The following is a 111474-nucleotide window of genomic DNA, read 5'->3' on the forward strand; positions in this document are numbered from 1 at the left end:
AAATAACGCACCGAATCAGCTTCGCAAGGGGGTGGTGTGAGAAATTCCTTGACTTTCAAAAGTTATCTTAATCATTACAGCCGAGAAACGCACTGGTCACGCAGCTATCGATTCGACTGGCTTCGACCGCGATCAGCCCAGCCGGCACTACGCCAATCGCACCAACTACCGCGTTCGCGCACTGAAAGTTACTGCACTCGTCGATGTCGAAACGCTGTACATCACCGACATCCACTCAACTACCTCGAAGAAACACGATGCGAAGATCGGCCCGCAGGTCGCCCGGCGAACGCCGGCGACCTGCGAAGTCTCGCTGCAGACCGTGGGTACGACGCGAAATCCTTCCGCGATGAACTCCGCGAAAACGGCACCAGACCGCTGATTAAACACCGGATCATGAATCCACTTGATCACGCCTATAACGCCCGCATGAACGGTGATCGGTATCACCAGCGTTCCATGTCAGAAACCGTCTTCTCGTCAATCAAGCGCACGCTCGGCTCCGCCGTGCGTGCGCGAAGCTGGTGGTTAGAGTTCCGAGAAATGCTACTGAAAGCTGCCGTCTACAACCTTCGTCGGAGCGTCCGATATCCGTGAAATCAACCGCCGTATGCCGAAACTACAGAGCCGAGAATTCCGCCCTTCCCACGAAGGACAAGCGTCTCGACGCTCTGTCGGAACCGAAAGCCCAGGGATTGTGACGGAGGGTTTGACGTATATCAGTGATTGACCTACTCCTCATGTGTAGAGGAATCACGGGATTTCAGACCCATCGTTGCGGCCTGTTGGGTCAAAGAAGCCCCATCCGTGGTTGAGTCATCGGCACCAGCCTTCTGACTGGAAACCCGGTCGCTTTTGCGGTTATTCTCTCCACTACCGTAGCGGTTTGCAACGTTTACGCCCCGTTCACGGTGTCTTGATACTCACCAACCCAACATTCGTAATTCGAGCAGCTGAACGCCGTCCGTTGTGGCCGATAGCCATGCTCACCGCAGGCGTGGCACGCCCTCGACGTGTTCGGAGGATTCCTCCCTGTTATTAATTGAATTCGCTGGGGTTCTCAAGTGCGTAAGCGTAGGTGTCAAGTATCGGAAGAGAGCTTGACAATGATTGGCCGCCAACGGTGCCGTCTGCCAGGTACGACGCATACGCGTCAAGAACATTGAGCGTTGTAAGTTCAGAATAATCAGCTACACCAGCCTCAGCAACAATAGCATTGACAGTTGTCGAGTCGAGTTCATCAGGAATGTCACTTGGTTTTGTAACAATGATTGTTTGCGTGGTATTTGTAGTTGCTCCACCATCGTCTGTTACTAGTAATTTTACAGTGTACTCGCCAGCGGTGTTGTACGTATGAGCTATTTGTTTACCACTCTTCACCGACCCAGTTTCATCAAACATCCACTCGTAGGAGGTGATCTGTCCATCAGGGTCAACTGAACCACTCGCGTTAAATGTGACTTCTTCCCCAACCACCGGCGACGAAGGACTGTAATTGAAGACGGCTGTTGGAGCTGTATTCGTATTGTCACTAACAGTAATTGTCTTGGTAGTATTTACACTCTTTCCATCATTATCAGTTACAATCAGTTTAATATCGTACTCTCCAGCAGCATAGTAACTATATGTTGTTATTTTGCCTGTTGTGTCAGTAGTACCATCTGAATCAATATCCCACTCGTAGGAGGCGATTTCTCCGTCAGAATCAACTGAACCACTCGCATTAAGTGTGACTTCTTCCCCAACCACCGGCGACGAGGGGCTGTAATTGAAAACAGCTGTTGGAGCTGTATTCGTGTTGTCGACCACAGCAGCGACAGCAGCTGTCGCATTGATCCGACCGGAACCTTGTCGGGTATCAGCAGCACCGAGATCAACAGCTGTGGATCGAAGTGCAAATCGTATCTCCGTTGGCGAAAGTTGTGATTCAGCTGCAGACAACATCAATGCGACGGTTCCAGCAACGTGCGGGGTTGCCATGCTACTTCCTTGTTGACAGGTGAGTTCCTGGGTCGGTATATTACCGCAGGTTTGAGTATCCAGTTTGGTGTCTGCACTCCAAATAACAGCTCCTGGCGCAGTTATATCAGGAACAGTGTAAGAGGCCGGCCATTCATTTGGGGGATCCGACCACTCATCAGATTCAATTACCTCTCCACCCGAAAAGTCAGAAATTGTATTGTCTTCGATTCCACTAAAATCAACACCCTCTGGGAAGGAAGGTTCAACATCAACGGATCCAACTGCCGTTGTGTCATAGACATTTGCCGGGCCAGTACTTGTTCCGGCTTCATTATTCCCAACAGCACCGATTACAACAACACCGCTATCTTGAGCATTCCGAACGGGATCAATAAGCTCATCATTGATTCCAGGCGTGCCAAGGCTCATGCTGAGCACATCAGCATCATTATCAATCGCCCACTGCATGCTTTTAGTTAGTGTAGTAAATGTTCCTTGGCCGTCGTCGTTGATCCCTTTCGCGTGCATGAGCGTTGCCTCTGGGGCAACACCAATATGTAATCCCGCATCGTTACTGCTACCGCCGACAATCGTTCCACTGACATGAGTGCCGTGACCGTCAACGTCATGTGGCCCATCAGGGTTGGTAGAACAATCAATGTAACAGACCCAATTGTTGTCATCGATGTTAATATCAGGATGACTAGGATTAACACCAGTGTCGACGACAGCAACGTTGATTCCATCACCACGAGTATCATATGTATCCCAAACATCTGGAACATTGATCTTTTTAATCGCACGAGTAGCAGTCATTCCACTCATGGATGAGGTATCATTAACAGCAGAGACAGTCATTTGGTTTTCAGTAGCTATAGCAGAAGATCGTAAAGAGGCGTTTGCAGTAGTAGCGGTAGTTGTAGCAATCTGATAATTTTCGTGAATTTGTTCGACATTGTCTATTTTTCCCAGTTGTTCGGGCGGTACCGCATCCGTATCGAGGGTAATGGTGATTGCGTTGGTTAGCCACAATCGATCATCAATTTCAACATGCGGATTCCCTTCAGCAAACTTAAGAAACGGTTTTTGTGTAGCGGCAGCGTGAGTTTTCATAATTTCAGATCGATTAGTCGTATCGGTAGTACGGATAGCAGCCGATGAGTGATCGGTAAGTCGCACGACAACAGTCTGTTCGCCTGTGGCTGCCGCGACACTGTCACTTATTTCAAAGGTAGTTGTAGCCTCTTTTTCAGGAGAGTCATTTGCCGCGACCACACTGGGGATAAAAATAACAGAAAAAAGAACTACAATAAGAAGCAATCTCCAAGAGTTATCCATATCCATATTTTAATGAATCGCCTTCTAGGATTTTAGCGTATCGAAATAGACAATCGTTGCCGAGGATGACGATTTTAAACCGCGAACAACAGACTAGTTGTTTCACAACTCATTTGTAAACAGGTGGTGATCTATTACTATGTCTAAGATCGCAACTGTTGCTTGCCATCTCACCAATTTAACGACAATACCTAACAGACTAACAAACAAGCGAATAAGAACCAACACTTTTTATTCGATTGTGAAAAAACACCTGATGTCAGAAACGGATCACAAACTGAAAATTTAAATTCAAAGTATACAATGAGACTAAGTCGAATATTCCTTTTTATTTGTGCATTCCTGATCGTACTAAGCAGTTCTGTTGGTGTCACTGCCCAAAGCGGCGAGATCGATGCCCTCGGCTCCCCAGAACTCAACGCCTATGCTCCAAACAACGATCTCACGCCCGGGAGCGAAGAAACGCTCACCGTTCAGATCGGTAACGAGGGTGATTTCCAGCGCGGCAGTGCAAGTGATCGCCAGTACGTCACCACCGCTCGGGATGTAGCTGTCAGCCTCAATGCCGGCGGCACACCAATCGGTGTCGAAACGGGCGAACAAAGCATCGGCGAACTGCCCGAATCACAGACCGGCACCCCGGAGTTCGATCTAACGGTTCCCGACTCGGCATCCCCCGGCACATATACACTCACTGTCAATCTCGACTACAGCTACACAAGCAAAGCACGGGACGCACCCTCGTTGCGCGCACAGACCTCAGAAAACTCCCGTTCCGTTGAGCGAACGATCCGCGTCACGATCACCGACGACGCCCGCTTTGAGGTCACTGAACTCGACAGCAACCTCCGGGTCGGCGAAGAGGGCGAGATCACCGGCCAACTCGAAAACGTCGGCCGCGATGACGCGGCCAACGCCGAGGTCAGCTTCGCCCCCGAAAGCGAAACCGTCGTCGCCCTCGAAAGTAACGTTGCTGTCGGCGACATCGCTGCTGGCGAGTCAACCCAGTTCTCGATCCCCGTTGAGGTTACCAGCGACGCCGAGGCTGTCCCCAAACGCTTTGATCTCCCTGTCACGTTCCGCGACGAAAACGGCATCCGCCAATCCGACGACGACCCTGAGTTCCGCGTCGACGTAGCAAACCAACGCGACGCCTTCCTGATCGAACCCGTCGATTCATCGATCGAGGCCGGCGGCAGCCGCGCCCTCGATATCGAGGTCACCAACAACCTCGGTGAGCCGGTCTCCGACATCGAGGGCAAGCTGTTCGCCGACGACCCACTCGATAGCTCCAACGACGAGACGTTCACCACCGAGCTCGATCCCGGTGAGACCACCACGGTCACCGTCGATCTGAGCGCGGCCAGCGGCGCGACGCTGAAGAACTACCCCGCCTCGATGGACTTCCGGTACACCGACGCCGACGGCGACAGCAAGCTCACCGACAGCTACCGGCTGGCGGTCAGCGTCACCGAACCCGCCGACGACGGCGGCGGCTCACCGATCGTCCCGCTCCTGCTCGGGCTGCTCGTTGTCGCCGGGATCGGCGCGTTCCTCTGGCGGCGCAGCGGCGGCGAGCTCAACGACCTCGGCGGGCTGCGAGACGAGTAGATGGCCGACCGCGGCCTCGACCTCGAACCGTCGCTCAACGCGCTCAACAGCCTCATCCTTGGGCGACCAGTGGCTGTTGTCGTCGCCTTTCTGGCGGTCACCGCCTTCCTGGTCGGCGGCATCGGAATGATCCAGACGGTCGAGGATCAGTCGGATGCCTTCTCCGAGGATATCGACGCCCAAGAAGCCCTTGACGCTGTCAACGAGGAGTTCGGCGCGACCTTCGGCGACGACGAGGAGTCGACCCAACTGCTCCAAGACAGCCAAAACGCCCTCAGCAAGCCGGCACTGCTGCGCTCGCTGGCGATTATCGAACGCACCAACGAGCGCGCGGAGCTTCGGCTGACAGACGCCACCGGGCCGGCGACGATCATCGCCCAACAGCTCGACCCCGACGCCGAGAGCTACGCGGCCCAACGCCGGGCGATCAGCCGCGCCAGCGAACGCGAGATCCAAACCGCGGTTCGCGCCAGTGCCGACAGCCCCGGCTTTCAGGCACTCGTCTCGGAGGATTTCAACCGACAGGCGGCGAGTGCGGGCGCGTCGATAACGGTTCTCACCCACTCATTCCCACCCGAAGGCGACAACCTCCAAGAGGTTCAGCTTGGCGTCAAAGAGATCGCCGACCGAAGTGACGGCGACATCCGCGTCTTCGGCCTGGGGATCACCAACAGCGAGACCGCAAACGTCATCGGCGACTCCCTCGGGATCGTCATGCCCGCGGTGCTCGGCCTGATCTTGCTGTTTTTGATCGTCGCCTACCGCGATCCGTTCGATCTGATCCTTGGGCTGATCGCGCTGGTGATGACGCTGCTGTGGACGTTCGGCTTCATCGGCTATGCTGGGATCCCCTTCGACCAGAATATGATCTCGGTGCCGATCCTCCTGCTTGCGGTCGGCATCGATTTCGGCATCCACATCGTCAACCGCTACCGCGAAGAGAAGGGCCGCGGGTTCGATGTCCGCGAGGCGATGACGATCACCAACAGCCAGCTGGCGGTTGCCTTTCTGATCGTCACCGTCACCACCGTCTTCGGCTTTGGCGCAAATCTGACAAGCAACTTTGAGCCGACCCGCAACTTTGCGATCGTCGCCAGCGTCGGCATCATCTTCACGTTCCTCATCTTCAGCTTCTTCCTGCCGTCGGCGAAGATCATCGCCGACCGCAACCGCAAGCGGTTCAACATCCCGAGCTTTGGCTCGTCGCCGCTGGCAACCGAGGAATCGATCCTTGGACGCGCGTTGCCGGCCGTGGCAACCGTCTCGAAGCGCGCACCGATCACGTTGCTCCTCCTCTTCTTGGTCATCTCTGGGGGGGCCGCCGCCTACGGAGCCGGCGTCGACCGAAGCTTCGAACAGGAGGACTTCCTCCCGCCGGAAGACCTGCCGGAGTACATCGAGAACCTCCCTGATCCGTTTGCGCCGAGTGAGTACACTGCCGCTGGCAGCATCAACTTCATCGAGGACAACTTCGCCGCCGGCAACGACGACCAGATCACGATGTATATCGAGGGGCCGTTCACCCGTGATTCGGCCCTTGAGTCGGTGTATCGAACAACCAAGGAGCCGCCGGACACCTATCTGACAACCGACAACCGCGCGAAGACGACGAGTATCATCACTGTCATCGACGACTACGCCGATCGTGATCCGGAGTTTGCCGCCCTCGTCGCCCGCAACGACCGCGATGGCAACGGTGTCCCCGACCGCAACCTCGAACAGATCTACGACGCCCTCGAAGCCTCGCCGGCGGCCGACCGCGCCGACGAATATCTCACCGACGATCGGCGAGCGATCCGCGTTGAGTTCGCTGTCGAATCCGACGCCTCCCAAGGCGAGATCACCGCCGACTCCAGAGAATACACCGAAGACTTCCGGTATGCCGCCACCGCTACCGGAACGATCGTCGTTTTCCAAGCGGTCACCGATCTCATCTTCCAGTCGGCGTTCCAGAGTTTGTTTCTCGCCATCGGGCTGACCGGGGTCTTCCTTGTCGGCGTCTACTGGCTGCTCGACCGGAAACCCCTGCTCGGTGTCGTCAACGTCTTGCCGATCCTTGTGACAGTCGCAGTGTTGCTGGCAACGATGCGGGTACTCGGCCTCTCACTCAACGCCGTCACAGCGACGATTCTCTCGATCACTGTCGGCGTTGGCGTCGCCTACTCGGTGCATATGACCCACCGGTTTATCGACGAGTACACCGCCGGCGCAAGCACCGATACAAGCCTCAAGATCACCCTCCAAGGAACCGGTGGCGCGCTCGTCGGCAGCATGCTGACCACCTCGATCGGAACTGGCGCACTCGTGCTTGCCATCTCGCCGATCCTCGGACAGTTCGGGTTGCTGATGGCGGTCAGCGTCTTCTACTCCTTTGTCACCGCGATCGTCGTCTTCCCCTCGGCCGCCTACGTCTGGGCGCGATACGATCAGGGTGGCTCGCTCCGCGACTGGCTATGGGAGCAGACGAACAGCACGCCACAGTTCCCGAGCTACGACGAGTAATCACCTACCCGCGATCGGCCGCCGCACGGAATGCCTGCACGCGCGGGCACGATCCAACACCTGTTAACAGCGCGATCATCGTGATCGTGTCGCCGTCGGGATCGGGCATATCGCCGCCGCGAATCTCGACGCTGCCGGTTTCCTGGGCCAGCCACGAGCGGGCATCCGAGACCGCCCGGCGATTGAGCCAGTCAGGTGGCCCACCGACGATCAACAACCCGCGTTGCACCGACTCGCGGTCGATCTCGACGGTCAGCTTGCCGCGAACCGCTCGCCGGGAGGTCGTCTCGATGGCTTTGATCGCAGTTGTGTCGTCGATCTCGCCCTCTTGTTCGAGGATCCCAAGCCCGAAGCGGGACTCCGTTGGTCGCTCAATCGTCTGACTGGCGTAGCCGATGGTGGCGATCCCGCCGGCAGCGAAGGTGTTCTGTACCTCGGAGGCGTCGACGACGCGCTCGGCGATCTGGCGGTCGTGATCGCCCTCGCCGGCCGCAAACAGCGCGGCGACCCGCGTTGTCAGCGTCTCGTTGAGGTCGGCTCGGGTGTCGGGGTCGGTGTCGCTGTCACCGGAGCCAAGCCATAGCTCGTTGTCGAACAGCAGCAGCGCGTCGGTCGCCGCGCCGATATCGGCGAGCGCGCGACCGGTGTTGCGTGCGGCTGTCGACGTCGACCCATCGTCGGCGGTGGGCGAACCCGCCGGCAAGATCCCAAGGCCGTAGACCGGAACATCGTAGACACGCCGCAGCTCGTCGGCGATCCGCGGGAGGGCGGTCGCGCCGCTGCCGCCGGCGAGGCCGACACAACAGAGGATCGCGTCGGTCTGCGAGGAGATCGCATCGTCGACGGCGTTGGCCAGTTCGGTCGCCTCGGAGTCGGCCGCCGCCGCACCGACGCTACGGTCGCCCTCGACGCCAGCCCCCTCGGCCTCGATGACCCCGTAGAGATGGCGTCGGTCATCCGGGATCGCCGCCAGACTCGACAGATCACGCTGGTCGGTATCGAGGGCGACGCTGTCGACGACGAACGACCGCGAGCGATCGCCGTCAGCCGCCACAAGCCGGTCGGCGATCCGACAGCCAGCCCCGCCAAACCCACAGACTGTCAGCTTCATACCTGCTTCTCACAGCGGTATCGCAAAAAGAATGCGCCCGGACGCGGGGATCGTCGATCAGTTAGAACGGGAACAGCGAGTCGCCCGCGGGATCGCGGTCGATCAGCTCGATCTCGTGGCCGTCCTGATCGCGGGTGAACGCATAGCGGTTGTCACACTCCTCGGGGCTACGATAGTCGTCAGCCTCGCGCAACATGAGCTGTTCCCAGTCGTCTTGGAGGTTGTCGACGCGGACAGCGAGATGGCCCCAGGCGTCGCCCATCGTGTACCCTCGGCCGTCATAGTTGTAGGTGAGTTCGAGCCACATCGCCTCGTCGGCGTCGTCTTCAGGTGCCATGAAGTAGTTCGCAAAGGAGCTGGCCTCCCACCGCGAGCGCGGCTCGACGTACTCGAACTTTCGCGTCCAGAAGCCGAGGGCCTCGTCGGCGTCCTCAACGCGGATCATCGTATGATCCAGCGACCACAGCGCGCCGTACTCGCGCTGGACGATCTCGACCTCGTGGCCGTCGGGATCCTTGACGAACGCATACGAGCCACCACAGGATTCGGGATCCCGGTAGTCGTCGACACCCTCGTCCATCAGCTGCTCATAGTAGGCTTCGAGTTCACCTTCGGGGACGCGCACGGCGATGTGGCCCCACGCGTCGCCCATCTCGTACTCCATATCGTCGTCGTTTTCGGTGAGTTCGAGCATCGCCCCGTCGTCGTGCATGTCTTCGGGGCCGAGATAGGCGATCGTGAACCCGTCGCCCTCGTAGCGGTCTTTCTCCTCGTAGTCGAGATGGGTCTGATACCAGTCAAGCGACGTTTCCAGATCCGCGACCCGCATCATGACGTGATCGAGTGTCCCAGTCATACACCGAAAGTGGGGCCGCCAACGCGAAAAGGATACCGGGACGGCTACTCCCGTGGCGGGGCGGGCGGCGCGCCGAGTGAATCCAGTACCGGGTAGTAGAACCACCAGCCCACCATCGCCATCGCAACCACGCCGACCGGGATCGTCCCGGCGGCTCCGCGGCCGAGCAGTCCCCACCAGACGATGACCGAGGTGATCGCCGATAGCGCGAGCAGCCCGACGGTTACCCGCACGTCCTCCCGCTCGAAGACGACGCCGCTGGCCGCACTCACCAACGCGCCACAGTAGAACCCAAACCCGAGCGGCCAGACCTGGAGTGACCACGGCAACGTTTCGAGCCCCTGTGTTTCACCGAAATAGCTCGGGAGCGGCAGCGCGTGCCACGGGTTTGTGTTGAGCAGGCCCCAACTCATCACCGCCGTGAGATCACCGGGCCCATTGAGTTGGACGACCCACGGGACAACGGCGAGTGCGAGGAGTGCGACCACGGCGGGACGCGAGGATCGATTCATTCGGGCTCCTCAAAGAGCCGTGTCGCCTGCTGTACATACGCGTTGCCGTTCCAACTCCGCACATCTTCAATCCCCGCCAGCAGCTCCATGGCAGTATCGTTCGAGATCAGCCCGGCACTGACAAACGCCTTGAGCAGCCGCGGTGTTGTCACGAGTCGTGTCGCCGACAGCGAGGCGTGGATCAGCGAGAGCCGGTTGTACTCGTCGCAGTAGCAGAACGGCGCGTCGAGACTGTTGGCCAGCTGGACGACCGCGTTTTCGCCGTCATCGAGCGGGAACGTCGAATCAAGCTCGACCGTCGCAACCGCGAGTCGTGGCTTGTTGTCAAGAACCGCGCTCGCGGCGGTCGCGTGGTCGTCGTCGTACTGGGCGGTAGTTTCGAGTTCGTCGATGACCTGCTGGGGAACGGTCACCTCGTAGCTATCCAGCAGCAGCGGTAACAGCTCCTGTCGCGCCTTGGGGGTGCTTGCGATACTTACGAGCCCTGACGTGTCGGCGACCAGCTTCATTCGTCGATAGCGTCGGCGAGCTCCTCGCTGAGCGAGTCATCCGACAGCTGCTGTTTGAGTAGCCGGAAGTTCTGGGCCGTCTCCGTGCCGACGATGGCTTTCGTCTGCTCGAAATCAAGCCGATCTTCGTAGTAGGCGTCCGCGATCGCCTGCTGAACGGCCTCCTCATTGCTCGCCTCAGAGAGATAGGTTCGGAGGGCTTCGACGAGGACATCCGTCCGGTTTTTGTCCTCCGCGACCGCGAGCGCGTCGGCCTGTTCGATCAGCCGCTCGGGGGCGCGAAAGTGAACGCGGGTGCTCGAACTCATAGACACACATTGTGCACACAATCACGTATGCTTGTCGGTCGTCGGCAACGAGTAGCGGCTTGGACGGTAGCGAGTAGCAGCTCGGACGGAACAGTTATCGGCTCTTGATAATCCGCAATACGTCCTCGTCGGCCAGTTCGTGGTCGGTTCCGACCTGCTGGTCGTCGTGTTTCGCGCTCGGGCCGCTGACGCGGGCGAACCGAAAGCGATCCTCGAACTCACCGCCGAGCTTGTCGAGGGCGTCGCCGATAGTATCGCCCTCTCGCAACACCAGCGGTTCGTCGTAGTCGACGCCGCGGCCGGGTTTGTCCATGTAGATCCGAACGAGACCAAGTTCGTCCCAGATCCGTTCGGTCAAGCCGTCGAGGCCTTTCTCCTCTTCGGCACTGATGAAGATACACTCTTCGGGGTCAATATCGTGCTCACGAAGGTTCTCGTGGACGGTCGGCAGGTAATCCTCATCGATCAGATCGGCCTTGTTGACCGTGACCATCGAGGGGATGTAGACGCGGTTGTCCATCATCCCATCAACCAACTCGTCGATTGAGGGGTCGCCGCGAACCGTGATCTCGGCGTTGACGTAGCCGTTCTGCCGGAGGACTTCCTTGATCGTGTTTTCGTCAAGGCTGACGCTGTCACTTTTGTTGACCTGAATCCCGTTTTTGTGTCGCTGACGGATGTGGATGCTCGGTGGCTCTGTATCCAGCCGGATGTTGTTGTTGTAGAGTTCCTGGCGCAGGCGTTCGTACTGGTCGATCTCGAAGACAGAGAGCATGAACACTGCGAGATCAGCAGTGCGGACGACCGACAATACCTCTTGGCCGCCACCACGTCCGTCGGCCGCACCCTCGATCAGGCCTGGGACGTCGAGAATCTGGATGTTCGCGCCGCGATACTTGAGCATCCCGGGGTTGACATCCAGCGTCGTAAATTCGTAGGAGCCGGTTTCGCTGTCGGCGTTGGTCAGCGCGTTGATCAGCGTCGATTTGCCGACGCTGGGAAAGCCGACGAGCGCGACGGTAGCGTCGCCGTGTTTCTCGACGGCATAGCCGCCACCACCGCCGGCGGAGGACTGGTTTTCGAGTTTTTCTTTCTTCTCGGCGAGTTTCGCCTTCAGTCGACCGATATGGGCCTCTGTCGACTTGTTGTACGGGGTTTCGGCGATCTCCTCGCGGATCGATTCGATCTCCTCCTCCAGTCCCATTATCGGTCAGTGGGCCATCGCCGTCGAAAAGGCTGTTCATTCGGGGAGTCGTGGGCTGGCTCAACGCTCCAACAACCCCAGTGAGACACGGATCGCGTCGTCGATATCAGCCAGCTGGCTGTCAGTCACACGGCCGAAGTGATCGGTGATCCGTTGCTCGATATCGATGGTCCGAATCTGATCAAGTTGGACATGGGAGTCAACTTCGAGTTCGGGCATCGATCCAGAGAGGTTGACGTGAAACGGATAGTCGGTATGGCCCTTCGAGAGCGGTGCGACGATTGTCGTCGGGGCAAACTCGTTGCCGGTGTCGTTTTGGATCACGACGGCTCGACGTGATTTGTAGAGTTCGCTTCCACGAGTGTCATCGTCGTCCGGGCCGCCGAGGTCGACACGGACGATATCGCCACGGCGAACCATCAGCTGTCAGTCGGTGGCTCGCCAAGCTGTTCAGTCGCCTCCGTGGATGCCGCCGCCCACGCGGCAGCCGTCTCAGCAGCGTCCTCGGCGTTGGCCTGATACGCCGCAGCCAGTTCATCATCGCTGGGCCCCATCTCGTCGTCGATCGCCGCTTGGACGAGTTGCGAGAGGTTGCGGTCGGTGGCGTCGATCCACGCGGCCTGATCCTCACGGATCGTGATATTCTTGCGCTCCATACTCGTGTGTATTAGATGTGTACTGAAAACGATACCGGCGAACGGTGACAGAGACGACAGATTCGGTCGGCAACGCGGCGTGAGCAACGGCGGATCGGTCACACGAGAGTGGCCGAACAACGACTTCGATATGATTATACGCTATCCGTCTAACATTCAGACGAACTGATATGCCGAACCCAACCCGACTGCGTGACAGCACGCAGATCGAACTCCCCTGTCGTTCCCTGGAGGGGATTCAGGATGATCTCGAAGCCGAACACACGGTGACTGTTATCCAGCCGGAGGGCCAACAGTGCCGGATCATCGGCAGCCCCATCGAGATCAAAGCCGCCAGCGACTTTCTGAGCCGACACGGTGTGACGCTGCCGTAGCCCCAACCACCCGCTGTTGCTTCCGAAGCGCGTTTTAGCCTGCACCCACTAACACACCCATGGACGAGACGCCGGGACTCAGCGAGCAGTACCGCAAGGCAAGCCCGTGGCCGCTGTTTATCGCCCTCGGCGTGCCGATCTCGGAGATCGGCCTCGTCTTTGATGTGTTGCCGATCGCTGTCGGCGGGCTGCTGTTGTTCTGTGGCTGTGTCGCCGGCATGCTCCAGGAGGCCGGCTACATCAACACGCCGTGGCGTGCCCTCGGGGCGATGGCTGTGTTGTTGTTCGGCCTTGGTGGGGCGATCCTCTATGTCAACCCGCAGGTCGGCGCGGATATGACGATGCGGGCCTACGCCGTGTTGGCCAGCGGGGCTGTCATCATCGCTGGCGTGATCGCCGGCACGTTGCTTGTTCCGAAACGACAACGACCGGCGTAAACTATCTTACTCTCATCCTTCAGCGCATACGCGTCTCAGTCTGATAGTAGTAACGAGTATTCAAGCTGCTGAGCCGATTTCAAGCCCGACAGCAACGACGCGTTTGGTTTGATGATCGAAGCCGACAGATAGGAGCAACGTTTAAGCGAAATCCGGACGAGAAGACATCAAGTTCATGGCCGACGGAAGACGACTCGGCGAGGCCGCGTTCGTTGTCGCGGCGGTAGTCGCGGTGGTGCTGTCGGCTGCGTTTCTCCCTACCGTATCGCTGCTGAGCAGCAGCAGTCTCCCGGATGGACTGCCAGGGTCGCAAATACCCCAGATGTCGGGCGGTGGGAGCGGCAATACCGCCGGCGGACAAGGGACGGGGCAGTTCCCCGACATCGGCGCGCCCGGTGGGCTGGCCGGCGGATCGCTCTCGCAGCCGCCGGCGGAGACCCAGCTCAGCGGGGGGCTCTCTGGGGCGAATCGAGTGCCGTTGTTCACAGTCGAATCACCGGTCAACACCTACTGGCGACAGACTGCATACAGCCAGTACACAGGCACGGGCTGGGAGCAGTCCGTCGAGCGACAGCCGTTGTCGTCGGGCGTCCCGAACGACGACCTGACGCGGGACGACGACCGGTTCAGCTACCGGGTGACGATGCTACAGGGCGGGCGGTCGCTGCCGACAGCGTGGCAGCCGGAGTCGATCCGATTCACCGGTGATGCGGCAGAGCCCTCGGTGACAGCCTCAACCGTCGGTGGGATTCAAAGCGAGCGATCACTGCCCGAGGGGACGAGCTACGTCGCCGAGAGCGCGGCCCCGCCGCGTGACCCAGCGGTGCTCCGGCAAGCAAGCGGGCGGACGCCGAGGGATATCCGCGAGAAATACACCGAGCTCCCGCTCGGTACCGACGACCGCATCGCCGAGCGCACGAGCGAAATCGTCGCTGGTGCCGACTCGCAGTACGAGCGGGCGCAGGCCGTTCAGCAATGGCTCAAAACGAACCGGGGCTACTCACTGAACACGTCGATTGACCCGAGCGAGCCGATCGCCGAACAGCTGCTGTTCGAGGTCGATGCCGCATACTGCCAGCATTTCGCAACGACCATGGCGGTGATGCTCCGCACGCAGGACATCCCCTCGCGGTACGTCGTCGGCTTCGCGCCCGGCGAGCCGGTCGGCGACGACGAGTATCTCGTCACCAGCGACAGAGCCCACGCGTGGGTCGAGGTCTACATCGATGGCGTCGGCTGGGTTCGGTTCGACCCGACACCGGCCGGCGAGCTGCCGGTGTCGACGCCGGAGCCGCCGTACGAACTCTCCCTGAACCGGTCGGCCGTCGTCGGCGCGCCCGTTGCGGTGTCCGTGACGAAAAACAACAGTGCGGTCTCGGGGCTTCCGGTCTACGTCAACGACGAGCGGGTCGGCTGGAGCGGCGCGGACGGCACCGTGGCGACGACGCTGCCGTATGCCGAAGAAGTGACGATCAAGGCCGGCGACCAACCGGCGGGGACGAAATACGACGACATGGCGGCCGGGGCAAACGGCGACCGCGAGGCCGTCCGCTCGGTGACCGCGACATCAGCTGCCGACGATGGTGGTACCTCGCTGTCGGCGCAGGCGGCTGCAGACAGCAGGAGCGTTTCGCGTTCGGTTCCGGCCGGTGCGTCGATGCTCCCGCTGTCGGTCGCCGGTGTCGGCTCGGCAGTGCTGTCGACGCTCACCCCAGAGCCCGCCCGGATCGACAGCTCCGGCTCTACGGGTAGTGGCGCGGGCGGTGCCGTCCCGCAGGCCGACGGTGATTCAACGGCAACCTACCCGCTGGAGACGAACGCGACCGTTGAGGTTCTCGGCGAGCCGACCGCCGGCGAGACGGCGACAGTCGTCACCACCGTTGGCAACGTGCCGGTTACCGAGGCGACCGTCGCACTCGACGGCACGCGCGTCGGGACAACCACGGGAGAGGGCACCTACGAGTTCTCGCTGGCCGACGTTGCGGCCGGCTCCCACCGCGTGACGGTCACGCGGGAGCCAGTTCGCGCGACGACGAGGTTCACCGTTGCCGAACCGGGTGACGAAGACGACGGAGATGACGAGTCGCGGCTGGAGCCCAACGTGTCGGTCGCGCCGGCAACCGGGATCGCGCTGCCAGGGGTGCCGGCGACGGCGAACGTAAGTCGGTTCGGGGAGCCGGTCGGTGGCGTGGCGGTACATGTCGACGGCGAGACGGTTGGGACGACCAATGCCAACGGCACCGTCGCCTTCGGGCTGCCGGTCGCACCGTCGACGACGGTCGCCGCCACGGTCACCGGCGTTCGTGGCGAGACACAGCTCGCGGGGCTGTATCGGAACGCGGCCGGCGTCGCTGTCGCTCTGGCCATCGTGGTCGGCGGACTGGTCGCGCTCGCACGCCGATACGGGATCACGCGAGGGACGATCCGCGCTGCGATAGGGACGGTCGTCGGCCGGCTGCGACAGCTGCCGGGGCGGCTAACGGCGGCCATGATCCGGCTCGCAGCGCGGTTCGAGGCGGCAGCGAGCACCCTCGCCGACCGGCTCCGGGCGTGGCCGACGTTGCTGTCTACATCGCTGTCGGAGCTGCTCCAACGGCTAGATCCTCGCCGGCCGCTGGCGGCACTGGTGGCGTGGCTTCGGCGCAACTACAGCAGCTGCGCCGACGCGGAGCCACATCAGAGGGCGAAGGTGACATGACGACGCAGGCACGCTCGGCAGAACAGAAGACGATCAGGTCGCTGTGGGGCGCGTTCGTCGGCGTCGTCCGGCCGCCAGGGCTGTCGACCCGGACACCCGTCGAGATCCGGGAATACGCCGTCGAGCGGGGGTTCCCCAGACAGCCGGTATCGTATCTCACCAAGCTTTATCGTGCCGTCGAGTACGGCCGCGAGTCGCCCGACGAATCGCGGCTGGATCTGGCTCGCGACGCGCTGTCGTCGGTTCGAAGTGAGGAGGACGACGAATGAGTCGCCTCGTCTCCGCCCGTACCGTTGTGCTGTTCGTCGCTGTCGCGGTGACCCTCGGCTTCGCCGTCGCCGTCGGCTACAGTCCCGACCTCCTTCCAGCGTCTGTCATCCGCCCCATCGAGTCGTTCGTGACGTCGCTCGGCCAGCGGACGGCGGTGCTGGCGGCCGGCGGGCTGCTCGGCCTGCTCGGCGTCGTGGCCGCATGGGTCTGGGGGGCCTCCCAGCCGACCGGCGCGTTCGCCGAGCGGTCGGTCGCCGAGCCGAGCCGTGAGGTCTCCGTGATCGGCGACTCGATGACCGGCCGATACGACCAGCGAGCCACCGATCCTGACCCCTTGGAGGATCCGATCACGTCGTCGCTCAGAGGAACGCTCATTCAGCTCTACCAGGAAGCCCACGAGGACAGCGACGCCGAGACCTACGTCGACAGCGGCGAGTGGACGACCGACCGTGTGGCGGCGGCGACGCTGACCGACGCGGTCGCCTTCCCGCTGTGGTACCGGCTCTACGACTGGCTCTACCCCGACCACGCCTACCGGTACCGGATCCGACGCGCGCTGCGGGCCGTCGAGGCGGCCTCAGCAACCGAGCTCACCGGATTCGCGCCGCCCGAGCGAACGCGGAGCCGACTGGAGCGGGTTCGGGGCCTCTTTCGATCCGACGAGGGGCTAGTCGAAACAGACGAACGCGTCCGAACTGGGGAGGGCGAGCAATGAGGATCACCCGGTTCGCCAGCATGCGCGCCTACGTGTTGATACTCGTCGCCGCCGGGATCGCCACCGGGAGCATCGCGCTCGTGCTCACGGCTGTCGTCCCGCTGGTATTCGTGCTGCAGGGGACGCTTTCGACGACGCCGACCGTCGACGGCACAGTCGAAATCAACCGCGAGCTGTCGCCGCCGACGCCGCTGCCCGGCCAGCCGGTCGAGGTGACGCTCACCGTCAAGAACACCGGCGAACGGTCGATCTCCGATCTCCGTCTCGTTGACGGCGTCCCGGAGGAACTCGGCGTCACGGCGGGCTCGCCGCGAGCCGCCGGTGCAGTGTCGGCCGGCGGCGAGTTCAGCCACAGCTACACGCTACAGGCCGACCGGGGGAGCTACGCTTTCGACGATGTGGCCGTCAGGGCGCGCAACAGCAACGGGACGCGGCTGGTCGACGAGACGCTGGCCGCAACGGGCGAGACAGCCTTTGAGTGCCAGGTCGACATCGAGGAGATCCCGCTCCAGCAGACGACGAACTACACCGGCCAGCTCCCCACCGACACCGGCGGCCCAGGCGTCGAGTTCTACGCGACCCGCGACCACCAGCCCGAAGACCCCGTCTCGCGGATCGACTGGCGGAGCTACGCCAAGACCGGCGAGCTGGCGACCATCGACTATCGCGAGCAACACGCCGCCCACATCACCGTCCTGACCGACAGTCGCCAGCCGGCCCACGCCGCCGCGGATCCGACCTCGCCGACCGGAGCGACGCTGAGTGCCTACGCCGCGACGATTGCCCTCAACGTGCTCATCTCGGAGGGCCACGAGGTGTCGCTCGGCGCGCTCGGTATCGTCGATCCCCAGACCGGTACTGGCCCGCCGGCGTGGGTTCCTCCGGAAGCCGGCACCGCCTTCGCCGCCCACGCTACCGCCGTCTGCAATGCGGCCGCAACCGGGGGCGGCGGCGAGACACAGCACGCCGAACCGGCGGCCGAGCCGGGGGCGGCAGCCGACGGCGACGATGCCGCAGCCGCCGACGGCTCCGCTGACGCGGAGGCGGCCTACCTGACCGACGGCGGCGACGCATCGACCGACGAGGTCGACGGCGAGGCCGGAACGAACAAGACAGCCGACAGCGAGGGTGGGTCGGCGGGAGCGAGCGACGACAACAGCGAATCGGCACAAGCAGGCGATACCGGAAGTGAATCGACACAGCCGGCCGACGCCGCCGACGAGTGGAGACGAGTGCGGTCGCTGGTTCCGGGCGGTGCGCAGGTGGTGCTCTGTACGCCTGCGACCGACGAGCCGGTGGTCGACCTCGTCGAGTCGCTCCGCGGCGACGGTCACGAGGTGACAATCCTCTCGCCGCAGACGACGCCGGCGACCGTCGGCGGCCGAACGGTCGCACTCGGGCGGGCAGTTCGGCTCGAACAACTCCGCCTGCTCGGCGCGACGGTCATCGACTGGGATAGCGATGAGAACCTCCGCTCGGCACTGGCCCGGATTCTCGGGCCGGGGGCAGGATAATGGCTTCGCGCGGCATCCTCCCGGAGCCGAACACAACGCGGGCCACGTCGCTGCTTATGATGGTTGCTGTCGGCGTGGGGATCTGGCTACTGACGACCGTCACGGGCAGCCGCCAGTCGCTGCTGGTCGCCGCCGTCGCGGGCGGCGTCGTTGGCCTCACGATGCTGGTCAGCGATACGGAGACCCCGGTCGGCGGACTGGTGGCGTCACTTTTCGCGCCAGCGGTGAGCCTTCTCGTCCTCGTCGCCGTTCTCGCGCCGATCCGGGTGTTAGTCCAGTTGGTGTTGGTTCAGTCGGATGTTGTCGGGATCGAGTCGATCCTTCGGCTCGCCATCGGGCAGGTCGGTGTCGCCCTCGCCGCCGGGGTGGCGACGTTCGGCGTCGTGGGTACGCTCGACGGCAAGTTCGGCGAGGGCGGGGCGACGCGGCTCCTCCGGAACACCGACACGGCGGTGCTCGGGCCGATGATCGTCCTCGCCGGCGTGGCCGTCGTCCGGCTCGACGCGCTCGCGTCGATGCCAGTACTCGGCATCGAGCGCGCGCTACCCACGCTCTCGGCTCTCGACTCACCGGTGCCGGCGGCCGTGTTGCTCTCATTTTGGGGCGTCGCCACCGTCTTCGTCGGCGTGCTGAAGCTCACCCTCGGGGTCGCCCCGATAGTGGAGCTCTCGCCGCAGCCGCGGGAGGCGGCGGTCGCGGCGACGCTCACCCGGCTGAACCGGGGGCTCAACATCGGCTGGGGTGTGATGACCCTGCTGACGCTGTCCCCGGTCGGCCTCGCCATGGCCGACCTCATAGAGATACGGCGGTTCGAGCCGGTGGTCGGAGTGCTGGAGACCGATGGCCTCCGTCGCGGGCTGCTACAGGTCAGCGGGTTGTTGGCCCTCATGGGGGTGATACTGTGGGGATTGCAGGCGGCGACCGGCCGCGTAACGAACGCGGTAAGCCGGCTGATGCCGATCCCAGTGGCTGCGGCGAGCGCGGTGGCTATCGCCGTCGCCGGTGGATCGTTCGTCGGGCAGGCAGTGGCGCGCGTGCCGGCTGTCTACCGGCCGCAAATCGAGCAGGTAGTAAGCGCGCTGACGCCGACCGGCGTGGTGCTGGCGGTCATCGTCGCGGCGATGAGCTTGCTGTCGGTCGCGCTCGTCGTCGTCGCACTCGGCGGCGCGATCCGGTACGTCCCCAGGCGAACGGCCGGCAGCGCGCTGGCGAGTGCCGGCCTGGCTGTCGGCGCGATCGCTGCCGGCGTCTACGGGGCCGGAATCCTCGTCGTCGCTGGCGTCGTCGCCATCTCCGTCTTCGTCTGGAGCGTCGGCGAGCAAAGCGTCACGATGCGAACCGAACTCGACGCGGCGGCATCGATCCAGCTCGAAGCGGTGCATACGATCTCGGCGTTCGGCCTTGCCGGCGGTGGGATCGCCCTCGCGTGGGGACTCTCCACGACCGCACTCGACCGGCTGACCGTCGCCGACGGCACGCTGCTCGGCGTGCTTGCGGCGGCGGTGGGGATACTGATCCTCGTCGTCGGGATTCGCGGCTGAGCGCGGTCAGCCGGTTTCTGCGGTCGCCGCCGGCACCTCGACGCTGTCGAGGAGATCGTCGACGATAGCGGTCGGATCGACATCTCTGATCTCCGCCTCAGAGGTCAACACGAGGCGGTGTGTCATCACGGGCGGTGCGATAGTCTTGATATCGTCAGGAGTGACGTACTCGCGGCCGTGAATCACCGCACGGGCGCGGGCGGCCTCGAAAAACCGCTGGATGCCGCGCGGCGAGACGCCGACATCGACGCGGTCGTCCTCCCGGCTCGCGCGGACGAGGTCGACGAGATACGCCTTCACGTCGCTCTCGATGCCGACTCGTTCGGGGAGCTGTCGCAGCGTCGTCACCTGATCGGCATCGACGACGGGATCGACGCTTGGCATCTGCGTGTCGCGGTTTTCGCGGCGCGTCACCAGCTCGATCTCGCCGCTACGGTCGGGGTAACCGATAGAGGTCTTCACGACGAATCGGTCGCGCTGAGCCTCCGGCAGCCGGAAGGTACCCTCCTGTTCGATGGGGTTCTGGGTGGCGATGACGAAAAACGGCTCCGGCAGCTCGTAGGTCGTCCCGCCGACCGAGACCTGGCCCTCGTCCATCGCCTCTAAGAGTGCCGACTGGGTCTTCGGCGGCGCGCGGTTGATCTCGTCGGCCAGAACGATGTTGGCGAAGACGGGGCCGCGCTGGAAGCGGAACTCCCCGGTTCCCTCGTTGTAGATCTGCGAGCCCGTGATGTCGCTCGGCAGCAGGTCGGGGGTGAACTGGATGCGGTTGAACTCCAGTCCGAGCGCGTCCGCCAGGGCGATAGCGGTGAGCGTCTTGCCCGTCCCCGGTACGTCCTCCAGCAGGACGTGGCCGCGGGCGAGCAGCCCGGTCGTTACGGTTTCGAGGAACTGTCTGTCCGTGATAACAGCCTCCCTGATACGGTCGATGACAGTGGTAATGCGATCGGCGGCCGTCTCGATGTCCGGTGTGGCGACCATAAGCAGGTAGTTGTCGGTGCTAACAACAGGTGGTGGTAAATGCGTATCGGGGAAGGGTGTCAACCTTATCAAGGAAGCGGCCGAGCTATAGCAGATTGGTGAACAAACAATGCTCGACCGCATGGCTGAGAAAGCACGCGAGCAAGAACTATTCTGCCGAGAGGACACGCCGACCGAGCGGCGTGTCCTCGGGGCATTTCTCTATCACGCCGGATTGTCCTACCGTCGAATCCAACCGTTCGTCGAGCGATCGCATGAAACAGTTCGGCAGTGGTTCCACCGGTTAGAGCACCTCTTCGAACCGGACTGCTAAGACCGGCCCGAAGTGGCCGTCGACGAGACGAAGGTCGAAGTCGACGGCACCGAAGTCTTCGTCTGGACGGCAGTCGACTGTGAGACGCTGGAAGTACTGCACGTCGATGTTACGCCTGGGCGTTCCAGTCTTGATGCTCTCTTGTTCCTTCGAGAAGTGCTGGAACAGTGCCGCGGTTGCCCGCTACTGCGGGCTGACCGCGGCCCGTGGTACGACTGGCCACTGGAGCTGTTAGACTGTGAGTACGAACGGGAAACATGGGGCAATCGATCACTCATCGAAGCCTGGTTCGGACTTCTCAAGTACCGAACCAGACGATTTTAGTACCGATTTCCGTACTACAGCACAACCGACTCGACCATATCATGGCTCAAGGCATTTGCCGCCTGCCACAAGGCGACACTCTAACCGTGACACCCTTCCGATCCGAACCGGAAACCTATTTGTGCGTCCTGAAGTATCCCGTGATATGGAAGCCAAGATCTTTGATCGAGAAACGATGCTCGATCTGGTGGTCAACTTCATCCCACTGGGGATTATTCTGTTTTTCATCGCGTTCTTCGTCGTGGTGACGCCATGGGGCTTCGAGGTCAGAACCTCCGGGGTGATGCTCGGGCTGATGATCGTGCCGTTTGTCGCTCTGGCGGTACTGACGTATCTCTCGGCGAAGGCGATCGCCGGCGACGAGAAAACAAAGCCGGTGTACGCCCAAGGGCAGGCTGGTCTCGAAGAGGCCGAACCGGAACATCACGCGGGCGACGCCCAGCCGGCCGAGACGACTGCCGACGCTGACGACGCTGAAGGAGTTGACGACGACGATGCTGACGACGACGGTGAGGGAGTTGACGACGACGATGCTGACGACGAAACAGCAGACAACCCCGAAAATTAACAACGCCACTCTGACGACGCCGACGAGCCGGCAGCGTCGATCCTTATCGCACGTTTGTAAATTCGAAGCGCGCGCCGCCATCGAAGCTATCGGTGAGTTCGACCTCCCAGCCGTGGGCTTCGGCGGTCTGTTTGACGATCGGGAGGCCGAACCCGGTGCCGTCCGTGCGGGTTGTCTCACCGGCATCGAAGACGGCTTCACGTCGGCCTTCCGGCACCCCACGGCCGTCGTCTTCGACAAAGAAACCGAAGGTGCCGCTGTCGGGCGCGCGCGTGTTGGTGTACATCACATTCTTCAGACCGACACGGATCGTGATCGCCCCCTCGTTGTGATCGATCGCGTTCCGAAAGAGATTCTCGAAGACGTGTGACAGCCGGTTGGGATCGCCGTGGACGGTGAACTCATCGACGACACGGAGTTCAGCGTTGGGGCTTTCGATCAGTTCCCAGCAGTCCTCGACGAGGTCGGTGATCTCGACGGGCTCCATGCTGTCGACAGATTGGCCCTGCCGAGCGAGCATGAGCGTATCCTCGATGATATCCTCCATCCGGTCAAGGGCGTCGATGACGGTGTCGAGATGCGGGCTGTCATAGTCGGCTTGCGCGATCTCAAGGCGTCCTTGGGCGACGTTCAGGGGGTTTCGGAGGTCATGGGAGACGATGTGGGAAAACTCCTCCAATCGATCGATCTGGCGTTTGAGCTCCTGTTCGCGCTGGCTGCGTTCAAGCTCGTAGCCAACCCACTGGGCCAGCGTCTTCACGGTCAGCTTTTGGGCCTCGATGAGCTCCGGATCGCGGGGCTCGTTGCCGGCAAAACACAGTGACCCATACACCTCGCCGTCGACAGTGATCGGCGCGCCCACATAGCACGCCAATCCCATTTCGGTGTGCACTGGAAGTTCTGAGAGCGCGTCGTCGGTGCCGGCGTTGCCGATGGCGACAGGCTCGTTTTCGGCGATCGTGAGCTGACAGTAGTTGTCGGACAACGAGGTTGTCTGCCCGACAGCGATGTCATCGTGATCCCCGGCGACGGCCAACACCTCAACATCGTTGTTTTCGATCCGCGTCGCGTACGCAAAGGGGTAGCCGAGTTCGGCGGTGCCGACCGCAAGGGCGCGGTCAAGTTTCTCCGAAAAGGAGAGCTCCGATTGGTTCGTGATCGAGTATAGCCGCGAGATGGCCGCCGTCGACTGTCGCCACGGATCCGCGGAGTGCTGCTCGCCGCCAACGCCGCCCAGCGTTTCGATCCGGGCGGCCAACAGCGCGGCGTCGCTGTCGCCGTCAGTTTTCGGCACGTAGTCAGCACCGGCAGCCAGAACCCGGCTCACAACATCGAGATCAGCCGGGGAGGCAAAGAGAAGAATCGGGAGCGCCGGATCCCGCTCGCGGATCCGGGAGAGAAAATCGACGATATCAGCATCAAGCGGCGGTTCGACGACGAGACAGTCCGCATGCTCGGCCTCGTAGGCACGCAGTCCCGCGTCGGCCGTCTCGACGCTGACGACCGAGAACTCGGTGTCGGCCGCCGGCGGCGCAGCCCCGTTGGTGAGCGTGTCAGGAGGGTCGGCCGGCCCGACATGCAGCACGCGAAGCGTTGGCATTAGTGAACGTATCGAATGACTGCTAATAAGGGTGTCTACACAATCGGCACAACGACGGCGACAATCTCAGCACAGCGTGTCGATGGCAGCCGTCACGGCGTCGGCAGCTGCTTGAATGTCACTGATTTGAATATATTCTCGCTCGGCGTGGGCGACCGCCCCAGCCTCGTCGGCTAACACACCCGGGCCGAAAACAACCGTCGGTGCGGTCGGCGCGAAATAGGAGGCCTCCGTTGCCGCCCCAAAGGCCCGCACGTCGCCGCCGCTGGCGGTTCGGAGCGCGTCGACGATGGCGGCGTCGCTGTCGGTGACAAACGGGTCGGGAAACGGTGTTGCCGGATCGATGAGGTCGACCGCGACGGACTGTGCGCCGGGGAGCGCGTCGCCGAGATGTGTCGCCAGCGACGCCGCAAACGCCTCGCTTGTCTCCGGGGGGACGCTCCGACGATCGACGGTAAGACGGCACTTAGCCGGGACGCGGTTCGGCGTGTCGCCGCCGGCAACGATCGTCGGGGTAAGTTTCGGATCGCCGAGAAGGTCGTGGCTGCTGGGGCCAACTGCGTCGTCATAGCTCGCTAGCCCATCTAACACGTGTTTGAGGCCGAAAACAGGGTTGTCGGCGGCCGGGACGCTGGCCGCGTGACCGCCGGCTCCCGACACGGTGATCTCAGCTTCACACTGTCCGCGGGCGGCGATACAGACATCGAGATCGGTCGGTTCGCCGACGATGTAGCCGTCGGCCCCAAGCGTGCCAGCAAGCGCGGCCGCGCCGATCTGCGTCGTTTCCTCATCGGGCGTGATCGCCAGTGTCAGTGTGCCCGCCTCGGGCTCAGTGCGGAGGAACGCCGCGAGCAACGCCGCCAGCGGCCCTTTGGCGTCGCAGGTCCCCCGCCCGCGAACGGTGTCGCCGTCGCGCTCGTAGGGGACGTGCGGGGCGACGGTGTCGATGTGGGTGTTGAGGACGATGTGGGGGCTCGCTGGGTCGCTTTCGCCGGCAACGTTGCTGACGGCGTCGCCCGCGCCACGACTGACGACAACATTGCCGTCGTCGTCAACATCGGGCGGATGTCCGGCGTCGGTCAGCGTCTCGACCAGCAACTCGCGCATCTCGTCGACGTGCTCGTGTGAGGGCGTTTTGACAGCTTGGGCGTGAAATTCCTCGATATCGAAGCCCATTGTTGCCGCGCTCACTGTTCAACCCGCGTCACGTCGTCGAGCGTTTCGCGCCGCCGGACGACGCGGTCGTCGCCATCTTCGAGGGCGACTTCAGCGGGTCGCGGCTGGGAGTGGAACTGGCTGGCGAGTTCGTAGCCGTAGGAGCCGGCGTTGCCGATAGCGAGGATGTCGTTCCGCTCCGGCCGCGCAATGGGGCGGTCGGTGGCGAATACGTCCGCGCTGGTGCAAACTGGGCCGCCGACAGTGACGGGTTCGGCGTCGCGGTCGGGCGCGGTGACGTTGCGCATCGGGTGGTAGGAGCCGAACATCGCCGGTCGAATCAGGGTCGCAAGACTGGCGTCGACGCCGACGACGGTCGCGGTGGGAGTCTCCTTGATCGTGTTGACCGTCGTCAGGATGAGGCCGGCGTCGGCGACGATGTAGCGGCCGGGTTCGAGTTTGAGTTGGGCGTCGATGTCGCCGACCGCGTCTCTGACCATTTCGGCCGTTTTGTCGAGGTCGAGCGGCGGCTCGTCCTCGTGGTAGGGTACGCCGAAGCCGCCGCCGATGTCCACGAACTCAAGATCGCCGACGCGACGGGCCATCTCGCCGACGCGCTCGATAGCTTCGCAGTGGTCTTCGAGGTCGTCGGTCAGGACGCCGCTGCCGGCATGCGAGTGAATGCCGACGAGGTCGAACTCATCGCGGACGCGCTCGGCGACCGCGGGCACCTGTTCGTAGGGAATCCCGAACTTGGCGTCGTTGCCGGTGGCGACTTTCTCGTGGTGGCCGGTACCGATGCCGGGATTGATGCGGATGGCGACCCGGCCGTCATAGTCGCGTTCGGCCAACCGGTCGAGGGTGTCGGTCGCGCCGATGGTGATCGTCAGCCCCGGCGCGTCGGCGGCGAGATCGACGGCGTAATCGAGATCATGGGCCGGTGGGTTGACCGCGGTGTACTGGATGGTGTTGGGATCGGCACCCGCCTGGATCGAGCGTTTGATCTCGCCAGCGGCCGCACACTCGATATCGGCACCAACGTCCAGCAGCGCGGAGAGGACGGACTGGCCGGTGTGGGCCTTCGCGGCGTACATCACGTGAGCGTCGGGAAACGCCGCCGCAAACCGCTGGTAGTTCGCCTGTACGCGGTCGAGATCGATCACGTACAGCGGTGTGTCGTGGCTCGTCGCCAGCGACCGGAGCCGCTGGTCATCCCAGTCGGCCAGCCGGCGGACGGGCGGGGAGTCGGCAAGATCGGGTACAGCCATTACCTATTGTGGGGGCGGTCAGCGATTCAATGCTTTGGTTCGGGGCGTCGTAATTCACGGATACGAAGTTGCGGTCGAAAAGGAGTGTAGAAAGCCCGCCAGGAATTCGGTTGGTCGGGCAGTCGACCCAGCCAGATGGTTGTTGGTCTCTGAGCACCACCCGATGCCCGGGTGGTAGCTCACACTACGCTGAGGCGTTTGCGGGCTCGTAGCTGATCGAGGGCTCCTGGCCCGGTTCGACCGGAATCCGTTCGATCACCGTACCGTCGGCGTCGGTGACGACGATGTAGTAGGCGACATTCGGATCGTCGGGTGCGGGTTCGGTATCGACGTTATCGAGGTCGTCGGCGTCGCCGCCAGCAAGGAACTCACGCACCGATTCGGTATCGCCGAGTTCGACCGCCTCACCGGTGGAGGCACTGACGAAGACGCTCCGGCTGATGTCAGTGTTATCGATGGGGACGACCTTGCTGTGCCACCAGAGTTCGTCGTTGATGAACACCGGGATCGGTTCGACGACTTGGAAGTTGTCGCCCCACCCGGTTTGGGAGTCCTCGCTGCGGACGATCCCCATCGCCCGCTCGGGGCCGGTCAGCGTCTCGCCCTCCGATCCGAAGTATCGGAGATCGCCGGTTGCCGCGTCGATGAACCAGATCTCATCAAGGCCGCGGGTGTCCTCGCCGTAGGGCTCCATCGCGGTCACGTAGCTCATCTGTTCACCGTCGAGATCGATCACGAACGGCTGGCTGTTGCCCGCACCGGCCGGCAGCGTGGCGACCTCGACTTGGCCGGCATGTTCGCCGACGATGTCGAGTTGGTTGATGATGCCGTTTCGGTAGCCAAGTGATTCCATCTGTCGGCGGCTGTTGTACAACGGGTAGAGCCGCTGGCCATCGAGAATCTCGCTATTCTGGGCCTCCTCCGGTGAGAGGTGGTCGATAGTGCCGTTCGTGTGCAGCAGCGCGCCGCCGTCCCAGACCGGCACCGTGTGGGGGATCGGCGTCAGCCGCCACTCGTGAACCGTCTTGGGGTAGTACATGTAGGCCTGCCCGTCGTGGGTGAACTCGACGGCATCATCGAAATACTGGGCGAAGTAGTCGGTCGTTCGGAGGTTCCACGCCGAGCTGCGATGAAGGTACATCCCCTCACCAATGGCAAATGTCTGGTTGTCGGAGGCGGTGATCTGCCGATCCTCCATCCGCGTCATATCCGAGAGCAACACGCCGCGTTGGTTGCTCAACAGCTTGTTGCGGACGCCGTCGGGTTCGATGGCGTACGACCACGCCAGCGAGCCGTCCTCTGCGCGGGCGATATCGCTGGGGCCGAGTCGGTGGGTACGGTAGGACACCGAGCCACGGGTCTGCACGTCGGCGACGGCCCGCGGCGCGATCCGTGGGTTCTCAGCGTTGACGCGTGGGAATTCTTGGATCTGGTTGGCCTCGCCCATCGTCTCCTGGGCGAGGGTGCGCTCGGTGACCATCCCTGCCGGCACCGAGTAGACAAAGCCGACGAGCAAGCCAACGGTGAAGACAACGACAAGGAGCCCGAGTTTCTGGTTGGCTGACGCCGACAACAACGGCGAAACGGTCGTCGACAGCCCATCGACCGGCGCGCCCGCGAGCGGTGGGAGAAACCACAGCGCGGTCGCCGCGACAGCGGTTGTCCCGATGACAATGAGGCCAAATGGGCTGTAGAGCGTTTGATAGACGAGACCATGCAACAGCGGTCGGAGCGCGTAGCCGACGGCGACGACCAGCAGAAAGCCGGCAAGCCGCCTGCCGAGATGTCGTTGGAGGTCGACATCCGCGAAGCGGAGACCAAAGCGTTCGTTCACAGCGGGAGTTGGCCGACCCACCTGTTGAGGCTTTCTACTTCACGGGAGCTGTCAGACGCATTACTCTCGTAGTGCGTCTTCCTGCTGGGTCGCTTCCAGCGTTTCCTCTTCAACATCGGTAGCGACGACGGCCGGCTTGTACGCGCCGCCGTCGAAGAGGTCGTGCTCGCTGACAGAGGATTCGACGAATCGCGTGAACGCGCGCCGCTCGGACGGTAAGTGGCCGTAAATAACCTCGTCGTCGACAAGATCGTAGACCGGGATGCGCGGCGTCAGGAGCGTGTTCTCGCCGACAATCGAGTTTTCGCCGATCTTGAACCCCGACGTGACACGGCATCCTGCGCCGAGCGAGACGCCATCCTCGATGATCACGGGCGCGCCCTCGACCGGTTCGAGGACGCCGCCGATCAGCGTGTTCGCACCGAGTTTGACGTTCTCGCCGAGTTGTGCGCACGACCCAACCGTGTCGCAGGAGTCCACAAGCGTGCCGTCGCCGACGTACGCGCCAATGTTGACGAAGGAGGGGCTCATCATGATGCAGTCCTCACCAAGGTAGGCACCGCGGCGGATGGTCGTTCCGTCGGGCGTGTTTCGGGTGCCGCGGTCGGCGAGGTCGTCGGTGCGACGCAGCGGGAGCACGTCGTTGTAGCTGACGCCACCGTACTCCTGTGGTTGGTTGTGTCGGAGCCCGAAGTTGAGTAAGATTCCTTGCTTAACCCAGCCGTTGGCCTCCCACGAAGTCACATCGTCGCCGGTTCTCTCGGCGGCGCGCACCTCGCCGGCTTCGAGGGCTTCGAGGAAGGCCGCAAGCGTGGCGAGGTCGTCGTCGGTTGCCTCGTCGGCGGTGAGGCCGTCATCATAGCGGTTCCAGAGGTCGGTGATTTCGGATTCGAGTGCTGACATTCGGATGGCTCTGCGTTACTTCGCCACCCAATAAGTCCCATCGGTTATCGTCGACGGGGAGTCTCGGATCGGATTCAGGTGTCGCCGCCGTCCGCTGTCTCGGTCGCCTCCGAGGAGGTGGGGGTCGCTCCTTCGTGTGGGGTGGTAGCTGTCGGCTGACAGGCACCCAGCATCGCCAGCGGCAGACCGAAAAGTGCAGCAGCCACCGCAGCACCGACCGTGCCAAAGGTCATAAAAATGAACCATCCGACATCGAAGGGAACGAACACCCCACCAGCCAGCAGAAACGCGACGATCCCACCAGCGAACCCTGCCGCGATCCTCGCGTTGGAAGCCGAGCCCCCGCGCCGACAAACCGCGTGGCCAAAGGCGGGTGCAACTGCCAGCGGTAGATGGGTCACCATAGCGTGGACAACCGTCGGTGCAAGAGCAGAACGGGCGTCAACGACCCCGAGCCCCCACAGCGTTGCGGCGACCCCACCCATGCTGGCGAGCCCGACGGCAAGCGCACCACGGGTCGAACGAAGTAGATCGGGACGATGCCACGCCGCTGCCCCCACGATCAGATAGATCGTGCCGACGCCACCAAGCGTTGCTGGCAACGCATCGAACACAACCATGCCGAGGAGCCAGACGCCGAAGCCGACACCGGCAGCCGCAAGCCGGTCGGCGGCAAGCGCGCTATCAGCGGCCCGGCGCGCCACGGCAGCAACCCCTATCAGCAGGATTCCATAGACGAACGCCGCGGGGAGAACGACAATCGAGATGTTCCCGAGCCAGATCGGCAGCGATGCCACGGTGAAGGCCGCTGCAACCTGTAGCGAACTCGTCGCCGGCTCACTGAAGGCGAGATAGAGATCCTCCGAGAGGCTCGCTTGCCGGCCATCGGTCGAGGTGTTGGCCCACTGAACGGTGTTGCCGGTGACAGTCGGGAGCTCGCCGTCGCCCGCGTACTCGTCGTTGATCGCGCCGCGTGGATCGTTGCTGACGACGGTTCCGGTTGGGCCACTGACCGAGATCGGATCCGCATTGAGTATCCAGCTGCCACGCATTCGGGGCGAGTGGAAGTAGTCAACGACGAGCACGCCGAGGTGACGGGCACCAGCGTCGGGGTCACGGAACCGAATGCGAACGGTCTCGTTGTCGACGGTCGCCGAGCGAAACACGACCGGCCCGGTGTCGCCCCTGTATATCACTCCACGGCTGGTCGCAGCCTCACGAGTGATTTGGGTGAGTGTTTCGGGGCTGCTCGAAAGGGTGGCTGCCGATTGACTGAGGCGGTTTGTGACCGTCCACGTTGCTGATCCGTTAGGGTGGATCTGGATCGCCGCGGTGGATGCTGTGACGTTCACAATGACCCCGTTGTCGCTGGCGGCATCCTCGAAGGAGGAACCACAGGCTCCACACACCGGGTTGGGTGTGGGGCCACCAACCGCTGGTGCAGCGGTGAGACATAGCACGGCGATAACAAAGAGGCTGATTAGGAGGGCTGCCCGCTTCATTATGAATACGTGTTATTTCTCCGCTAAGTGTTTTGGGTAAGCACTGGTGACCCACTTTGGCTGGATTGAACACGCTTCGTGGAGACGACCGCTGCGTCGCTACGCAAAGTACGCGTCGTTGCGCTCATATCGAACCGGCGGCCCATCGTAACGATGGACTATCCCTCGCTCGGCGAACCATGCGAGGTAGTCGCGCGCTATTTCGCTATCACAGTCGGCAGTCTCGGCGATAGTCGCCACTTTCGTCGGCGTCCGGAGGCTGACGATGCTGTCGAAGCGTCGCTCGCAGATCGGTCTCTCGATCAACAGCGACTCAGGAGACGCAAACGCGGAGAGATCAGGTGGTGACTCGTCGCCATCATAGGCGTCGTCAGGGATATCTGTGAGATCCATTCGTAGGGTTCGGTACGACTGCATACGCAGTGAGCCGACCGATATCTACTGCACACCGAACTATTTCAGCGACGACTACGCGTCGTCGATAACCTCAAAGAAGTCGTACCAGCCCGGCTCCTGTCCCGCCAGCCACTCGGCAGCATCCAGCGCGCCCTCGGCGAAGATGCTCCGGTCACCGGCGCGGTGGGCCAGTGATAACGTCTCGTTGCTGCCGCCGAGCAGCACCTCGTGTTCGCCGGCGATGTCGCCAGCGCGGCGAGCGTGTACACCGATCTCGTCGTCGTCGCGTGGGGCCTCACCCTCGCGGCCGTGGACGCGGTCGCTGAGGTCATCGCGGACACCCTCGATATCGTCAAGCAGCGTCTTGGCGGTGCCGCTGGGCGCGTCGCGCTTGGCGTTGTGGTGTGTCTCGGTGAGTTCGATATCGGCGTCGGGGAGCGCGGCGGTCGCCTCCCGTACAGCGAGTCGAAGGGCGGCGACGCCACGCGAGAAGTTCGACGCCTTCAGCACCGCCGTCGACTCGCTTGCGGTTTCGAGGGCGTCGAGACCGTCATCGTCGAAGCCGGTCGTTCCGGTGACGAGTGCGACGCCGACATCGGCGCAGGCGTCGGCATAGGTGCGGGCCGATTCTGGGCCGGTGAAATCGACGACGACATTGGGTTCATACTCCGCAAGGAGTTCCGCGAAATTATCGCTGGATTCGACGACGACGCCCGAAATCAGCTCGTCGACCGACGTGCGGTTAACCGCGAACGCAACCTCGATTTCCTCGCGGTTAGCAGCCGCCGCCAGCACCTCTCGGCCCATCCGACCGGCCGCGCCCGTGACGGCAATCTCGGTCATTCGGTCGTCGCCTCCACGCTGCTGTCGGCAGGATCCGCAAGGTCGCTGTCGAGTTCGTCCAGCCGCGCTTGGAGTTCATCGCGGTGTTCCTCTGAGAGTTCCGTCAGCGGCGAGCGGATGCGCTCGGGCGCGTAGCCCCGCATTGCCATTGCGGCTTTGACCGGGATGGGGTTGGTCTCGACGAAGAGTTGGCGGGTCAGCGGCCCGAGTTCGTGATGGATCGCACGGGCGAACGCGTAGTCGCCCTCCAGGGCCGCCCCGACCATCGCACAGGCGCGTTCGGGTTCGAGGTTGGCGACGACGCTGATCGCGCCGTCGCCGCCCGCGGCCAGAATCGGGAGCGTCATCCCGTCGTCGCCGGAGAGGACGGCGAAGTCTTTGCCGCGCGTGCGCTCGATGACCTCTGAAATCCGGTTGAGATCGCCCGAGGCAGCTTTGTAGCCCGCGATGTTCGGGTGGTCGGCGAGATCGACAGCCGTGTCGACCGCGATGTTGCGACCGGTGCGACTCGGGACGTTGTAGATGATCTGCGGGAGGTCGACCGTGTCGGCGATCTCCGCGTAGTGGTCGTACATCCCCTGTGGTTCGGGTTTGTTGTAGTACGGCGAAATGAGCAGCAGCGCGTCGGCCCCGGCGTCGGCGGCCTGCTGTGAGAGGTCGAGGGCCTCGGCGGTGTTGTTCGATCCGGTGCCCGCGATGACCGGCACATCCTCGACGGCGTCGACGACGGCCTCAACGACCTCGACGTGTTCGGCATGGGAGAGCGTCGCCGACTCGCCGGTCGATCCCATGGGGACGAGGCCGTCGACGCCCGCTTTTTCGAGCCGTTGGGCGTCCTCGCGGAGTGTTTCTGTGTCGATCTCGTTGTTTTCGGTAAAGGGGGTCACCATCGCCGGGAAGACCCCGCTGAAGTCGATTTGTGTCATGGTTGTGGTGTCGCTGGGAGTCGTATGGTCGGAAGACTATGCGAGATGAGTAAAAATGCCCGAAACGGGGGTGCCACGCCCGCGACGAGCGATCAGACCGCGCGCTTCTTCTGACGAGCGGGACGCACTGCTATCGGATCGGCGTCAACCGCGATGATAGCAGTGTGGTTCACACCCAAGTATGTGCAGCAACCGAACTTAGGCGTTGTGTCTGCAACCTCACAGCGAGAAACACCGGGCATCGGGCCCGAATCAGCCAGCCGACCAAACCACGTCCTGGCGGAATGAAAGGGCGAGGCGTGCTGGGCGAACCCGGACGACGTAAGCACCGCAGGAACGAACGCAATGAGTGACGAGGAGCGCAGCGAGTCCCGGGAGTCGAGCACGCCGAGGGCTTTCTACCCAACTACAGAAGCAACAGCAAAAACGACACCGACGACCGATTATTGTGGATCAATCGAATCGAGCCGATCCATCTCTACAGCACTCAACGACAAGTGAGACGCTGCAACGTTCGCTTCCAGATGCTCGACACTCGACGTACCGGGAATCGGGAGCGTCACATCCGAATGCCCCAGCAACCACGCTAGCGCGATCTGGTAGGCTGAGGCGTCGTGAGCGTCGGCAATCTCGGCGAGCACATCATGCGCCGCCTCGTCGTCGACGCCGTACAGCGGCCCCCACGGGATGAAGCCGACGCCATCGGCTTCACACGCTTCCAACACGGCTTCCTGCTCGCGGTTGGCGACGTTGTAGCGGTTCTGCACGGTAGCGACATCAACGATCTCTTGGGCTTCCTCCAACTGCTCAACACTCACATTTGAGAGGCCGACGTGGCGGATCTGGCCGGCGTCTTTCATCTCGGCGAAGGCATGCACCGAATCCGCAAACGGCGTGTCGGGATCAGGACGATGAAACTGATAGAGATCGATCTCGTCGACGCCGAGCCGATCGAGACTACAGAGAACTTGGTTCTGCAGGAAGTCTGGATCCCCATGCGGAAGCCAGTCCGCGTTCCGCGTCCGGAGCAGCCCGGCTTTCGAGGCGACGACGACAGCAGAATCCGCGCCGTCGTGATCGAGTTCCGCCCCAAGCAGTCGCTCGCTGACACCGGGGCCGTAGGAGTCGGCCGTATCGATGAAGTCGACACCGCAGTCGACCGCCCGACGGATCACCCCGCGGGCTGCTGGCTCGTCGGCCGGCGGGCCGATGATGTCGTCGCCGGTGAGTCGCATCGCGCCGAAGCCGAGGCGGTGGACGGTGAGGTCGCCACCGATCTCGAACAGTTCACTCTCGTTGGATATCGCAGTCATATTTGCGCGTTCGACCGCCGCCGACAAAACATCGGGGTGTCAGCCGCCTACCACCGCCCATCGCCGACCGATGATCTGATGCACACGTCAGCCATCCAGCCGGTATGGAACACGCGACCGACGACCTCACCGCGGTCGCCGCCGAGGCCGTCAAAGCCAGCGGCGAGTACCTCCGAGAGGCGTTCAGAAACGGGTCGGTCGACGGCGAGTTCAGCAGTATCGATGTCAAGGCCGCCGCCGACCGCGAATCCGAACAGCGGATCCAAGCGGTGATCGACGACCACTACCCCGACCACGCGTTTCACGGTGAGGAGTCGGGCCGAAGCGGCGAGAGCGACTACCGATGGATCGTCGACCCGCTCGACGGCACCAACAACTTCGCCAGCGGCTACCCGAAGTTCGCCACCGCGGTTGCGGTGCTCCACAAGGAGACGCCGGTGGCGACGGCGATCTACGAACCCCTAACTGAGGATCTGTATCTCGCCGAGCGCGACGGCGAGGCAACGCTGAACGGCGAATCGCTGTCGGCCACATCATCGCTGCCGCTGGATCACGGGACGGTCGCGCTCGTCGTCGGCCTCTCGGTTGCAACCGACCCCGACGGGCTGACGCAGGTGCGACAGCTCGAATCGGCCCTCCGAGGGCGGTGCAAACGCGTCGTGACCACCTGGGCACCCTGTATCGACTGGGGGCTACTGGCTCGGGGCTTGATTGAGGGGCTGGTCTGTCTGCAGCCGGAGATCTACGAACAGCACGCCGGCAGCCTGCTGGCCGCCGAAAGCGGCATCGTCGCCGACGATACAGTCGCCGAGGACGGCCGCTACGTCGGGAGCCCGGATCGGTCGACGACTACGACGCTGCGATCGATCGTCGACAACGCGGCGACGGGCGAGCCTGCCGATCAAAACACGTAGCATGCGGGCCAGAGGGACACTACAACGCGCTTAGAAACCGTTTAGTACGATCGAGACATTCGAACAGATATGCCGAGTCGTCGTGCGTTCCTCGCGTCAGTCGGTGGTATCGCAACCCTCGCAGGCTGTACCGCCGGGCGCAACCGACCGGCGTCGACACCCTCGAACGAAACGACCGATCAGTCGGCGACAGCCGACGACGAAGGGCTCGTCGATCCGAGACGCGGGCCAACCGGAACAGTGCGGCAGTTCTACCGCGCGCTGCTCGCCGAGAACGTCGACGCGTTGAACGCGACGATCGTTCACCCCAAATCACCGACCTACCCCGTTGAATCTGCGCACGTCCCACCAGCGGCGTTCACCGAGTTCGATGACGTACAGATCGCCAGCGTCGAGGAAGTCTCAGTCCAGGATCTTGTCGTCCAACGGCTCGGGAACCCGACACAGCTTGGCGATTGGAAGGAGGCGATGGACGCCGACAGCATACAGTACGTTCACACAACGTTCTACGTGACAAAACCCGACGAAGAGGGATCCTACGAGGCCAACACGGTCGATTACGCTGTCGAAGACGACGGGTGGTATGTGCGTTACGACGCCAGCAAAGCAACCCACGGACAGGCAGGTTCCTGATCCGCCTGGCGGGTGATATTGGGACTTATACGCGCGCCACACGTACTGATCGGTATGCATACTGGGCGTCGCCGACAGGAGGCCTGGCGATGAACGCGCTCAATCCCCGGATTCGGATCATCTGGCTGCTCCGATCGCTGCTCGGCGCGCTCATCCTGGGGGGTGCCGCCACCGGGGTCGCCGTGTTTCGCTCGGTGTCGCTGTCGATCCCGGCCGGCCTCACCGCGCTGTTTGTCATCCTTGGCGTCGTCCACGCTATCTTGCGGTATCGCAACTGGCGGTACGTCGTCAACGATGACGCCCTCTATCTCGAACGCGGCGTGCTCACACAGGTTCGCACCGAGGTACCCCTCGTCAGAATCCAACACGTCGACTCCCGGCGGTCGGCCTTCGAACGGCTCGTCGGCCTCGCCAGCACCGTCGTCTACACCGCCGGCTCCCGCGGCGCGGACGTGACAATTCCGGGGCTGACACCCGACGACGCAAGCGACCTCCGGGAGCGACTCAAGGGGCTGGCCATCGACGCCGACGGGGAGGACGCGGTGTGAAGTTAGCCCCGCTGTCGGTGCCGTATCGGGCCCTCCAGAAGGCCGGCCGGCTGGCGATCACACTGGTCTTTCTTGGCTCTGTCGGCACCGAGGTTGGCTTCGGTGGCGCGCTGGTGGTCGCCGGGGTCGGCGGTGCCATCGCACTCGCCCTCGCCTACGAGTTCGCCTACTACCGCCGGTATGCGTACAGGTTCACCGACGACACCTTCGACATCGAATCCGGCGTCCTCAACCGCCGAGAGCGGGAGATCCCCTACGGCCGGATACAGAACGTCGACATCAGCCGAAACGTTATCCAGCGGCTGCTCGGGCTGTCAGCGATCGATATCGAAACCGCCGGCGGCGGCTCAACGGAGGCGGCGATCAGATACGTGACCGCCGATGCGGCGACAACGATTCAAGACGAGATCCGTCGACGAAAGCGCGGAGACGACCAACAGCGGCATGCAGCCACCGAGGCAGCCGACGACCCAGACGGAGACGCCGCTGACGGTAACAGCGGAGCGACCGACAGCGCGGCGACACGCGAGTTCGAGGAACCCGACGAGGAGTTACTGTTTGAGATTTCGCCGAGTGAGTTAGCGTTGGCAGGGATCCTGTCGTTCGATCCGCGGGTTCCAGGGCTGTTGTTTGCGGTCTTTACCGGGTCGATCCCGTTTGTCTCGCCGGTCGTCCCCGAACCGGCGGCCGTTGCAACCACCGGACTTGATCCAACGCTCGTGTTGTTCGTTATGGGTGTGGTGTTGCTCGTCGGCTTGGTCGTCCTCTCGTGGGTCGTCGGCGCGATCTCGGCGGTCGTCAACTACTGGGGGTTCCGGCTGACGCGGTCGGAAACCGAGCTGCGGTACGAGCGCGGCCTGCTCCAGCGATACAGCGGGACGATCCCCTTCGAGAAGATCCAGACGGTGACGATCAGCGACAACCCACTGAAGCGGCGGGCAGGGTATGCGACACTGGCGGTCGAAACCGCGGGCTACGCGCCGGGGCAGGCGAACGACCGCGGCAGCGAGGCCGCCGTGCCGATCGCCGGCCGCGACCGAATCCGACGGTTGGCCGCGGAGATCGACGGCTGTGAGACGGGCGCGTTCAACCGCCCGCCAAAGCGGATCCGGCGGCGGTATCTCGCACGGTATCTCATCGCCCTCGCCGGCCTGACCGGGCTGCTGTATGCGGCCAGCGTGAGCGTTGCCCGGCTGGCTGACCTCCCATGGTACCTCCCGTTGGTGGGCGTACTCTTCGCGCCCGTCGCCGCCCACTACAAGTGGCTCCATCGGGGCTACCGGCTGGGAGCCGACCATTTCGTCACCCGAAACGGCGTCTGGAACCGCGAAACAAAACGGGTTCCCTACCATCGGCTACAGACCGTTATCGACAGCCGAACCGTGTTTCAACGCCGGTGGCGCGTCGCCACCGTTATCGGGGATACGGCAGGCTCGCTGTCACTGCTCGGCAACGACGCCGCCGCCGTCGACATCGGGATCGACGATGCCGTCGCCCTCCGATCGGAGCTACGGGATCGACTGCAGGCGTCGCTGGCCGACCGCCGACACCAGCGGGCAGGCGGGTCAGCGGTGACACGCTCTGTGGCGACCCCGGCGGGTGATGAGGCGACCCCTGAGAATGATGCGGCGACCGCAGATGAGGAGACGGCCGCAGCCGCCGATGAATCAGGTGTTGCCAACGCCGAGCCAGCCGCAGACGACGACCACCGCAGCGAGTCGTAGTCGCACCGAGCAAAAGCGCGCCCAACAGCAGCGGATATTCTTGCAGGTTGCTTAACAGCTAAGTCGTGATTCTTGTGAACGTGCAACATGGAGCCTGCACGATCATCCGCCCGGGAGTATCGTGTGCTCTCGGAGATGACAGCGCGGGGTCGGATGCGGGTCGCGGATCCAGCCTCGCAGGCCGTCTTTCAGGTGGTGAGCTACCAGGACGACGCCCTCTATGATCGTCTTGCAGCGGCAAACATCGGCAGCGTCGTGACAATCGGCATCGAGCAGGCTGGCACACGAGCAAACGCCTACGTCGCGTATCGACCCCCAGATGGCCTGAGAATCTCCCATAATCCACCGATTCAGCTGGAAACCCGGGTACAAAGAACCGACGACGCGGCGACGACGGAGATCCAACACCCGGTACTCCATCCAGACTCAGACGATTCAAACCCACCGACAGTGTAGGCTGCCCAGCGGGGTATGACAACTGCAATCTGTTTTTGATCCCTGGAAAGAAGCGATCGACCCACCGATTCAAGCGGAAAACCCCAGACGCCGATTCAGGTTCGGGCGTCGTCGATAACAGCCCGGAACTCCTTGGCGGTCTCCGTGATCGTCTCGAAATCGCCGCGATCGGCGGCCTCGTAATCGACGAGCGCACCGCCGGCACCGACGCATTCGGCGCCGGCCTCGATGTAGTCGCCGGCGTTGTCGGGGCTGACGCCACCGGTCGGCATCAGCGGGATCTGGTCGAGCGGGCCCTTGATCGCGCCGAGATGCCCCGGGCCAAGCGAGGCAGCCGGAAACACCTTCAGCAGATCCGCGCCGGCCTCATAGCCCGTGATCGCCTCGGTCGGCGTCATGATCCCTGGCGCGACAAGCGTCCCATAGCGGTTGCAGGTGTCGATCACATCCTCATGCAAGCTTGGGCTGACGACGAAATCCGCACCGCTGAGCATAACAGTGCGGGCGGTTTCGCTGTCGAGGACGGTGCCGACGCCGATGGCGATCTCCTCGTCGCCGAAGGAGGCGTCGAGTTCGGCGACCATGTCGGCGATGCCCGGCGTGTCGGCGGTGAGTTCGATCCCGCGGACGCCGCCAGCGACGAGCGCGTCGGTGATCTCGATCAGCGTGTCGGCGTCGACCCCGCGGAGGACGGCGACAACACCGCTCTCGCGGAGCTGTTGGAACACGTCGTGTTTGGTGTGCATGCGTTATGTAGCGTCACCCACCGTAGTAAAAACCGGGTTCACGGCGACAGGCGATCGGCTGTAGGCACTCCCGGTCGACGCCACGCGATATCAGCCCTGATAGTTTGAGGCGTATTTTTAATACCGAGCTGTGCGCAGTGATTGTAGAGCCTGTGGCTGCTGGCCGCATACACAGGCCCCGTGCATCACGACGGAGCGCAATGGGTGTCACCGATCACACGCTCCTCGTTCTTTTGCTGTCGACCACCCCACAATGAGCGACAGCTGATCGGGGCGCAGTCTCGCTGCTGTCGAAGTGATACACTCGGCGGTAGATCGGGATTTCTACGCAATAATTGTGCATAAAGGCGTTAGATTGATTACTATTGCTTCGAGTTGACAACCCGTATGAACAGTGGAGTCGGCGGAGTGGGGGCCGCCAGCGACGGACGTGACAGCCAGCCAACTAACACACCTGAAACACGACGAGAAAACCAATGATGAAAAAACCGACCGACTCAGCGTCATTTAGCGACACGGAATCAGCGGTGCTCGAAGCCGCCCTCCGCAACCCGGAGGCGACCAACGCCGAGATCGCCGAGGAGACCGACACACGTGTCGCCCTCGTCCGGGATATCCGCGAGGAGTACGAAGACGAGGTCGAACTGCCGGATGACGCCGCTGAGGCAGGCGACGCGGTCGAGATCGATGCCGAGGCCGAGGATCTCAGCGACGCCCAGCTCGCGGTACTGGAAGCGGCAGCCCGCGATCCGTCGGCGACAAACGCCGAGGTCGCCGAGGAGACCGGCAAGCGGATCACGTTCGTCCGGGATACCCGCAATGAGTACGAGGATCAGGTCGATGTCGGTATCGAGCCAGAGACCGACGACGCCGACGACGACGCTGCGACGGGTGGCGACGCGGTCGAGCTCAGCGAGCGCCAACAGGAGATCCTCGATCTCGTTGCCGCGGATCCGACGCTGACCAACGCCGAGATCGCCGAGAAAACCGGCGCGCGTGTGACGCTGGTTCGGGACACCCGTGCCGAACACGGCGACGGCGGCTTTGAGTTCGGCGGCGAGCCGGCTGACGACGGGGGCGACAGCAGCGATGGAGCCGACAGCGAGGGCGGATCCAGCGATCTCCAAGAACAGATCCAGGAACTCGCCGCAGACAACCCCGAGATGACCTACGGCGAGATCGCCGCGGAGGTCGGCGCGCGCGTCCCGCTGGTCCGGGATACGCTTGCCGACTACGACTACAGCAGCGGCGGCGGGATCGAAACCGCCGACGACGGCGAGCTACCACCCGGTGTCGACGCCAGTATGCTCACCGACACCGAGCAGGCGATCCTCGAACTCGCCCAAGACGATTCGGAGCTCACCAACGCCGAGATCGCCGCCAAAACCGGCACCCACGTGGCGATCGTTCGGGACACCCGCGCCGAACACGAACCCGGGAAGTCGATCGACTACGGTGGCCAAGGCACTATCGAAGAGGACGACGAGGACGATGACGATGCCGGCACGGTCAGTGCCGGTGCGGACGACGACCGAGAGTGGGAGCCCGGCGAGCCGAGCGAGCTCCAGACGGAGATCCTCCGGCTCGCATTGGAGAACCCCGAGTTGACCAACGCCGAGATCGCCGCCGAAACCGGGGCCCGAATCCCGGTCGTCAGAGACACCCGTGACGATTACGACGATCTAACGCTGGCGGATCTCGATGACGACACCGCGGAGACAGCCGAGTCGTCGATCGATACCGGCCCCGGTGAGCCGACAGCGGTTCAGGAGTCGATTCTGGCAGCTGCCGCGGAAAATCCGGAGGCGACCAACGCCGAGATCGCCGCCGACCTCGATGTGCGAGTCACCCTTGTTCGGGATACCCGGCGAAGTTACGATGCTGACGACGCAGGCGATGTCGACAGCACGAGTGATGCGGGCGAGGAACAGACGAGCGACGCAGACGACGCAGAGAGCACAGCCGCCGAGCCCGACGCCGGCGTCTCGATGGGGCGGCTCGTCGCACTCGCGGTGCTGGTGGTTCTGATCATCGTTGTCCTGCTCAGTCTCAACTGACGACGACCGCTCCGTTTTTGCTTATCGTGACAACAACGAGTTCCAACCGAAAGGTGTGATCCGTTAGTCGGTTCGTGGGATCGCGTACGCGCCGGCAACAAAGAAGGCGACTGCGAGGACGGCCACCACGGCGAGTTCGGTGCCGTAGGGGTCGGTGATCGCCGGCTCGTAGGTTAGTGTGCGAACGCCACGGGCGAAATACGTCAACGGTGAGAATTCGACGAGCGGGGCAAACCATCCAGGGAGCAGTTCGAGCGGCACGAAGGTATCCGACAGGAAAAGCAACGGAAAGGCGATCGTGTTGCTGGCGGCGATCACGCCGTCCTGGGTCGAGGAGAGTCGGCCGAGGATCGCCCCAAAGCCACAGAACAGGACGACCGCACAGACGACAAACGGAACCAACAGCGCGAGGCGCGCGGTAAACGGCACGACTGCACCGGTCAATGCGACGACCAACCCGAGGATCAGCAGGCTGGCAAGTCCAATGATAGCGACGTTGACGACCGTGTGAGCGATCAGCCACTCACCACGGCCCAGCGGCGTTGTCGCCAGCTTTTCAAACCGGCTGTCATCACGGTGGCGGGCGATCTCACTGCCGACCCGCGACAGCGGCGTGAACAGCACCACGGTCGCCAGATAGCCCGGGATGTAGTAGGCCGGCGGCTCGGCAAAGAGGCCGCCACCGGTCGGCTGGGTGCGGACAAGCGCGCCGAAGATCACCACGAGCAATACGGGGAAAAAGAACGTAAAGAAGACCGCTGTCCGGCGACGGAGGAAGGAGTGCCAGGCGGCGGTCGCCTCCGCCCGTATCCGACGACGACGGCTCATTGAGTCCCCTCCTGGGGCTCGGCGGTCGGCGTCGACGCCGCGGGCTCAGTCGTCGCCCCCGGTGGTTTGCCGCCGGCGAACTGCTCGCCGGTCAACTGGAGATACACATCCTCTAAACTGGGCTCAGCCCAGGTCAGCGAGCCGTAGTCGATATCGGCCTCTGACAACACCGCAACCGCATCGCCGATCTCGACCGGCGAGACAGCGGTGACCACGACCGATGTGTGGTTCGCGGTCGCATCAAAATCGGCGTCACGGAGGGCGTCGACGGCGGCCGCCGGCTGGTCGGTGTCGATGACGAGCCGGCTGTCGCCGCCGTGGGCCTCGATCAGCTCTGGTGGTGTGCCGACCGCGACAAGCTGGCCGTCCTGCAGGAGGCCAACGCGGTCGGCGAGCCGCTGTATCTCCGTCATCGAGTGGCTTGTGAGGACGATCGTGGTGCCACCGTCGGCCAGCTCCTCCAGCAGCGACCACAGCGACTGTCGTCCGGCGGGGTCGATGCCGGTCGTCGGTTCATCGAGAAACAGCAGGTCGGGGTCGTTGACCAGCGCGATCCCGACACAGACCCGGCGTTGCTGGCCACCGGAAAGCGTTTCATACCAGCTGTCGGCAGCCTCAGCCATCCCGACGGCCGCAAGCACCTCCTCGGTTGGCCGGGCCGTCTCGTAGAGCCCGCCGTAGTAGTCGATGAGTTCGCGGGCGGTGAGTCTGGCCGGCGGCGCAAACGATTGAGGGAGTAGCCCGATCCGATCGGCGTCGACGGCGGTCGGGGCCGCGCCGTGAACAGTGATCTCGCCGTCGACAGGCGTCGTTCCCGTCAGCGCGCGGACGAGCGTCGTTTTGCCCGCGCCGTTGGGGCCGATCAGCCCGAAAACCTCGCCGTCGGCGACCGAGAGATCGACGCCCGCTAAGGCGACCGTCTCGCCGTAGCGTTTGCTGACACCGGCGGCGACAACAGCCTCGTTCATAGCCGTACTCGGTGCGGTTTCGGCCTAAGGATTCCGTTTCGGTTGTGGGTGCAACCAAGGCGGTGTTCGACCCCAACAGCTAATATGGGGGAATCACAAACATAGCCATATGGCCGGGGGGCTATGGGGGGGCAGTAGCAACACCTGTCGCTGCGACAGGGGCTATCTGTCGATGGTTGCGCTCGTCATGATGTTCGTCATCTGTGTGGCGATCAGTCTCACAACAGGAATGGCTGTGTTCCTGTAGACGATCGCCGCGATGCGGTGCTGTTTTGCGATGACGAACCCACCACAGAGTATGGAGTATCGACAGCTTGGCGCGACGGGAACGCGCGTCTCGGAGCTCTGTTTCGGCACCTGGCGGTTCGGCCGCCGAACCAACGACGTACTGGAAACCGACGAGGACGACGCCCACGAACTGCTGGATGCCTTCGCCGACCACGGCGGCAATTTTATCGATAGCGCGAACATCTACGGCGACCCCAACGGCACCAGCGAATCCTACATCGGCAGTTGGCTCGAAACCCGCGACCGCGAAAAGTTCGTCCTCACCTCGAAGGTGTACTTCGAGTACGACGAGGACAACCCCAACGGCTCGGGGCTCTCGCGGACGCACATCCGCAACCAGATCGACAAAACGCTGGACAACCTTGGGACGGATTACCTCGACCTCTACTATATTCACCGCTGGGATGAGGACACGCCGATCGAGGAGACGCTGTCAGCACTGACCGGCCTCGTCGAGGATGGCCGCGTCAACTACCTTGGCGCGTCGACGATGGCCGCCTGGCAGCTCACGAAGGCCCTCTGGAAAGCCGATATCAACGACTACCAGCGGTTCGATGTTGTCCAACCGTTGTTCCACGCTGGCTACTACAAGGACGTCGAGGACTACCTCTCGGTGGCAGCCGATCAGGATCTCGCGGTCTGTCCGTACTCGCCGCTGGCCGGTGGCTTCCTCACCGGGAAATACACCCGCGAGGATCCCGACGACCCGAAATCGGTACAGGCACCCGACGGCTCCCGGGGCAGCTTCGATGACCGCTTCGAGCGGTTTTATCTCTCCGAGCGCGGCTGGAAGGTACTCGACGAGATCCGCGCGGTCGCCGACGAGGTCGACGCCACGCCAGCCCAGGTGTCGCTGCGCTGGCTGATGGATCAGGACGCCTTTACCTGCGTGCCGATCATCGGCGCGCGGACGGTCGACCAACTTGAAGAAAACGTCGCCGCCGCCGCGGTGTCGATCACCGACGACCAACACGACCGCATCACCGACGCCCGGTTCAACGAGGATGGCGTCCGGTGGGGCCACTAAGATCTACTGCTGGGCTGTGATTAGCGGGCGACGACGTGGGAGCGAACGCGGCGAACGATATCGTCGACATCGAAATCGTCGTCGGCCTTGTCGAACACGACCTCGTCGTCAACGCGGACGACGAAAACGCCGTGGTCGCCCATCACCAGCGAGACGCGCTCAAGGTGGTCGGCGAACTGCCGGCAGATCGCCTCCTCGACGGTGAGTGCACGGTCAAGAAAGCCACACGGGACACAGTATTCGATCTCGATCGTCGACATACCGGTGAGACGAACGGCGGCTGCAAAAGCTGTGGGTTGCTGTTGGAACGACGGGTCGTCGACTCACTCGCTTTCGTGGATCCCGCGGAAGGCGTCCCGAAGCTCGTTGTCGGGGAACTGCTCAAGGATCTCGTTCATCTCGGTTTCCAGCTCATCGATCCGAGCTTCGAGCTCGTCGAAGCGCTCGTCGTCGATCTCGGTCGGTGAGAACTCCGCGGTCAGGGTGGCGTACTTCTTGCGGGTCTCGTAGTACTCGGAGACTAGCTCCTCGTAGTCATCGATCAAAAACGCCTGCTCGACGGCGGTCAGCAGCTCCTCCTTGGAGACAGGTTTGGTAAGATAGCCCGCCAGCGGCATATCGATGATGTCGAGATCCGGGTCGACGGCGGTGACCATGATCACTTGACAGTCGGATTCCCAGTCGTCGATATGCTCCAGCAGTTCGTCACCCGACATCCCCGGCATCCGGCGGTCAAGCAACACAAGGTCGATATCCGAGGTAAGTTCGACCAACGCCTCGCCGCCGGTGAACGCCACCCGCGCCTCGTAGTCGTCCTGGAGGTGATGGGCGTGCAGTGCGGCGAGAGATTGTTCGTCCTCGACGATGAGGATCGTTCGCTCACGCTCGGAATCCATTGTCGGGGGTTCGACACCACAGATAAAAACTATTTCGCACACGAAAGGTGGTCGGCGGCCGCGCCACCGTGGGGAACGCCGATGTCGACACCTGTGTCACCATCGACACCGACGAGCAACAAGGCTGGACGATCAGGCCGACCGCAACCGCTGCAGCCACGGCACCACGGTCGGCCGCCAGTAGAGCAGGCCGGCGGTCAACAGAAAGACGGCCGTCGACAGACCGTAGGAAACCTGCAACGCCGAGGTGACAAGCAGCGATCCTCCGCCCGTGATCGCCGAAACCAGCGAGGCGAGGATCGGCCACGAACAGGAGACACAGGAAAACAGCCCGATCAGCCCGGCGGCCGCCGAGCCGGCCGCATCGATGACGGTCACATAGACCAGATACGCGAGGGCGGCGTAGCCGACGAGATAGTTCGGCATCAGCGTGATCGTGATCCACTCGCCGCTGTACAGCAGGGCCGGCCCATACCCCGGCGGCAGCGGCGCGATCCGCAGCCCGGTCGCCGCCTCGCCGATCCCGACGGTGACGAGCCCGCCGGCGACCGCCAGCAGCGCAAAGTAGCCGCCGGCGACCGCCAGCGCGCGGCGGCGAACCCGATCGGCTACCGTCGCCGCCGGGCGGCTGTTGAGGACAACCCACACGCTCACGTTGAGCCAGATGGCGGCGTAGGCGACGAGACGAAGCGAATCGAAGCTGGCGGCCGTTAGGAGGACATACCCCACCGCGGCCAGCAGCTGGCTGTTCAGAAACAACGCCCAGTAGAGCCGGCGACCGGTCGGCACGGGGATCGAGAGCCCGCCGGTCGTCTCGGCCATCGGCTACAACACCAAGCCCTCGACGACGATTGCCAGCAAAACGGTGCCGAGATAGGCGTTTGAGGCATGGAACGAGCGGAACGCCGCCGCCTCGGTCTGTTCGTAGTGGAGGCGGATCACAAACCAGAGGAACAGCGCGCCGAGGCCGACGGCGACAGCGACATACAGCCAGCTGAGTGTGTCAGTGGCGGCCAGCGCGGCGGCAGTCACCAGCGTCGCGCCGAAATACCACAGGATGTGCCGCCGGGTCGTCGTCTCGCCATGGACAACCGGCAACATCGGGAACCCGCCGCGCTCGTAGTCGTCCTTGTAGGCCAAGGCGAGACTGTAGAAATGCGCCGGCGTCCACCAGAAGATAAACGCCGCAAGCAGCAGGCCACCGACCCCGATCGAGCCGGTGACCGCCGCCCAGCCGATCAAGGCGGGTAACGCGCCGGCAGCACCACCAAGCACCGTGTTCTGTACCGTGTTTGGTTTCAGGATCAGCGTGTAGATCACGCTGTAAAACAGGATGGCGACGACCCCGAGGGCGGCCGCCAGAAGGTTGACCGTCGCAAAGAGCCCCACCGACAGGGTGGTCAACAGCAGCCCGAAGGCGACAGCGTTGCGGAGCGGTACCAGATCCGTCGCCAGCGGGCGGTCGCTGGTGCGGGCCATCCGGCGATCCACGTCGCGTTCGAGGATGTGGTTGAACGTCCCTGAGGCCCCGATCGCCAGCGCGCCGCCGCCGAGGGTTGCTCCGACCACATAGGGAGTCAGCCCCGGGCCGCCGGCCAGTGCCATCGCCGCCGCCGCAACGAGACACAACAGCCACATCAGCCGCGGCTTCATCAGCCGGAAGTACGCAAACAGCGTCGCTTTCAGCCGTTCGGTCGGCTCGGTCGGCACTGGGGGGCGCGTGTCGGGATCCAGCGGCTCGGCTGGTTCCGGCGGCCCGCTCGGCACATCATCCGGATCGCCAGTTTCGGCTTCCAGCCACCACGTGAGGGCGGCCAGCAGGCTGCCGAAGATCGTTACACCGGCCAGCAGATGGATCGCGGAACTGACATCGGTGCCGCCAGTCGTCGCGACGACCGCACCGAGACCGGCCTGAGCAGGGTAGACCAGCAGGGCGACAGCGACCGCCCACTTGACGCGCCGACGGCTATCGGTTCGCAGCACTGCGACCGCCGACGCGAGGACACCGGCCCCGACGATGACGGCGACAAGTCGGTGACCGAAAGCGATCCAGCCGTCGAGAGTTGTCGGCAACGACCAGCCGGCCCCACAGGCCGGCCACGCCGTACAGGCTGCGGCGGCGTCTGTCAACGCCGTCGCCACGCCGACGACAAGCAGGAGATAGACGCCCATCGTCGTCGCCGCCAGCAGCAACGGAAACCGATCCGGAAGCCGAACGCTGAAACTCACTACAGAACGGTTGGGTATCGACGTATATATGCGTCCGGATTCTGGCTATCCGGCGACAGAACGAAGCATCGTTACCGGGGAGTCAGCAGGTATTTACACACGCCAGTCCAACGATGGATAACGATGAACGCACGGCGTCTTGCGGCGGCATCGGCGGTCGCAGCAGTGTTGGTGACGCTGCTGGCCGATCCGGTTGCTGCCCAATCGGTTTCAGCGGAGCTGATCAACGGTCTCAATCAGGAACTGCTGATCATTGCGGTGCCGATCACGCTGCTGGTTGAGGGGATTTTGCTGTATGCCGTCATCAAGTTCAAGGGCAACGACGATCCGAAACCCACCAAGGAGAACCGCCGGCTTGAGATCACCTGGACGGTCGCCACCGCGGTTATCCTCCTGTTTGTCGGTGTCGCCTCCTACGGCGTGATGGCCGACGAAAACGTCGAGTTCACCGGTGGTGAGGAAGAGGTCGCCCCCGACGAGAACGATGTGCTGATCCAGGCGCAGGCCTACCAGTGGGGGTGGGATATGAGCTACCCCAACGAGAACGTGACGGTCAGCGGGGCCGGTCAGGGGCCGACGGTCGTCGTCCCGGCGAACCAAGACATCTACGTCAACGTGAGCTCTCGGGATGTGATCCATGGGTTCCACGTCCCGGAGTTGGGGATGAAATCCGACGCCATCCCGGATCAGACGAACTACATCAAAACGAACGCCAGCGAGACGGGCAGCTATCAGGGCTACTGCTCGGAGTACTGCGGGGTCGCTCACTCACAGATGTATTTCACGGTTGAGGTCGTCGACCAAGCCGAGTACGACGAGTGGATCGCCGAGCAGCGCGGCAGCTAACGACCGACGGCGACGACCGACCAAAACCGGCTGCAGGGGGGTGAGACAGCCACAGCAGTGTTTCGCTGCGCAACGCTGTTACAGCGTGTATCGCAGTCGCTGGTTCGGAGCGTCGATCAGCGCGACGGTGTGAACCACCGTCGCCACGTCGACGCCCTGCGGTAACTGTTCGACCGGTGTGATCACACGCGCGCTGCATCGCGGTTCGATCACAACATGGTTGGTGTGACAGCCCGGTGCCAGCTCCGCGGTGTTCAACGCGATAGGGGCTCGGTCGTAGGTGGAGCCGTCGCTGCCGATAAACGTGGTGCGGCGGCTCAGCCAGTGGAGCCGCCGATCACCGGTGTTTTCGACATCGAACATCGCGCAGTGGCGTACCGCTCCCGTATCGGCGACCGCATCGCGGTGGTCGCTGTAGATGAGCTCCGCGATCGAGACCGTGGGGACGCCGACCAGCGTGGCCGTCAGCCTGTCGGTTTCGATCGTCAGTGCCGACCCCGCATGCGACCGAATCCGGTCTGTGACCGCCGCCCCCTTGACGACCTCCGTGTCGGCGGTTGGCGACGCCGCAAGACCGTCGCTGGACGAGTTTGTGGAGAGATCACGCCACCCAACCGACGACTCCCCCGGCTCGTCGCGCTCCTCGCGTGTGGTTGCAGCCCGGCTCTCCGCGTCTGGTTCCACGACCCGGTCATGTGAGCGCGCCATACCCGGGCTTTTCGGCCGAGAAGATAATAAGTGATGTAGATACTACGTTGACATGTATTCGCACCCGGACACAAGCTACCACTGGTCCGGTTTGCTGTCGGAAGGTACCGTTCGACCGCCGCCCGGTGGGCGGTCGAGGCGGGAACCGTCTCCAGTAAACAGTATGAGAGCAATCTATTTGCGTGCCGGCAGTTGAGTACGGGTATGTCCCTGACAGATGTTATCGCATATGTTAAACAGAAAGAAAAGACCCTCGTGGTCTTCAACCCGCCGGCCAACAGCACACTCATCACCGAGCTCAGGGACTACTTCTCGACCCAGAACGTGACTGTCACCGGCAAGCAGACGAGTTCCGGTGAGCCCAAAAACGTCGCCGTCCTCCGGCTCAACGGCGCGGTGCTGGCCTCGGTGCCGGTCTCACAGCTCCAGGAGCTGCTGGCCGGTGGCGGCCTCCGAGAGACAGGGGTCGGTATCGATGACACCGACTACCATGAGATCCTGCAGCACCTCAAGGAAACGACGTTTACCTCCCGCGACAAAGCCGAGATGGTGGCCATCTCCCATGAGATCGAGGATCGCGCGCTTCGGGTCGGCGGCGGTCGCCTGCTTGTTGGCTTTCAGAAGCCAGCAAAGCTGATCGAACAGACCGACCGCTACGAGCGGCTGGCCGCACAGTCGCTGAATATTCACACATTTGCGGTGCCGGGCGACCCGGTCGGTATCGACGGGGTCACCCACCACGCCGAAGCGACCACCGAGATCGACGAGTCGTGGTTTGTCGTCTTCGATGGCAACGGCGATGACAGCTACAAAACGGCGTTGCTGGCGACTGAACAGGCTCCAAACGAGTATTATGGCTTTTGGAGCGATGACCCCGAGATCGTCGACAGCATCGGCGATCATCTCGACGACACGTATCTAACACCGCGGCCCGACGGCCCGACCCGGTAGCCCGGCGACCGAACTTAGACCAGCATCTCTTCTTCGGCTTCCAACAGCTCGTGATACCGGTTGCGGATCGTGACCTCGGAGATATCTGCGACCTCCGAGACCGCGGCCTGGGTCGTCTTCTCGTTCGTCAACAGCGCGGCCGCATACACCGCGGCGGCAGCCAGCCCGACCGGCGATTTGCCGCTGTGGACACCCTGCTCTTTGGCGTTTTTCAGCAGCTGTTTGGCGCGCATCTCCGATTCCTCCGAAAGCTCCAGCGAGGAGGCAAAGCGGGGAACGTACTGTTCGGGATCGGCCGGTCGCACCTCAAGGGAGAGTTCCCGAACCACGTAGCGGTAGGTGCGGGCGATCTCGCTTTTTTCCACCCGAGACACGTCAGCGATCTCATCGAGGCTGCGCGGGACGCCGGCCATCCGCGCGGCGGCGTAGACACACGAGGTAGAGACACCCTCGATGGAGCGGCCCGGCAGCAGATCCTCATCGAGTGCGCGGCGGTAGATGACCGATGCCGTCTCTCGAACGTTGTCCGGGAGGCCGACAGCACTGGCCATCCGGTCGATCTCGCCGAGGGCCTGCTTGAGGTTGCGTTCCTTGCTATCGCGGGTGCGGAACCGCTCGTTCCATTTGCGGAGCCGCTGCATCTTCTGGCGTTGCCGCGCGCCCAGCGAGCGGCCGTAGGCGTCCTTGTTCCGCCAGTCGATGTTGGTCGACAGCCCCTTGTCGTGCATCGTGTTCGTCGTCGGCGCGCCGACGCGAGACTTCTGGTCTTTTTCGGCACTGTCAAACGCGCGCCACTCGGGGCCGCGGTCGACGGAGTCCTCGGTGATTACGAGCCCGCAGTCGTCACAGACGGTTTCGCCGTGTTCGTCGTCGGTGATGACGTTGCCGCTGCACTCGGGGCACCGTAGCCCGGCGTGTTCTTCCTCGGTTTCGGTTGTTGACTCGGTACCACGCTGCCGCTCTCTGGAGGGCGATCGGTCGGTCGTTTTGGTAAAGGTTTGATCACTCATTGTCTAAGGGCCCCCTGCGAGATGACGAACGGGGGAGCTATCGTCTCCTACACAACGACAGACCGATACTTAAGCAGTGTGGTATTGTTTTGCGACAGCACCGCTACCGGCCGAATTTGGGTGAATGACCCTGATAGTTTGGTATCAGAAACACAATATGAGTCCGACGGGTGTCAGCGGCTCACAAAGCGAGCATGTTTTGAAACTACCGCACGCAGTGGGGGTATGGAACAGCCGCGGATCGTCTCGCTGGCTCCGAGCGCGACAGCCACGCTTGCGGCCCTCGGCGTCGCCGACCAGGTTGTCGGTGTCACCGCCCACTGTGGGCTCGACCGCCCCATGGTCGGCGGCTGGCTGACCCCCGACTACGAGACGGTCGCCGACCTCACCCCGGATCTCGTCTGTACGAGCGACGGCCTCCAACGGGAGATCCGCGATGAATTACAGGGTCGGGGCTACCGTGTCCACCACCACGAGCCAAGCCGCCTTGATGAGGTGCTGGCGGGATTCCAGTCGCTGGCCGACGCTGTTGGCGTCGCCGACGCTGGCGAGGCGTTGGTCACGGATTGCCGCCGCCGACTCGACGCGGTGGCCGAGACGATCGGTAGCGACAGCGATGACGACGACCGCCCGGTCGTCTACTGCGAGGAGTGGTCGGATCCGCCGATGGCCGCCGGCAACTGGGTTCCCGATGCTGTCGAAGCCGCGGGGGGTCGGTACCCGTTCGTCGACCCCGGCGACCGCTCGCAGGAAGTCGACGAAACCACCGTCGCCGCTGCCGATCCCGACCACGCAGTGTTGCATATCTGTGGCACCGGCGAGCAGGTCTCAGCCGATCGCCTGCGGGAGCGCGGCTGGTCGCTGGACGCCGAGGTACACGTCATCGACGACTCGTTGCTGAATCAGCCGAGCCCGAAACTAATCGACGGGATCGAACTACTGGCGAAGCGGTTGTATCCGGAGCGAGCTTGATCCGGCCTACCGAACGCCGAGGTAGCCAGCGGCTTCACTGGCGATATGTTCGATCGTCTCGTCGGTAAGGGATCCTTCCGCGCGGTCGATATCGGCGTGACGGATCGATACGACTGTCCACGGATTCACATAGCTGTCTCTGGGAAGCCCACCGCTGGCGAAATCGTCGTCAGTGAGCAACACGGCGGCGGCGCGCTGGGTCGTCGTGACCGCTGCATAAAGGGCCTCCTCGTCGCTGAACGGATGGCTGGTATCACTCAGACACACGGAGGGACGGTAATCATAGTCGGCGAACAGGTCGGGCACTTTCACGACAGTACCGCGCTCGTATGCCATCGCTTACTCCTCACCGTAGTAGTCGTCGGTTATCGATCCCGAACTCGCCTGTGTCTGTGCGGCATAGGAGGCGAGACGGTCATCATCAGCGACGGCCCAGTATCGGCCGCGATGTCGAACGAGCCCTCGGTCGTCGAGGCGCGATAGCACCGCACCGACGCTACCGCGTTTGATCCCCGTTGCCTCGTGAACCTCCGTCTGCGTAAACGCCTGTTCGCTGTTATCGGCGAGAAACTGGAGAACCCGATACGGTTGGGTTCCTTCCTGTATATCGAGGACATCCGCGGGTTCCGCGTCGAACTGATCGATGCTGATCGGCATATGTAATAGAACGTAATAGATCGCAATAAATCTGCGGGCGCATCATCGCTTGCGAACTGCTGATCGAACGGAGAACAGCCGACAGCGACGCGCCTATTTGGTCTCTTCTTCGGTCACGAGTTCCTCATCGTCGACATCGGCCTCGTCGATATCTGGATCCGGGATATCCGGCTCGCCAACATCGGCCTCGCCGCCGGCGATGTCGGTTTCGCCGGATTTGATCTGCTCGGCTTCCTGTTCGAGCTGTTCGATATCCATCTCGGCGGCCTGATCGATCTCGCCGAGGATCTCGTCGATGTCGTCGAGGCCGAGCATCTTGCGGGTCTCGTCGTCGAACTCCTTGCCTTCGAGGCCTTCACTCTCTTGGACATCGCTGCCGGTGAGCGTCTTGCCGTAGCGGCCGACCAGCGAGGTGAGTTCCTGCGGGAGGATGAACGTCGAGGACTCGCCTTGGCCGATGCGTTCGAGACTCTCCATCCCGCGTTCGATGATCGCGCGTTCGCCCATCGCCTCGGCGGACTTGGCGCGGAGAACGGTCGAGATCGCATCACCCTGTGCTTCGAGGATCTGGCTCTGTTTCTCACCCTGGGCACGGATGATGTCGCTTTGTTTGTCACCCTCGGCGGTCTCGACCGCGCTGCGGCGTTCACCCTGTGCTTCGAGGATCATCGCACGGCGGCGACGCTCGGCGGAGGTCTGTTGCTCCATCGCCTGCTGGACATCCTTCGAGGGGTTGACCTCACGCACCTCGACGCTTTCGACACGAATCCCCCACTCGTCGGTGGGTTCGTCGAGCTCCTTGCGGATTTTGCTGTTTATTTCTTGGCGTTTGTTGAGCGTGTCGTCGAGTTCCATATCACCCAGTACGGCTCGCAGCGTCGTCTGGGCGAGGTTGGAAACCGCCTTCTTGTAGTTGTCCACCTCAAGGAACGCCTTCTTGGCGTCCATCACCTTGATGTAGACGACGGCGTCGGCCGTGACCGGGGAGTTGTCACGAGTGATCGCCTCCTGTCGGGGCACGTCCAGCGTCTGGGTTCGCATATCGAAGGCGTAGGTGCGGGAGACAAAGGGCGGAATGAGGTTGAACCCCGGTTCGAGCAGCTTGCGGTACTCGCCGAAGACCGTGAGCGCCTCTTTCTCGTAGGCGTCGACGATCTCGACGGTCTGCCAGATCGTCACGGCGACGACTGTCAGGAACAACAGCCCGACAGCAAGCGTCGTCAACTGCAGTTGGAGGACGAGTGGATCCATGACATCACGTTGGTATGAGACACCAATAAGCGTTGGCTTCGTGGCCCTATTTTGACCGCCGGCTACCGTTCGTACTCGACATCGCGGTCGGTATCGATGCTGTCGCCAGCGGTGTCGTCGGCATCGGCATCGCGGTCAGTCTCGTCGGCATCGCGGTCGGTGTCGACGCCGCCGTTATCGGCGTCATCGACAGCGTCGCCGCCAGCGGCGTCGGCACCAACCGCATCAGCGTGCTGCTCGGCGAACTCGGCGGCCGCCGACTCGTCTTGGGCATTCTCGCGGCCCGCGGCCAACTGGCGGTCGATGTCGTCCTCGATAGTTTCCAGGGATTCGACGGTAACGACGTTGCCGCCGCCGGGATCGATCACCATCACGTCGCTGCCCTCGGGGATCGCGCCGTCCATCGACCGCGCGGAGTAGAAGGGGTTGAAGCCGCCGCCCTGGAGTTTTACCTCGCCGCCGGCCGGGGTGACCTCCTCGGTGACCCGGCCGGTCATCCCCTGCAGCGTCTCGGAGTCGCTGGTCTGGGCTTGGCCCTTCCCGCCGTAGAGATCGAACTCATGGTAGACGTAGAACGCCATAATCCCGAACAACAGCACGAACAGGCCCAGCGCGAAGGGACCGAGAAACGGAAACAGCAGGCCGACGAGGCCAGCCCCGAGCAGCCCGATCCCGACAACGACGAAGTTCGCACCCGGAGCAAGGGCTTCCGCCAGCGAAAGCAACAGCCCGGCGGTCACCAACAACAACGGTATCGCCTCCGGGCTGATGAACTCCGTGAGCAGGACAACCATACCCGTGATACGTGTTCAACAAAGTTAACCCTTGAACACCGTCACCGTGCTGCCGTAGCACGCCGGGGGTCGAAGCCGATCACAGCCCGGTCACAACGACGCCAACGGTCAACAACACCCCGAGGGCGACGAAGGTGGCATGCTCCAGCGAGATCGACTCGGGTTCGATCGGCGTTTCCTCGTCGACCGTATCGGCCGCCTCGGAGCCAACATCCTCAATGCTGTACCGCCACTCGCTGTCGCTGTCGTCTGTCGCGTCGACATCGCTGTCGGCGGAATCGACCATACCGATACGTCGGGGGCCGGAATAATAAGCCCTCGTCTCCGCCGCAGAAGATGGTTGACGGACGCCAAGATCGAACGCACTGATGCCTGTTGGGATGGCCGATCGTGTTAGTTGGATATTCAATAGCAATTTAAGTAATATTTGTGGTTTTGATTATTATTTCTCAGCTGCTACTACAGCAACTTTATTATAATATGATCTAATATTGCTAACCACACATGGCACACATTCATCTCGGCGAAGGATCGTTCCCGTTGTGGGCACTGGTGGCGTGGACGCTGCTTGGCGTTGGACTCATCAGTACCATCGTCTATCGGATTCGGAAAGGTGGTATCGAGACACACCAGGTCGCGCTCGCAGGCATCGGCGCGGCCGCGAGTTTTGCGATCTTCCAGCTTAACCTCCCCGTATGGGGCGGAATACACATGAACCTCACCGGCCTGGTTGGGATTCTTGCTGGGCCGCTGCTTGGGGCTCTCATCGCACTGGTTGTCAACATCTTTTCGGCAGCGCTCGGCCACGGCGCGGTCGGCCTGCTCGGGGCAAACACGCTTGTCAACGCAAGCGAAGCAATCGTCGCCTACTACATGTTCAAAACGCTGCTGGGGATGGACTGGGATGTCTTCCCCGCCAGCACCAGCGCCGCAACGATCGGGCTTTCGGCGGGTGCCTTCCTGATGGGAGCGATTATCGTCATCAGCGGCGTGAACGGGAGCGCGCTGCCGCGTGGTGACCTGGCGATCGCCGTTGGTGGTCTCGTTGGGCTCAATCTCGGCGTCGCCGTCATCGAGGGGCTGCTGACGGGCTTTATCGTGAACTTCCTCGCCTCCGTGCGTCCGGATCTCGTTGGCCTTGTCGACCGCGACACCCAAGCGGAGCCAACAGGGGTGACCGCCTGATGCAGCGGTGGAAACAGTACGGCGGACTCGGCGCGCTCTTCGCCGCCTTTCTCGCCGCCGGCTACTGGGGGTTCACCGCGACCGGCGGCGCGCTCCCGTGGGCAAAGCGATCCGCGAAAGCCCTCCAGCGCGGCGTCCAGGAGGGCGGCGGCGCGCTCGTTAACCTCGGCCGCGGGATCATCGTCGCGGGGCCGATCCGGAAGGGAGGGCTGATGGTCGAATTCGGCGGCCTCGTCGCCCTCCTGGCTGTGGTTGGTCTCGGGCTGTACGTCTACGTCGACCGCTACGGTGGCTTTGACGAAGACCAAGCAACACAGTAACCGTGACCACACTCTCGAATCACGTTCCCGATCCGCGGCTCATCACGGCGTTTGCCGAGCGGCGAGACGGACCGTTACACCGCGTCAATCCCTGGACGAAGGTCGGCGTCATCGGCGCGCTCGTCCTTGCTGTCACGGTGTTCGACCGGCTCGCGCTGCTGGCCGGACTCTACGGCGGCGTTCTCGGTATCTACGGGCTGTCAGGCCTGCCGTATCGACGGCTCGCCGGCTGGTATACGCTGCCGATGCTGTTCATCGTCTCGGTCGCCGGGCCGCTGGCGTTTCTCGAACCGGGCACGCCGATCGGCGGATCGCTCTCGACACCGCTCGGCGCGCTCTCGGTCACGTGGGCTGGCCTCAGCCTCTTCGCGGAGCTCACCTGTCGATCACTCACGGTTGTGACGTTTGCGCTGACGGCATCGATGACCACGGAGTACACCGACGTGGCGTACGTGCTTGGCCGGTTGCTCCCGCGGCCAATCGATCAGATCGCGCTGCTCACCTACCGGTTTACGTTCGTCATGCTTGAGACGCTCGAGGATCTGGTGAAAGCCGCGCTCTCCCGTGGTGCAAACCTTGCGGAGTTCTGGTCGAACAGGCGGCTGTACGCCAGAATGCTCGGCATGACGATGCTGTCGGCGATCGAGCGGTCCGAACGGCTCGTCAAGTCGATGGAGGCCCGTGGCTACAGCGGCGACATCACGCTGTACGGTGATGTTTCGCGGCCACCGGTCCACGAACTACTGATCGTCGCTGGCTCGTACAGTGCTGTCATCGGCTATGGGGTGGTCGCTGTCTACGGGGTGAGACTGTGAGCCGAGCCGCAACACCGCTCGTCGACCTTCGGTGTGAGGCCCACACCTATCCCGACGGGACAGTCGGCGTGCACGATGTCGACTTTTCGGTGTATCCCAGCGAGGTTGTCGCGCTCGTCGGTGGCAACGGCGCCGGGAAGTCGACGCTTCTCGAACACCTGAACGCAACGCTGGTTCCCGACGACGGCGAACTCGTCGTCGACGGCACCACGATTACCGAAGACAACAAAGAGTACGCGCGAAAGGAGGTTGGCTTCGTGTTTCAGGACGCCGATACGCAACTCGTCGCGCCCACGGTCCTCGATGACGTGCTGTTCGGCCTCCAGAACTACGGTGTTGCCGATGACGACGCACGAGCGCGCGCTCGTGAGGCGCTGGCAACTGTCGACGCGGGCCATCTCGAAGATCGGGTCCCCCACTATCTCAGCGGCGGTGAAAAACGCCTCGTCGGCCTTGCGGGCGTCCTCGTGCTCGAACCGAGTGTTGTCGTGCTGGACGAACCGCTCGCTGGGCTCGACCCCGAGCGCTCCCGGCTGGTCGCCGACCGAATCACCCAGATTCACGAGGCGGGGATCAGCGTCGTGCTGTCGACACACGACCTCGAATTTGCCGCTGAAGTCGCGGATAGAGTCTGTGTGATGGCCGATGGCAACGTCGTTGGACGCGGAACGCCCCAGACAGTGTTTTACGACGACGCGCTGTTGGCGGAGGCGAACCTTCACCCGCCGAGTGCGGTGCGAATCGCTCGCGAGGCGGGGCTTGCGGCGACTGCACAGCCGGTAACGGAGGCAGCCCTCGTCTCACTGCTCACAGCGTCCACCGAGGAGGAACCGGTAGAGAGACCCGCTCCAGATGGGCGCGGACGCAACTGAGCGGTCTTGCTATGTCTCAGCAGGTCGCCAGCAGCAGCGACGTGGCCAGTGCTGACCAGCGGTTATCTGGCCGATGGCGTCGGCTCCATCGATCGCTCGCAGAGTGAGTCGATGGCCGCTGTGATGCGATCCGCACTCCGTCGTGCGCCGGGGATATTCGGCGCGTACGGGCCAACGGTGCCGAGTGCGAGTGCCCCGGAGACATAGAGCGGTACTCGATCGGCAGAAACGGTTCGCCAGGCCAGTGTCTGATCGTCGAGTCGTGGGAGGCCACGGTAGCCGCGATTCAGATCAAGTGTGCTCGCGAGTCGCTCGACAAACGGATGGTCGAACACCGACGCAAACCCGGTGGCACAGACGACCCGATCCGGGCGTAATCGGGTGTCGTCGGCGAGCGTCAATTGAACGCGGTCGCTCTCCTGAGTTGCCTGAATAACCTCACCCTGTCGAATCTGAAGGTAGCCGCTCCGACGACGAGTGTCCAGCGTGTCGTACAGATACGGTGGCACCGTCGCTCTGTGTCGGGCGTTCTGTACGACATCGAAACGGGCTTTCGACGCCGGTGGATGGTGGTGCAGTTCACGTTCGATGTGGCGCCAGTTGAGCCATTGTGGGGCTGCTTCAGTTACTTCCCATTCGAGCGGCTGTCGAGAGAGCAGAGTGACTGACTCTCCCTCGCTGCGCGTGGCGGCCAGTTGGGCCGCAGTACTCCCACCGCCGATAATGACTGTCTCCGTCGTGTCGGTGGCCGGGTCGAAGCGTCCCCAGACGTGTTCGACGCCCTCAACGGAGCGGCCCCACTCGGGGAGATGGTACCGGCCGCCGTGGCCGATGGCAAGCACGCAGCTCCGTGTGTCGATCACGCCGTCATCGGTCACGACTCGCAGCCCTCCATCGGGCTGGTCGTGGATCGTCGTGACCGCTGTCTGTCTGTGGAGTGCGTCAAGACTGTTCGACTCGATGACGTGGTCGGCGTGGTCGAGAAACAGTTCCAGTCCGGGTCGGTCAGGGTAGTCGACCGTTGGTCGGAGTTCGTCCTCGCGGCCGTGGCCCTCGGCAAAAGCTTCGAGCGCGAATGGGTCGGTTCCGAGGTGATTGACGTACGTCGACCGCAACGAGTCCATCCCACAGGCGCGGGCCTTTCGTCGGAACGAGTCGAGCAAGCGGTCGTTTGGGTCGACAATGACGAGCCCATCACGGTCGAGAGCAGTGTCTTCGAGGAGTCGCTGGCCGAGGTAGGTGCCGTGGATACCACCACCAACGACGACGCAGTCGACGCTTGGCGCACGGTCGATACTGCCAGACGCGACACCGGTGATAGCAGGTGGATCAGTGGATGTCGGCATTGTGTCCGGTCATCTCGTCCGGAGTCGTCGCGTATTAATAAGAATATCGACTAAAATAATAACTACTATCAATAAGGTTCTCTATTGTAGTAATACATGCCACAGGAAACAACCCCCGTGACGGTGCTGTCAGGCACACTCGGTGCCGGAAAGACCACCACACTCAATCACCTCCTGCAGGAGAGCGGCGACCGCGAGTTGGCCGTCCTCGTCAACGACATGGGCGAGGTCAACGTCGACGCCGAACTCGTCGCCGAGTCCTCAGATATCTCGGCCGACGAAGAGGAGTTGGTCGAACTCGACGACGGCTGTATCTGCTGTGAGCTTCGCGGTGACCTGCTCGACGCCATCGGTGAACTCACCCACGAGCGAACCTTCGACGCCATCGTCGTCGAATCGACCGGCGTGGCCGAGCCGCTACCGGTCGCCCAGACGCTCACACTCGGCTTCGACCAGTCGGATCTGGATCCAACCGAGTTCTACGCGGAAACCGGGATTGAACCGCTGGACGGCTGTCACATGGATACCGCTGTGACGGTCGTCGACGCCCATCAGTTCCAGACGGCGGTGGAATCCGAGGAACTACTTGACGACGACGGCACCGAGAAACACCTCGGTAGCCTGCTGGTCGAGCAGGTCGAATTCTGTGACGTGCTGTTGCTCAACAAGTGCGATCTGGTCGACGAGGAGACGCTGCAAGAGGTCGAGGAACTCGTCGAGACACTCCAGCCGCGGGCGGAGATCATCAGAACAACCCACGGGAGGGTCGACAGCGAGCAGATCGTCGACACCGGCCGCTTCGATTTCGCGGACGCAAGCCAGTCGGCCGGCTGGATGCAGGAGCTTCGGGAGCCGCACGCCTCCGCTGAGGAGGAACACGGCGTGACATCGTTCGTCTTCGAGGCGCGACGCCCGTTTCACCCCGAGCGATTCGCCGAACTGCTCGATGCGTTCCCCGATAGCGTGGTTCGCTCGAAGGGCCATTTCTGGCTAGCGGGCCGCGAGGATGTGGCGATCATGCTCAACGTGGCGGGTCAATCCGTTCGAGTTGCGCCCGCCGGGAACTGGGTGGCGACGCTGCCGCCAGCGGAGCGAGACGAGAAGCTGGAGGCAGTTCCGGAACTCGCTGAAATCTGGGACGACGAGTGGGGTGACCGCGGCACGCAGCTCGTGGTGATCGGCACCGAGATGGATCACGACGCGCTCCGGCGTCGACTCGACGAGTGTCTCCTCACCGAGATCGAGATGGACGCCGAGTGGTCGGCCTTCGAGGATCGGCTGCCGCGGTTCGAGACACCCGAAAACGCTGAGGAAAGCGACGACCAGACCCCTGTAGCCGACCCCGACGAACAGGAGGAGATCGGCCTTGCTGACTGACTCACCACCCGTGACTACGCACGACCTCCCACCACACGCGACTGACGATGGCGCACCGACGAGGCAGTGTCACACGATCATCGAACCCCGCGACGACGCTGCCGATCTGATAACCGTGTACTCGACAGCACCCGAGGATTCGAAGCTGACGGCGTGGCTGTCGGCGACCGCAGACAGCTGTGAGCGACTGGAGGAGATGCGATGACGAATCCGATGCAGACAGTGATGACACACAGTGTCCCGCGGGAGGAGCGACAGGCAGCAATCGAGACGCTCACCGAGGCGAGTCGGACGACCGACCTGGCGGTGCTGGTTCGTGTCGATGGCTTGCCGGGAGGACTTCGTCGACAGGCCGTCGATGGCCTGATCTCGTGTGGGGCGACCGCACTGCTCGAAGAACTGGCCAACGACCGCTCGGTCGCGCCTGAACTCAGGAGGAAGGCACAACGATGACCAACACCGACAACAGCGACAGCGAAGAGGCCGACGACGAGCCGACCGGGCAGACACGCGTCTGTCGGGCGACGGGCCGCGAACAAGGGTTAGTTGGCACGTACGACATCTGGCTGTGCCGACAGGCGTTCCGCGAGATGGCCCCAGCGATGGGATTCGAAAAACACGAATGAATCGCCCGAGTCGCAGCAATCACCGTTGGTATTGACACTTTGTAAACATGGTATCACACAGTCGAACGGAAGGTGAGGAACTATGGCGATGATTGATGCCGACGAACTGCTGCCGGCCGAACGCATCCGGCAGGCTGTCGTCGCTGGCGACGTGACACAGCTTCACCGCGGGGATCAACACGCCGCGGAGGGCGATCAGTTCGCCATCGACGATATGCTGTTCGAGGTGACGACCGTTCGCGAAGAGCAGCTGGGAGACCTAACGGAGGAAGACGCACAGGCCGAGGGCTCGGAGAACCTTGCGGCATACAGGAAGCGTATCGAACGAACCCATGACCTCACGTGGGATGAGACGGATACGACGGTGCTCCACGAGTTCGAACAGGTCGATTGAGGACAGCGAAGCAGCCCGGCCACCGGGTTCGGGCTATTGGTTGCGCGGACACTTCTGCTGATCGAAGTATCCGCGCTTCTGGATCGGAGCTGATCCCACCGCTATCCGCCAGGTGGAGCGACCCATCTACCAGACGGTCGAGAGGAAATGAGCGGATCGATACCCCTGTTGAGCTTGATTTGGGATCGCATCTGTCGGTTCCCGAAAGGGGTATGAACTGTTCACTCGCGGAGAGCCTCTACGGGCCGTTCATTTGCGGCCTTCCAGGCCGGATACAGCCCGCTGAGCACACTCGCAAACACGGCGAACCCCATGCCATACAGCAGATATCGTGCACTGTGCCACCTGAACGCAGCAAGTGGGCTCCCGATCAGGATCTCAAAGATCACGATCCCAATGGCCGCAGATACCACCACACCAAGGGTGCCACCGATCACACCAAGGAAGGCGGCTTCTGTGAGGATCATCCGAAGCACCTCACCACGGCTGATGCCGACAGCCCGGAGAACGCCGATTTCGCCGCGACGTTCAACGGTGCTCATCAACATCACGTTGAGAATGGCAACACTGGCGACCACCAATGAGATCGAGCCGATCCCTAACAGCCCGAGCTGTAAGGTGCCAAGAAATGAGTCGACGTTCTGCTGGACGGCGGCGAAGTTTCTGACGTTGACGATCTGCTCATCTCGGTTGTTGAACCACGACTCAATATCAGTTGTCAGGCTATTCACCGATTGCTCAGCGGTAGTCAACACAGTCACCGAATCGTAGTGGTCTTGCTCAGCCATCGCTGACATCGGGACGACAAGTTCACGTCGGGCACCACCGAATCCCTGTGACGACGACAGGATCCCCTGAATACGGTATAGCTTGTCATTATACGACACCGGATCGCCGATGTCTACGCCGAGCCGCGTGGCCTCTGAATCGGTGAGCAACGCTCCGGATCGGAGTCGGTTTGAGACCTGTCCCCGGGTCACATTGTACATGGCATCTGCTTTTGTCAGTGCGGTCACCCGAACCCGTGTTTCAGCCCCATTTCGGGCTGATAGAGTGGTAAAATTGGTTTTCTCTGGGACAACCGTCGCATCGCCGGCGACGGTTTCAATGTCATCGACTTGATCAGGGGTAATCCCCTCCTGAGAGTTATCCGGCCCTGCAGAGACGGTTACCTCATTCGACAACCCTTGGAGATCCGCCGTGGCCTGCTGTTGGAGGGCGGCCGTCGCCATCCCTAACGATGCGATTGCGACCACCCCAATGAGAATGCCGAGTGTCGCCAACGCGGTTCGAACCCGATTGCGGCCCAGATTCCGCCAAGCCATCAACACACTCGGGAAGCGACGCAGGAGCTGCGTGCTGCTCATGTTTTGATTGTCCCATCAACCAGTTCAACAACCCGATCGGCATACTCAACCAACTGTTCATCATGGGTGACCGCAACAATCGCAATATCCTCGGTCTCTTTGAGTCTGGTCAACTCATCAAGGATGGTGGCGCCGGTCTCTTGATCTAAATTACCCGTCGGCTCATCGGCCAGGAGTACATCTGGCTCGTTGATGAGCGCCCGTGCGATGGCAACCCGCTGACGCTGACCGCCGGATAGCTGAGTCGGTTGATGGGACAGTCGGTCGCTCAGTCCCACTCGGGTGAGGAGATCAACGGCTCGGTCATGTTTATGCAGTTGGGGTTCCCACATCGTTGGGAGTGCAACGTTTTCGGTCGCTGTGAGCATCGGAAGCAGGTGATAATCCTGAAAGACAAACCCGATCTCTGACCGCCGTTCTTCGGTTAACTCATCCGGGGAGCAATCCGTGACATCCCGACCATTGAGCCGCACTGCTCCCTCGGTCGGCGTATCAAGCAAGCCGATCATATTGAGCAAGGTGCTCTTACCCGACCCTGAGGGGCCGATGATCGTGACCATCTCGCCGTGAGTGGCCTGAAACGTCACGTCATCAAGGGCTGTGATCAGCTCCTCACCACTCTCGTATTGTTTGACCACATCCACAAGTTCGATTACACTCATTGTCTCCGCCACAGCACCAGCCCGATGATGCTGATGACCACGAGGACAGCCACACTTCCGATGATCAAAATCGGTGGCCCGCGATCAGACGGTGGGGCGTCAGTCGCTGTTGCTTGGGCCTGTTGTGCTTGGGGGAGACCGGATGGGGAGTCGCCGACCGGAATCTGCTGCGTTTTCGTTACCCGTTTGTCGTCTCGATCCTCTCCAGTAGTGATGTATGTGATATTAATCGGCACAGAGTCCGTCCCATTGGCGATGTCAGCGGTGAGCTCGAAGGTGCCGAATTCACTGGTCTCGATGCCGCCAACGTAGTACTCGCCGTTCGGCGGGCGTGGCGAAATCGAGTCTGTCTCTGGGACACGCAGAAGGACGGATTCCACATTGGTCCCGCCGATATTTGCGGCATCTCCCTCGATGGTGACCGCCCCACTTCCGGTGACTGAGTTGCTTGTCAGTCGCACATCGCCACGAAGATCGGAGTCTGTTACATCGATGTAGATTGGTTTTTTGTAGGTGTGTGGTGTATCGTCACCGGCTTTTGAGGCCGTGAGTTCGAGATCGAGATGCTTCTGACCGGGGCTGTCAAATGTGACTGAGAATGGGATTGTGAGTGATCCACCGGGGGCAATCACACCTACATCTTCGGATTGTCGGTATGTGTCTAACTCGCCGCCTTCACGCAACCACACGTACCGCACTCGTACATTTCGGCTGTTATTGTTCGCAAGATTTGAGATGGTCGCGTCAATCTCAACTGGTTCTCCTGGGGTTGGTTCCTCTACATGTGTTGATGTTTCGATTTGAACTGGTGGTGGTGAGGCGGCTGCTGATTGGATGCTCACCAAGAGGATCGTCGTGAGTATAACAGCGGCACAGACAGCTCGCAGCGTTGTTTGCTTGGAAACATGTCTACTCATTGTGGGCGTTCGCTTTAGTAATCGTACCAGCAGAGGGTTGGTTTCCGGATGCGTGGCTGCACATACCACTGCTGGTGGTTTTATAAATAAAAGAGAGGAGGCAGTGTTTCCCAGTGAGAAACTCGGTATTGTGATCCGTCTCGGCTTGATACCCTCCCCGGGTGAAGCGAGGCTTTCCGCTTGATTTTCCGTCAGCACCACAGCGGAAACCGAAGCAGAAACGCCGAGAGTATCAGCGCGGCGTTGACTGGAGAACGTCGCCGTCGAAGACGATCCCACGTTCGGCGTCGACGCTGATCGTCTCGCCGTCGGCGATCGAATCCGGGAGGGTCGCATCGCTGAGCATCGGGAACCCAACCTCCCGGGCAACGACAGCCGGGTAGCCGGTGAGCCCATCGCGGCTATCGATAATCCCGCCGATCCGTCCGAGATCACCGGTAAACTCGCCGTCGAACGCGGTCGACAGCGCGAGGATCGCACCATCGGGGATCGACGAGAGATCGCCGTCGGTCAGCCGAACCAGCGGGCCCGAGGCCCGCCCGCCGGTGATCGATTTCCCGCTGGCAACCTTCTCGGCGGCGATATGAACCTTCAGCATGTTGGTCGTATTCGCCCCTTCGACCCCGGAAAACAGCCCGGAGATGGCGACGACCGTCTCGCCGCTCTGGGCCGCGCCGGCATCGATCGCCGACTGAACGCTGCTTTCGAGGATCGTATCGGCGGTATCCTCATACTGGTGGTACTGCGGGGTCACACCCCACACCAAGGCGAGTTGCCGACGCACCCGGTGGTTTGGCGTGGTGGCGACAACGGGTACCGGCGGCCGGAATTTGGCGGCCTTGCGGGCGGTGTAGCCGGATTCGCTGGCGGCGACGATCGCCGCGGCACCGATATCCCGGGCGAGATAGCGCGCCGACCGCGCCAGCGGCTCGGTCCGGGAGCGATCGCTGGCGGCCGGCACGCGCTGCTCGACGGTTTCGGCGTACTCGTCGGTCGACTCAACCCGGGAGACGATATCCGACATCATCTCCACGACACGAACCGGATCATCGCCAACCGCGGTCTCCCCGGAAAGCATGACCGCGTCGGTGCCATCCAACACCGCGTTGGCGACATCGGAGGCCTCCGCGCGGGTCGGCCGGCGGGCCTTGATCATCGAATCCAGCATCTCCGTGGCGGTGATCACGGGAACGCCGGCGTCGACACATTTCTTGATAATCCGTTTCTGGATGATCGGCACGTCCTCAAGCGGGCATTCGACGCCAAGATCGCCGCGGGCGACCATGACGCCATCAGCGGCGTTGATGATCGAATCGAGGTTTTCAACTGCTCCGGCGCGTTCGATCTTGGCGACAACAGGGATCTCCGCGCCGAACTCCTCGATCCTGTCGGCGATGGCGTACACGTCCTCGCCGTCGCGGACGAAGCTGGCCGCAACGAAATCAGCCTCTTTCTCGGCGGCGAGTTTGAGTTCTTGTTCGTCCCCAGGGGTGATCAGGTCGATATCGAGATCGACACCGGGAACGTTGACACCTTTTCGGCTTTGGAGATCGCCCCCGGAGTCGATGGTGGCGGTGACCGCCTCGCCATCGACAGCGTCGACCGTGGCTTCGATCCGGCCGTCATCGAGCAGGATTCGGTCGCCCGGCTCGGCCGCGCCGATCGAGACCGACAGCCCAACCCGGTCGGCGGTGGCGGTGTCGCCCGGTTCGAAGACAACCGCCGAGCCCGTCTCCAGGGTGACATGGCCGTCGATCTCGGCGGTGCGAACCTCCGGCCCCTTGAGATCCATCATCAGCGCGAGCGAGCGGTCGCTGTCGGCGTCGACCGCCCGTACCCGGTCGATGACTGTCGCCCGGTGATCTGTTGTCCCGTGGCTGGCGTTGAGCCGCGCGACGGACATCCCGGCCTCGTTGAGCGCACGGATCGTCTCCGCGTCGCTGGAGGCTGGCCCGAGCGTACAGACGATTTTCGCGTTTCGCATGGCTCAGCGTAGGTCAGGTAGCTTAAAAAAGCCCCACGATACGGCCGTCGGAGACGCTGATCGGGGACAGCTCGCCGCGAGACGGGCTCAGCCGGTGATCGATCCCCCGACAGCCTCGTCGAGTTCGGCGGTCAGCTCCTCGGCCTCGAAGGGTTTGGTGACATAGCCGTCCGCGCCGGCCTTGGCGGCCTCCCGCATCTTCTCCTTCTGTGAGACACTCGTGACCATCACAACCGTTGTCTCCGGGGATCGCTCCTTGATCGCCGAGAGGGCTTCGATGCCGTTGAGCTTCGGCATCATGATATCCATCGTCAGCAGATCCGGCTTGGTCTCGGCGAACACCTTGATCGCCTCCCGGCCGTTTTCGGCGGTGCCGACGATCTCAACGTGGTCGTCGATCGTCTCGGAGACGACCGTCCGCTGGAAGGCGGAGTCGTCGACGACGACTGCCTGGGGTGGCATAGACGACGTAGGGACGGCGAGCACATAATGGTTGGTCTCGGAAGCGGAGTCGTCAGTGCTGAACGAACGACCCTTCAGACAAGCAACACAGCCACGCCGCATCAATCCAAACAGGAAAAACGGGTAGCTTCAAGCATCTCCCGCCGCCACCTCCACCCAGATGAAGGTGTTCTCCTCGCGGGCGGATCGATGGCAGACCCTCCTCCTTGCGGTGGCCGTCATCGCCGCGTTCGTCGGCCTCTATCTTGGTGTCCGCCGGTACGCCCCCTTCGTGTTCGATGCACAGGCCCTCCGGACGTGGATCGCGGGGTTCGGTGTCTTCGCCCCGCTGGTGTTCATCGTCCTGCAGGCCACCCAGGTCGTCGTCGCACCGATCCCCGGACAGGTGGTCGCCCTCGTCGCGGGCTATCTCTTCGGCCCCGTCTACGGCACCATCTACAGCCTGACGGGCGTGTTGATCGGCAGTGCTGTCGCGTTTAGCCTCGCAAAGCGATACGGGCGGTCGTTTGTCGAGCGCGTGATCGCCGACGAGGTGATCGACCGCTTCGACGCCTTTGTCGAGCGCGTCGGCGTTCCGGGGCTGTTTGCCTTTGTCATCATCCCCGGGCTACCCGACGATGCGATCTGTTTTCTGAGTGGGCTCACCACATGGCGGCTCCGAACGTTTATCGCCGTGATCGCCGTCGGCCGCCTCCCGGCCTATGTAATTACGGTCTACGCAGGCGGGGAGTTCGCTGGCGGACGGTTCCGAACAGGGATCGCACTGGTCGCGTTCGTCATCGTCGTCTCGGCGGTCGGCTACTACAAACAGGAGGCGGTGCGGGATCTCGTGGCGCGGATCGAACCGCGGCTGCCGTTCTAAACTCGCCTGACAGTTCCGGCAACTCAGGCCGAGGCAGTCGATTCCGAGCCCCGCCCGCTCGGTAACCCGAACTCAACCTCGATCCGAACCGTCTCGTAGGGGACATACGGCTGCTTCGCGCGGCCGTTCGTTTCGAACTGAACGATATCGTAGTCGGCCAGCAGATGCAGGTCGTCGTGAACATCGTGGACATCGCGGTCGAGGCGGTCGGCTAGCGCGCGGATGCTCGCCGGAGGGGCCTCCATCACCGCCTCAAGTAGCTCCATCCGACGGTCGGCAAGTAGCTGGCGGAGCCGCCCACGATCCTCGAAGTTGACGACATGTGGAACTGTCTCGCCGGCCTCCCACCGTTCGGCGCGCTCAACGGCGGCCGCCTGTGCCTGCTCGGCCGGCAGCGCGGTGAGACGGAGGGTCGACGGATACTCAGCCTCCGTCAGATCGGCGATGAACGCCTCGTGGGGTGGCTCTGGCTCGGTCGCCTGCTCGCCTGTAGCGTCGGTGTCAGTCGGTTCGTCGGGCATAGATCTCGTTCACCTCGGTGTGGAACATATCGATGAGATCGGCGAGGGTTGTGAACGAAAGCGGTTCGATGTCGCCGTTTGGGCCGTGTCGGTAGTGTCGACCAACATCCAAGTGATACGGGGCGTTGTCGTACCGCAGGAGCGTGTCGCCGCTGGCGTCCATATACTGGAAGCTATACTTCAGCCCGTCCGGGTACTCATCGCTCGGTGGAACCCGCTGTGCAACCATCTCATACCGGCTTTCGTCCGGTTTCTCGTCGTGCTCCCGGTAGACAACCCTCGCCGGCATCGGTTCCTATGTTGTGTTTTGTTCCCAACAAAATAAACTCTTCCGTTGGGGTCGAAACACAACGAACCGTGTCACCCCCACGTCCATTTCGCATCGAGGACGTACCGATAGAGGCCGCTGATGAAGATGGCGACAGCGTTGCCGATAAGATACAGGAGCCCGGCCCACTCGACGAGTGCATAGAGGATCGCCAACTGTAGCGGGATCGCCGTCCCGCGGACGACGTTTGTTTTCAGCAGTCCGACGAGATACTCGACCCGGCCGGTGTTCTGTGAGGCCTGAAACGTCCAGGCGTTGTTGAGCACATACGAGAGGATGATCGTGATCTCGATGGCGATCGTCGCCCCCAGCAGGTAGTTCAGGCCGCCGATGTCGACAAACAGCCACAACAGCACCATCTGAATCCCGGCGGTAAACGCGCCGACAGCGACAAACCGCCGGAGTTGGACGGCAAGCGGGCCGGACAGGAGTGCGCGAAGAAACGAACGAAGCACCTATCTGTACCCCAACGCGGCGAGCCGTGTTTCGAGTTCCTCGTCGACAGCGTCCTCGACTGTGTTGTCGGCATCGGCGGCGGCCAACATCGCGGCGTGGTCGGCGGCGATCTCGCCAAACCGGTCGTAGACCTGCTGTGCCGCCGGGGTGAGAGCAGTTGCTTCTGCGTTGTCGGCCATCAGATCTGTCTGCTGAGTCGGATCCACCTGGCGGTCGTAGAGCTCGGTCGTCCCGGTTGCGGTGTTTTCGATGTAGACCCACCGCTCATCGCGGACGCTGAGCAGGAGCTCACCCTCCGCAAGCGACCGCGGGATCGGTTGGGTGGTAACCGTCTTGCCGCGGACAGCCGCCGAGACAACCGGCTCCCCGGCGGGGGGCGTCCCATCCTGAACAGCCGGCAGCAACGACTCGCCGGCCCAGGCCTCGGGGGCGTCGACACCGAAGCAGTCGGTGACTGTCGGCGGGATCGCGTCCAAACTGACCGCGTCCTCGATCCGGCGGCCGTCGCTGCCGGGGAGATCGACGAGCAGCGGGACGTGGATCAGCTCGTCGTAGAGCTTGGGGTAGTGGGCGAGGTGGCCGTGTTCCTGGAACTCCTCGCCGTGGTCGCCGGCGACGATGACGGCGGTATCGTCGTCGTGGCCGGTCGCCGACAGCGTCTCCAGCAGGCGACCGATGCTGGCGTCGACCTGGGTGACGGCGGCCTGATACAGCATCCGAAGATCGGCCAGGGTCTGGGGGCCGACCTCCAGACCGAAGGCGGTGCGGGCGTGGGCGCGCAGCATGCGGTGGGTGCCAACTGTGTCGTCGGAGACCGCGCGGATGTATCGGGGAGCGGGAACGTACGGCGTGTGGGGATCCATGTAGTGGATCCACAGGAAAAACGGCCGGTCGTCGCCCTGGCGGGCCTCGATGAACTCGGTTGCGCCCTGCTCGATATCGAACATCCGGGAGGTGTCGAGAAACGGGCGGTCGTCGCCCGCGCCGTTGAGCCACGAGCGCGCCCGACGCAGCGGCGAGGTCGCCAGCTGTACCCACGCCTCAAGCGTCGGATGGGTGGCAAGATACCGGCTGTAGATGCTCGATCCGACGCTGGCGACAAAGGGCTCGAAGGTGTCGTACCCATCGTCGTACCCCCAATGAGAGGTCAGAAAGCCGTTGGCGGCGTTGAAGCCGCCGGTGGCGATATCGCTGTCGGCGAGCACCCGTGGCAGTGTCGGCGAGTCGGCAACCCCGATCCGGCCGTTGTCAGCGAACACCGGCCGGGAGGCCAACATTGAAGGAAACGAAAACGGTGTCCAGTTGCCGGTCGCAAAGGCGGTCTCGAAGACCGTCGCCCGGTCGGCCAGCGACGCCAGCGTCGGCGTGTGTCCGATCTCGCCGTAGGGGCTGATGGCGTCGGCGCGCAGTGAGTCGACCGTGATGAGAACGGTGTTCGACACGTCGGTATCGGGATCCATGGGGTGGCGGCGGCTATATAGCCGTCCCACGGGCCACCGCTATGAAAAGCCTGCTATTGTGTCGCTGTCACCGTACTGTCACTGGATTCGGGTGCCGATCGGAGCGTCAGCGTGGGTCGTCAGCAGGTCGGCCTCCTCGCCGGCCGCCAACAGCATCCCGTTTGATTCGACGCCGAACAGCTCGGCCTTTTCGAGGTTGGCGACGATGATGACGCGGGTGCCCGGTAGCTCATTGAGGTCGTGGAGCTGTTTGATCCCCGCGACGAGCTGGCGTTGCTCGTGGCCAATATCGACCTGTAGCTTGGCGAGTTTGTCAGCGTCCTCGACGCCCTCGGCGTCGATGATCTCGCCGACACGGAGGTCGAGATCCTGAAAGTCCTCGAAGCTGATTCGCTCGTCGGTGAGGGGTTCGAGGTCGGCGGCCTGTGCGTCGGTGTCGGCGTCAGTGGTGTCGTCGCTCATGGTGTCTTCAGTGTCGTCTGCGTCATCGTCCTCATCCGCTTCGTCGTCGGTTGCGGCCTCGACGCGCTGTTCGAGCTTTTCATTGAGTTCCTCAACGCGTTCGGCTTCGATCTTCTCGAAGAGTTCGTCCGGTTCGTCGAACGCGCCCTGTGGAGCCTCGCGAGCGACAGCGACGGTGGTGTCGGCGACATCGCCAGCCTCCCCGAGTTGGCTCCAGAGCCGATCGCAGGTGTCGGGGGCAACCGGTTGGAAGAGCACAGCGAGTGCCTTCGAGAGTTGGACGCAATCATAGATAACCTGTTCGGCGCGTTCGGGATCGTCATCGGTCAGCTTCCAGGGCTCGTTGCGCTGGATGTACTCGTTGCCGAAGGCTGCGAGGTCGATGGCAGCGTTGCCGGCCTTCCGGATCGAGTAGTCGTTGATCGCGGCCGCGAAGTCGTCGACGGCCTCGGCGATTCGGTCGTCGACTTCGTCGGAAACGGTCGCGTCGGGCGCGCCGCCGTAGTTGCGCGCGGCAAACAGCAGCGACCGGTAGACGAAGTTGCCGAGTGTCCCCACCAGTTCGGTGTTGACGCGGTCGCGGAACTTCTCCCATGAGAAGTCAACGTCCTGCTGGAAGCCGCCGTTGGTGGCGAGATAGTAGCGCAGCAGGTCGGGATGGAAGCCTTCATCGAGATACTCGTCGGCCCACACCGCGCGGTTCCGGCTCGTCGAGAAGCCTTTGCCGCCGAGCGTCACAAATCCGGAGGCCATGATCGCACGCGGCTCGACGTAGCCCGCGCCGTTGAGCATCGCCGGCCAGAAGATGGCGTGGTGTTGGATGATGTCGCGGCCGATGACGTGGACGATCTCGCCGCCCTCTTTCCACGGCTGCTCCCAGTCGAAGGCGTCGCTGCCGACGCGCTCGGTGTACTGTTTGGTCGAGGAGATGTATTCGATTGGCGCGTCAACCCAGACGTAGAGGACGAGGTCGTCGGCATCGTCGTCTTCGTCGCCGTCCGCATCGTTGGGGTCGTCGCCGTCAGCGTCTTCAGGGTAGTCGATCCCCCAATCGAGATCACGGGTGATACACCAGTCCTGCAGCCCGGATTCGATCCATTCGCGGGGTTGGTTTTGGGCGTTCGACGTACCTTCGAGCCGGTCGAGGAACTCCGTGAGGTACTCCTCGAATTCTGAGACCTCGAAGAACTTGTGGGTGCGTTCGTGGTACTCGGCGGGGTTGCCGGTGATCGAGGAGACGGGGTCTTCGATCTCGCCGGGTTCGAGGTGGCGCTGGCAGCCCTCGTCGCACTCGTCGCCGCGGGCCGTCTCGCCGCAGTACGGACAGGTGCCCTCGACATAGCGATCCGGGAGGTGCTGATCCTCGATGGGGTCGTAGGCGACCATGATCTCCTTCTCGTAGATATGGCCTGCCGCGGCGAGCTCGCGGACGATCTCTTTGGTGGTTTCGGTGTTCGTCTCGTCGTGGGTGTGGCCGTAGTTGTCGAACGCGATGTCGAACTGCGGGAACGTCTCCTTGTAGGTTTCATGCCACTCCAAGGCGAACTCCTCTGGGGAGACACCCTCCTTGTCGGCGTTGACGGCGACCGGGGTGCCGTGCATATCCGATCCGGAGACGAAGGCGGTCTCCTGGCCGAGCGTTTCGAGTGCGCGGGCGTACACGTCGCCGCCGACGTAGGTTCGGAGGTGGCCAACGTGCAGGTCGCCGTTGGCATACGGCAGCCCGCAGGTCACCACCGCGGGACGGTCGGTTGGGAACTCCTCGTGACTCATTGGCTATCCGTTAGTGATGCAAGCCTAAAAGCCGCTGATTCGTCGGCGGTCGACTTCGGGGTGGTTACTGTCCACCAGCCCCTGTCTCAGCCCTCTCCTCGCCGTCGACATCGCCATCCGACGTTTCTTCATCACTCTCCTCCGAATCGGCTCTGCTCCACAGGGACACCGTCAGTCCAGCTATCAGGAGGAGTCCGAGCAACAGTAGTCCGGTGGGAGTATCGTCGGTCTCACCGACTCCCTCGTCATCGGTCTCGTCGACCGGTTCGGCGGCGGTCTCCGGCCGATCGAGACCGATTGCGAACCGTGAGACGTTTTCGACGGTGGTACCGAATCGGACTGTATCATCTGTCTCGTCGATGACTGTCGTCTCATGTCGTTCCCAGTCGTCAGTTTCAGGGGTGCTACGGTAGAGCGATACCGCCTCGGGATCGTCTTCGACAGTCTCCATAGCCTCGACTGGGAGGCGGAACTCGAGTGCAGCCTCATCAACTCGGTCGTGCTCCAGATCGCTGTCGATTCCGAGGTAGCCAGCCGATTTAACGCTCGATATGTCGAGCCGACGGGCGGTGTCGGTGGGAGGCTCGCCGCCCGTGCGAACCGTCAGCGTAGTGTCGACCGGTTCGGTGAACTCGAACTCGATCCGTTCGATCGTCGCTGTCGAGAGATTCGCGTAGGCTGACTCGGTTTCTGGAAAGTTGAATTCGGCAGTTCCGGAATCGCAGATCCGTAGCCGCGACTCGGCAACCCCGTCGCTGATCGTCGGATCCACGGTGGCACGAAGACGGTCGGTACGGGAACGAGCGGCAACGATACTGTCGCTCTCGCTTACGGTGCAGCTGCTGGTGCTCTCGCTGGTCGAGGTCGACTCGTCGACGCTACTCTCGAACGTTGCGGTCGCCGTATCGGTACCTGCGTCCGTCTCGTTAAACCGCACAGCGTACTTGCCACCATCGGTCGCAGACGCAGTGAAGCGAGCCTCGCCAGCGGCGGTGGTGGTTTCGGTCTCACCGCTGGCAATCCCAATCAACTCCTCGACATCCTCGGCGTCGTCGACTTCGATGGTCGCTCCCTCGACCGGGTTGTTGTTCTCGTCTTTGATACCAACGGTGAATTCGACCTCGTCGTTGCCGTCAGCGGTTGCCCTGTTTTGAGTTACTTCGGCATCGATACTCTCCGGTTCACCCGCTTCGAACGTCACCGTCGCGCTGTCATTGCCAGCAGTTGTCTCACTAAACCGGACAGTGAACTCACCGATGTCGGTCGCGGTAGCGGTGAAGACGGCTTCTCCAGTAGCATCGGTGGTTTCGGTCCTGTTGCCGTCGATACCGTCCAGTGCGTCGATATCCTCGGCGTCGTCGACTTCGATGGTCGCTCCCTCGACCGGGTTGTTGTTCTCGTCTTCGACACCAACGGTGAATTCGACCTCGTCGCTGCCGTTGGCAGTGGCGTTGTCGACGGTGCTGTCGGCACTGATACTGTCCGGTGCACCCGCTTCGAACGTGCCGGTGACCGTTTCCGTGATACCCTGTGCCTGTTCTTCGACGGTGAATGTCACGTTCGCTTGGGTAGTCGTTGATGCTGCTGTCACTGTGAGTTCGCCGTTCCCATTCGTTTCTTGAGAGTCGTCACCGCCATACAGTATGTCGATCCCGGTATCGGTCGTCCGTACCGTTGCATTGGAAACACGGTTGTCGTATGCGTCTTCAAGGGTAACCGCAAATCGGAGTGTATCCGTCCCATTTGCCACGGCGGTATCGTCGACCCGGTCGACAGTAAGGTCATCCGGACGACCAGCTTCGAACGTGGCGGTCGCACTCGCGCTGCCAGCATCCGGCTCGCTGAACTGGACGGTAAACTCGCCAGCATCGGTTGCGGTGGCAGTGAACGTTGCTGCACCGGAGGTGTTGGTTTCGGCGGTATCGCCGCTGTCGAGGCCGCCCAACGCGTCGACATCCCTAGCGGCGTCGATGGTGATCGTCGTCCCCGAAACGGGATCGTTAGAGTCGTCTTCGACGTCGACGGTGAACGTGACTTCGTCGCTGCCGTTGGCGACCGCCCCATCGGTGGTCACCGTGGCGTCGATATCGTCGGCTGGCGAGTCGGTTGGCGGATCTGGATCCGGATCTGGATCCGGAGCGGAGTCGACGGTCACGGTCTCGACGGCGGTCTCGTTCTCACTGGCGACCGTCACGGTATGCGTCCCGGCGTCGCCCGTGGTTGTGGCCCACGCGAGGTCGACCGAATCGTCGGACGCACCACTGGCGAGTGATACCGAGGTCGTGTCTTGCTGCGTGTCGTCGAAGTCACTGAGCGTTACCGTCTGCTCGCCGTCCGCTCCCCAGTTGGTGACGTTGGCGGTCACGTCGAGAGTGTCGCCTTCGGTGACTGGCCCGTTCGTCCCGACGATCGATACTCCATAGAAGGGCTCGGTGTCTCGCCACGCGAGTACGGGGTACTCTTCGGTTGCATGCCACGTGTCGGTAAATCCGAACCCGTCCATGGTGTCGGTCGCGTTCTGGCCGGTCATGTTCGGTGTCGTCAGTCCCGTTCCGCCCTGGGAGGTCGACTGGTTGGTCGTGTTAAGATCCCAATAGGCGTCGACGGTCGTCGCACTGTCGTTGTAGCCGACCAGCCCGCCGACGTTCGTCCCGGTGTCGTCGACCGTTCCGGTGGCGAACGAGGTCGAGACAGTATCTCTGTTGATCCCGACGAGCCCGCCAGCAGTATCACCTGTCACAGTTCCGGTCGCGCTCGTGTTGGCGACTGGCCCACGGTTCGTACCGACGAGTCCACCAGCGATTCCGGATGTCGCCGTGACCGTTCCGGCTGCGTACGACTGTTCGACACGACTGTCGCCGTCGTCGTTCCACCCGACGAGTCCGCCAACTCTGTTTGTGCCGTCAACGGAACCGGTCGCGTACAGTTCTGATAGTGTGTTCGATCCGTACGTTGCTCCGACGAGTCCGCCGACGTTGATCGCACCGTCTACGGAACCGGTTGCGGACGACCGGTTGATGTCGGTGTTCCCGACAACGCCGACGAGACCACCGACATCTTCCGAGCCGTTGACTGCGCCGGTCGCAGACGAGTTCTTGATGAGTTTCCCACCGTAGTATGCATAGCCGACGAGGCCGCCGGTGTTGTCCGTCCCGTTGACATCGCCACTCCCGTTCGTGCCGGTGATCGTACTGTTAAATGACTGGCCAGCGAGCCCGCCGACATTGTTGCCGGTCCCGTTGACGTTGCCACTCGCGTTCGAGGTTCCGAGATCGCTGGTATAGAGATACCCGACGAGACCGCCGGTGGTATTTATCCCCCTGACATTACCACTCGCGTTCGAGCCGGTGATCGTACCTTCGTTCGACCGACCGACGAGACCGCCAGCATTAGTATTGCTAAAGCCAGTGACACTGGTACCATTGATATCGCCGCTCGCCGTCGACGTAGTTATGCTGCCCTGATAAAGATAGCCGACAACCCCGCCAACATCTGTTGAACCGTTGATTGTGGCGGTCGCGTTCGATGCGTTCAAGATGCCTTCGCTGTAGCCGACGATACCACCCACGTTGTCGCTGCCGTTGACGGTGCCGTCGACCGTCGCGTACCGAATCGATCCGGAGCTGTTACCGACGAGCCCGCCGGTGTCGTCGTCGCCCGCGACCGACGCCGATTCGAGGTGGACGTATTCGAGCGTGGCACTGGACTGTGTTGAGCCGAACAGCCCGACCTTGTCCGTGGTGCGGTCGACCGTCAGGTTACCGATCGTCCGGTTTCGCCCGTCGAACGTCCCACTGAATGACCCGATGGGATCGAACCCGTTGCCGCCGTTCGCGCCTGTGGCTGCAACATCGTCGTAGCCCAGTACGCCATCGTCGAGATCATCGGCGAGGAGATAGCCCTCGTCGAGATCGGTTCGAACGGCATCGAGGTCGTCCCAGTTTCGAACCGAGATGAGAGCGTTGATTCCTTGGAGTTCGAGCTGTCGCTGCCGTTCGACCGCGCTGAGAACCGGATAGCCGTCGGCGGTGGCGTCCGAATCGTCCGCTTCGACCGTCTCCCACACCGTCGAGTCCCCAAGCCCGGTCATGGTGGTGGTGGGTGGACTCGATCCCTGCATATCCGCGGTCGAGAGTTGGTTTCCGATGCCGTTGGCCGGTGTATTGTCGAAGTACGAGTCGTCGATCGTACCGGAGAAATTGGAGCCGACAAGTCCGCCCTCGTTGACATTTCCTGCGGTTGCGGTGAGCGTGCCGATCGCGTATGTGGCAGTAATCTGTCCCTGATCGTTTCTCCCGACGAGACCGCCGACGTGCACGTCGACATCGGCATCGCCGTCGACATCACCGATGGCGTATGCGTCGGTGACCCTGTTGTTGTTTTTGCCGACGAGTCCACCAGCGTAGGTCCACTCGCCATTGTAGTTGACGCCGGATTCAGCAGTCACGATCCCAGTTGCGACGGATGCTTCGATACGACCGTCATTCCGTCCAGCGACACCACCGGCATGGGCCCCGAATGCGGCTGTGACAGTGACGTTGGCAGTCGTAGTCGACTGTGTCAGCTTCCCGTTGTTGTCTCCGACAACGCCGCCACCAAATACCCCGCTGGCTGTCGAATTTATTGCGACACCGTCGACCTGTCCCGAGACGAACACTGAGTCGACAGTACCGTTGTTGCTACCGACGAGACCGCCAGCGTACAACATTTCGTCAGTAGTCGACGTTATATTACCAGTGATAGAGACGTTCGTCAGCCGGACGTCCTGAACTGTCGCCCCGTTGATCCCGCCGAAGAGACCGATCTCCTTCGCAGTCCGGTCGACGCTCAGGTTCGAGATCGTATATCCTGCGCCGTCAAAGCTACCGTCGAACGCGTCGGCAGTGCAGCGCTCCTGTACGGTATCGTACTCACACGTCCCGATGGGATCGAACCCCTTTCCGCCGTTCCACGAGTCGGTCTCGATCGCGTTGATGTCGCTGACGAGCGTGTAGTCCGCATCGAGGTCGTCTTCGAGTGCCTGCAGTTCCGAAGCATTCGAAATCTCGTAGGGGTCGTCCGTCGTCCCGCTGCCGTTGAGATCACCCGTGTCGATAGCTGTTGGGCCATTCGCGGCCCCTACACCCACCGCGACTGAGAGCAGGATCACGCAGACGACCAGCCAGCGACAGCCACGGACGGCGAGCCGACGGCGAGACGGGCAGCCGCGATCACGCGAGAACCGTTCAACGATTCGGCTGAGTCGTGATACTGCAGTAGCGGCATACTGTTTGAGCATCATAGAGGGCAAAACATCATCCCCGATATGTTGATCAAATTGACTTAATCATCTAGCATGATTTACGCATATATGTTATATATGCGCAGTCAAATCTATTTATTTTGGTGTGTTGAAGATGTGTAATTCAGATCCGGGTGAAACAGAAATAGTAGCGGTATCCGATTACGTACCGACTGATCGTCCACCTATCGACCGTGGGTGCCGGAGCGAACGCATCGATGTCGCTGGCAATGTCCGCTAAATTTCATGATTTTGATGTGTGGTGACTGGAACACACAGTAGATAGAAGTGACGAGTAACGCGAAAAACATCCGACTGCGGCCAGCCCCGCTACGACCGAACGCGATCCAGATCCGTGAGAAACGCCTCAAGTGCGGCCCGCGTCACGTGCGGCATACAGACGATCCGAAGATCGCCGTCGGCCGTGCGGGCGATCCGCCACTCCTCGTCGCGCAAAGCCTCAAACGTCGCCGGCGACAGCGACGCCGTCACCAGCGGCAGCGTCGGCTCGACGACCTTGATCCCGCGGGCGGCGAACTCGTCGGCCAGAAAGTCGGCGTTGGCCTGCTGCTCGCGGTACTGCTGGCGGTAGCCCGCTGGCCAGAGTTCGTCCATCGCGGCGACCGCGCCGGCGACGCCCGCGCCGCTGCGGGTGCCGGTGAGCGTCGCCTGCGAGGTGGTTTCCAGATACGGCGTGTCGACGGCGAGGGCGTCGACAGTCTCACGTTCGCGGGCGAGCAGGCCGCCAGCCGGAACCGGGGCTTGCCCAAATTTGTGCGGATCAATGGCCATCGAATCGATGGGCGCGTCGGCGAACGACCACTCGTAGTCGGTGAACGGGAGGATGAAGCCACCCCACGAGGCGTCGACGTGCATGCGTGCGTCCGCGTCGTGGGCGATGTCGGCCATCGCGGGAATCGGGTCGACGCGACCGTACTCGGTCGATCCGGCGACACCGATCACCAGCAGGGTGTCGTCGTCAACGGCCGCTGCGACGGCGTCGAGGTCGGCGCGGTAGTCGTCGTCGACCGGGACAGTTCGGAGTTCCACGCCGAGCATTTCGGCGGCCTTGGTCACGCTGAAATGGACGCTCGTCGGGGCGACGATGTTCGGGTCGCTCGCAGCGTCGCCGCCGGCCGTGTCGGCACCGTCGGCGAGATTGCGGGCGGCATGGACGGCCTGAATGTTGGCCTCGGTACCGCCGCTGGCGATGTAGCCGTAGGCGTCATCAAGGCCGGCGATCTCCCCCAGCTGATCGACGGCTTCAGTCTCTAAGTCGGCGACTGTCTGGTAGGTTGCAGGATCGCCGGGATTTGTCGCCAGAAACTCGACGGCAGCCTCGTGGGCGCGGGGATGTGGCTCGGTGCACATCGAGGACAGCACCCGGTCGAACTCCTGTGGCTTCCGCTGCCGTACGCGCTGCATTACCACCCCATAGCGGTGAAAGACGTTTAGCCGTTGTGTTCGATCCGGTAGTTCAGTATCGTCCATTTACATCCGCAGCAACGAGTTCAGACCTCGATGATCTCGTCATCATCGGCGGGCGGCACCGTGAGTGTGCCGTCAAGCGCGACGGCGGCCTCGCCGCCGACCCGAACCTGTTTGCGACCGCGGTCGTCGACGCCCACGTCGACCCGGACGATCCCGCCGCGGTCGACGAAATGACCCTGCTCAAACCGGAGGTCATCCGGCAACTCATCAAAAGCCTCGTAGGTGTCGAGATACGCGCCGCAGGCCCCGCTTGCGGTGCCGGTAACGGGATCCTCATCCACGCCAGCACCGGGGGCAAACATCCGGGCGTGCAGCGTCGATTCTGCGTCGAGTGTGTCGAAGGTAAAGGCGTAGATCCCGGTCGCGTCGTGCTCCTCGGCGATCGCTTCGATCGCCGCCAGATCCGGCTGAACGCCGCTGAGAGTTTCGAGAAAGTTGACCGGGACGATGAGGAAGGGGAGGCCGGTCGTCGCCCGCGCGATCGGGAGATCGGCACCGACATCTCGGAGGGTTGCTGGATCGACTCCAAGGGCGTCGGCCACCCGATCGTAGTCGACCTCGACGGTCTCGACCTCGGGCCGGGATTGAGTCATCCAGACGACACCGTTGTCTTGGAGTTCGATATCGAGGACGCCGACGTTCGTTTTCAGGGTGTGCGTACCGGGCTCGATCACCCCGTCGGCGGCCAGCAGCGCGTGGCTGGCGATCGTCGCGTGGCCACAGAGGTCTACCTCCTGGGTCGGCGTGAAATACCGGATTCGGCGATCAGCGTCGTCGGTCGTCGAGAGAAAGGCGGTTTCACTCGCCGACAGCTCGCGGGCGATCGCTTGCATCTGTGTCGCCGAGAGCCCATCGGCCTCGGGGACGACCCCCGCGGCGTTGCCGGCGAAGGGGTCGTCGGTGAAGGCATCGACGAGCAGCGTGCGGCGCGTGTCCATACCCACCCTACGGAACCAATGAGTTCAAACCCCGGGTTCCAGCCGGCGAACGGTTACCAACACTCCCGGTGGACGGCGTCGCCGGCGTCGGGCAGCACCGGGCCGGCAACGACGACCCGATCGCTGCCGCGCTCGAAGACTGTCGGCGACGGACAGACCATGTCGGCGTCCCGAAGTTCGCCGAACCGTTCCGCACTCGTTGCGTAGACGACCGCGCGCACGCCGGCGTGATACAGCCCGCCGGCACACATCGGACACGGCTCGGTCGAGGTGTACAACACGAGCTCTTCGGGACGCTCAAAGTCGGCGGCCGCCCGGCGGGCAAGCGTGAGTTCCGGATGAGTAGCCACGTCGGTTTCGGTGACAACGGCGTTTTTCGCCTCGGCGACGACGGTATCGTCCTGGACGAGCACCGAGCCAAATGGTTCGTCGCCGCGGTCGGCCGCCTCGCGGGCCAGCGTCAGCGCGCGGCGGATGTGGGCCTCATGGTCGAAGTCGGTAAACGGTGGCCCGGGGGTCGTCGCATCGAGATCGCTCGGATCGGCGACACGGATGACGGACATGCCAGGACAGACGACGGCGACAGCAATGGACGTTTGGGGATCGCTGAACACCTCCTGTGAGGAGACGTTTGGGAACCGCTGAACACCGCCTGCTGGGCTCACGAGTGTTTTATGTACCATGGCGGCCCACGCCGAGACGAGATGAGCGGCCCCCCAGCGGACTTCGATTGTACGATCACGAACTGGGAGTACATCTACGGGCTGTGTCGGGACGTGAGCACCGCGGTGAAGACGGCCGACTTCGAGCCGGATGTCGTCGTCGCCCTCGCCCGCGGCGGCTGGTTCGCCGGCCGGTGTCTCTGTGATTTCCTCGGGCTCGACGACCTGACGAGCCTGAAGATGGAACACTACGTCGGCGCGGCCGAGAAGGGCGCGGACGCGGAGATCCGCTACCCGCTCCCGGAGGGCAGCGTCGCCGACAAGGACGTGCTCATCATCGACGACATCGCCGACACCGGTGGCTCGATCAGCCGCGCCTACGAGTACGTGACCGATCGCGACGTTGGCGAGGTTCGCACCGCAACCCTCCAGCTGCTGGATACCAGTGAATTCGAACCCGATTTCGTCGGCGAACACCTCGCCGAGTGGACGTGGGTTGTCTACCCCTGGAACTTCATCGAGGATATGGTCGATCTGATCAGCGGTGTGATGGCCGACGCCGACGGCGAGACGTTCACCAGCGAGGAGATCCGGGCGGAACTCGCCGCTGTCCACGGGATCGACCGAATCGAAATGGAGATCGCCCAGCCCGACCGTCTCGATGAGGTGCTCGACGAGATGGTTCGTCGTGACGTGATCGAGTCGGTCGGCGATGACGAATGGATGCTCGTCAACGACGAGGCGTGACAAACGACGGGGATTCCCATGTTCGACGACAACCGCGACCGCTTAGTGAGTTGAGGGTGAGTCACAGCTATGGACGAAACGTCGCTGCCGACTGGCTGGCAGTGTTGGCACGAGGAGCGCGATCGGGTGATCCTCGCCTACCGGCCGGATGTCTTCGACTCGAAGGCGTTTCCCGCACCGTGCTTGCCGACGATCTACGTGACCAGCGGCTCGCCGCGGCGGCGACCCGGCGGCACCTCCACCGACCGCTGGCAGGTAACACTCTTCTTGGAGCCCGAGATCGAGGCTGCCAGCGAGAGCTACGCGGATCGGGCGGCCGCGATCGACGGCGCGATCAACCACGCCGGGCGGTTTGCCGCCGGCGAGATCGATTACAGAGCCCTGTATCAGGTGCCGCGAGAGGCCTACTTCGACCGACTCGATGAGCTGGTCGGCGAAAGCGGATAGCGGTCGATCGAGGGGAACGGTAATCTGGCTGGATCCTATAGGGACAGCCATGACAACCGTCACGCTGATCGGCGACCGCCTCGCCGAGGAGGGCCGGGAGTTCGTTTACGGGGGTGAAGCAGCGGGCTGTGAGGGCTGTCCCTACCGGAGCCAGTGTCTCAATCTTACCGAGGGGCGTCGCTACCGCGTGACCGCGATCCGCGACAACGCGCAACTGCTTGATTGTGCCATGCACGACAACGGGGTACGCGCCGTCGAGGTCGAACCCGCACCGGTACGCGCCAACGTCGCCTCCCGAGGGGCGTATGCGGGCAGCAAAGCCGAACTGGAGGGCCCCTGTCCGTACACCGAATGTCCGAGCCACGAGTTCTGCGTCCCTGACGGTGCCGACTTCGAGACGGAGTATCGCATCGCCGAGGTGATCGGGGAGCCACCACACGACTACTGTGAACTCGACCGTGAGCTTACGCTCGTCGAGTTCGAGGCCGAGGATTAATCCGCGTTCCACTCGGCGACCGTCCCGACCCGCTCGGAGCGGTAGCCAAAGATGTCGGCGTAGCCATAGGGAGAAAGCAACACCGGGTAGAAATCCGACTCGGCGTGGATGGCTTCGCCGTCGACAGCGGCGAAGGCGGTGCCCGCGGACACGAGGTCGAAGTTCTCGACGAACACCTCATACTCCGTCCCCTCGGCTTTCGGGATCGGCCCCTCGACCCGAAAGACAGGGATGGTCTCGGGGTCAGGCACCGAAAGCCGATCCATCGCATCAGCAAGCGGGAGCACCCCTGTTGCCGCCAAGAATGCCCGAACGAGTTCGTAGCCGTTTTTCGCGGCGTCGTCGGTGCCCTGAAGCCCGCATTCGACCTCGATGACGTTTGGGTATTTGATCAGCCGGCCATCGGTGTTGTCGTCGGTCTCGGTGATGACCGACACCGGAAGCTGCGGGACGATTTCGCGGGCGACCGTGTCGACGGCTTTGACCGCCCCGATCGGGTCGGCATACGACTGCGTTGAGTGTAACGCGAGCGTGGTGCAGTCTTCGATCTCAGCCAGTAGGTCGGCTGCGAGTCGGCGTTCGTGGGCGTCGGCAGCCGGATCGCCAGGAAAGACACGGTTGAGATCGGCCTCAAGATACCGCTGGCCGGCTTCGAGGGCTTCCTCGTTGGCAATGATCAGCTTGACCGGTCGCTGCACGGTCGGTTCCTCGGCAAGCAATCGTTTGATCGCCAGCGGGCCACAGGGCTCATCGCCGTGGATCCCGCCGATGACCGCGACCTCGGGAGTCCCCTCACCGAGCTCGTACACCTTCATTGGCGGTATCACGCCACCGAGCTATTTTATTTCCCCGATATCCGAGAGCCAGCGATCGGTAGATTACTCCAGTTCCTCGGCGTAGGCGTAGTCAGCCGGGTAGGCAGTCGAACGCTCGCCGTCGACGGTGAGCTGCCAACCCTCAACGAGCGCTGGCTCCCTTTGAGCCGCGTTGATCGTCGCTCGGATGTCGTCGACAGCGACGCCGTAGAAATCATCGGGAACGCCATGGAGGTACTGATCGGCCGTGCGAAACAACGACCGCATCCCCTCGTCGTCCTCGAAATCGACGTGTTTGTAGACGCCGGCGGCGACCTGCACCATCCCGTGGAGAAACGCGCTTTCGGTGGTGCCACTGCCGTAGTTGTACCACTCGTCCTCAAAGCAGTCGTGGGATTCGTGGTACGCCCCGTCGTTGAAGAGCCGAATCCCGTGTTCGACCGCCCGGCGGAGGGTGGCGTGTTCCCACTGCCGATCCGGTTGTCGCCAGCCGGTGGGGTTGCCGAGCGGCGGGGCAACACCTGGATCGCGGGTGTGATCGTCCATACTGCTGCTTTGCGGCCGACTGACAAAGGCGTGGCTGCTGGAGAAAACCGACGCGTTAAACAGGGCCGCGCTGGTACTGTCGCTCGCGTGCGAGGGTAGCCAAGCCGGGAAACGGCGGCGGACTCAAGATCCGCTCCTGTAGAGGTCCGTGGGTTCAAATCCCTCCCCTCGCATGTCTGCCGCGAGCATCACGCGAGCGGCTGACTGCGCAACGGGAGGATTTGAATCAGGGAGCGCGGGCGTGGCGCAACGCGCCACGCTGGCGAACGGGTGCTTCACGCCCGTGAGCGCGTCAGCGCGACCGTGGTTCAAATCCCTCCCCTCGCATCGCCGGGGTCACACCCGTGATGCGGAAGACCGCTCTTGGAGCGTTCTTCCCTCGCAAAACTTCTCGTCGCGCCCACCCGCCGAGCCACAGCACCGGCGAAGTGTCGGATATAACTGTCTTGGCACCCAACAGTCAGTATGTCATTTCGTAAACTTCTCGCTGGTACCGCAATCAGTGGCGGGGGCCTCGCCGGGGTCAATCGCTGGCTCCAGTCGACCGCAACCGACCTCCAGCCGCCGCTCAACGGCGACCACAACACCTACCGCTGGCGCGGGATGGATATTACCTACACCGAGGCCGGCGACCACGACGACCCGGATCTCATCTTGCTGCACGGGATCAACGCCGCCGGCTCAAGCGGGGAGTTCCGGGCTGTCTTCGATGCCCTCGCCGACGACTACCACATCATCGCACCCGACCTCCCCGGCTTCGGCTGCTCGGATCGCCCGCCGTTGCGGTACTCCGCGACCCTCTATACGGAGTTTGTCGGCGACTTTCTCGCTGAGTATGACGAACCGGCCGTGATCGCCTCGTCGTTGTCGGCGGCCTACACGCTGGACGCACTCACGAGTGACACGGATCTCGCGGTTCGTGAGTTGCTGTTGATCTGTCCGACCGCGATTGCCGGCCCAGAGCCTCCGAAAGAATGGATCCGAGAGTTGTTCCGACTGCCACTTGTTGGGACTGGACTGTTCAATCTCGTCGCCTCGAAACCTTCGATCCGGTATTTCAACGCCGACCACGGCTACTACGACATGGCGGCGGTGTCGGACGACTGGCTGGCCTACGAGTGGCAGACGACCCACCAGCCGGATGCCAAATTTGCGCCGGCGTCGTTCATCAGCGGTTTTCTCAACGCCGATCTCGATCTCGCCGACGCTGTCGCTTCCCTCGATACCGAACCAACGATCCTCTGGGGTCGTGAGGCCGAGATCACCCCGCTGTCACAGGGCCGAGAGCTGGCGGCCGAGGCGGACGTGCCGCTTGTTGTCTTTGATCGCAGCAAACTGCTACCGCACGTCGAATTTCCGGCGGAGTTCACCACACTCGTCGCCGACCAGTTTTCCGAGGCTGCTGACCGAACCGACTACTGATCGAGCTGCTCGGCCAGCAGTTGTTCGGCGTGGGGCTTGTTGTTCGCAAGCTCCCACCGGATTTGGGTTGGCTCGCCGACTGTGTCGGCTTCAGCAGTCTCGTGGAAGTTCGTTCCCTCACCGTAAGCCAGCAACTCTCGCAGCTCGTCGGGTAACGCCCCGATCCCGAAGCCGATCGTGTTGCCGTCGGCGTCGCCAACCTCATAGAGCGCGTACCGATCCGGCGCGTTGGGAACGATCGACCGGTCAAGCTCGCGCCACTGTTTGCGGAGGCTCATCTATCCAGCTCCGAGTCAGGAACGAACTCGTAGCTCTCCTCGCCCCAATCGTCTTCAACGAAAACAAAGACGCGTCCGCGAGCAGTTTCCGGGTCGGCTTCGATCGTCGTTCTGTGGTCGCCGGTTCGGCGTACCGTCACACCCGGGAAGACTTCCTCTGTGTCGCCGTCGTCTAAGAGAATCCGGCCGACGCCGGTGTCTTCAAGGATCTCATCGTGGGTTTTGAGATCGTTGACGTAGAGCATGACACCCTCTGTTTCAGTTGGGTCAGTGACAAGGAGATGCGTTTCTTTCCCTGGGTTCGTTGTGAGCGAGCCACTGACCTTTGTTGGGGCTCCCCGGTACATCGTCGTTCGGCCATCGGCGTAGGTGACGACGACGCCTTCCGGCCGGAGTTCGACGCCGAGTGTTCGGGGAGCAACGTCGCTGTGGACTGGCATTGTATTACTGTATAGGCTCTAAATAAAAAAGGTCGCTACTTGGAAGACTACGTCCAGTATCCGAGGATGTGGATCGCACCGGTCACAGCAGTTGCGACGGCTACATCGCGGCTGCGGATGCCGATGAGACTGAAGAGACCATTTCCGTCGTTACCCCCATCATTGTTGTTGCCGTTGTCATCTGTAGCTTCGTTGTTGTTTGGCTGTCCAATTTCGCTCGGATTTGATGTCGTTGCGTTTTCATTGCTAGTGATTACAGTTCCACTTTCAGGTTCCGCGACTGTAAGCTGGCCAGTCGCCGCATCATCTTCCGTACTAACGGTATATGTGTATTCTCCGACCGGAAGTGTGACAAATTTCTCTGAAAGATCAAGGGTGGTTGTCTGATTACTTTGCAAGATAGCAAACTCTTGGGTGATATTTTCACCGTCAATACTGAAGGTAATCGCTTTTCGTGCCGGAATACTTCCGTTGTTTCTGATTGTTGCAGAGATCGAATCAAGCGAGGCCCTCTGTTCAACGGTTGTCGTATTGGTGAGCGATTCGATTTCAAATGTCGCTGGGTTTTCGATATCATCGACAACTTCGACACCACGTTTGTCGATGACACGGTTCTCGACGAGCCGACCGCTTGTGTAGAATTCAATCTCGACACGCTGTCCAGGTTCAAGCTCCGAGAAGTCGGCCTCAGCAGTAAATCGACCATCCTCATCTATTTCGACATCTTCGACTGTAACCAATTGTTGATTTGGTCGCTGGCTTTCGATAAGTTGCAGAGTTACATCTGATCCTGGCGCAATGTTCGTACTTCCAAGAATTTGACCGTCAGATACCTGTGGAACGATAAGATCACCATCGGGCATCTGTCGGTCATATCTAACAGAGGGTTCCTGATAGAAGAAGGACGTATTAGCTACGACAGTGGTATCGCTATCGCCGAAGTATGGGTAATGTTCAATACCATCTTCTTCAGGAACAGCTGGATCGAACGTTTCCGGCTTTTGGCCTTTAATCAAAGAGTAATCTTTGTAAGCGTAGCTTTCGCCCGGTGGCGACTCATAAGCGATTTCGAACTCAAGCAGGTCACCATCTTCAGGACGACCGGTGAAGGGATCGGATCCGCGAGTGTCAATTATCATGTAGAAACCACCGATTTCTGGCTCCGTTCCGATTCGGCTCTCGTTTTCCCACTGGTCTGCGGTGTCATCTGGAAGGACGTAGAGATCGCTACTGGCACTGTTGGCAAACTGCAATCCGGTACCAGGATGGTTAGGATCATCTAGTATTCGGTCTTTCAATTCGATTCGAACACCTTCAGGGTCTTCTCGGAGTGTGGCGAAATTGTTGTTCGAAATATCACCCGGCTGCTCGGCTGAAACCTCAATACCCTCATTGACGGCCGGATTTGTGTGCTCAACGACAGACCCGAACATACCGCTAGTTTGCACCTCAACAAGGAGCCGGTCTCCCTCAGTAATCGTGTCACGCTCACTCGCCTGATCAAGTAGTGATCCGATATCTGCCTGTGTGAGTGTTCGTGATTCCGGATCTGAGCTAAATCGATCGATAGTGTTGGCTGGGGCTGGGGGAAGAACGTACGTGTTCACGTCTTTGACCTCAGGCTGTGTGAGAACAATATTTGACCGATCAACCGGATGACGGAGGTCGGGAATCACACCATCCCGAATCATCACAGTTCCGCTCCCACCCGCAACAAGACGATACCGATCGGCTTGTAACGGCGCATGTCTTGGTGATAGACCAACTCTCTCTCTAAACTCAGCGAGGGAGGTTGCAACTTCATTGCCATTCCCGTTCTCAAAAGAGACATCCTCAAACACGGTTCCGCTCAGGTCATTGTTTACGTCGTCACTCGCGTTGAAATCGTGTGCGTAGCTAGTAATCTGGGTTGACTGATCACTACCACTGGGGAAGTAAACTTGTCTGCCAGCAGGCGGATCAGTACCAACAAGACGCGTATTTACAGTGAACGTCGCTTGATCAGTTCCCTGGACATGGAGTATATCGAGATAATTCTGTAGGTTTCCTTCATCGGCATCACGATCACCGCCAATCAGAATGTAGGCCTCGTCAAGGTCACCCTCTGGTGGGGCCGTCAACGAAAGCTCAATTTGGACGAAGTCACCTGCTGGAGAACGGTACTCGTCTTCGGAGAACTCCCCGTCTTCGCTGTTGAACACGTTTGCAACGTTGATTGACCCGGTCGCCTGGCGTCTGGGCGTCGCAAGCCTGATCGTATACTGTGCATCATCTACCGAGCTACGGTCAGGCATCTCAAATGAGAATTCCCTGGTGCTATCACTATTTTCGGGAACAGGGATGCTTTGTTCATAAATTGTTTCTCCATCTCCGGCCACGTCAAGAGAGAGCGTATCAAAACGGTGTGTACCTGAATAGGTGTAGTTGACAGTCACCGTGTCATCAGATTGGGCCAATTCTGGCGTTACTGAATTAATTTCGAGCACGTTACCGGTGAACAGATTCGGATCGTTGAGTGTGGCGGTCGTCTCGCGTCTGGGCGTTGCAAGCCTGATGCTGTACTCCTCGGTAAGTGTGGTACCCTCAGGCATGTCGAATGAAACCTGTCCGGGAGACGCATCAACAGAGACATTTTGCGTGTAGATGGCTTCCCCGCCGTCGGTTAGAGCGAGCGAAATTGTGTCGAAGTCATCATTCGCATACGTGTAGTCGACAGTGACAGTCTCGCCCGATTGGGCCGTTCGTGGGGTCACAGAATCAATGCGAAGTACATTGTGTGTGAGATTGAGATTGAAATCATTGATTTTGGTGTCATCCGATTGGAATTTTACAGTGTCATCTACAGGCTGAAATGTTTCCGCTTCGACCGTAACCGTTCGGCTGCCTCCCGGAGCTTGGATACTGTAGTTTCCATCAGGCCCCGTCTGATCAGTTATAGCACCGTTAGTTAACCCAGTCCACTCGCTAGGATCAACAGCGACAGAGACAGTCGCACCCTGGACAGGCGGACCGCCGTCCGCAACCCTGATTGTTCCGTTTACCCTTCCGATAGTATTCTCTAATGTAATATCGACAGCCCCCGGAACAGTTGCTGGTTCTCGTACGTCTTGGAATCCATCCTGGTCGACCACAAGATCAAAATCCTCGTCAGTCGTTGGAACCGCAATGTTATACATACTATTCTCATTCGACGTTGTTTCCACACGGAGATTATCAGATTCTTCAATCAGATTTTGATCGGGATGATCTTCGACTCTGATTGGCACAGTTTGATTTGTCGCTTTGTGCAACGGTCGAGGGCCTCCAAACCCGGGAAATTCTACACTAACTTCGCCGGTGACCACTTCGGTCGTTCGGTTCGGAACAAGCGTATCAACAGTAGTAGTTTCTCCTGTTGTCACCACCACGTCCGTCTGCGTTGTCCTTTCGTAGTCAGCAGAATCGACTGAAATATTGACGAGCCCGACGTTGACAGAGGCTTGGAATGATCCATCGCTTTCCGTTTGTGTGACCTGCTGACCATCAACAAAAATATCCGCCCCCTCAATCCCCTCGCCGGCTGCATTCTCAACGTCTCCCTTGATTGTACCAGCCGCTTGCGCGGTTGCTGTGCCGGACATGGCCACCACGGCAAGCAGTGTGATTCCCACCACAAGGATTGCAGCACGGTGAGTCAGTTTTCTGGCTTCAGGACTCATCAGGGTTATACTGTGAACACGTATGCAGTAGCAGCCTATTAAACGTAGCGGGCTCCAATCTCACCACTGATAATGGGTAGCAACAATTATACCAGTAGGTCATAATGTCATAGCTATATGTCGACAGCTCACAAAATAGCGATCACAGCCGTAGTACTGTTCGTAGCACTATCGACCGCTCCGGCGGCAGCGGCCGCCGATGTCGGCCCTAACGACCTCAGTAAGTGGGATGAAGTATTCAATGAGACTGACGGGGATCAAGACTTTAGCGGTAGTAATGTAGATGCATTCGATAAGCTATATATTAATGAAACAGGAGAGGAAATACGGTTTGCAGTACAAGTGGACAGTGGAACGGGATTTGATGAGAATAACAACGCTCTGCAGGTGTATATTGATGCAGATGGGGAAACAGGAATAACTAGTGAGGCAGGCAGTGATACAGGCACCCCTTCCTGGGCAGATTTCTATGATGGGTTGGGTGCCATGAACGCTGAATACCGGATTTCAAAAAGTAGCGGGTTCAGTGCGAAGATCCAAGAACACGATACAGATGTGATATTCAATAATATTGGTGATGCTAGATATGAAAACGCCGCTAACACGTATAGATTCGGAATAGATAAAGCCACAATCAATGATCCAGAAGAGCTTGATGTGAAATTCGCGTACGCGAAGGATCCCGCAGCCACAAGTCCAGATGAATTCGCGTGGGCACCATCAAATCCGATCAGAGTCAATGATGAAGGTTCGGCAGCAACAGCGTCAGTTGAGGTTAGAGCCAACTTTGGACGGAGTGATTTCGACGACGGGGCCTCTGCTGAGTTCACGCTCACGGATGATGGTGAGGAAATAGTTAGCCAACCCGTTGAAGATCTCAGCAGTCAATCGGTAACTGAATCATTAAGTGTCAGTCCAAATGATTTCGATGGCACCGTCAACGCATCAGTGACGGTAAATGGCGATGGAAACTACTCATTTGAGCGTGACGTAGACAACACAGTAGAAATTGCGACAAGTGGTCTCAGTGGAGGAAACACTTACGATAAAAATGCAATTAATATATCAATTATTGAACCAACAGTCAACTTTGATAATGGAAACATAGCTGACGGGGCGACGGTTGATTTCACCCTCACGGATGAAGATGGAAAAGAAACCGATAGACCAGTAGCTGCCACAGCTCCGCTAACTGAAACGTTTACTGTCAATCCCGACAATTTTAACGGTACAAACAGTGAGCTTACTGTTGATGTAACCGGGGATAGTGATTTTCCATATAATGAGACGAAATCGGTGATTGTAGATCCAAGTGATGAACAAGAATACACATTCAATGCTAGTGAGATAGGACACAAGGTTACGTTAGAGCCTGTTCCAGGTAATGGTACCCGGGAAATTACTGATACTAATGAGTTCACAATCGGGGTTGAGGCCGAGAGCTTTGATGAGAATGGAGGAAAAGACATCTACAGCATTGTACATGTTATTGACTTCGATTCGGAAAATCTGAAAAACGATATCGATAATATATCAACAGATCTAAATAATAATAATGCAATCGTAAGTGAATCAACAGTGAATGATGGCACAGTTACAATTGTAATAAGTGACGATAATGATGGTTCACCGATCGTAGACAATAGCAGTGGATCTGTGGGTCTATACAATGTTACGTTTGAGTTTGCGGATGGTCTTCAAGATAACCTTGACCAAGGGGATAACGTAACACAATTTAAGCCGACGACCAGCGACGAGACGGTACTATATGGGAGTAGTACAGATACTGAACTCAACTACAAATCATCATCTTCCAGTCTTGTAAAGGTGGATAACGACCAGATTAGGATTACAGAAGCTGAAATCACCCCTCTCTCAGAGTACGGTAATATGGTAGGATTCACCAGTAGATTTGAGATCTCCGTTGACACTAATGAAGGTGACCTAGGAGATATCACGCTAAACGGCAACAGTTCTTCTAGCGGCCCAATAGATTGTGACGGAGAGTCCACGTGTACTAAAACGGTTAAATACACACCAACCAAAAACACCGCTGTAACAGGTGAAGGAAATTATGACGAAAACTATGAGTTCGAAGTTGTTATCGAAGATAATGATGGTGCTACACTCAAGACGATAACTCAAGAGGATATTGACCAAGATGGAAATGGCATCACAGGTGACCTCAACGCCAAGGTGTACAAAAAGTATGACTTCAATGCTAATGGCACAGAAGATGGTATAGACGCAGGCGATGTGAGAAGTGCGATACGGGAACTCGGTGAAGGAAACGGAGAACCGTGGGACGAAAGCCAAGGCGATCTGGCTCGTCTTGATGTCACCGGTGATGGAGAGATCAGTATTACGGATATCACCACACTCGTTGACAAACTATAGTTGGAATTAGATCAAAATCTTATTTTATGCGATATCATAACGCTGCTGTTGCTGTGCTACTCACTGCGGCAGTATTCGCTGGGTCAGTATTATACCCCTTTGGTGTTGCTGGCCAGTCGGCTGGAGAAATGCGGGTAGACGTAGTTTCCGGCGAAACAGAGCTTGCACAGGGAGAAACGACAACAATCGAGATCAACTATCAGGCCCCAGCCGGCCAAACCCCGGACACGGTAGGGTTTGATCTTGAATACGATCCTGATGTGTTATCAATTACTGAGGAGGATGTCAGTTCAGGCGGGTATATCGACAATAGTATATCCAATAAGAATGTCTCAAATGGGGTTGTTGAATTCACGGAATTCTCATTTGATCCGGATAACCCGAGCGTAAATCCAGGCGAGCCAGTCGCCACAATCGAGGTGGAACTCGCAGAGGGAGTGGATGAAGGTACTCAGACCGATCTTGAGTTTACCGATGTAACCATCTTCCCAGAGGATATCGGAACCCCCGAAACGGTTGGTACAACCATTACAGCAGCAAGCGGAACCCAGACGACCCCAGACTACAACGTCAAGATTCACAATCCAACGCTTTCTCAAACACCCGTTGATGAGACACCGAGTGATCACACACTCAATTTTGACGTAGTCAACGTGAGTGCAGACAACGAGACAGATAATTTCACGGTAACGCTTCCCGAAGAAGTGACTGTTGAGGATATTACTGAGACGACAGTCACTGATGCGAGTGGCGAATCAATCGCTGTGTCTGATGACCCAGCAGATGACGACAACCCAGGGCGAGAACTCAGTTTCGCTGTCAATCCAAACTCCCAAGAAACAACAGTAAAAACCCTGACTGTCGAGGTTGAGATGGAATTGTCAGCCACACCTTGATACGATCGAACTGGCTATCGGTGCCGGGAATGCACATCAAAAACATAACATGCGGTGAACATAGTTGTACGACGAACTGACAACCATGAGCAAGATCACTGTTCGTCGATCGACGTTCGTACTGATAGCCGTCGTGCTGCTGTTTGGGGGAACAATGTGCGCAACGAGCGTCAGCGCACAGTCAGCAGATGGAGAAATCGCAGTTTCACCGACCGAGGTATCGCTTGCACAGGGAGAATCACAGACAATAGCAGTTACATACGAAAGAGTATCAGATGCAACCCCACAGGGAATCGAGTACACAGTTGCGTATGATCCTGCTGTGATCTCGGTGACTAATCAAGAACAGGGATCATATCTGGGCGGTGATGCGCTTATAAATAATGTTTCAAGCCCCGGCGAGGTTGAATACGCCGAGGTAGCACTTGATGGAGATAGCGTCGAAACAGCCAATGGAACGGTTGCAACAATCACTGTCGAGGCTGCGAGTGATGTTGATGACGGGGCAACAACGCCGCTCGAACTCACTACCGCAAAAGCGTCTGAGGGGTCAACCGAATTCACGATAACAACCACCAATGGAACAGTTGAAGCAGAAGTTCCAACGCAGGAAGAGGGTTCTACGGACACCGATTCCGATGGTGAAGAGACGACAGACGGGGATTCAGATAGTGAAGAGACGACAGACGAGGATGCAGATAGTGAAGAAACTACAGAGGAGAACGCAGATACTGAAGAGACCAGAGACGATACAGAAAATGACAGTAATAGAACGGAGAAGGTAGACAATTCAACCGCCGAAAAGGAAACCAGAACAGAAGCAGAGTTGAACGAGACAGTCGACACTGAAACAAGTAGCTCAACTGCGTCTGAACAATCAGCTAATGATAGCTCTACAGGAGATGGTACCCCCTCGGAAGACGATACCAGCGGTTCGATCCCTGGATTTGGGGTCAAACTGTCACTGATCGCAGTTCTGGCAATAAGTTATATTGTCGGCCGAAAAACACACTGAGAGACACACAATATTACAAATATACAGACATTTATCATGCATATCCACCATTAACAGGTTTCATTTAGAAATGAAAGCGTTGATATGTCAAACCAGCAATTTCGAACTAATAAAACATGCCGGCGTGTGATAACTGTGGCGCCGAGGTCGACGAGTCAGCCACATTCTGTCCACACTGTGGTGAGCCACAGGACTCCGACACCAAGCAAAAGGTGATCATCGGCCGGGTGAGCTACGCTGTTGGGTTCGTGATCATCGTCGCCGGACTCTCGGTGCTCCCCGGGAATCTCGGCGGGATTCCGGTTGTGCTCGGTGGTATCCAGCTATTCCCGCCGAGTCGACAACTCCTCGGCCGTGTATTCGGCCGGCCCCCGAAAGTCTGGGCGAACGCCGTCTTCGCACTCCTGTTTGTCCTCATCGGTGCCCTCCTCATCTACCTGCTGTAGGGCATGCTCACAACCACCGAACACCGACCCTGTTATCGCCGTCGGAACAGCACCACCGTCAGTAGCGAAAGCACCGTCATGATCCCCCCGACGCCGGTCGGCCCGACCATTCCCGTTGAGTCCTCGTCGGTCGAACTCCCATCATCACCGGACACAGACTCCGGGCTCGTTTCCGGCTCGGGGGCGACGACGGTGAGCGTCCCGGTCGCCGACTCGCCGCCGGCACCGACCGCATAGCGTTTGTCACCCGGCTCTTCGGGCGCGGTAAACGTCGTGGTGATATTCGTCGACTCGCCACCGGCCAACGATGTTTCGACCGTATGTTGCTCACCGGCAAGGTCGAACGTCACCGTTTGGGTGTCGCTGCCGGGCCACTCGTTGGCGATCGTTGCCGACATCGTCACCGATTGGCCAGGGTCAACACGCTGTGGGAGCCGCAGTTGGGTGACGTTGAACGGCCCTGTTTCGACAGCCCCAGTTGACAGCGAGGCGGTATCCCGAACACCGGTATCAGTCGCTTCGACCACGACCGCCTCCGGCAGTTGCTGCAGGCCGCCGAAATCAGGCCGGAGCGAGCCATCCGAGAACCCACGCAAGACGATCGTCTCCTCGTCAGCGTAGACCTCGTAGCTCTCGGCACCACGGGTGAACGGTCGGCGGTCATCGAAGGGGCCGTTTTGATTCCGGAGGAACCGATCGTCCATGAACGCGGTCTCCAGTTGGGTGTAGTTGAGGTTCGGACTGGTCACGTTGACGTTGTAGCGAAGCCGGTTGGATCGCACCTCAAGCTCCCGATCGGAGCCGACCGCACTCGGCTCGCTTGGGGCCCACTCAACGGTCAGCGTCTGGATGAGCACCTCAAACGGCGTGGCTGATTCGATCGGCACAGTTCCGTTGACACGGCCGTCCTGGAACGTCAGCGCGGTATCTCGCTGGTCGCCGGGGAGAAGGACGTAGGTGCCGTTGAGCTCGGTCGTCGAGAGGGTCTCAGTCTCCTTGTCGAGCTCCACCTCTCGAACGAGACCACCGAGTTCGTTGTCATCAGGGTCGTACTTGCGCAGATGGATCGTTTCAACGGTCGTTCGGTTCGTCGCGTTGGCAAGCTCGCCGGTAACGTTTCCGAGACCAAGTTCCTGCCCCTGCCAGTAGACACCACCATCGGTGAGCGTGGCGTCGGCTGTGCTCTCGGCGTCGTCAACATCGTAAACGGCAGCGGTGTCCGCACCCTCTACTGCGGCGGCCGCCGAGCCGGCGGTGAGGCTCACCGCGGCAAGGAACACCGCAATCAGCACCGCCACCCGCACCATACGTGCCATCGGAGTCACCAACCGGGCTGTTGTTCCGGGCTGGTTGCGCGAACGGTGCGACGAACATTGCACATATTTACCAGTTCGGTGCTGATCGTATATAATCGCTGTCCTGCCGAACGGGCAGAACCGCCACACCTTTGATCGCTGCACCCACCCATCCCGGTATGAACGGCGTCGCAACCGCACCCGGTGCCGGCACCGTGCTCAACGCGTTGGCGACCGGGCAGGGCTCGGCGTTCGCCATCGATGTCGAGACGACGGCGACCGTCGAACTCGCGGCCGACGCTGAAACGGTGACCGGCGAGATCGCTGGCGCGCCCGACGCCGACACCCGCCTGATCGAACGCTGTGTCGAGCGCGTCGTCGATCGCTTCGGCGACGGCGAGGGCGGCACGGTCGCCACCGACAGCGAGGTGCCGATGGCCGCCGGACTCAAGAGTTCGAGTGCGGCCGCCAACGCGACCGTGTTGGCGACGCTTGACGCGCTCGGTGTCGACGTTGTTGCCGGCGACAATGTCGCTGCTGGCGACAGCGACGACGCAACCGCTGGCGACGCGATCACGAAACTCGGTGCCTGCCGGATCGGTGTCGAGGCTGCCCGCGATGTCGGCGTCACGATCACCGGCGCGTTCGACGATGCCAGCGCGAGCATGCTCGGTGGCGTCGTCGTCACCGACAACACCGCCGACGAACTGCTCGCCCGCGAAACCCGCGAGTGGGCCGTCCTCGTCTGGACACCGCCGGAGCGCGCCTACAGCGCGGACGCCGACGTTGATCGCTGTGAGAACGTCGCCGAGATGGCTGATCTCGTCGCCGAGTTGGCCCTCGACGGCCGGTTCGGCGAGGCGATGACGGTCAACGGGCTGGCGTACTCGGCCGCGCTGGATTTCGACACCGACCCGGCCGTCGAGGCGATGTCGCACTGCCACGGCGTCTCGCTGTCAGGCACCGGCCCGAGCGTCGTCGCCGTCGGCGACGAGGCGTCGCTGGCGACAGTCCGCGAGCTGTGGGCCGACCGAGACGGCACGCTGATCGAGACGACGACCCGACCGACTGGAGCATCCATCCAATGAGTACGAACACCGAACCCGACGAGATGAGCCTGGAGGAACTGCGCGCAGAGATCGAATCGATCGATCGGGAGATCGTCGAGCTGATCGCCCGCCGCACCTACGTCGCCGAGACGATCGCTGATGTCAAAGCCGAACGCGACCTCCCGACGACCGACGAAAGTCAGGAGGATGCGGTGATGGAACGCGCTGGCGACAATGCAGCTAAGTTCGATCTCGATTCCAACCTCGTGAAGACGGTGTTTCGACTGTTGATCGAGTTGAACAAGGTCGAACAGCGCGAAAGCCGGTAACCCAGAACACCGGAACACACAATATTCTGTGTGACCATAGGTTTCTGTATGCCCAGTATCACGGTCAATGTCGATGATGACCTCAAAGACCGGATGGAGCAACATCCGGAGATCAACTGGAGCGAGGTTACGCGCCAAGCCATTCAGGAGAAAATCGAGACACTCGATGTAATGGCCGAACTCACGTCCGGCAGCGAACTCACCGAAAGCGACGTGGCGGAAATCGCCGACCGGATCAACGAAAGCGCGCACGACCGCGTTGACCCTGAGTCCGAATAGGACGAATGGAACTGGTCGTTGCTGCCTATTCGACAACCGACGTGATCGACACTTTTGAGACGCACTGACGATCCGACGAGTGATGCGATCAGGCAATCCGCTCCCGGATCGTCGCCTGCTTCAACAGCAGAAAGCCGGCGAAGATGACGACGAAGCCGGCAACCGCGGCGATGTCGAGTGATTCGCCGAGTACGAGCCATCCCGACAGGGCGGCGAACACGGGGACGGCATACGAGACGAGGTTGATCTCGATGGCTCCGAGGCGGTCGAGCAGATCGAAGTAGACCACGTAGCCGACCGCGCTGGCGAAGACGGCGAGATAGACCACCGTTAGGATCGCCGCTGGCGTGACGGTGACATCGCCGACTGACTCTGCGGGGAGACCGGCACTCATCGCATGCAACAACAGCGCGCCCAGCGCGGTCGACCACGCAACCATCCCTTCGGTGCCGATGTCGCTGTCGACACGCTGGACGAGGACGCTGCCGAGGGCGACACAGGCCGCCGCCAGCAGGACGAATGCCGGCGAAAGGAGGTCGTCAGCGAGTGACCCTGCGGACTCGGGGAGGGCGACCAACCCGACGCCGAGAAAGCCAAGCAGGAGTCCCACTGTTTCGATTCCGCCAAGTCGTTCCTGCGGGAGCAATACCCGTGAGAAGCCAGTCGCTAAGATCGGGTTCATCGCGATGAGGATGGCGGCGACGCCGCTGGTGACGCCCTGCTGGCCGATGAACAGGAAGGCGTTGTAGAGCGCGATGATGAGCGTCGCACCGACGCCGACGACCACCCAGTCGTCGCGGCTTCGCGGTCGCCACTCACCGGTCGTCGCGGCCACGTAGCCGAGCAGCAACACGGCGGTCACGTCGTACCGCACCGCCGCGAACAACACCGGCGGCATGAATTCGAGGCCGACTTTGATCGCCATGAACGAGGTGCCCCAGAGAAACGACAACAGGAGGAACAGCCCGCCGTCGCGTGTGGTGCTCACAGTCGGGCTTTGGCGAGGGGAATGATAAATGAGTTGCAGCGAGCCTGTGGGCAGGGCCGTCGCTTCGGCTGGCGAGCTTAGTACTCCCAGAGTCGCTCGATCCGGTCGTCGATCTCGGGATGGGCGGCCTGCAGGGACTCAACATCGGTCTCGCCGTCGATGTTGATAACGTGCACCTCGCCGCGGTTGCCATCGTACTCATCCTGAAAGTCGTAGACGACGCCGACGGCCGTCACAGCATCCGGCACATCGGTACTGTGACGGAGGTGCTCGATCTGGCGGTCAACGTTGTACTCGACAAGTCGGTTGATTTCTGCTTCTCGCGAGAGGCCGTCAGGCAGCCGCTCGATACCCGGCGCGAGGTGGGGTTTCAGCAGATCGAGACAGTGTTCGATGCCGGCCGGCTCGTCGAGGCCGCTGGTCAGATCCTCGTAGGCGGCGGTGACCGCACCACAGCCGGTGTGGCCGACGACAACGGCGGTCTCGGTGCCGGTATGCGCAAGCGGGTAGAGCACGTCGCCGGAGACGACAGACCCCTCCTCCGTCTGCTGGATGACCCGGTTGCCGATGTTGCCGCAGGTAAAGAGAGCCCCCGGTTCGGTGTTGTCCCACATCGCATCTTGCAGAACACGCGAATCCGAACAGCAGACGGTAACCGCCTGTGGGGCCTGCCCATCCTGCAGATCGTCGAAGCGGTCGTCGAACGCCGCGGCGTGTGCGGCGTTGCCCGCCAACAACTCCCTGACGAACTGATCCATACCGTACCAAATACGAACCGCTCTATATAGCTTGATACTCGCCGGTGTCAGCCGGATCTCACATCAGAACTCGCGGTTCGATTTCGAGGCCAGATCCGTCGGATCGGTGTCGATCCCGCCGCAGCCGACGAACTCGTAGTCGTCATCGACGAGCCGAACCACGCCATCCTCGACGGCGAGATCGACCTCGCTGAGGTACGCGCCCTCGCAGGGCCCGAAGTTGCAGAACCCTGTGTCAGACTCGAAGTACGCGCCGTGATTGGTGCAGATGATCTCCCCGTTGCGCATCTCCGCGCCGGCACCCTTGTCGAGTTTGATATGCCGGAAATGCTGGCAGTAGTTGAGCCAGCCGACGACGCCCTCCTCGTCCCGCAACATGATCGCCTCCCTGATCTCACCGGATTCTCGGTCAGGGCTCTCTCGAAGGTCGGCGTCGGTCGGCCGCACGCGGAACAGGAAGGTGGTGTCCGTCGGCACGTCGGCGACCGGCACGATACCTCCGTCAGCACTCATTGCCAGCCGCTAACGACCCCGGGGGTTTAATCCTACAGTTCCCGGCAGCGATCAGTCGTAGTGGGCGCGGTCGATGCGGGCGTCGAACAGCCGCGAGAGCAGCGTCGTGACCGGCCCCGCAGTCGTCGACTCCGCGGTCTCGTTGTTGCTGTCGTCGCCACCGCCGCCACTATCAGCGTCGTCGCCGATCCGAATCCCATCGACGACCTCTACGGGCCGGATTTCCCACGTCGAATTAGTGAGGAAGACCTCGTCGGCGTTGCGGATCTCGTCGGGCGTGTACTGGCCGTCCTCGACTGGAATCCCTTCTTCGTCGGCGATATCGAGGACGACTCGGCGGGTGATTCCCGGCAGCACTGGGCCGTCGAGACTCGGCGTGCGGAGCGCGTTGTCGCGGACGAAAAACAGGTTACTCGTCGCACCCTCGGCGACGTGGCCGTCGCCGTCGACCATGATCGCCTCGTCAGCGTCAGAAACCCGGAGTTCGAGGCGTGCGAGGATGCCGTTGAGATAGTTGTGCGTTTTCGCTCGCGCCGGAATCGCGTTGTCTGGGACGCGCTTGGTTTTGACCGTCTGGAGCGTCGCCGGCCCATCCCAGGCTGGCTGGCCGTCGCTGCCGCCGCGGGGTAGGGGTTTGACGATAACGACGACCGTGGGATCAACCGTTTCGTCGGGCGTGAGCTTGCCGGGCTGGACGCCCCGGGTGATCGACAGCCGGACGTAGGCCTCGCTGAGATCGTTGGCGGCGAGCGTGTCCTCGATCCGCCGGTAGAGGTCGTCGTCGCCGATGCCGTGCTCCAGTTCGAGCACATCGCAGGTTTCCCGAAGGCGACTCATATGCGCATCCCACGCGAAGACCTCGCCGCCGTAGGCGCGCATCGTCTCGAAGGCGGCGTCGCCGTAGCGAAAGCCACGGTCGTCGACACTGACGCTGGCCGCCTCGGCCGGCACCAACTCGCCGTCGACGTGATAGACGAGGCCGTCGGTCTCAGTCATCGGTGCCCTCACAGAGTGCGACGAAGTTTTCGATCATTCCCTTGCCGTCGTCTGTCAGAATGCTTTCGGGGTGGAACTGGACGCCGAACTGCGGCCGTTCGCGGTGGCGGACGCCCATCACGATCTCGCGGTCGTCGGCCGTGTGAGCGGTTTCAACGAGATCGTCCGGGAGATCGCCGCGTTCGACACACAGCGAGTGATACCGCCCGACGCTGAGTTCGCTGTTGAGGCCCGCGAACAGCCCCTCGCCGTCGTGGGTGATCGTCGAGGACTTCCCGTGGACGACGCTCGGGGCGTGGCCGACGCGGGAGCCGCGGGCTGCACACATCGCCTGGTGGCCGAGACAGACGCCGAGGATCGGGCGCTCGAAGTCGAAGACCTCCATCGAGACACCGGCGGACTGCGGCGTTCCCGGGCCAGGCGAGAGGACGATCCCGTCGGGGTCGATCCCGCGGATACCGTCGGGGTCGACGGCGTCGTTGCGCCGAACGGCCACCGCGCCGGCGAACTCGCCGACGTACTGGACGAGGTTGTAGACGAAGGAATCGTAGTTGTCGACGACGAGCACGCGCGGGCCGTCGGCGACATTGCCGTCGATGAGCCCGGCCGTCGCTGGCGGCGCGTCCGTGCTCATGTCGCCACCTCCGCGCTCGGTTCCACCGCGCTCATTGCGCGGCCTCCTCGACGGTCAGCCGGCTGTCGGCGAGCGCGTCGTCGATGGCGGTCACGAGCGCGCGGCCTTTCGCCAGCGTCTCCTCGTACTCGGTCGCCGGATCCGAATCGTGGACGATGCCGGCTCCGACCCGGAGGTAATACCGGTCGCGGTGCCGCGTCAGCGTGCGGATGATGATGTTGAGCGTCGCGCGGCCGTCGAAGCCGAAGGCGGCCACACTCCCCGTGTAGGGGCCGCGCCGGGTCGCTTCGAGTTCGTCGATAATCTCCATCGTCTTCGGCTTCGGCGCGCCGGTGACGGTGCCACCAGGGAACATCGCGGCGACAGCGTCGGCCAGCGAGCGATCCGCCCGCAGGCGGCCCTCGACTTCGGAGACGAGATGCATAACCTCGGCGTAGCGGTCGATCCGGCGGTACTCGCTCACTTCGACGGAACCAAAATCGCTCACCTTGCCGAGGTCGTTGCGTTCGAGATCGACCAGCATCGCGTGCTCGGCGCGTTCCTTCTCGTCGCCACGCAGGTCGGCTTCGAGGGCGTCGTCAGTTGTCGCCGTCGAGCCGCGCGGCCGGGTGCCGGCGATGGGTTCGGTTCGCAGGCGGTCGCCCTCGCGTTCCAGCAGGAGTTCCGGGCTCGCGCTCACGAGATCGATCCCGCTCCAGCGGTCGTCGCCGCGACCGGAAAACTCGATCAGCCCCGAGTACGGCGCGGGGTTGACCTCGCGGAGTGCGTCGTAGGCGGCGACGGGATGGACGGCTGCGGGCGCGGTCAGCCGTTGTGAGAGATTCGTCTGGAAAGTGTCGCCGTCGCGGATGTAGGCCTTCACCTGTCGGACGCGGTCAGCAAAAGCGGCCTCGCTGGTGTCACCGGAAAACTCGGCGTCAGCAACGTCGACCGGCGGCTGACCGATGTCAGGGTCGCCCTCGCGGGCTTCCGTCGCCAGCGACGACGCGCGTTCGATAGCCGTCTCGTAGATGTCGTCGACAGCGTCGGCGTCCGCTGCTTCTGGGAGACGCGGACAACAGGTGATTCGCAACGCAGTGTCATCATCGTGCGGCTCGGGCCACGCGGCCACGCAGTCGTAGACACCGACCTGGAGTCGCGGCAATCCGCGGTCGTCGACCGCGTCGCCGTCGAGGGTTTCGAGTTCGCGGGCGATATCGTAGGAGAGCCAGCCGAACGCGCCACAGGGGTAGGGCACCTCACAGTCGCCCCGGTAGAGGGTTTCGCCGTCGAGCAGGCCGGCGAGGGCGGCAAGCGACGGCGTCTCGCGCTGGTAGTCGCCGCCGGCTACGCGTTCGGTGTCGGCAACGACGGCATCGGGATTGACCGTCAGTCGCTCGATCGGCTCGACCGCAAAATAGCCCCACCCGGACTGCCCGCCGGTCGTTTCGAAAAAGACGCCGCCGGGGCCATCGCGGGCCCGCCGGTAGGCCGCAAACGGATCAGCGACCGACAGCCGGAGTTCGACCGGGATGCGCGCCCCCGGCGGGGCGTCGGCCGCCAGCGAGCGGAACGCCGCCCGCTCGGTGACGACAGTCGGCGAGTGCATATACACCTCCTGTCGTCGACAGCGGGTAACAGTTTCGCGATTTCGCAGGCGGCTTACTTCTCGGCGGCGCGGTCGATCCAGTTGCTCACCGTTTTCGGCGAGACACTGATCGCCTCGCCGATCTCCTCGGCGTCGCCCTCGGCCAACTCGGCGATGGAGGTAACCCCAGCCGCATGAAGTCGCTCGCTGTAGGCCGGACCGATGCCCTTGATCGAATCCAGCGGCTCGTCGCTGTAGTCGTCCGCGGCGGCGGTCGGTTCGTCTGTGTCGTCCGCGGCGTCGGTCGCTTCGTCTGTGTCATCCGCGGCGTCGGTTGGTTCGGCCTCGTCGGCTTCGGCGTCAGTCGGTTCGTCGGCGTCTCCCTCGTCGTCCTCGGCGGCCGATTCGTCACTGTCGTCGTCAGTTGCGGCTTCCGGTTCCGGCTCTGTCTCGTCGGCATCCGCGTCGGGCTCCGGGTCGTCAACGTCGAATCCGGGTTCGGTATCGGCGGTCAGTTCGGGTTCAGCGTCGGTGTTATCGGAATTCACCGCCGGTTCGGCCTCGCTGCCCTCGTCAGCGTCGGGTTCCGGCTCCTCGGCAGCGTCGTCGGTCGGTTCATCCTCGATGACCGGCTCCGCCTCGGGGGCGGCCGCTGGGTCGTCACCGGCCGGCTCGTCGGGCTCGTGTTCGACCGTGACCGTCGTTTCCGCCTCGGAGTCGTCGGAGCCGCCACCGATTCCAAGCATCGATTTCAGTTTGCTGAGTAGGGCCATTATCCCGGATTACACGACGCCGCTATTTAAAAACCGGCACACCCCCGACCGATGAGACCGTCAGCAGGCCCGCGGGTGAGGCTGCCTGTGCCAGGCTGGGCTGGTATCGTGTTCGGCTCGTGGTTCCGCCCGTACCGTCACCGAACACGACAGTTCAAGCGTTCATGTGTTAGCACGCAAATCGCCATACGTGGCCGCAATTCGATCCTACTGTCGCGGCACCGCACTCCAAGGTCTCAGTTCAGGGCCTCACGAAGTGCGTCGTGCATCGCCTCGATCGGCGCGTCCGCGTCAGTCCAGATCTCAAAAGCCTCCACACCCTGAAACAGCAGCATCCACAACCCCTGGATCGTCGTCGCCCCTGCGGCGTCGGCCTCACGGAGGAGCCGGGTTTCCCGTGGGGTGTAGACCGCATCAAGGACGGCAAGCCCATCGTGGAGCAGCTCGGCCGGTACCGGCGTTGTGTCCTCCTCCATCCCGACGCTCGTCGCGTTGACCAGCAGGTCAGCCGACGGAACCGCGTCCGCTAAGCTATCGAGACCGCCAGCGATCGCGCCATCGACCTCGCTGGCCAGCGACTCGGCGCGCTCGACCGTGCGGTTGGCGATATGCACGTCGGCTCCGGCGTCGGCCAGCGCGAACGCCGCCGCCCGACCCGCACCGCCCGCGCCGACAACGACGGCTTCCCGACCGTCGATAGCGACATCGTGGTGTTCGAAGGAGCGTGTCACACCGGCCGCGTCGGTGTTGTACCCCTGCGGTGGCCCCTCCTCTGGGAAGGCAACGGTGTTGACCGCGCCGATGCGAGCGGCCAGCGGATCGGCCTCGACGAGTTCGAAGACGTCCTGTTTGAACGGGATGGTGACGTTCAGCCCGGCGATCCCAAGGGCGGCCGCGCCGTCGATCGCGCGTTCGATCTCCGCTTCGGCGGGTTCGAAGGTGACGTAGGTTGCGTCGATTTCGCGGTCGGCGAAGCCGGCCGACTGCATCGGTGGCGACACCGAGTGGCCAACCGGGTTGCCGACGATTCCGTACACATCCATACACCGCCGTCGGGCGGCCAGTGCGTAAATTCCTGTGTTCTTCGATCCGGTGGCGTTTTGCTGATCGATCACCCAGCGGGGGTATGATCGGCATCGTCGTCAGCCGGGCTGATGAGGCCTCGACGCATCTCGGCCAGCAGCTTCGCGCCGTCGGCGAGTGGACAGCCCACGAGGATGACCGCCGCGCCGACGGCGACGGCGGCGGTACCTACTACACGACCGATGGGTTCGAACTCCGCGAATTTGACACGATCCACATCGAACTCAACGATCCGACACCAGCCTTCTCGGCTCCCGACGACCTCGATTATCTCGTTTTCGTCTCCCGACACGCTGGCGACACGGGCCGGCTGCTGACCGCCCACGTCACGGGCAACTTCGGGCCGGCCGAGTACGGCGGCGCGGCCGGCAGCTTCGCCCGCGCCGCGCCCGGAGCCCACAAGGCCGTTGTCGACGCCCTCGGCAAGCACGCGCCCGACGACTACGAGGTCGGGATCGAATGCACTCACCACGGGCCGACAGCATGTTCCACGCCGTCGATGTTCGTCGAACTCGGCAGCGGCGAAACACAGTGGCGGGACGCGGAGGCCGCCCGCGCGATCGCCGAGGCTGTCCTCGATCTGGGCGGCGTCACCGCGGATCACCGACCGGATGGCGTCGCCGACCCGCGCCACGTTGTCGGCTTCGGCGGCGGCCACTACACGCCGCGCTGTGAGCGGATCGTCACCGACACCGACTGGGCGGTCGGCCACATCGGCTCAGACTGGCAACTGGATGCAATGGGCGATCCCGCCGCCAACCGCGATGTGATCGACGCCGCCTTCGAAGCGAGTGCCGCCGAGTTGGCCGTCATCGACGGCGAAAAACCCGACCTAGAGCGCGTCGTCGACGACCTCGGCTACCGGGTTGTCAGCGAGACATGGCTCCGGACGGTCGGAACGCGCCCGCTCGCGGTCGTTGATGCCGCGGAAGCGACGCTGTCGACGATCACCGAGGGGCTTCGGTTTGGCGAGGTCGCGGTCGGGGGCGACGCCGACCGCGTCGGCGACACCGACCCAACAGAGTCGTGGACGGTCGTCAAACTCCCTGACGACCTCATTGGGGCCGCAAACGGGATCGATGCCGATGCGACGCTGGCGGCGGTTGTCGAGACGACGGTCGCCTACGAGACGACCGAGGGGGCGACGCTGCCGGCCGGTCGCGCGCTCGTCGCCGAGGCCGACGCCTTCGATCAGCTGATCGACCGACTGGCCGAGCTGCTGGCGACCGAGTACGAATCGGTCGAACAGACCGCCGAGGGCGTCGTCTGCCGGGATACCGGCTTCGATCCCGGGAAGGCCGAAACGCTCGGTGTCCCGGAAGGACCGAAGTTCGGGCGACTGGCAGCCGGCGAGACCGTGACGGTCAACGGTCGGGAGATCACCCCCGAGTCGGTCGAAAGCGATCGTGTCGAGCGGTTTTCGGTCGCCTGGCCCGAGCCGGAGACAGCCGACGCGGCGGCTGAAACCGTGTCAGACGGCCGGCTGACGAATGGGGAAAGATAAATAGGCTTGGTTCGCAAGCCACGCACAGTAATGGACTCTATCGTTGACGACGCCATCGACGAGGCCGAAGACACCGAGCCGGAGGCCGACAACAGCGAGTCGGCTAGCCCGCCCAGCAACCCCCAGTCGGGCTCGATGACAGACGAGGAGCTACAGGATGTTCTCGAAGACCTTCAGACCGACATCACCGTCGTCGGCTGCGGCGGCGGCGGCGGCAACACGGTCAACCGGATGGCCGAGGAAGGGATCCAGGGCGCGAAGCTCGTCGCGGCCAACACCGACGTCCAACACCTCGTTGACATCGAGGCCGACAGCAAGATCCTGATGGGCCAACAGAAAACGCAGGGTCGCGGCGCGGGCTCGCTGCCGCAGGTCGGCGAGGAGGCCGCCCTCGAAAGCCAAGAGGAGATCTACGACGAGATCGAGGGCTCAGATATGGTCTTCGTCACGGCTGGCCTCGGCGGCGGTACTGGAACTGGTGCGGCCCCCGTCGTCGCCAAGGCCGCCCGCGACTCCGGCGCGCTCACCATCTCGATTGTCACAACGCCGTTTACCGCTGAGGGCGAGGTCCGGCGTACGAATGCCGAAGCCGGCCTCGAACGCCTGCGCGATGTCAGCGATACGGTCATCGTCGTTCCCAACGACCGACTGCTCGATGCGGTCGGCAAACTCCCTGTCCGGCAGGCCTTCCAGGTCAGCGACGAAGTCCTGATGCGCTCGGTGAAAGGGATCACCGAATTGATAACCAAACCCGGCCTCGTCAACCTCGACTTCGCCGACGTGCGCACGGTCATGGAGAAAGGCGGCGTCGCCATGATCGGCCTCGGCGAGTCCGATTCCGAATCGAAGGCCCAAGACTCGGTCAAAAGCGCGCTCCGCTCGCCCTTACTCGATGTCGACATCTCCGGGGCGAACTCCGCGCTCGTCAACGTTACCGGCGGCAACGACATGGCTATCGAGGAGGCCGAAGGCGTCGTCGAGGAGATCTACGATCGGATCGATCCCGACGCCCGGATCATCTGGGGTACCTCGATCGACGAGGAACTGGAGGGCACGATGCGAACCATGATCGTCGTCACCGGCGTCGACTCCCCGCAGATCTACGGCAGCAGCGAGGCCGCCGCCGAGCAGGCCGAAACCGCCCAAACACCGAGCGAATCGGCACCCGTCGACGATGACGACGACATCGACTTCGTCGAATAACGCGCTTATTCTCCCCGTTTGCTGACGACGCGGCCGCCGACGTGCATCAATAGATAAAAAAAGCCTCGCGCCGAACGTCGGGCAACATGGACGTTCCGTACGATCTCAACAGCTACGTGCGCGTGCTGAAACTGGCGAGTACGCCATCGTGGAACGAGTTTTCGCAGGTCTCGAAGATCGCCGGTGCCGGCATTCTGCTGGTCGGGCTGCTCGGCTTCATCATCTTTGCGATCATGAGCTTCATCCCCGGTGGTGTCTGATGGGTATCTACGCCGTCAAAACGACCGCCAGCCAAGAGCAGACGGTCGCCGATATGATCGCCACCAAGGAGGAAGACGAGATCCACGCCGTCCTTTCGCCGGACTCCCTAACAAGCTACGTCATGGTCGAAGCCGACGGGACAGCCGCGCTCGAACGGCTCTTCGATGAGATCCCCCACGCGCGATCGATCGTCCCCGGCGAGTCGGGGCTGGCGGAGGTCGAACACTTCCTCTCGCCGACCCCGGATGTCGAGGGGATCGCCGAGGGCGACATCGTCGAACTCATCGCCGGCCCCTTCCAGGGTGAGAAAGCGCGCGTCCAGCGCATCGACGAGGGCAAAGATCAGGTGACCGTCGAGCTCTACGAGGCGACAGTCCCGATCCCGGTGACGGTTCGTGGCGACCAGATCCGCGTCCTAGACAGCGAGGAGCGGTAGCTCCTCGGGCCGTGCGAGCGGCGTAGCCGCGAGCAGATAGTGAGGAACGATAGTTCCTCAGACCGTGCGAACGGGTGCTTCGCACCCGTGAGCAAACAGCGAAGAGCGATAACAGCGCGAAAAAGCTCAGTTGACGACGTCAAGCTTTGCGACGACGGCTTCGAGATCAGCTTCCGATTCGATCTGTTCTTTGAGCTGTTCGCGTCGCCGCACAGCCTCAGAATCGGCGTCATACGCGCGAACGAATTCGGCGCGAGTGTGCTCCTCGAAGGCGTGGCGGATGGCAAAGTAGCCATCAGGAACGATTGTCCCACAGACCTGACACTCATGTTTTGTGTGTTGCGTGGTCTGGTGGTGGATCAGCTCCTCGACGGTCTCGGTCTGTGTGCCACAGCCGTCGATGCCACACCGCCACGGGGTCATACACGCTCGTTGCGGTGGCGACGGTATAACGATTGCTGTGCCGGCGGGCGACGAACCGATATCGACTAAGGGATGTGGGGAAACCATCGACCGTGAGCGACGCCGACCAGACCCGCGTCGACATGCACACGAAGCTGCTCGATGAGCGTGTCGTCTCGCGGGCGAAACAACGAGGGATCGACATCCTCGTCTACGCGCCACACTTCACACGACTGCCGCGGATCAAAGAGCAGGCAGCTGCCCACAGCGACTCGGAGCTGCGCGTCGTCCCCGCCCGTGAGGTATTTACCGGCGACTGGAACAACCGTCGCCACCTGCTGGCGATCGGCCTCGATGAGCCGATCCCGGATTTCATCACCTTCGAGGGTGCGATGGCCGAGTTCGACCGCCAGGACGCCGCGGTGGTGATTCCCCATCCCGAATTTATGAACGTCAGTCTCACCCACCCGGAGATTCGCGCCCATGCCGCTCGGATCGATGCCATCGAAACCTACTGCGCGAAGCTGTTCCCCTACCAGAACCGCCGCGGCCAGCGGATCGCCGCCGACCTCGACCTTCCAGGCTTTGGCTCCTCATACGCCCATCTCCCGGGGACGGTCGGCGAGGCGTGGACACGGTTCGACCGCGATATCGAGTCGACCGACGACCTTGTCGACGCACTCACAACCGATGTCGACCGGGAGGTGGTCCACCGCGATGGGCTCAGCCACCGCGGCCGCCGACTGCTTGAATACGGCCATCTTGGCTACGAGAACAGTTGGAAGAAGATCGATCGCCTGCTGCTGTCGGGTGACGAGCCGACCCACCCGCGAAACCTGCTCTACGAAGGTCGTTTCGACGACGTGCGCGTGTATTGATTTGGACGATTACAGCGGAATACTGAGCCCCATCTCAGCGGTGTAGGCCGTCACCTCGGGCACCACGTAGAACAGCACGCCAGCGAAGGCACCGACCTCCAATATTGTGACCAGCACGGTCACGAGGTCGGATTTGCTGCTGGAGACCGGAATCCCGACCGGGAGGTTGTACTCCGTCGACGACAGCGGGTAGAACAGCGCGATCCCGCGGGTGCTGCCGACGACATCGAGGATGTAGTGAGTCGCAATCCCGATCCAGACGTAGTTGAGGTTGCCCATGTAGATCGGCCACGCGGCGAAGATCCCCAAGACGAGGAGGTTGTGCAGCGTCTTGCGGTGTTTGCCGAAAGCGGTGTCGACATCCGGAAACAGCGCGCCGAGTGTCACCGGTAATAGGAGTTCGACCATCATCCGCGCTGTCTCGATGGTGGCCGACGGCTCCAGAACATACCCCAACCCGATGCTCAACAGAACGGCGTTGAGCACGTGCCCACGTTTGTTCATCGCATGGGCCAATACGGCCACGCTACGTGTATCTTTGTGATTGGTTTGCTCGGCGGTGTCCGGACGTGAGCAGCCAAATAGGTGAGCCGACCGATCAGCCGAATCCTGGCGGGATGAAAGGGCGAGGCGCGCTCAACGAACCCCGGCGACGCAAGCACTGCAGGAGTGAGCGTAGTGAACGACGAAGCGCGCAGCGAGCGCGCGGTCGACCGCAGGGAGACCGCGACCCGCTCGAACGGCGAGCGAAGCGAGCCGTGAGAGTTGCGGGAGCCGAGCCTACTGATGGCTTTCTACACCTATCACTCTCTTACAACGGTTTTGAACATGGTTCGACGGAGTGACGAAAGACACAGGGCAGCGGCGCGTCAGCCGTCAGTATGGAGTACCAGACGCCGAAGTTCTTCCACGTCATGCAGTACGCCGACGCCGCCGACGGCGACACCATCGACATGGTCAGCGGCAACCCCGACTGGGAGCCGCCGGTGGCGATACGGGAGGGCCTCCACGAGTACGCCGACGGCGACGCTGACGAGTTCCAGTACCCGCCGAGCGACGGCCTCCGCCCACTCCGCGAGGAGATCGCCGCCAGGCGCAACGTCGACGCCGGCCGCGTGGTCGTCACCAACGGCACCGGGGAGGCGAACTACCTCGGGATGGCCCGCGCGCTCGACAGCGACCGCGGCAGCGAGGTCGTCCTGATCGACCCCGTCTACCCCTACTACCCCGGCAAGGCGTCGATGCTCGGCGGCGAGACCAACCTCGTCGCCGCCGACCGCGACGGCAGCCTCGACACGGCCGCGACCTGCGAAGCCATCGGCGAGGACACCGCGCTCGTCGTTCTCAACACGCCGAACAACCCGACCGGCGCGGTCTACGATTTCGCGGCCGTCGAGGCGGTCGTCGAAACCGCCGCCGATCACGACGCGCTCGTCGTCGTCGACGAGGTCTACGATCACTTCGATTTCTCCGGCGATTTCGAGAGCGCACTCACCCTCGACGCTGACAACGTCATCGTCACCAGCGGCGTCTCGAAGTCGATGGCGATCACCGGCTTTCGCGTCGGCTACGCCGTCTTCCCGCCCGCGCTCGTCGACGCCGCGAAAACTCGGCACATGCTCGTCAACGTGACGACCAGCCGCCCGGCCCAGCAGGCCGTCTACGAGGCCTATCGGGAGACCGACCCCGACTACTACGCCGACGCCCGCGACCGCCTGCAGGAGCGGATCGAGACCTTCACCACCGCGCTCGATGCGGCCGGCGCGGAGTACACG

113 protein-coding genes, 1 tRNA gene and 3 pseudogenes (1 of these 117 only partly in view) are annotated in these 111474 nt (G+C 61.9%); 51 read left to right on the plus strand and 66 right to left on the minus strand.

The window, feature by feature from the left end; genetic code table 11:
- Positions 1-73: 73 nt before the first annotated feature.
- Positions 74-597 (plus strand): annotated as a pseudogene (locus HKK80_RS02340) (IS5 family transposase); the annotation flags it as partial.
- Positions 598-731: 134 nt separating this feature from the next.
- Here HKK80_RS02340 and HKK80_RS02345 read toward each other — a convergent pair.
- Positions 732-1027, minus strand: a pseudogene (locus HKK80_RS02345) (RNA-guided endonuclease TnpB family protein); the annotation flags it as partial.
- Between the two features lie 11 nt (positions 1028-1038).
- Positions 1039-3306: a S8 family serine peptidase gene (locus tag HKK80_RS02350; protein ID WP_411798009.1), complete on the minus strand. Its 2268-nt coding sequence runs from the start codon at positions 3304-3306 to the stop codon at positions 1039-1041.
- Positions 3307-3603: 297 nt separating this feature from the next.
- Here HKK80_RS02350 and HKK80_RS02355 point away from each other — a divergent pair, with 297 nt between their 5' ends.
- Positions 3604-4911, plus strand: a complete 1308-nt coding sequence (locus HKK80_RS02355; protein ID WP_411798010.1) for a COG1361 S-layer family protein — start codon at positions 3604-3606, stop codon at positions 4909-4911.
- A complete protein-coding gene (locus HKK80_RS02360; protein WP_411798011.1) occupies positions 4912-7413 on the plus strand; it encodes an efflux RND transporter permease subunit in 2502 nt (833 codons plus the stop codon). It begins immediately after the preceding gene.
- 4 nt (positions 7414-7417) lie between these two features.
- On the opposite strand, the gene HKK80_RS02365 is transcribed toward HKK80_RS02360, so the two are convergent.
- The 8 genes from HKK80_RS02365 to HKK80_RS02400 form a co-directional block, all read right to left on the minus strand.
- A complete protein-coding gene (locus tag HKK80_RS02365; protein ID WP_411798012.1) occupies positions 7418-8524 on the minus strand; it encodes a tubulin/FtsZ family protein in 1107 nt (368 codons plus the stop codon).
- A gap of 61 nt (positions 8525-8585) precedes the next feature.
- Positions 8586-9380 (minus strand): VOC family protein, encoded by a 795-nt coding sequence (locus tag HKK80_RS02370; protein WP_411798013.1) that lies wholly within the window; start codon positions 9378-9380, stop codon positions 8586-8588.
- A gap of 44 nt (positions 9381-9424) precedes the next feature.
- Positions 9425-9892: a TIGR04206 family protein gene (locus tag HKK80_RS02375; protein WP_411798014.1), complete on the minus strand. Its 468-nt coding sequence runs from the start codon at positions 9890-9892 to the stop codon at positions 9425-9427.
- Positions 9889-10401 carry a hypothetical protein gene (locus tag HKK80_RS02380; protein WP_411798015.1) on the minus strand — a complete coding sequence of 171 codons (513 nt, stop codon included), beginning with the start codon at positions 10399-10401 and terminating at the stop codon, positions 9889-9891. Before HKK80_RS02380 ends, HKK80_RS02375 begins: the two co-directional genes overlap by 4 nt.
- Entirely contained in the window at positions 10398-10709 is a 312-nt protein-coding gene (locus tag HKK80_RS02385; protein ID WP_142442705.1) for a hypothetical protein, read from the minus strand. Before HKK80_RS02385 ends, HKK80_RS02380 begins: the two co-directional genes overlap by 4 nt.
- 94 nt (positions 10710-10803) lie before the next feature.
- Complete coding sequence (locus HKK80_RS02390) at positions 10804-11913, minus strand: OBG GTPase family GTP-binding protein (protein ID WP_411798016.1); 1110 nt, start codon at positions 11911-11913, stop codon at positions 10804-10806.
- 60 nt (positions 11914-11973) lie between these two features.
- A complete protein-coding gene (locus tag HKK80_RS02395; protein ID WP_411798017.1) occupies positions 11974-12333 on the minus strand; it encodes a type II toxin-antitoxin system PemK/MazF family toxin in 360 nt (119 codons plus the stop codon).
- Positions 12333-12569, minus strand: coding sequence for a hypothetical protein (locus HKK80_RS02400; protein WP_411798018.1), 237 nt, complete (start codon positions 12567-12569; stop codon positions 12333-12335). Before HKK80_RS02400 ends, HKK80_RS02395 begins: the two co-directional genes overlap by 1 nt.
- A 170-nt stretch (positions 12570-12739) precedes the next feature.
- On the opposite strand from HKK80_RS02400, the gene HKK80_RS02405 reads away from it, so the two are divergent.
- The 7 genes from HKK80_RS02405 to HKK80_RS02435 all read left to right on the plus strand — a co-directional run bounded on the left by HKK80_RS02405 (position 12740) and on the right by HKK80_RS02435 (position 20118).
- Positions 12740-12943, plus strand: coding sequence for a hypothetical protein (locus tag HKK80_RS02405; RefSeq protein ID WP_411798019.1), 204 nt, complete (start codon positions 12740-12742; stop codon positions 12941-12943).
- A 59-nt stretch (positions 12944-13002) separates the two neighbouring features.
- Positions 13003-13380 carry a cox cluster protein gene (locus HKK80_RS02410; protein WP_411798020.1) on the plus strand — a complete coding sequence of 126 codons (378 nt, stop codon included), beginning with the start codon at positions 13003-13005 and terminating at the stop codon, positions 13378-13380.
- Positions 13381-13555: 175 nt separating this feature from the next.
- Positions 13556-16078 (plus strand): transglutaminase domain-containing protein, encoded by a 2523-nt coding sequence (locus tag HKK80_RS02415; RefSeq protein WP_411798021.1) that lies wholly within the window; start codon positions 13556-13558, stop codon positions 16076-16078.
- A complete protein-coding gene (locus HKK80_RS02420) occupies positions 16075-16347 on the plus strand; it encodes a DUF4129 domain-containing protein (RefSeq protein WP_411798022.1) in 273 nt (90 codons plus the stop codon). Before HKK80_RS02415 ends, HKK80_RS02420 begins: the two co-directional genes overlap by 4 nt.
- The gene (locus tag HKK80_RS02425; protein WP_411798023.1) at positions 16344-17063 is read left to right on the plus strand and encodes a hypothetical protein; all 720 of its coding nucleotides are present in this window, start codon (positions 16344-16346) and stop codon (positions 17061-17063) included. Before HKK80_RS02420 ends, HKK80_RS02425 begins: the two co-directional genes overlap by 4 nt.
- On the plus strand, positions 17060-18577 hold the full coding sequence (locus tag HKK80_RS02430) for a DUF58 domain-containing protein (protein ID WP_411798024.1): 1518 nt from the start codon (positions 17060-17062) through the stop codon (positions 18575-18577). The genes HKK80_RS02425 and HKK80_RS02430 overlap by 4 nt, the downstream gene beginning before the upstream one ends.
- On the plus strand, positions 18577-20118 hold the full coding sequence (locus tag HKK80_RS02435; protein WP_411798025.1) for a hypothetical protein: 1542 nt from the start codon (positions 18577-18579) through the stop codon (positions 20116-20118). Before HKK80_RS02430 ends, HKK80_RS02435 begins: the two co-directional genes overlap by 1 nt.
- Before the next feature lie 6 nt (positions 20119-20124).
- Here HKK80_RS02435 and HKK80_RS02440 read toward each other — a convergent pair whose 3' ends face one another.
- Complete coding sequence (locus HKK80_RS02440) at positions 20125-21099, minus strand: AAA family ATPase (RefSeq protein WP_411798026.1); 975 nt, start codon at positions 21097-21099, stop codon at positions 20125-20127.
- 109 nt (positions 21100-21208) lie between these two features.
- Between HKK80_RS02440 and HKK80_RS02445 the strand changes: the two genes are divergently transcribed.
- The 3 genes from HKK80_RS02445 (at position 21209) to HKK80_RS02455 (ending at position 22304) form a co-directional block, all read left to right on the plus strand.
- Complete coding sequence (locus HKK80_RS02445) at positions 21209-21412, plus strand: hypothetical protein (protein WP_411798027.1); 204 nt, start codon at positions 21209-21211, stop codon at positions 21410-21412.
- A 12-nt stretch (positions 21413-21424) separates the two neighbouring features.
- The gene (locus tag HKK80_RS02450) at positions 21425-21736 is read left to right on the plus strand and encodes a DDE-type integrase/transposase/recombinase (RefSeq protein WP_411798028.1); all 312 of its coding nucleotides are present in this window, start codon (positions 21425-21427) and stop codon (positions 21734-21736) included.
- 145 nt (positions 21737-21881) lie between these two features.
- A complete protein-coding gene (locus HKK80_RS02455; protein WP_411798029.1) occupies positions 21882-22304 on the plus strand; it encodes a DUF6684 family protein in 423 nt (140 codons plus the stop codon).
- A 43-nt stretch (positions 22305-22347) separates the two neighbouring features.
- Here the strand turns inward: HKK80_RS02455 and HKK80_RS02460 are convergent, their stop codons facing one another.
- From HKK80_RS02460 to HKK80_RS02505, 10 genes and pseudogenes are all read right to left on the minus strand, one after another.
- Positions 22348-23904 carry an ATP-binding protein gene (locus tag HKK80_RS02460; protein WP_411798030.1) on the minus strand — a complete coding sequence of 519 codons (1557 nt, stop codon included), beginning with the start codon at positions 23902-23904 and terminating at the stop codon, positions 22348-22350.
- 66 nt (positions 23905-23970) lie between these two features.
- The gene (locus HKK80_RS02465; RefSeq protein ID WP_411798198.1) at positions 23971-25080 is read right to left on the minus strand and encodes a M20/M25/M40 family metallo-hydrolase; all 1110 of its coding nucleotides are present in this window, start codon (positions 25078-25080) and stop codon (positions 23971-23973) included.
- Between the two features lie 11 nt (positions 25081-25091).
- A complete protein-coding gene (gene lysA / locus HKK80_RS02470) occupies positions 25092-26327 on the minus strand; it encodes a diaminopimelate decarboxylase (protein ID WP_411798031.1) in 1236 nt (411 codons plus the stop codon).
- Between the two features lie 184 nt (positions 26328-26511).
- Entirely contained in the window at positions 26512-28161 is a 1650-nt protein-coding gene (locus HKK80_RS02475; protein WP_411798032.1) for a hypothetical protein, read from the minus strand.
- Between the two features lie 60 nt (positions 28162-28221).
- Positions 28222-29064, minus strand: a complete 843-nt coding sequence (locus HKK80_RS02480) for a 2,3,4,5-tetrahydropyridine-2,6-dicarboxylate N-succinyltransferase (protein WP_411798033.1) — start codon at positions 29062-29064, stop codon at positions 28222-28224.
- 74 nt (positions 29065-29138) lie between these two features.
- Positions 29139-30566, minus strand: a complete 1428-nt coding sequence (locus tag HKK80_RS02485) for a hypothetical protein (RefSeq protein ID WP_411798034.1) — start codon at positions 30564-30566, stop codon at positions 29139-29141.
- 105 nt (positions 30567-30671) lie between these two features.
- A pseudogene (locus HKK80_RS02490) lies at positions 30672-30959 on the minus strand (hypothetical protein); the annotation flags it as partial.
- 75 nt (positions 30960-31034) lie between these two features.
- Positions 31035-31805: a 4-hydroxy-tetrahydrodipicolinate reductase gene (gene dapB, locus HKK80_RS02495; protein WP_411798035.1), complete on the minus strand. Its 771-nt coding sequence runs from the start codon at positions 31803-31805 to the stop codon at positions 31035-31037.
- Positions 31802-32731 carry a 4-hydroxy-tetrahydrodipicolinate synthase gene (gene dapA / locus HKK80_RS02500; RefSeq protein WP_411798036.1) on the minus strand — a complete coding sequence of 310 codons (930 nt, stop codon included), beginning with the start codon at positions 32729-32731 and terminating at the stop codon, positions 31802-31804. The genes dapB and dapA overlap by 4 nt, the downstream gene beginning before the upstream one ends.
- A 443-nt stretch (positions 32732-33174) precedes the next feature.
- Entirely contained in the window at positions 33175-34044 is an 870-nt protein-coding gene (locus HKK80_RS02505) for an aldo/keto reductase (RefSeq protein ID WP_411798037.1), read from the minus strand.
- 104 nt (positions 34045-34148) lie between these two features.
- On the opposite strand from HKK80_RS02505, the gene HKK80_RS02510 reads away from it, so the two are divergent.
- From HKK80_RS02510 to HKK80_RS02530, 5 genes are all read left to right on the plus strand, one after another.
- A complete protein-coding gene (locus tag HKK80_RS02510; protein ID WP_411798038.1) occupies positions 34149-34958 on the plus strand; it encodes an inositol monophosphatase family protein in 810 nt (269 codons plus the stop codon).
- 69 nt (positions 34959-35027) lie between these two features.
- The gene (locus HKK80_RS02515) at positions 35028-35591 is read left to right on the plus strand and encodes a hypothetical protein (RefSeq protein ID WP_411798039.1); all 564 of its coding nucleotides are present in this window, start codon (positions 35028-35030) and stop codon (positions 35589-35591) included.
- 89 nt (positions 35592-35680) lie between these two features.
- Positions 35681-36139 carry a PH domain-containing protein gene (locus HKK80_RS02520; RefSeq protein ID WP_411798040.1) on the plus strand — a complete coding sequence of 153 codons (459 nt, stop codon included), beginning with the start codon at positions 35681-35683 and terminating at the stop codon, positions 36137-36139.
- Positions 36136-37863 carry a PH domain-containing protein gene (locus tag HKK80_RS02525; protein WP_411798041.1) on the plus strand — a complete coding sequence of 576 codons (1728 nt, stop codon included), beginning with the start codon at positions 36136-36138 and terminating at the stop codon, positions 37861-37863. Before HKK80_RS02520 ends, HKK80_RS02525 begins: the two co-directional genes overlap by 4 nt.
- Positions 37864-37950: 87 nt before the next feature.
- Positions 37951-38319 carry a hypothetical protein gene (locus HKK80_RS02530; RefSeq protein WP_411798042.1) on the plus strand — a complete coding sequence of 123 codons (369 nt, stop codon included), beginning with the start codon at positions 37951-37953 and terminating at the stop codon, positions 38317-38319.
- A 95-nt stretch (positions 38320-38414) separates the two neighbouring features.
- Here the strand turns inward: HKK80_RS02530 and HKK80_RS02535 are convergent, their stop codons facing one another.
- Positions 38415-39065, minus strand: a complete 651-nt coding sequence (locus HKK80_RS02535) for a bifunctional 4-hydroxy-2-oxoglutarate aldolase/2-dehydro-3-deoxy-phosphogluconate aldolase (RefSeq protein ID WP_411798043.1) — start codon at positions 39063-39065, stop codon at positions 38415-38417.
- 476 nt (positions 39066-39541) lie between these two features.
- Between HKK80_RS02535 and HKK80_RS02540 the strand changes: the two genes are divergently transcribed.
- Positions 39542-41122, plus strand: coding sequence for a hypothetical protein (locus HKK80_RS02540; protein ID WP_411798044.1), 1581 nt, complete (start codon positions 39542-39544; stop codon positions 41120-41122).
- 63 nt (positions 41123-41185) lie between these two features.
- Here the strand turns inward: HKK80_RS02540 and HKK80_RS02545 are convergent, their stop codons facing one another.
- Positions 41186-41950: an ABC transporter permease gene (locus HKK80_RS02545; protein ID WP_411798045.1), complete on the minus strand. Its 765-nt coding sequence runs from the start codon at positions 41948-41950 to the stop codon at positions 41186-41188.
- Entirely contained in the window at positions 41947-42918 is a 972-nt protein-coding gene (locus HKK80_RS02550) for an ABC transporter ATP-binding protein (protein ID WP_411798046.1), read from the minus strand. The genes HKK80_RS02545 and HKK80_RS02550 overlap by 4 nt, the downstream gene beginning before the upstream one ends.
- 298 nt (positions 42919-43216) lie before the next feature.
- Between HKK80_RS02550 and HKK80_RS02555 the strand changes: the two genes are divergently transcribed.
- Entirely contained in the window at positions 43217-44233 is a 1017-nt protein-coding gene (locus HKK80_RS02555) for an aldo/keto reductase (RefSeq protein WP_411798047.1), read from the plus strand.
- Between the two features lie 20 nt (positions 44234-44253).
- On the opposite strand, the gene HKK80_RS02560 is transcribed toward HKK80_RS02555, so the two are convergent.
- The 4 genes from HKK80_RS02560 to HKK80_RS02575 all read right to left on the minus strand — a co-directional run bounded on the left by HKK80_RS02560 (position 44254) and on the right by HKK80_RS02575 (position 47301).
- Positions 44254-44493 (minus strand): SelT/SelW/SelH family protein, encoded by a 240-nt coding sequence (locus HKK80_RS02560; protein ID WP_411798048.1) that lies wholly within the window; start codon positions 44491-44493, stop codon positions 44254-44256.
- A 63-nt stretch (positions 44494-44556) separates the two neighbouring features.
- Positions 44557-45129: a response regulator gene (locus tag HKK80_RS02565; RefSeq protein WP_411798049.1), complete on the minus strand. Its 573-nt coding sequence runs from the start codon at positions 45127-45129 to the stop codon at positions 44557-44559.
- 132 nt (positions 45130-45261) lie between these two features.
- Positions 45262-45951 (minus strand): hypothetical protein, encoded by a 690-nt coding sequence (locus HKK80_RS02570; protein ID WP_411798050.1) that lies wholly within the window; start codon positions 45949-45951, stop codon positions 45262-45264.
- 3 nt (positions 45952-45954) lie between these two features.
- Positions 45955-47301: a heme o synthase gene (locus HKK80_RS02575; RefSeq protein ID WP_411798199.1), complete on the minus strand. Its 1347-nt coding sequence runs from the start codon at positions 47299-47301 to the stop codon at positions 45955-45957.
- Between the two features lie 180 nt (positions 47302-47481).
- Here HKK80_RS02575 and coxB point away from each other — a divergent pair, with 180 nt between their 5' ends.
- Complete coding sequence (gene coxB, locus HKK80_RS02580; protein WP_411798051.1) at positions 47482-48204, plus strand: cytochrome c oxidase subunit II; 723 nt, start codon at positions 47482-47484, stop codon at positions 48202-48204.
- A 78-nt stretch (positions 48205-48282) separates the two neighbouring features.
- On the opposite strand, the gene HKK80_RS02585 is transcribed toward coxB, so the two are convergent.
- Positions 48283-48912 carry a hypothetical protein gene (locus HKK80_RS02585; protein ID WP_411798052.1) on the minus strand — a complete coding sequence of 210 codons (630 nt, stop codon included), beginning with the start codon at positions 48910-48912 and terminating at the stop codon, positions 48283-48285.
- Between the two features lie 204 nt (positions 48913-49116).
- On the opposite strand from HKK80_RS02585, the gene HKK80_RS02590 reads away from it, so the two are divergent.
- Positions 49117-49863 carry a DICT sensory domain-containing protein gene (locus HKK80_RS02590; RefSeq protein WP_411798053.1) on the plus strand — a complete coding sequence of 249 codons (747 nt, stop codon included), beginning with the start codon at positions 49117-49119 and terminating at the stop codon, positions 49861-49863.
- 14 nt (positions 49864-49877) lie between these two features.
- Here HKK80_RS02590 and HKK80_RS02595 read toward each other — a convergent pair whose 3' ends face one another.
- Positions 49878-50873, minus strand: a complete 996-nt coding sequence (locus HKK80_RS02595; protein ID WP_411798054.1) for a transcription initiation factor IIB — start codon at positions 50871-50873, stop codon at positions 49878-49880.
- 225 nt (positions 50874-51098) lie between these two features.
- Here HKK80_RS02595 and HKK80_RS02600 point away from each other — a divergent pair, with 225 nt between their 5' ends.
- Complete coding sequence (locus HKK80_RS02600) at positions 51099-51845, plus strand: cobalamin-binding protein (protein ID WP_411798055.1); 747 nt, start codon at positions 51099-51101, stop codon at positions 51843-51845.
- Positions 51846-51851: 6 nt separating this feature from the next.
- Here the strand turns inward: HKK80_RS02600 and HKK80_RS02605 are convergent, their stop codons facing one another.
- The 5 genes from HKK80_RS02605 to HKK80_RS02625 form a co-directional block, all read right to left on the minus strand.
- The gene (locus tag HKK80_RS02605) at positions 51852-52181 is read right to left on the minus strand and encodes a hypothetical protein (protein WP_411798056.1); all 330 of its coding nucleotides are present in this window, start codon (positions 52179-52181) and stop codon (positions 51852-51854) included.
- Positions 52182-52184: 3 nt separating this feature from the next.
- A complete protein-coding gene (locus HKK80_RS02610) occupies positions 52185-52502 on the minus strand; it encodes a MarR family transcriptional regulator (RefSeq protein ID WP_411798057.1) in 318 nt (105 codons plus the stop codon).
- 93 nt (positions 52503-52595) lie between these two features.
- Complete coding sequence (locus HKK80_RS02615) at positions 52596-53753, minus strand: SPFH domain-containing protein (protein ID WP_411798058.1); 1158 nt, start codon at positions 53751-53753, stop codon at positions 52596-52598.
- 62 nt (positions 53754-53815) lie between these two features.
- Complete coding sequence (locus HKK80_RS02620) at positions 53816-54547, minus strand: NfeD family protein (RefSeq protein ID WP_411798059.1); 732 nt, start codon at positions 54545-54547, stop codon at positions 53816-53818.
- A 79-nt stretch (positions 54548-54626) separates the two neighbouring features.
- Entirely contained in the window at positions 54627-54833 is a 207-nt protein-coding gene (locus HKK80_RS02625) for a hypothetical protein (RefSeq protein ID WP_411798060.1), read from the minus strand.
- Between the two features lie 218 nt (positions 54834-55051).
- On the opposite strand from HKK80_RS02625, the gene HKK80_RS02630 reads away from it, so the two are divergent.
- The 4 genes from HKK80_RS02630 to HKK80_RS02645 are packed head-to-tail and all read left to right on the plus strand — an operon-like array spanning position 55052 to position 57739.
- A complete protein-coding gene (locus tag HKK80_RS02630; protein WP_411798061.1) occupies positions 55052-55732 on the plus strand; it encodes an energy-coupling factor ABC transporter permease in 681 nt (226 codons plus the stop codon).
- On the plus strand, positions 55732-56052 hold the full coding sequence (locus tag HKK80_RS02635; protein WP_411798062.1) for a cobalamin transport operon protein: 321 nt from the start codon (positions 55732-55734) through the stop codon (positions 56050-56052). Before HKK80_RS02630 ends, HKK80_RS02635 begins: the two co-directional genes overlap by 1 nt.
- Positions 56053-56054: 2 nt before the next feature.
- A complete protein-coding gene (locus HKK80_RS02640; RefSeq protein ID WP_411798063.1) occupies positions 56055-56867 on the plus strand; it encodes an energy-coupling factor transporter transmembrane component T family protein in 813 nt (270 codons plus the stop codon).
- Positions 56864-57739 carry an energy-coupling factor ABC transporter ATP-binding protein gene (locus tag HKK80_RS02645; protein ID WP_411798064.1) on the plus strand — a complete coding sequence of 292 codons (876 nt, stop codon included), beginning with the start codon at positions 56864-56866 and terminating at the stop codon, positions 57737-57739. Before HKK80_RS02640 ends, HKK80_RS02645 begins: the two co-directional genes overlap by 4 nt.
- Positions 57740-57801: 62 nt before the next feature.
- Here the strand turns inward: HKK80_RS02645 and HKK80_RS02650 are convergent, their stop codons facing one another.
- Entirely contained in the window at positions 57802-59085 is a 1284-nt protein-coding gene (locus HKK80_RS02650) for an FAD/NAD(P)-binding protein (protein ID WP_411798065.1), read from the minus strand.
- 96 nt (positions 59086-59181) lie between these two features.
- On the opposite strand from HKK80_RS02650, the gene HKK80_RS02655 reads away from it, so the two are divergent.
- The 5 genes from HKK80_RS02655 to HKK80_RS02675 all read left to right on the plus strand — a co-directional run bounded on the left by HKK80_RS02655 (position 59182) and on the right by HKK80_RS02675 (position 61482).
- Positions 59182-60462, plus strand: a complete 1281-nt coding sequence (locus HKK80_RS02655; RefSeq protein ID WP_411798066.1) for a CobW family GTP-binding protein — start codon at positions 59182-59184, stop codon at positions 60460-60462.
- 10 nt (positions 60463-60472) lie between these two features.
- Positions 60473-60667, plus strand: a complete 195-nt coding sequence (locus HKK80_RS02660; RefSeq protein WP_411798067.1) for a hypothetical protein — start codon at positions 60473-60475, stop codon at positions 60665-60667.
- On the plus strand, positions 60664-60915 hold the full coding sequence (locus HKK80_RS02665) for a hypothetical protein (protein WP_411798068.1): 252 nt from the start codon (positions 60664-60666) through the stop codon (positions 60913-60915). The genes HKK80_RS02660 and HKK80_RS02665 overlap by 4 nt, the downstream gene beginning before the upstream one ends.
- Positions 60912-61088: a 30S ribosomal protein S14 gene (locus tag HKK80_RS02670; RefSeq protein ID WP_411798069.1), complete on the plus strand. Its 177-nt coding sequence runs from the start codon at positions 60912-60914 to the stop codon at positions 61086-61088. Before HKK80_RS02665 ends, HKK80_RS02670 begins: the two co-directional genes overlap by 4 nt.
- Before the next feature lie 82 nt (positions 61089-61170).
- Positions 61171-61482, plus strand: coding sequence for an ASCH domain-containing protein (locus HKK80_RS02675; protein ID WP_411798070.1), 312 nt, complete (start codon positions 61171-61173; stop codon positions 61480-61482).
- Positions 61483-61703: 221 nt separating this feature from the next.
- On the opposite strand, the gene HKK80_RS02680 is transcribed toward HKK80_RS02675, so the two are convergent.
- From HKK80_RS02680 to HKK80_RS02700, 5 genes are all read right to left on the minus strand, one after another.
- Complete coding sequence (locus tag HKK80_RS02680; protein ID WP_411798071.1) at positions 61704-62849, minus strand: ABC transporter permease; 1146 nt, start codon at positions 62847-62849, stop codon at positions 61704-61706.
- Positions 62846-63511, minus strand: a complete 666-nt coding sequence (locus HKK80_RS02685) for an ABC transporter ATP-binding protein (protein WP_411798072.1) — start codon at positions 63509-63511, stop codon at positions 62846-62848. The genes HKK80_RS02680 and HKK80_RS02685 overlap by 4 nt, the downstream gene beginning before the upstream one ends.
- A complete protein-coding gene (locus HKK80_RS02690) occupies positions 63508-63891 on the minus strand; it encodes a hypothetical protein (protein WP_411798073.1) in 384 nt (127 codons plus the stop codon). Before HKK80_RS02690 ends, HKK80_RS02685 begins: the two co-directional genes overlap by 4 nt.
- A gap of 769 nt (positions 63892-64660) precedes the next feature.
- Positions 64661-66412 carry a pyruvate kinase gene (pyk, locus tag HKK80_RS02695; protein WP_411798074.1) on the minus strand — a complete coding sequence of 584 codons (1752 nt, stop codon included), beginning with the start codon at positions 66410-66412 and terminating at the stop codon, positions 64661-64663.
- A gap of 87 nt (positions 66413-66499) precedes the next feature.
- Complete coding sequence (locus HKK80_RS02700) at positions 66500-66874, minus strand: response regulator (RefSeq protein ID WP_411798075.1); 375 nt, start codon at positions 66872-66874, stop codon at positions 66500-66502.
- Between the two features lie 160 nt (positions 66875-67034).
- Between HKK80_RS02700 and HKK80_RS02705 the strand changes: the two genes are divergently transcribed.
- Complete coding sequence (locus tag HKK80_RS02705; RefSeq protein ID WP_411798076.1) at positions 67035-67736, plus strand: TVP38/TMEM64 family protein; 702 nt, start codon at positions 67035-67037, stop codon at positions 67734-67736.
- 23 nt (positions 67737-67759) lie between these two features.
- Here HKK80_RS02705 and HKK80_RS02710 read toward each other — a convergent pair whose 3' ends face one another.
- From HKK80_RS02710 to HKK80_RS02750, 9 genes are all read right to left on the minus strand, one after another.
- Positions 67760-68257, minus strand: a complete 498-nt coding sequence (locus HKK80_RS02710; RefSeq protein WP_411798077.1) for a transcriptional regulator — start codon at positions 68255-68257, stop codon at positions 67760-67762.
- Positions 68238-68546, minus strand: coding sequence for a DUF6516 family protein (locus HKK80_RS02715; protein ID WP_411798078.1), 309 nt, complete (start codon positions 68544-68546; stop codon positions 68238-68240). Before HKK80_RS02715 ends, HKK80_RS02710 begins: the two co-directional genes overlap by 20 nt.
- Before the next feature lie 71 nt (positions 68547-68617).
- Positions 68618-69040 (minus strand): GtrA family protein, encoded by a 423-nt coding sequence (locus tag HKK80_RS02720; protein WP_411798079.1) that lies wholly within the window; start codon positions 69038-69040, stop codon positions 68618-68620.
- Positions 69041-70501, minus strand: a complete 1461-nt coding sequence (locus HKK80_RS02725) for a sulfatase (RefSeq protein ID WP_411798080.1) — start codon at positions 70499-70501, stop codon at positions 69041-69043.
- A gap of 78 nt (positions 70502-70579) precedes the next feature.
- Positions 70580-72736: a methionine--tRNA ligase gene (gene metG / locus HKK80_RS02730; protein WP_411798081.1), complete on the minus strand. Its 2157-nt coding sequence runs from the start codon at positions 72734-72736 to the stop codon at positions 70580-70582.
- A gap of 64 nt (positions 72737-72800) precedes the next feature.
- The gene (locus HKK80_RS02735) at positions 72801-78017 is read right to left on the minus strand and encodes a beta strand repeat-containing protein (protein WP_411798082.1); all 5217 of its coding nucleotides are present in this window, start codon (positions 78015-78017) and stop codon (positions 72801-72803) included.
- Positions 78018-78347: 330 nt separating this feature from the next.
- The gene (gene mfnA / locus HKK80_RS02740) at positions 78348-79442 is read right to left on the minus strand and encodes a tyrosine decarboxylase MfnA (RefSeq protein ID WP_411798083.1); all 1095 of its coding nucleotides are present in this window, start codon (positions 79440-79442) and stop codon (positions 78348-78350) included.
- 86 nt (positions 79443-79528) lie between these two features.
- The gene (locus HKK80_RS02745; RefSeq protein ID WP_411798084.1) at positions 79529-80446 is read right to left on the minus strand and encodes a PhzF family phenazine biosynthesis protein; all 918 of its coding nucleotides are present in this window, start codon (positions 80444-80446) and stop codon (positions 79529-79531) included.
- A 53-nt stretch (positions 80447-80499) separates the two neighbouring features.
- A complete protein-coding gene (locus HKK80_RS02750; RefSeq protein ID WP_411798085.1) occupies positions 80500-81129 on the minus strand; it encodes a nucleoside deaminase in 630 nt (209 codons plus the stop codon).
- 21 nt (positions 81130-81150) lie between these two features.
- On the opposite strand from HKK80_RS02750, the gene HKK80_RS02755 reads away from it, so the two are divergent.
- From HKK80_RS02755 to HKK80_RS02765, 3 genes are all read left to right on the plus strand, one after another.
- Positions 81151-81855 carry a phosphoribosyltransferase gene (locus HKK80_RS02755; protein WP_411798086.1) on the plus strand — a complete coding sequence of 235 codons (705 nt, stop codon included), beginning with the start codon at positions 81151-81153 and terminating at the stop codon, positions 81853-81855.
- Positions 81856-81924: 69 nt separating this feature from the next.
- Positions 81925-82302 carry a DUF5820 family protein gene (locus tag HKK80_RS02760; RefSeq protein ID WP_411798087.1) on the plus strand — a complete coding sequence of 126 codons (378 nt, stop codon included), beginning with the start codon at positions 81925-81927 and terminating at the stop codon, positions 82300-82302.
- Between the two features lie 49 nt (positions 82303-82351).
- The gene (locus tag HKK80_RS02765) at positions 82352-82798 is read left to right on the plus strand and encodes a UPF0179 family protein (RefSeq protein WP_411798088.1); all 447 of its coding nucleotides are present in this window, start codon (positions 82352-82354) and stop codon (positions 82796-82798) included.
- Here HKK80_RS02765 and HKK80_RS02770 read toward each other — a convergent pair.
- Positions 82795-83613, minus strand: coding sequence for a succinylglutamate desuccinylase/aspartoacylase family protein (locus HKK80_RS02770; protein WP_411798089.1), 819 nt, complete (start codon positions 83611-83613; stop codon positions 82795-82797). The two genes, HKK80_RS02765 and HKK80_RS02770, sit on opposite strands and share 4 nt — an antisense overlap.
- Positions 83614-83676: 63 nt before the next feature.
- Complete coding sequence (locus HKK80_RS02775; protein WP_411798090.1) at positions 83677-84159, minus strand: DUF309 domain-containing protein; 483 nt, start codon at positions 84157-84159, stop codon at positions 83677-83679.
- Between the two features lie 89 nt (positions 84160-84248).
- On the opposite strand from HKK80_RS02775, the gene HKK80_RS02780 reads away from it, so the two are divergent.
- A tRNA-Leu gene (locus tag HKK80_RS02780) sits at positions 84249-84332 on the plus strand.
- Positions 84333-84624: 292 nt separating this feature from the next.
- Complete coding sequence (locus HKK80_RS02785) at positions 84625-85581, plus strand: alpha/beta fold hydrolase (protein WP_411798091.1); 957 nt, start codon at positions 84625-84627, stop codon at positions 85579-85581.
- Here the strand turns inward: HKK80_RS02785 and HKK80_RS02790 are convergent.
- The 3 genes from HKK80_RS02790 to HKK80_RS02800 are packed head-to-tail and all read right to left on the minus strand — an operon-like array spanning position 85575 to position 89997.
- The gene (locus HKK80_RS02790; RefSeq protein WP_411798092.1) at positions 85575-85859 is read right to left on the minus strand and encodes a hypothetical protein; all 285 of its coding nucleotides are present in this window, start codon (positions 85857-85859) and stop codon (positions 85575-85577) included. The two genes, HKK80_RS02785 and HKK80_RS02790, sit on opposite strands and share 7 nt — an antisense overlap.
- On the minus strand, positions 85856-86299 hold the full coding sequence (locus tag HKK80_RS02795) for a DUF5796 family protein (RefSeq protein WP_411798093.1): 444 nt from the start codon (positions 86297-86299) through the stop codon (positions 85856-85858). The genes HKK80_RS02790 and HKK80_RS02795 overlap by 4 nt, the downstream gene beginning before the upstream one ends.
- A 47-nt stretch (positions 86300-86346) precedes the next feature.
- Positions 86347-89997, minus strand: coding sequence for a carboxypeptidase regulatory-like domain-containing protein (locus HKK80_RS02800; protein WP_411798094.1), 3651 nt, complete (start codon positions 89995-89997; stop codon positions 86347-86349).
- 117 nt (positions 89998-90114) lie between these two features.
- On the opposite strand from HKK80_RS02800, the gene HKK80_RS02805 reads away from it, so the two are divergent.
- The 4 genes from HKK80_RS02805 to HKK80_RS02820 all read left to right on the plus strand — a co-directional run bounded on the left by HKK80_RS02805 (position 90115) and on the right by HKK80_RS02820 (position 94751).
- Positions 90115-92394, plus strand: a complete 2280-nt coding sequence (locus HKK80_RS02805) for a hypothetical protein (protein WP_411798095.1) — start codon at positions 90115-90117, stop codon at positions 92392-92394.
- A 53-nt stretch (positions 92395-92447) separates the two neighbouring features.
- Positions 92448-93290 (plus strand): hypothetical protein, encoded by an 843-nt coding sequence (locus HKK80_RS02810; protein ID WP_411798096.1) that lies wholly within the window; start codon positions 92448-92450, stop codon positions 93288-93290.
- An 85-nt stretch (positions 93291-93375) separates the two neighbouring features.
- Positions 93376-94305 carry a cohesin domain-containing protein gene (locus HKK80_RS02815; RefSeq protein ID WP_411798097.1) on the plus strand — a complete coding sequence of 310 codons (930 nt, stop codon included), beginning with the start codon at positions 93376-93378 and terminating at the stop codon, positions 94303-94305.
- A 116-nt stretch (positions 94306-94421) separates the two neighbouring features.
- Positions 94422-94751, plus strand: coding sequence for a zinc ribbon domain-containing protein (locus HKK80_RS02820; RefSeq protein ID WP_411798098.1), 330 nt, complete (start codon positions 94422-94424; stop codon positions 94749-94751).
- 32 nt (positions 94752-94783) lie between these two features.
- On the opposite strand, the gene HKK80_RS02825 is transcribed toward HKK80_RS02820, so the two are convergent.
- Positions 94784-96058, minus strand: coding sequence for a hypothetical protein (locus HKK80_RS02825; protein ID WP_411798099.1), 1275 nt, complete (start codon positions 96056-96058; stop codon positions 94784-94786).
- Positions 96059-96225: 167 nt separating this feature from the next.
- Here HKK80_RS02825 and HKK80_RS02830 point away from each other — a divergent pair, with 167 nt between their 5' ends.
- From HKK80_RS02830 to HKK80_RS02840, 3 genes are read left to right on the plus strand one after another with little or no spacing between them, the layout of a single operon-like run.
- Complete coding sequence (locus HKK80_RS02830) at positions 96226-97134, plus strand: shikimate kinase (RefSeq protein ID WP_411798100.1); 909 nt, start codon at positions 96226-96228, stop codon at positions 97132-97134.
- Positions 97131-97424, plus strand: a complete 294-nt coding sequence (locus tag HKK80_RS02835; protein WP_411798101.1) for a chorismate mutase — start codon at positions 97131-97133, stop codon at positions 97422-97424. Before HKK80_RS02830 ends, HKK80_RS02835 begins: the two co-directional genes overlap by 4 nt.
- A 48-nt stretch (positions 97425-97472) precedes the next feature.
- Entirely contained in the window at positions 97473-97703 is a 231-nt protein-coding gene (locus tag HKK80_RS02840) for a hypothetical protein (RefSeq protein ID WP_411798102.1), read from the plus strand.
- Between the two features lie 88 nt (positions 97704-97791).
- Here HKK80_RS02840 and HKK80_RS02845 read toward each other — a convergent pair whose 3' ends face one another.
- The 8 genes from HKK80_RS02845 to HKK80_RS02880 all read right to left on the minus strand — a co-directional run bounded on the left by HKK80_RS02845 (position 97792) and on the right by HKK80_RS02880 (position 104975).
- Positions 97792-98691, minus strand: a complete 900-nt coding sequence (locus HKK80_RS02845) for a DMT family transporter (RefSeq protein ID WP_411798103.1) — start codon at positions 98689-98691, stop codon at positions 97792-97794.
- A 77-nt stretch (positions 98692-98768) separates the two neighbouring features.
- Entirely contained in the window at positions 98769-99449 is a 681-nt protein-coding gene (locus tag HKK80_RS02850) for a carbonic anhydrase (protein ID WP_411798104.1), read from the minus strand.
- Between the two features lie 63 nt (positions 99450-99512).
- Positions 99513-99962, minus strand: coding sequence for a Rieske (2Fe-2S) protein (locus HKK80_RS02855; protein WP_411798105.1), 450 nt, complete (start codon positions 99960-99962; stop codon positions 99513-99515).
- A 51-nt stretch (positions 99963-100013) separates the two neighbouring features.
- Positions 100014-100958: an aminotransferase class IV gene (locus HKK80_RS02860; RefSeq protein ID WP_411798106.1), complete on the minus strand. Its 945-nt coding sequence runs from the start codon at positions 100956-100958 to the stop codon at positions 100014-100016.
- Positions 100951-101592: an anthranilate synthase component II gene (locus tag HKK80_RS02865; RefSeq protein ID WP_411798107.1), complete on the minus strand. Its 642-nt coding sequence runs from the start codon at positions 101590-101592 to the stop codon at positions 100951-100953. The genes HKK80_RS02860 and HKK80_RS02865 overlap by 8 nt, the downstream gene beginning before the upstream one ends.
- Before the next feature lie 31 nt (positions 101593-101623).
- Positions 101624-103180, minus strand: a complete 1557-nt coding sequence (locus HKK80_RS02870) for an anthranilate synthase component I family protein (protein WP_411798108.1) — start codon at positions 103178-103180, stop codon at positions 101624-101626.
- A gap of 53 nt (positions 103181-103233) precedes the next feature.
- Entirely contained in the window at positions 103234-103932 is a 699-nt protein-coding gene (locus HKK80_RS02875; RefSeq protein ID WP_411798109.1) for a helix-hairpin-helix domain-containing protein, read from the minus strand.
- Between the two features lie 236 nt (positions 103933-104168).
- A complete protein-coding gene (locus HKK80_RS02880; RefSeq protein WP_411798110.1) occupies positions 104169-104975 on the minus strand; it encodes a shikimate dehydrogenase in 807 nt (268 codons plus the stop codon).
- Between the two features lie 83 nt (positions 104976-105058).
- On the opposite strand from HKK80_RS02880, the gene HKK80_RS02885 reads away from it, so the two are divergent.
- The 4 genes from HKK80_RS02885 to HKK80_RS02900 all read left to right on the plus strand — a co-directional run bounded on the left by HKK80_RS02885 (position 105059) and on the right by HKK80_RS02900 (position 108419).
- Positions 105059-106519 (plus strand): D-aminoacyl-tRNA deacylase, encoded by a 1461-nt coding sequence (locus HKK80_RS02885; RefSeq protein WP_411798111.1) that lies wholly within the window; start codon positions 105059-105061, stop codon positions 106517-106519.
- A gap of 30 nt (positions 106520-106549) precedes the next feature.
- Positions 106550-107722, plus strand: a complete 1173-nt coding sequence (gene ftsZ, locus HKK80_RS02890) for a cell division protein FtsZ (protein WP_411798112.1) — start codon at positions 106550-106552, stop codon at positions 107720-107722.
- Between the two features lie 86 nt (positions 107723-107808).
- Entirely contained in the window at positions 107809-107982 is a 174-nt protein-coding gene (locus HKK80_RS02895) for a protein translocase SEC61 complex subunit gamma (RefSeq protein ID WP_120101148.1), read from the plus strand.
- Positions 107982-108419 (plus strand): transcription elongation factor Spt5, encoded by a 438-nt coding sequence (locus HKK80_RS02900; RefSeq protein ID WP_142442791.1) that lies wholly within the window; start codon positions 107982-107984, stop codon positions 108417-108419. Before HKK80_RS02895 ends, HKK80_RS02900 begins: the two co-directional genes overlap by 1 nt.
- 126 nt (positions 108420-108545) lie before the next feature.
- Here the strand turns inward: HKK80_RS02900 and HKK80_RS02905 are convergent, their stop codons facing one another.
- Entirely contained in the window at positions 108546-108842 is a 297-nt protein-coding gene (locus HKK80_RS02905) for a hypothetical protein (protein ID WP_411798113.1), read from the minus strand.
- A gap of 122 nt (positions 108843-108964) precedes the next feature.
- Here HKK80_RS02905 and HKK80_RS02910 point away from each other — a divergent pair, with 122 nt between their 5' ends.
- Entirely contained in the window at positions 108965-109699 is a 735-nt protein-coding gene (locus HKK80_RS02910; RefSeq protein ID WP_411798200.1) for a PHP-associated domain-containing protein, read from the plus strand.
- Between the two features lie 9 nt (positions 109700-109708).
- Here the strand turns inward: HKK80_RS02910 and HKK80_RS02915 are convergent, their stop codons facing one another.
- On the minus strand, positions 109709-110203 hold the full coding sequence (locus HKK80_RS02915; RefSeq protein WP_411798114.1) for a metal-dependent hydrolase: 495 nt from the start codon (positions 110201-110203) through the stop codon (positions 109709-109711).
- 377 nt (positions 110204-110580) lie between these two features.
- On the opposite strand from HKK80_RS02915, the gene HKK80_RS02920 reads away from it, so the two are divergent.
- Positions 110581-111474 carry the 5' portion of a pyridoxal phosphate-dependent aminotransferase gene (locus HKK80_RS02920; protein ID WP_411798115.1) on the plus strand. 210 nt of this gene lie beyond the right edge of the window, so the window shows 894 of its 1104 coding nt (coding positions 1-894); the start codon lies at positions 110581-110583; its stop codon lies beyond the right edge, outside the window.

This window comes from Halonotius sp. F2-221B, assembly GCF_046719765.1.
GTDB lineage: Archaea > Halobacteriota > Halobacteria > Halobacteriales > Haloferacaceae > Halonotius.

What these genes read in the sequence shown, in the direction of transcription:
- HKK80_RS02610 (WP_411798057.1), bottom strand. Translation starts at nt 52,502, where the DNA reads ATGCCGATCAGCATCGATCAGTTCGACGCGGAACCCGCGGATGTCCTC.
- HKK80_RS02860 (WP_411798106.1), bottom strand. Translation starts at nt 100,958, where the DNA reads ATGACTGAGACCGACGGCCTCGTCTATCACGTCGACGGCGAGTTGGTG.
- HKK80_RS02565 (WP_411798049.1), bottom strand. Translation starts at nt 45,129, where the DNA reads ATGGATTCCGAGCGTGAGCGAACGATCCTCATCGTCGAGGACGAACAA.
- HKK80_RS02840 (WP_411798102.1), top strand. Translation starts at nt 97,473, where the DNA reads ATGCCCAGTATCACGGTCAATGTCGATGATGACCTCAAAGACCGGATG.
- HKK80_RS02465 (WP_411798198.1), bottom strand. Translation starts at nt 25,080, where the DNA reads ATGGGCTTCGATATCGAGGAATTTCACGCCCAAGCTGTCAAAACGCCC.
- HKK80_RS02455 (WP_411798029.1), top strand. Translation starts at nt 21,882, where the DNA reads ATGGAAGCCAAGATCTTTGATCGAGAAACGATGCTCGATCTGGTGGTC.
- HKK80_RS02535 (WP_411798043.1), bottom strand. Translation starts at nt 39,065, where the DNA reads ATGCACACCAAACACGACGTGTTCCAACAGCTCCGCGAGAGCGGTGTT.
- HKK80_RS02670 (WP_411798069.1), top strand. Translation starts at nt 60,912, where the DNA reads ATGACCAACACCGACAACAGCGACAGCGAAGAGGCCGACGACGAGCCG.
- HKK80_RS02415 (WP_411798021.1), top strand. Translation starts at nt 13,556, where the DNA reads ATGGCCGACGGAAGACGACTCGGCGAGGCCGCGTTCGTTGTCGCGGCG.
- HKK80_RS02805 (WP_411798095.1), top strand. Translation starts at nt 90,115, where the DNA reads ATGTCGACAGCTCACAAAATAGCGATCACAGCCGTAGTACTGTTCGTA.
- HKK80_RS02825 (WP_411798099.1), bottom strand. Translation starts at nt 96,058, where the DNA reads ATGGTGCGGGTGGCGGTGCTGATTGCGGTGTTCCTTGCCGCGGTGAGC.
- HKK80_RS02775 (WP_411798090.1), bottom strand. Translation starts at nt 84,159, where the DNA reads ATGGACGATCACACCCGCGATCCAGGTGTTGCCCCGCCGCTCGGCAAC.
- HKK80_RS02880 (WP_411798110.1), bottom strand. Translation starts at nt 104,975, where the DNA reads ATGGATGTGTACGGAATCGTCGGCAACCCGGTTGGCCACTCGGTGTCG.
- HKK80_RS02405 (WP_411798019.1), top strand. Translation starts at nt 12,740, where the DNA reads ATGCCGAACCCAACCCGACTGCGTGACAGCACGCAGATCGAACTCCCC.
- HKK80_RS02605 (WP_411798056.1), bottom strand. Translation starts at nt 52,181, where the DNA reads ATGGCATACGAGCGCGGTACTGTCGTGAAAGTGCCCGACCTGTTCGCC.
- HKK80_RS02355 (WP_411798010.1), top strand. Translation starts at nt 3,604, where the DNA reads ATGAGACTAAGTCGAATATTCCTTTTTATTTGTGCATTCCTGATCGTA.
- HKK80_RS02555 (WP_411798047.1), top strand. Translation starts at nt 43,217, where the DNA reads ATGGAGTATCGACAGCTTGGCGCGACGGGAACGCGCGTCTCGGAGCTC.
- HKK80_RS02485 (WP_411798034.1), bottom strand. Translation starts at nt 30,566, where the DNA reads ATGAAGCGGGCAGCCCTCCTAATCAGCCTCTTTGTTATCGCCGTGCTA.
- HKK80_RS02665 (WP_411798068.1), top strand. Translation starts at nt 60,664, where the DNA reads ATGACGAATCCGATGCAGACAGTGATGACACACAGTGTCCCGCGGGAG.
- HKK80_RS02830 (WP_411798100.1), top strand. Translation starts at nt 96,226, where the DNA reads ATGAACGGCGTCGCAACCGCACCCGGTGCCGGCACCGTGCTCAACGCG.
- HKK80_RS02550 (WP_411798046.1), bottom strand. Translation starts at nt 42,918, where the DNA reads ATGAACGAGGCTGTTGTCGCCGCCGGTGTCAGCAAACGCTACGGCGAG.
- HKK80_RS02545 (WP_411798045.1), bottom strand. Translation starts at nt 41,950, where the DNA reads ATGAGCCGTCGTCGTCGGATACGGGCGGAGGCGACCGCCGCCTGGCAC.
- HKK80_RS02800 (WP_411798094.1), bottom strand. Translation starts at nt 89,997, where the DNA reads ATGAGTCCTGAAGCCAGAAAACTGACTCACCGTGCTGCAATCCTTGTG.
- HKK80_RS02865 (WP_411798107.1), bottom strand. Translation starts at nt 101,592, where the DNA reads ATGAGCACGGACGCGCCGCCAGCGACGGCCGGGCTCATCGACGGCAAT.
- HKK80_RS02750 (WP_411798085.1), bottom strand. Translation starts at nt 81,129, where the DNA reads ATGGTACATAAAACACTCGTGAGCCCAGCAGGCGGTGTTCAGCGGTTC.
- HKK80_RS02725 (WP_411798080.1), bottom strand. Translation starts at nt 70,501, where the DNA reads ATGGATCCCGATACCGACGTGTCGAACACCGTTCTCATCACGGTCGAC.
- HKK80_RS02815 (WP_411798097.1), top strand. Translation starts at nt 93,376, where the DNA reads ATGAGCAAGATCACTGTTCGTCGATCGACGTTCGTACTGATAGCCGTC.
- HKK80_RS02480 (WP_411798033.1), bottom strand. Translation starts at nt 29,064, where the DNA reads ATGTCAGCACTCGAATCCGAAATCACCGACCTCTGGAACCGCTATGAT.
- lysA (WP_411798031.1), bottom strand. Translation starts at nt 26,327, where the DNA reads ATGGCTGTACCCGATCTTGCCGACTCCCCGCCCGTCCGCCGGCTGGCC.
- HKK80_RS02585 (WP_411798052.1), bottom strand. Translation starts at nt 48,912, where the DNA reads ATGGCGCGCTCACATGACCGGGTCGTGGAACCAGACGCGGAGAGCCGG.
- HKK80_RS02855 (WP_411798105.1), bottom strand. Translation starts at nt 99,962, where the DNA reads ATGAGTGCTGACGGAGGTATCGTGCCGGTCGCCGACGTGCCGACGGAC.
- HKK80_RS02590 (WP_411798053.1), top strand. Translation starts at nt 49,117, where the DNA reads ATGTCCCTGACAGATGTTATCGCATATGTTAAACAGAAAGAAAAGACC.
- HKK80_RS02635 (WP_411798062.1), top strand. Translation starts at nt 55,732, where the DNA reads ATGCAGCGGTGGAAACAGTACGGCGGACTCGGCGCGCTCTTCGCCGCC.
- HKK80_RS02650 (WP_411798065.1), bottom strand. Translation starts at nt 59,085, where the DNA reads ATGCCGACATCCACTGATCCACCTGCTATCACCGGTGTCGCGTCTGGC.
- HKK80_RS02760 (WP_411798087.1), top strand. Translation starts at nt 81,925, where the DNA reads ATGGACGAAACGTCGCTGCCGACTGGCTGGCAGTGTTGGCACGAGGAG.
- HKK80_RS02850 (WP_411798104.1), bottom strand. Translation starts at nt 99,449, where the DNA reads ATGGATCAGTTCGTCAGGGAGTTGTTGGCGGGCAACGCCGCACACGCC.
- HKK80_RS02540 (WP_411798044.1), top strand. Translation starts at nt 39,542, where the DNA reads ATGATGAAAAAACCGACCGACTCAGCGTCATTTAGCGACACGGAATCA.
- HKK80_RS02875 (WP_411798109.1), bottom strand. Translation starts at nt 103,932, where the DNA reads ATGGCCCTACTCAGCAAACTGAAATCGATGCTTGGAATCGGTGGCGGC.
- HKK80_RS02570 (WP_411798050.1), bottom strand. Translation starts at nt 45,951, where the DNA reads ATGGCCGAGACGACCGGCGGGCTCTCGATCCCCGTGCCGACCGGTCGC.
- metG (WP_411798081.1), bottom strand. Translation starts at nt 72,736, where the DNA reads ATGAGTCACGAGGAGTTCCCAACCGACCGTCCCGCGGTGGTGACCTGC.
- HKK80_RS02365 (WP_411798012.1), bottom strand. Translation starts at nt 8,524, where the DNA reads ATGAAGCTGACAGTCTGTGGGTTTGGCGGGGCTGGCTGTCGGATCGCC.
- HKK80_RS02900 (WP_142442791.1), top strand. Translation starts at nt 107,982, where the DNA reads ATGGGTATCTACGCCGTCAAAACGACCGCCAGCCAAGAGCAGACGGTC.
- HKK80_RS02680 (WP_411798071.1), bottom strand. Translation starts at nt 62,849, where the DNA reads ATGAGCAGCACGCAGCTCCTGCGTCGCTTCCCGAGTGTGTTGATGGCT.
- HKK80_RS02575 (WP_411798199.1), bottom strand. Translation starts at nt 47,301, where the DNA reads ATGGGCGTCTATCTCCTGCTTGTCGTCGGCGTGGCGACGGCGTTGACA.
- HKK80_RS02895 (WP_120101148.1), top strand. Translation starts at nt 107,809, where the DNA reads ATGGACGTTCCGTACGATCTCAACAGCTACGTGCGCGTGCTGAAACTG.
- HKK80_RS02400 (WP_411798018.1), bottom strand. Translation starts at nt 12,569, where the DNA reads ATGGAGCGCAAGAATATCACGATCCGTGAGGATCAGGCCGCGTGGATC.
- HKK80_RS02445 (WP_411798027.1), top strand. Translation starts at nt 21,209, where the DNA reads ATGCTCGACCGCATGGCTGAGAAAGCACGCGAGCAAGAACTATTCTGC.
- HKK80_RS02835 (WP_411798101.1), top strand. Translation starts at nt 97,131, where the DNA reads ATGAGTACGAACACCGAACCCGACGAGATGAGCCTGGAGGAACTGCGC.
- HKK80_RS02520 (WP_411798040.1), top strand. Translation starts at nt 35,681, where the DNA reads ATGAACGCGCTCAATCCCCGGATTCGGATCATCTGGCTGCTCCGATCG.
- HKK80_RS02435 (WP_411798025.1), top strand. Translation starts at nt 18,577, where the DNA reads ATGGCTTCGCGCGGCATCCTCCCGGAGCCGAACACAACGCGGGCCACG.
- HKK80_RS02505 (WP_411798037.1), bottom strand. Translation starts at nt 34,044, where the DNA reads ATGACTGCGATATCCAACGAGAGTGAACTGTTCGAGATCGGTGGCGAC.
- HKK80_RS02395 (WP_411798017.1), bottom strand. Translation starts at nt 12,333, where the DNA reads ATGGTTCGCCGTGGCGATATCGTCCGTGTCGACCTCGGCGGCCCGGAC.
- HKK80_RS02790 (WP_411798092.1), bottom strand. Translation starts at nt 85,859, where the DNA reads ATGAGCCTCCGCAAACAGTGGCGCGAGCTTGACCGGTCGATCGTTCCC.
- HKK80_RS02795 (WP_411798093.1), bottom strand. Translation starts at nt 86,299, where the DNA reads ATGCCAGTCCACAGCGACGTTGCTCCCCGAACACTCGGCGTCGAACTC.
- HKK80_RS02360 (WP_411798011.1), top strand. Translation starts at nt 4,912, where the DNA reads ATGGCCGACCGCGGCCTCGACCTCGAACCGTCGCTCAACGCGCTCAAC.
- HKK80_RS02615 (WP_411798058.1), bottom strand. Translation starts at nt 53,753, where the DNA reads ATGGATCCACTCGTCCTCCAACTGCAGTTGACGACGCTTGCTGTCGGG.
- HKK80_RS02625 (WP_411798060.1), bottom strand. Translation starts at nt 54,833, where the DNA reads ATGGTCGATTCCGCCGACAGCGATGTCGACGCGACAGACGACAGCGAC.
- HKK80_RS02755 (WP_411798086.1), top strand. Translation starts at nt 81,151, where the DNA reads ATGAGCGGCCCCCCAGCGGACTTCGATTGTACGATCACGAACTGGGAG.
- dapB (WP_411798035.1), bottom strand. Translation starts at nt 31,805, where the DNA reads ATGACCGAGATTGCCGTCACGGGCGCGGCCGGTCGGATGGGCCGAGAG.
- HKK80_RS02705 (WP_411798076.1), top strand. Translation starts at nt 67,035, where the DNA reads ATGAAGGTGTTCTCCTCGCGGGCGGATCGATGGCAGACCCTCCTCCTT.
- HKK80_RS02685 (WP_411798072.1), bottom strand. Translation starts at nt 63,511, where the DNA reads ATGAGTGTAATCGAACTTGTGGATGTGGTCAAACAATACGAGAGTGGT.
- dapA (WP_411798036.1), bottom strand. Translation starts at nt 32,731, where the DNA reads ATGACACAAATCGACTTCAGCGGGGTCTTCCCGGCGATGGTGACCCCC.
- mfnA (WP_411798083.1), bottom strand. Translation starts at nt 79,442, where the DNA reads ATGCAGCGCGTACGGCAGCGGAAGCCACAGGAGTTCGACCGGGTGCTG.
- HKK80_RS02715 (WP_411798078.1), bottom strand. Translation starts at nt 68,546, where the DNA reads ATGCCGGCGAGGGTTGTCTACCGGGAGCACGACGAGAAACCGGACGAA.
- HKK80_RS02910 (WP_411798200.1), top strand. Translation starts at nt 108,965, where the DNA reads ATGCACACGAAGCTGCTCGATGAGCGTGTCGTCTCGCGGGCGAAACAA.
- HKK80_RS02510 (WP_411798038.1), top strand. Translation starts at nt 34,149, where the DNA reads ATGGAACACGCGACCGACGACCTCACCGCGGTCGCCGCCGAGGCCGTC.
- HKK80_RS02870 (WP_411798108.1), bottom strand. Translation starts at nt 103,180, where the DNA reads ATGCACTCGCCGACTGTCGTCACCGAGCGGGCGGCGTTCCGCTCGCTG.
- HKK80_RS02380 (WP_411798015.1), bottom strand. Translation starts at nt 10,401, where the DNA reads ATGAAGCTGGTCGCCGACACGTCAGGGCTCGTAAGTATCGCAAGCACC.
- HKK80_RS02460 (WP_411798030.1), bottom strand. Translation starts at nt 23,904, where the DNA reads ATGCCAACGCTTCGCGTGCTGCATGTCGGGCCGGCCGACCCTCCTGAC.
- HKK80_RS02595 (WP_411798054.1), bottom strand. Translation starts at nt 50,873, where the DNA reads ATGAGTGATCAAACCTTTACCAAAACGACCGACCGATCGCCCTCCAGA.
- HKK80_RS02735 (WP_411798082.1), bottom strand. Translation starts at nt 78,017, where the DNA reads ATGATGCTCAAACAGTATGCCGCTACTGCAGTATCACGACTCAGCCGA.
- HKK80_RS02770 (WP_411798089.1), bottom strand. Translation starts at nt 83,613, where the DNA reads ATGAAGGTGTACGAGCTCGGTGAGGGGACTCCCGAGGTCGCGGTCATC.
- HKK80_RS02440 (WP_411798026.1), bottom strand. Translation starts at nt 21,099, where the DNA reads ATGGTCGCCACACCGGACATCGAGACGGCCGCCGATCGCATTACCACT.
- HKK80_RS02885 (WP_411798111.1), top strand. Translation starts at nt 105,059, where the DNA reads ATGATCGGCATCGTCGTCAGCCGGGCTGATGAGGCCTCGACGCATCTC.
- HKK80_RS02620 (WP_411798059.1), bottom strand. Translation starts at nt 54,547, where the DNA reads ATGGTTGTCCTGCTCACGGAGTTCATCAGCCCGGAGGCGATACCGTTG.
- HKK80_RS02390 (WP_411798016.1), bottom strand. Translation starts at nt 11,913, where the DNA reads ATGGGACTGGAGGAGGAGATCGAATCGATCCGCGAGGAGATCGCCGAA.
- HKK80_RS02745 (WP_411798084.1), bottom strand. Translation starts at nt 80,446, where the DNA reads ATGGACACGCGCCGCACGCTGCTCGTCGATGCCTTCACCGACGACCCC.
- HKK80_RS02630 (WP_411798061.1), top strand. Translation starts at nt 55,052, where the DNA reads ATGGCACACATTCATCTCGGCGAAGGATCGTTCCCGTTGTGGGCACTG.
- HKK80_RS02530 (WP_411798042.1), top strand. Translation starts at nt 37,951, where the DNA reads ATGGAGCCTGCACGATCATCCGCCCGGGAGTATCGTGTGCTCTCGGAG.
- HKK80_RS02430 (WP_411798024.1), top strand. Translation starts at nt 17,060, where the DNA reads ATGAGGATCACCCGGTTCGCCAGCATGCGCGCCTACGTGTTGATACTC.
- pyk (WP_411798074.1), bottom strand. Translation starts at nt 66,412, where the DNA reads ATGCGAAACGCGAAAATCGTCTGTACGCTCGGGCCAGCCTCCAGCGAC.
- HKK80_RS02515 (WP_411798039.1), top strand. Translation starts at nt 35,028, where the DNA reads ATGCCGAGTCGTCGTGCGTTCCTCGCGTCAGTCGGTGGTATCGCAACC.
- HKK80_RS02655 (WP_411798066.1), top strand. Translation starts at nt 59,182, where the DNA reads ATGCCACAGGAAACAACCCCCGTGACGGTGCTGTCAGGCACACTCGGT.
- HKK80_RS02410 (WP_411798020.1), top strand. Translation starts at nt 13,003, where the DNA reads ATGGACGAGACGCCGGGACTCAGCGAGCAGTACCGCAAGGCAAGCCCG.
- HKK80_RS02370 (WP_411798013.1), bottom strand. Translation starts at nt 9,380, where the DNA reads ATGACTGGGACACTCGATCACGTCATGATGCGGGTCGCGGATCTGGAA.
- coxB (WP_411798051.1), top strand. Translation starts at nt 47,482, where the DNA reads ATGAACGCACGGCGTCTTGCGGCGGCATCGGCGGTCGCAGCAGTGTTG.
- HKK80_RS02820 (WP_411798098.1), top strand. Translation starts at nt 94,422, where the DNA reads ATGCCGGCGTGTGATAACTGTGGCGCCGAGGTCGACGAGTCAGCCACA.
- HKK80_RS02915 (WP_411798114.1), bottom strand. Translation starts at nt 110,203, where the DNA reads ATGAACAAACGTGGGCACGTGCTCAACGCCGTTCTGTTGAGCATCGGG.
- HKK80_RS02385 (WP_142442705.1), bottom strand. Translation starts at nt 10,709, where the DNA reads ATGAGTTCGAGCACCCGCGTTCACTTTCGCGCCCCCGAGCGGCTGATC.
- HKK80_RS02905 (WP_411798113.1), bottom strand. Translation starts at nt 108,842, where the DNA reads ATGACCCCGTGGCGGTGTGGCATCGACGGCTGTGGCACACAGACCGAG.
- HKK80_RS02420 (WP_411798022.1), top strand. Translation starts at nt 16,075, where the DNA reads ATGACGACGCAGGCACGCTCGGCAGAACAGAAGACGATCAGGTCGCTG.
- HKK80_RS02560 (WP_411798048.1), bottom strand. Translation starts at nt 44,493, where the DNA reads ATGTCGACGATCGAGATCGAATACTGTGTCCCGTGTGGCTTTCTTGAC.
- HKK80_RS02785 (WP_411798091.1), top strand. Translation starts at nt 84,625, where the DNA reads ATGTCATTTCGTAAACTTCTCGCTGGTACCGCAATCAGTGGCGGGGGC.
- HKK80_RS02600 (WP_411798055.1), top strand. Translation starts at nt 51,099, where the DNA reads ATGGAACAGCCGCGGATCGTCTCGCTGGCTCCGAGCGCGACAGCCACG.
- HKK80_RS02675 (WP_411798070.1), top strand. Translation starts at nt 61,171, where the DNA reads ATGGCGATGATTGATGCCGACGAACTGCTGCCGGCCGAACGCATCCGG.
- HKK80_RS02350 (WP_411798009.1), bottom strand. Translation starts at nt 3,306, where the DNA reads ATGGATATGGATAACTCTTGGAGATTGCTTCTTATTGTAGTTCTTTTT.
- HKK80_RS02765 (WP_411798088.1), top strand. Translation starts at nt 82,352, where the DNA reads ATGACAACCGTCACGCTGATCGGCGACCGCCTCGCCGAGGAGGGCCGG.
- HKK80_RS02425 (WP_411798023.1), top strand. Translation starts at nt 16,344, where the DNA reads ATGAGTCGCCTCGTCTCCGCCCGTACCGTTGTGCTGTTCGTCGCTGTC.
- HKK80_RS02710 (WP_411798077.1), bottom strand. Translation starts at nt 68,257, where the DNA reads ATGCCCGACGAACCGACTGACACCGACGCTACAGGCGAGCAGGCGACC.
- HKK80_RS02375 (WP_411798014.1), bottom strand. Translation starts at nt 9,892, where the DNA reads ATGAATCGATCCTCGCGTCCCGCCGTGGTCGCACTCCTCGCACTCGCC.
- ftsZ (WP_411798112.1), top strand. Translation starts at nt 106,550, where the DNA reads ATGGACTCTATCGTTGACGACGCCATCGACGAGGCCGAAGACACCGAG.
- HKK80_RS02700 (WP_411798075.1), bottom strand. Translation starts at nt 66,874, where the DNA reads ATGCCACCCCAGGCAGTCGTCGTCGACGACTCCGCCTTCCAGCGGACG.